The 115,343-nt window shown below is 42.5% G+C and carries 94 protein-coding genes, 1 tRNA gene, 1 other RNA gene and 1 pseudogene (1 of these 97 running past the window's edge); 23 read left to right on the forward strand and 74 right to left on the reverse strand.

What is annotated here, in order from left to right; genetic code table 11:
• Position 1: 1 nt before the first annotated feature.
• The 11 genes from HUZ36_RS09345 to aspS form a co-directional block, all read right to left on the reverse strand.
• Positions 2–77: transfer RNA gene (locus tag HUZ36_RS09345), tRNA-Lys, on the reverse strand.
• A 149-nt stretch (positions 78–226) separates the two neighbouring features.
• Entirely contained in the window at positions 227–976 is a 750-nt protein-coding gene (ybgF, locus tag HUZ36_RS09350; RefSeq protein ID WP_125254368.1) for a tol-pal system protein YbgF, read from the reverse strand.
• A 12-nt stretch (positions 977–988) separates the two neighbouring features.
• Entirely contained in the window at positions 989–1,522 is a 534-nt protein-coding gene (pal, locus tag HUZ36_RS09355) for a peptidoglycan-associated lipoprotein Pal (protein ID WP_125254369.1), read from the reverse strand.
• 40 nt (positions 1,523–1,562) lie between these two features.
• Entirely contained in the window at positions 1,563–2,921 is a 1,359-nt protein-coding gene (tolB, locus tag HUZ36_RS09360) for a Tol-Pal system beta propeller repeat protein TolB (protein WP_176032679.1), read from the reverse strand.
• A gap of 9 nt (positions 2,922–2,930) precedes the next feature.
• Complete coding sequence (gene tolA / locus HUZ36_RS09365) at positions 2,931–3,872, reverse strand: cell envelope integrity protein TolA (RefSeq protein ID WP_125254371.1); 942 nt, start codon at positions 3,870–3,872, stop codon at positions 2,931–2,933.
• Positions 3,872–4,300 carry a protein TolR gene (gene tolR, locus HUZ36_RS09370; RefSeq protein WP_099643373.1) on the reverse strand — a complete coding sequence of 143 codons (429 nt, stop codon included), beginning with the start codon at positions 4,298–4,300 and terminating at the stop codon, positions 3,872–3,874. The genes tolA and tolR overlap by 1 nt, the downstream gene beginning before the upstream one ends.
• Positions 4,287–4,991 carry a protein TolQ gene (gene tolQ / locus HUZ36_RS09375; RefSeq protein WP_125254384.1) on the reverse strand — a complete coding sequence of 235 codons (705 nt, stop codon included), beginning with the start codon at positions 4,989–4,991 and terminating at the stop codon, positions 4,287–4,289. Before tolQ ends, tolR begins: the two co-directional genes overlap by 14 nt.
• 1,435 nt (positions 4,992–6,426) lie before the next feature.
• Entirely contained in the window at positions 6,427–7,431 is a 1,005-nt protein-coding gene (ruvB, locus tag HUZ36_RS09380; RefSeq protein WP_125254372.1) for a Holliday junction branch migration DNA helicase RuvB, read from the reverse strand.
• Between the two features lie 2 nt (positions 7,432–7,433).
• Positions 7,434–8,051, reverse strand: a complete 618-nt coding sequence (gene ruvA / locus HUZ36_RS09385) for a Holliday junction branch migration protein RuvA (RefSeq protein ID WP_125254373.1) — start codon at positions 8,049–8,051, stop codon at positions 7,434–7,436.
• A 2-nt stretch (positions 8,052–8,053) separates the two neighbouring features.
• Positions 8,054–8,575 (reverse strand): crossover junction endodeoxyribonuclease RuvC, encoded by a 522-nt coding sequence (gene ruvC, locus HUZ36_RS09390; protein WP_125254374.1) that lies wholly within the window; start codon positions 8,573–8,575, stop codon positions 8,054–8,056.
• 122 nt (positions 8,576–8,697) lie between these two features.
• A complete protein-coding gene (gene aspS, locus HUZ36_RS09395; protein ID WP_128731819.1) occupies positions 8,698–10,482 on the reverse strand; it encodes an aspartate--tRNA ligase in 1,785 nt (594 codons plus the stop codon).
• 193 nt (positions 10,483–10,675) lie between these two features.
• Here aspS and HUZ36_RS09400 point away from each other — a divergent pair, with 193 nt between their 5' ends.
• Both HUZ36_RS09400 and HUZ36_RS09405 read left to right on the forward strand, forming a co-directional pair.
• A complete protein-coding gene (locus tag HUZ36_RS09400) occupies positions 10,676–11,524 on the forward strand; it encodes a DUF72 domain-containing protein (RefSeq protein WP_176032737.1) in 849 nt (282 codons plus the stop codon).
• On the forward strand, positions 11,524–12,030 hold the full coding sequence (locus tag HUZ36_RS09405) for a M48 metallopeptidase family protein (RefSeq protein WP_176032680.1): 507 nt from the start codon (positions 11,524–11,526) through the stop codon (positions 12,028–12,030). The genes HUZ36_RS09400 and HUZ36_RS09405 overlap by 1 nt, the downstream gene beginning before the upstream one ends.
• 48 nt (positions 12,031–12,078) lie before the next feature.
• On the opposite strand, the gene HUZ36_RS09410 is transcribed toward HUZ36_RS09405, so the two are convergent.
• The gene (locus HUZ36_RS09410) at positions 12,079–12,876 is read right to left on the reverse strand and encodes a M48 family metallopeptidase (protein WP_176032681.1); all 798 of its coding nucleotides are present in this window, start codon (positions 12,874–12,876) and stop codon (positions 12,079–12,081) included.
• 225 nt (positions 12,877–13,101) lie between these two features.
• On the opposite strand from HUZ36_RS09410, the gene HUZ36_RS09415 reads away from it, so the two are divergent.
• On the forward strand, positions 13,102–14,307 hold the full coding sequence (locus HUZ36_RS09415) for a Bcr/CflA family multidrug efflux MFS transporter (protein WP_176032682.1): 1,206 nt from the start codon (positions 13,102–13,104) through the stop codon (positions 14,305–14,307).
• Between the two features lie 167 nt (positions 14,308–14,474).
• On the opposite strand, the gene HUZ36_RS09420 is transcribed toward HUZ36_RS09415, so the two are convergent.
• From HUZ36_RS09420 to HUZ36_RS09435, 4 genes are all read right to left on the reverse strand, one after another.
• Positions 14,475–15,038, reverse strand: a complete 564-nt coding sequence (locus tag HUZ36_RS09420; protein ID WP_176032738.1) for a lipid-binding SYLF domain-containing protein — start codon at positions 15,036–15,038, stop codon at positions 14,475–14,477.
• A 110-nt stretch (positions 15,039–15,148) separates the two neighbouring features.
• Positions 15,149–16,258: an aminotransferase class I/II-fold pyridoxal phosphate-dependent enzyme gene (locus HUZ36_RS09425; RefSeq protein WP_176032683.1), complete on the reverse strand. Its 1,110-nt coding sequence runs from the start codon at positions 16,256–16,258 to the stop codon at positions 15,149–15,151.
• Positions 16,259–16,376: 118 nt separating this feature from the next.
• Positions 16,377–18,482: a 5-histidylcysteine sulfoxide synthase gene (gene ovoA / locus HUZ36_RS09430; protein ID WP_147390549.1), complete on the reverse strand. Its 2,106-nt coding sequence runs from the start codon at positions 18,480–18,482 to the stop codon at positions 16,377–16,379.
• Between the two features lie 397 nt (positions 18,483–18,879).
• Positions 18,880–19,725 carry a DUF417 family protein gene (locus HUZ36_RS09435; RefSeq protein WP_128732004.1) on the reverse strand — a complete coding sequence of 282 codons (846 nt, stop codon included), beginning with the start codon at positions 19,723–19,725 and terminating at the stop codon, positions 18,880–18,882.
• Between the two features lie 206 nt (positions 19,726–19,931).
• Here HUZ36_RS09435 and HUZ36_RS09440 point away from each other — a divergent pair, with 206 nt between their 5' ends.
• Positions 19,932–20,579 (forward strand): tRNA (adenine(22)-N(1))-methyltransferase TrmK, encoded by a 648-nt coding sequence (locus tag HUZ36_RS09440; protein WP_147390550.1) that lies wholly within the window; start codon positions 19,932–19,934, stop codon positions 20,577–20,579.
• Here the strand turns inward: HUZ36_RS09440 and HUZ36_RS09445 are convergent.
• The 4 genes from HUZ36_RS09445 to HUZ36_RS09460 form a co-directional block, all read right to left on the reverse strand.
• Positions 20,569–21,162, reverse strand: coding sequence for a DUF998 domain-containing protein (locus HUZ36_RS09445; protein ID WP_176032739.1), 594 nt, complete (start codon positions 21,160–21,162; stop codon positions 20,569–20,571). The two genes, HUZ36_RS09440 and HUZ36_RS09445, sit on opposite strands and share 11 nt — an antisense overlap.
• Positions 21,163–21,244: 82 nt before the next feature.
• Positions 21,245–22,009 carry a substrate-binding periplasmic protein gene (locus HUZ36_RS09450; protein ID WP_217704645.1) on the reverse strand — a complete coding sequence of 255 codons (765 nt, stop codon included), beginning with the start codon at positions 22,007–22,009 and terminating at the stop codon, positions 21,245–21,247.
• Positions 22,010–22,150: 141 nt separating this feature from the next.
• Complete coding sequence (locus tag HUZ36_RS09455; protein WP_176032684.1) at positions 22,151–22,735, reverse strand: nucleoside deaminase; 585 nt, start codon at positions 22,733–22,735, stop codon at positions 22,151–22,153.
• Between the two features lie 50 nt (positions 22,736–22,785).
• The gene (locus tag HUZ36_RS09460; RefSeq protein WP_125253070.1) at positions 22,786–24,168 is read right to left on the reverse strand and encodes an aminotransferase-like domain-containing protein; all 1,383 of its coding nucleotides are present in this window, start codon (positions 24,166–24,168) and stop codon (positions 22,786–22,788) included.
• 94 nt (positions 24,169–24,262) lie between these two features.
• On the opposite strand from HUZ36_RS09460, the gene HUZ36_RS09465 reads away from it, so the two are divergent.
• On the forward strand, positions 24,263–25,645 hold the full coding sequence (locus HUZ36_RS09465; RefSeq protein ID WP_176032685.1) for a pyridoxal phosphate-dependent decarboxylase family protein: 1,383 nt from the start codon (positions 24,263–24,265) through the stop codon (positions 25,643–25,645).
• 72 nt (positions 25,646–25,717) lie between these two features.
• Here the strand turns inward: HUZ36_RS09465 and HUZ36_RS09470 are convergent, their stop codons facing one another.
• Both HUZ36_RS09470 and HUZ36_RS09475 read right to left on the reverse strand, forming a co-directional pair.
• Positions 25,718–26,545 (reverse strand): hypothetical protein, encoded by an 828-nt coding sequence (locus tag HUZ36_RS09470; RefSeq protein ID WP_176032686.1) that lies wholly within the window; start codon positions 26,543–26,545, stop codon positions 25,718–25,720.
• Between the two features lie 15 nt (positions 26,546–26,560).
• Positions 26,561–27,382 (reverse strand): hypothetical protein, encoded by an 822-nt coding sequence (locus tag HUZ36_RS09475; RefSeq protein ID WP_176032687.1) that lies wholly within the window; start codon positions 27,380–27,382, stop codon positions 26,561–26,563.
• A 639-nt stretch (positions 27,383–28,021) separates the two neighbouring features.
• Between HUZ36_RS09475 and HUZ36_RS09480 the strand changes: the two genes are divergently transcribed.
• On the forward strand, positions 28,022–29,095 hold the full coding sequence (locus tag HUZ36_RS09480; protein ID WP_176032688.1) for an SGNH/GDSL hydrolase family protein: 1,074 nt from the start codon (positions 28,022–28,024) through the stop codon (positions 29,093–29,095).
• A gap of 634 nt (positions 29,096–29,729) precedes the next feature.
• Positions 29,730–30,512 carry a hypothetical protein gene (locus HUZ36_RS09485; RefSeq protein ID WP_254879529.1) on the forward strand — a complete coding sequence of 261 codons (783 nt, stop codon included), beginning with the start codon at positions 29,730–29,732 and terminating at the stop codon, positions 30,510–30,512.
• A gap of 255 nt (positions 30,513–30,767) precedes the next feature.
• Here HUZ36_RS09485 and HUZ36_RS09490 read toward each other — a convergent pair whose 3' ends face one another.
• The 3 genes from HUZ36_RS09490 to HUZ36_RS09500 form a co-directional block, all read right to left on the reverse strand.
• Positions 30,768–32,111, reverse strand: a complete 1,344-nt coding sequence (locus HUZ36_RS09490; protein ID WP_176032689.1) for a DUF2254 domain-containing protein — start codon at positions 32,109–32,111, stop codon at positions 30,768–30,770.
• A gap of 492 nt (positions 32,112–32,603) precedes the next feature.
• Entirely contained in the window at positions 32,604–32,966 is a 363-nt protein-coding gene (locus tag HUZ36_RS09495) for a GFA family protein (RefSeq protein ID WP_176032690.1), read from the reverse strand.
• 284 nt (positions 32,967–33,250) lie between these two features.
• Positions 33,251–39,715 (reverse strand): Ig-like domain-containing protein, encoded by a 6,465-nt coding sequence (locus HUZ36_RS09500; protein ID WP_176032691.1) that lies wholly within the window; start codon positions 39,713–39,715, stop codon positions 33,251–33,253.
• A gap of 1,184 nt (positions 39,716–40,899) precedes the next feature.
• On the opposite strand from HUZ36_RS09500, the gene HUZ36_RS09505 reads away from it, so the two are divergent.
• Positions 40,900–41,283, forward strand: coding sequence for a hypothetical protein (locus HUZ36_RS09505; RefSeq protein ID WP_128731254.1), 384 nt, complete (start codon positions 40,900–40,902; stop codon positions 41,281–41,283).
• A 299-nt stretch (positions 41,284–41,582) separates the two neighbouring features.
• Here the strand turns inward: HUZ36_RS09505 and HUZ36_RS09510 are convergent, their stop codons facing one another.
• A complete protein-coding gene (locus tag HUZ36_RS09510) occupies positions 41,583–42,563 on the reverse strand; it encodes a hypothetical protein (RefSeq protein WP_176032692.1) in 981 nt (326 codons plus the stop codon).
• Between the two features lie 348 nt (positions 42,564–42,911).
• Entirely contained in the window at positions 42,912–43,922 is a 1,011-nt protein-coding gene (locus tag HUZ36_RS09515; RefSeq protein WP_176032693.1) for a ribonuclease T2 family protein, read from the reverse strand.
• A gap of 488 nt (positions 43,923–44,410) precedes the next feature.
• On the opposite strand from HUZ36_RS09515, the gene HUZ36_RS09520 reads away from it, so the two are divergent.
• The gene (locus tag HUZ36_RS09520) at positions 44,411–44,872 is read left to right on the forward strand and encodes a GNAT family N-acetyltransferase (protein ID WP_176032694.1); all 462 of its coding nucleotides are present in this window, start codon (positions 44,411–44,413) and stop codon (positions 44,870–44,872) included.
• A gap of 222 nt (positions 44,873–45,094) precedes the next feature.
• On the opposite strand, the gene HUZ36_RS09525 is transcribed toward HUZ36_RS09520, so the two are convergent.
• Both HUZ36_RS09525 and HUZ36_RS09530 read right to left on the reverse strand, forming a co-directional pair.
• Entirely contained in the window at positions 45,095–45,607 is a 513-nt protein-coding gene (locus tag HUZ36_RS09525; protein ID WP_176032695.1) for a GNAT family N-acetyltransferase, read from the reverse strand.
• 84 nt (positions 45,608–45,691) lie between these two features.
• Positions 45,692–45,940, reverse strand: a complete 249-nt coding sequence (locus HUZ36_RS09530; protein WP_125253083.1) for a Rho-binding antiterminator — start codon at positions 45,938–45,940, stop codon at positions 45,692–45,694.
• A gap of 296 nt (positions 45,941–46,236) precedes the next feature.
• Between HUZ36_RS09530 and HUZ36_RS09535 the strand changes: the two genes are divergently transcribed.
• On the forward strand, positions 46,237–48,411 hold the full coding sequence (locus HUZ36_RS09535) for a fasciclin domain-containing protein (protein ID WP_444428308.1): 2,175 nt from the start codon (positions 46,237–46,239) through the stop codon (positions 48,409–48,411).
• A 500-nt stretch (positions 48,412–48,911) separates the two neighbouring features.
• Here HUZ36_RS09535 and HUZ36_RS09540 read toward each other — a convergent pair whose 3' ends face one another.
• A complete protein-coding gene (locus HUZ36_RS09540; RefSeq protein ID WP_176032697.1) occupies positions 48,912–49,388 on the reverse strand; it encodes a DUF1203 domain-containing protein in 477 nt (158 codons plus the stop codon).
• Positions 49,389–49,834: 446 nt separating this feature from the next.
• Between HUZ36_RS09540 and HUZ36_RS21960 the strand changes: the two are divergent.
• Positions 49,835–50,095 (forward strand): annotated as a pseudogene (locus HUZ36_RS21960) (transposase); the annotation flags it as partial.
• Between the two features lie 266 nt (positions 50,096–50,361).
• Here HUZ36_RS21960 and ffs read toward each other — a convergent pair.
• An RNA gene (gene ffs, locus HUZ36_RS09545) (signal recognition particle sRNA small type) lies at positions 50,362–50,458 on the reverse strand.
• Between the two features lie 146 nt (positions 50,459–50,604).
• Positions 50,605–51,492 (reverse strand): DUF3014 domain-containing protein, encoded by an 888-nt coding sequence (locus HUZ36_RS09550; protein WP_176032698.1) that lies wholly within the window; start codon positions 51,490–51,492, stop codon positions 50,605–50,607.
• Positions 51,493–52,020: 528 nt separating this feature from the next.
• Between HUZ36_RS09550 and HUZ36_RS09555 the strand changes: the two genes are divergently transcribed.
• Genes HUZ36_RS09555 through HUZ36_RS09565 form a run of 3 tightly spaced genes read left to right on the forward strand, consistent with a single transcriptional unit; the run spans position 52,021 to position 54,956 of the window.
• Positions 52,021–53,160 (forward strand): patatin-like phospholipase family protein, encoded by a 1,140-nt coding sequence (locus HUZ36_RS09555; RefSeq protein ID WP_128732249.1) that lies wholly within the window; start codon positions 52,021–52,023, stop codon positions 53,158–53,160.
• A gap of 29 nt (positions 53,161–53,189) precedes the next feature.
• A complete protein-coding gene (locus HUZ36_RS09560) occupies positions 53,190–54,368 on the forward strand; it encodes a beta-propeller fold lactonase family protein (protein ID WP_176032699.1) in 1,179 nt (392 codons plus the stop codon).
• A 6-nt stretch (positions 54,369–54,374) separates the two neighbouring features.
• Complete coding sequence (locus HUZ36_RS09565; RefSeq protein WP_128732251.1) at positions 54,375–54,956, forward strand: GNAT family N-acetyltransferase; 582 nt, start codon at positions 54,375–54,377, stop codon at positions 54,954–54,956.
• A 242-nt stretch (positions 54,957–55,198) separates the two neighbouring features.
• Here HUZ36_RS09565 and HUZ36_RS09570 read toward each other — a convergent pair whose 3' ends face one another.
• On the reverse strand, positions 55,199–56,410 hold the full coding sequence (locus HUZ36_RS09570; RefSeq protein ID WP_176032700.1) for an alpha/beta hydrolase-fold protein: 1,212 nt from the start codon (positions 56,408–56,410) through the stop codon (positions 55,199–55,201).
• Between the two features lie 115 nt (positions 56,411–56,525).
• On the opposite strand from HUZ36_RS09570, the gene HUZ36_RS09575 reads away from it, so the two are divergent.
• Positions 56,526–58,613: a winged helix-turn-helix domain-containing protein gene (locus tag HUZ36_RS09575; protein ID WP_176032701.1), complete on the forward strand. Its 2,088-nt coding sequence runs from the start codon at positions 56,526–56,528 to the stop codon at positions 58,611–58,613.
• A gap of 525 nt (positions 58,614–59,138) precedes the next feature.
• Here HUZ36_RS09575 and HUZ36_RS09580 read toward each other — a convergent pair.
• A complete protein-coding gene (locus HUZ36_RS09580; protein WP_176032702.1) occupies positions 59,139–61,109 on the reverse strand; it encodes a monovalent cation:proton antiporter-2 (CPA2) family protein in 1,971 nt (656 codons plus the stop codon).
• A 152-nt stretch (positions 61,110–61,261) separates the two neighbouring features.
• Between HUZ36_RS09580 and HUZ36_RS09585 the strand changes: the two genes are divergently transcribed.
• On the forward strand, positions 61,262–62,158 hold the full coding sequence (locus tag HUZ36_RS09585) for a GGDEF domain-containing protein (RefSeq protein WP_128731468.1): 897 nt from the start codon (positions 61,262–61,264) through the stop codon (positions 62,156–62,158).
• A gap of 31 nt (positions 62,159–62,189) precedes the next feature.
• Here HUZ36_RS09585 and HUZ36_RS09590 read toward each other — a convergent pair whose 3' ends face one another.
• The 19 genes from HUZ36_RS09590 to rpsB form a co-directional block, all read right to left on the reverse strand.
• Positions 62,190–62,543, reverse strand: coding sequence for a hypothetical protein (locus tag HUZ36_RS09590; RefSeq protein WP_254879530.1), 354 nt, complete (start codon positions 62,541–62,543; stop codon positions 62,190–62,192).
• Positions 62,515–63,834 carry a tRNA lysidine(34) synthetase TilS gene (gene tilS, locus HUZ36_RS09595; RefSeq protein ID WP_176032703.1) on the reverse strand — a complete coding sequence of 440 codons (1,320 nt, stop codon included), beginning with the start codon at positions 63,832–63,834 and terminating at the stop codon, positions 62,515–62,517. Before tilS ends, HUZ36_RS09590 begins: the two co-directional genes overlap by 29 nt.
• A gap of 90 nt (positions 63,835–63,924) precedes the next feature.
• Positions 63,925–64,881: an acetyl-CoA carboxylase carboxyl transferase subunit alpha gene (accA, locus tag HUZ36_RS09600; RefSeq protein ID WP_125253095.1), complete on the reverse strand. Its 957-nt coding sequence runs from the start codon at positions 64,879–64,881 to the stop codon at positions 63,925–63,927.
• Positions 64,882–64,897: 16 nt separating this feature from the next.
• Positions 64,898–68,389, reverse strand: a complete 3,492-nt coding sequence (gene dnaE / locus HUZ36_RS09605; protein ID WP_176032704.1) for a DNA polymerase III subunit alpha — start codon at positions 68,387–68,389, stop codon at positions 64,898–64,900.
• Positions 68,390–68,391: 2 nt separating this feature from the next.
• A complete protein-coding gene (gene rnhB, locus HUZ36_RS09610; protein WP_125253097.1) occupies positions 68,392–68,985 on the reverse strand; it encodes a ribonuclease HII in 594 nt (197 codons plus the stop codon).
• Positions 68,975–70,129: a lipid-A-disaccharide synthase gene (gene lpxB, locus HUZ36_RS09615; RefSeq protein WP_176032705.1), complete on the reverse strand. Its 1,155-nt coding sequence runs from the start codon at positions 70,127–70,129 to the stop codon at positions 68,975–68,977. Before lpxB ends, rnhB begins: the two co-directional genes overlap by 11 nt.
• Before the next feature lie 72 nt (positions 70,130–70,201).
• Entirely contained in the window at positions 70,202–70,975 is a 774-nt protein-coding gene (gene lpxA, locus HUZ36_RS09620; RefSeq protein WP_176032706.1) for an acyl-ACP--UDP-N-acetylglucosamine O-acyltransferase, read from the reverse strand.
• Positions 70,975–71,427 (reverse strand): 3-hydroxyacyl-ACP dehydratase FabZ, encoded by a 453-nt coding sequence (gene fabZ / locus HUZ36_RS09625; RefSeq protein ID WP_125253100.1) that lies wholly within the window; start codon positions 71,425–71,427, stop codon positions 70,975–70,977. Before fabZ ends, lpxA begins: the two co-directional genes overlap by 1 nt.
• A gap of 10 nt (positions 71,428–71,437) precedes the next feature.
• Positions 71,438–72,481 carry a UDP-3-O-(3-hydroxymyristoyl)glucosamine N-acyltransferase gene (gene lpxD / locus HUZ36_RS09630; protein ID WP_128731463.1) on the reverse strand — a complete coding sequence of 348 codons (1,044 nt, stop codon included), beginning with the start codon at positions 72,479–72,481 and terminating at the stop codon, positions 71,438–71,440.
• Positions 72,481–72,999 (reverse strand): OmpH family outer membrane protein, encoded by a 519-nt coding sequence (locus HUZ36_RS09635; protein ID WP_125253102.1) that lies wholly within the window; start codon positions 72,997–72,999, stop codon positions 72,481–72,483. The genes lpxD and HUZ36_RS09635 overlap by 1 nt, the downstream gene beginning before the upstream one ends.
• 11 nt (positions 73,000–73,010) lie before the next feature.
• Complete coding sequence (bamA, locus tag HUZ36_RS09640; protein ID WP_125253103.1) at positions 73,011–75,482, reverse strand: outer membrane protein assembly factor BamA; 2,472 nt, start codon at positions 75,480–75,482, stop codon at positions 73,011–73,013.
• A gap of 166 nt (positions 75,483–75,648) precedes the next feature.
• Complete coding sequence (gene rseP, locus HUZ36_RS09645) at positions 75,649–77,001, reverse strand: sigma E protease regulator RseP (RefSeq protein WP_176032707.1); 1,353 nt, start codon at positions 76,999–77,001, stop codon at positions 75,649–75,651.
• A 2-nt stretch (positions 77,002–77,003) separates the two neighbouring features.
• A complete protein-coding gene (gene ispC, locus HUZ36_RS09650; RefSeq protein WP_176032708.1) occupies positions 77,004–78,194 on the reverse strand; it encodes a 1-deoxy-D-xylulose-5-phosphate reductoisomerase in 1,191 nt (396 codons plus the stop codon).
• Positions 78,191–79,057 carry a phosphatidate cytidylyltransferase gene (locus HUZ36_RS09655; RefSeq protein WP_125253106.1) on the reverse strand — a complete coding sequence of 289 codons (867 nt, stop codon included), beginning with the start codon at positions 79,055–79,057 and terminating at the stop codon, positions 78,191–78,193. Before HUZ36_RS09655 ends, ispC begins: the two co-directional genes overlap by 4 nt.
• 10 nt (positions 79,058–79,067) lie before the next feature.
• Entirely contained in the window at positions 79,068–79,841 is a 774-nt protein-coding gene (locus HUZ36_RS09660) for an isoprenyl transferase (RefSeq protein WP_176032709.1), read from the reverse strand.
• A gap of 170 nt (positions 79,842–80,011) precedes the next feature.
• The gene (frr, locus tag HUZ36_RS09665) at positions 80,012–80,569 is read right to left on the reverse strand and encodes a ribosome recycling factor (protein WP_125253108.1); all 558 of its coding nucleotides are present in this window, start codon (positions 80,567–80,569) and stop codon (positions 80,012–80,014) included.
• A gap of 127 nt (positions 80,570–80,696) precedes the next feature.
• Positions 80,697–81,434 (reverse strand): UMP kinase, encoded by a 738-nt coding sequence (gene pyrH / locus HUZ36_RS09670; protein ID WP_125253109.1) that lies wholly within the window; start codon positions 81,432–81,434, stop codon positions 80,697–80,699.
• A 139-nt stretch (positions 81,435–81,573) separates the two neighbouring features.
• Entirely contained in the window at positions 81,574–82,425 is an 852-nt protein-coding gene (tsf, locus tag HUZ36_RS09675; RefSeq protein ID WP_125253110.1) for a translation elongation factor Ts, read from the reverse strand.
• A 221-nt stretch (positions 82,426–82,646) separates the two neighbouring features.
• A complete protein-coding gene (gene rpsB / locus HUZ36_RS09680; protein ID WP_128731458.1) occupies positions 82,647–83,375 on the reverse strand; it encodes a 30S ribosomal protein S2 in 729 nt (242 codons plus the stop codon).
• A gap of 280 nt (positions 83,376–83,655) precedes the next feature.
• On the opposite strand from rpsB, the gene map reads away from it, so the two are divergent.
• Entirely contained in the window at positions 83,656–84,447 is a 792-nt protein-coding gene (gene map, locus HUZ36_RS09685; protein ID WP_125253112.1) for a type I methionyl aminopeptidase, read from the forward strand.
• 204 nt (positions 84,448–84,651) lie between these two features.
• Here map and HUZ36_RS09690 read toward each other — a convergent pair whose 3' ends face one another.
• On the reverse strand, positions 84,652–85,329 hold the full coding sequence (locus HUZ36_RS09690; RefSeq protein WP_176032710.1) for a hypothetical protein: 678 nt from the start codon (positions 85,327–85,329) through the stop codon (positions 84,652–84,654).
• Positions 85,330–86,040: 711 nt separating this feature from the next.
• Between HUZ36_RS09690 and HUZ36_RS09695 the strand changes: the two genes are divergently transcribed.
• The gene (locus HUZ36_RS09695) at positions 86,041–86,688 is read left to right on the forward strand and encodes a helix-turn-helix domain-containing protein (RefSeq protein WP_125253114.1); all 648 of its coding nucleotides are present in this window, start codon (positions 86,041–86,043) and stop codon (positions 86,686–86,688) included.
• A gap of 140 nt (positions 86,689–86,828) precedes the next feature.
• Here HUZ36_RS09695 and HUZ36_RS09700 read toward each other — a convergent pair whose 3' ends face one another.
• The 4 genes from HUZ36_RS09700 to HUZ36_RS09715 are packed head-to-tail and all read right to left on the reverse strand — an operon-like array spanning position 86,829 to position 91,797.
• The gene (locus HUZ36_RS09700) at positions 86,829–88,325 is read right to left on the reverse strand and encodes an amino acid adenylation domain-containing protein (protein WP_176032711.1); all 1,497 of its coding nucleotides are present in this window, start codon (positions 88,323–88,325) and stop codon (positions 86,829–86,831) included.
• Positions 88,322–89,464, reverse strand: a complete 1,143-nt coding sequence (locus HUZ36_RS09705) for an acyl-CoA dehydrogenase family protein (protein ID WP_176032712.1) — start codon at positions 89,462–89,464, stop codon at positions 88,322–88,324. Before HUZ36_RS09705 ends, HUZ36_RS09700 begins: the two co-directional genes overlap by 4 nt.
• 39 nt (positions 89,465–89,503) lie before the next feature.
• A complete protein-coding gene (locus tag HUZ36_RS09710) occupies positions 89,504–90,724 on the reverse strand; it encodes an NAD(P)/FAD-dependent oxidoreductase (protein WP_176032713.1) in 1,221 nt (406 codons plus the stop codon).
• Positions 90,724–91,797 carry an alpha/beta fold hydrolase gene (locus HUZ36_RS09715; RefSeq protein ID WP_176032714.1) on the reverse strand — a complete coding sequence of 358 codons (1,074 nt, stop codon included), beginning with the start codon at positions 91,795–91,797 and terminating at the stop codon, positions 90,724–90,726. The genes HUZ36_RS09710 and HUZ36_RS09715 overlap by 1 nt, the downstream gene beginning before the upstream one ends.
• A gap of 165 nt (positions 91,798–91,962) precedes the next feature.
• Here HUZ36_RS09715 and HUZ36_RS09720 point away from each other — a divergent pair, with 165 nt between their 5' ends.
• On the forward strand, positions 91,963–92,283 hold the full coding sequence (locus tag HUZ36_RS09720; protein ID WP_125253119.1) for a 2Fe-2S iron-sulfur cluster-binding protein: 321 nt from the start codon (positions 91,963–91,965) through the stop codon (positions 92,281–92,283).
• A 13-nt stretch (positions 92,284–92,296) separates the two neighbouring features.
• Positions 92,297–93,532, forward strand: a complete 1,236-nt coding sequence (locus tag HUZ36_RS09725; RefSeq protein WP_176032715.1) for an NAD(P)/FAD-dependent oxidoreductase — start codon at positions 92,297–92,299, stop codon at positions 93,530–93,532.
• A gap of 52 nt (positions 93,533–93,584) precedes the next feature.
• Here HUZ36_RS09725 and HUZ36_RS09730 read toward each other — a convergent pair whose 3' ends face one another.
• From HUZ36_RS09730 to HUZ36_RS09750, 5 genes are all read right to left on the reverse strand, one after another.
• Positions 93,585–94,199: a TetR/AcrR family transcriptional regulator gene (locus HUZ36_RS09730; RefSeq protein WP_176032716.1), complete on the reverse strand. Its 615-nt coding sequence runs from the start codon at positions 94,197–94,199 to the stop codon at positions 93,585–93,587.
• A 27-nt stretch (positions 94,200–94,226) separates the two neighbouring features.
• Positions 94,227–95,060, reverse strand: a complete 834-nt coding sequence (locus tag HUZ36_RS09735) for a sulfite exporter TauE/SafE family protein (RefSeq protein WP_241651647.1) — start codon at positions 95,058–95,060, stop codon at positions 94,227–94,229.
• Positions 95,061–95,231: 171 nt separating this feature from the next.
• Positions 95,232–95,834 carry a TetR/AcrR family transcriptional regulator gene (locus HUZ36_RS09740; protein WP_161972738.1) on the reverse strand — a complete coding sequence of 201 codons (603 nt, stop codon included), beginning with the start codon at positions 95,832–95,834 and terminating at the stop codon, positions 95,232–95,234.
• The gene (locus tag HUZ36_RS09745; protein WP_176032717.1) at positions 95,831–98,965 is read right to left on the reverse strand and encodes an efflux RND transporter permease subunit; all 3,135 of its coding nucleotides are present in this window, start codon (positions 98,963–98,965) and stop codon (positions 95,831–95,833) included. Before HUZ36_RS09745 ends, HUZ36_RS09740 begins: the two co-directional genes overlap by 4 nt.
• A gap of 10 nt (positions 98,966–98,975) precedes the next feature.
• Complete coding sequence (locus tag HUZ36_RS09750) at positions 98,976–100,064, reverse strand: efflux RND transporter periplasmic adaptor subunit (protein ID WP_176032718.1); 1,089 nt, start codon at positions 100,062–100,064, stop codon at positions 98,976–98,978.
• Between the two features lie 297 nt (positions 100,065–100,361).
• On the opposite strand from HUZ36_RS09750, the gene glnD reads away from it, so the two are divergent.
• A complete protein-coding gene (glnD, locus tag HUZ36_RS09755; RefSeq protein WP_176032719.1) occupies positions 100,362–102,980 on the forward strand; it encodes a [protein-PII] uridylyltransferase in 2,619 nt (872 codons plus the stop codon).
• A gap of 10 nt (positions 102,981–102,990) precedes the next feature.
• The gene (dapD, locus tag HUZ36_RS09760) at positions 102,991–103,818 is read left to right on the forward strand and encodes a 2,3,4,5-tetrahydropyridine-2,6-dicarboxylate N-succinyltransferase (RefSeq protein ID WP_125254434.1); all 828 of its coding nucleotides are present in this window, start codon (positions 102,991–102,993) and stop codon (positions 103,816–103,818) included.
• 179 nt (positions 103,819–103,997) lie between these two features.
• Here dapD and HUZ36_RS09765 read toward each other — a convergent pair whose 3' ends face one another.
• From HUZ36_RS09765 to rpoE, 11 genes are all read right to left on the reverse strand, one after another.
• Positions 103,998–106,052, reverse strand: a complete 2,055-nt coding sequence (locus HUZ36_RS09765; RefSeq protein WP_176032720.1) for a TonB-dependent receptor — start codon at positions 106,050–106,052, stop codon at positions 103,998–104,000.
• A gap of 152 nt (positions 106,053–106,204) precedes the next feature.
• On the reverse strand, positions 106,205–106,939 hold the full coding sequence (gene pdxJ, locus HUZ36_RS09770) for a pyridoxine 5'-phosphate synthase (RefSeq protein WP_176032721.1): 735 nt from the start codon (positions 106,937–106,939) through the stop codon (positions 106,205–106,207).
• 301 nt (positions 106,940–107,240) lie between these two features.
• The gene (gene recO / locus HUZ36_RS09775) at positions 107,241–107,933 is read right to left on the reverse strand and encodes a DNA repair protein RecO (RefSeq protein ID WP_176032722.1); all 693 of its coding nucleotides are present in this window, start codon (positions 107,931–107,933) and stop codon (positions 107,241–107,243) included.
• Positions 107,934–108,833, reverse strand: coding sequence for a GTPase Era (gene era / locus HUZ36_RS09780; protein ID WP_176032723.1), 900 nt, complete (start codon positions 108,831–108,833; stop codon positions 107,934–107,936).
• Entirely contained in the window at positions 108,823–109,500 is a 678-nt protein-coding gene (gene rnc, locus HUZ36_RS09785) for a ribonuclease III (RefSeq protein ID WP_125254429.1), read from the reverse strand. The genes era and rnc overlap by 11 nt, the downstream gene beginning before the upstream one ends.
• A gap of 2 nt (positions 109,501–109,502) precedes the next feature.
• Complete coding sequence (gene lepB / locus HUZ36_RS09790) at positions 109,503–110,438, reverse strand: signal peptidase I (protein ID WP_125254428.1); 936 nt, start codon at positions 110,436–110,438, stop codon at positions 109,503–109,505.
• Between the two features lie 12 nt (positions 110,439–110,450).
• Complete coding sequence (gene lepA, locus HUZ36_RS09795; RefSeq protein ID WP_147390821.1) at positions 110,451–112,238, reverse strand: translation elongation factor 4; 1,788 nt, start codon at positions 112,236–112,238, stop codon at positions 110,451–110,453.
• Between the two features lie 59 nt (positions 112,239–112,297).
• Complete coding sequence (locus tag HUZ36_RS09800) at positions 112,298–112,759, reverse strand: SoxR reducing system RseC family protein (RefSeq protein ID WP_125254426.1); 462 nt, start codon at positions 112,757–112,759, stop codon at positions 112,298–112,300.
• Complete coding sequence (locus HUZ36_RS09805; protein ID WP_147390822.1) at positions 112,756–113,706, reverse strand: MucB/RseB C-terminal domain-containing protein; 951 nt, start codon at positions 113,704–113,706, stop codon at positions 112,756–112,758. Before HUZ36_RS09805 ends, HUZ36_RS09800 begins: the two co-directional genes overlap by 4 nt.
• Positions 113,707–114,312, reverse strand: coding sequence for a sigma-E factor negative regulatory protein (locus tag HUZ36_RS09810; protein WP_128730996.1), 606 nt, complete (start codon positions 114,310–114,312; stop codon positions 113,707–113,709). It abuts the gene before it with no gap.
• 2 nt (positions 114,313–114,314) lie between these two features.
• Complete coding sequence (gene rpoE, locus HUZ36_RS09815) at positions 114,315–114,896, reverse strand: RNA polymerase sigma factor RpoE (RefSeq protein WP_128730995.1); 582 nt, start codon at positions 114,894–114,896, stop codon at positions 114,315–114,317.
• Between the two features lie 296 nt (positions 114,897–115,192).
• On the opposite strand from rpoE, the gene nadB reads away from it, so the two are divergent.
• Positions 115,193–115,343: the start of an L-aspartate oxidase gene (nadB, locus tag HUZ36_RS09820; RefSeq protein ID WP_147390823.1), read on the forward strand. 1,451 nt of this gene lie beyond the right edge of the window; only the first 151 of its 1,602 coding nucleotides appear in the window; its start codon is at positions 115,193–115,195; its stop codon lies off the right edge, out of view.

The following is a 115,343-nucleotide window of genomic DNA, read 5'->3' on the forward strand; positions in this document are numbered from 1 at the left end:
GTGGTGGGTCATGATGGACTCGAACCATCGACCAATGGATTAAAAGTCCACTGCTCTACCAACTGAGCTAATGACCCACTTTACACAGCAGTTTTTTGTTACCAATCGCCTGCTGCGGGCGCTTATAATACTTATTTAAATTTTGAGTGCAACTGAAATAGCTAGTTTTTTTCACTTTTTATGACTAAGCGCCTAATTTTAAGGCACTCAGCTCAAAAAGTGATAATTACATCTTAGCTAAACGCTCTGTTGCCAATTTTGCAGGAGTCGTACTTGGATACTCTTTAATCAATTTATTTAAGAGCGTTTTGGCTTCAGTTGTTTTACCTTGCTCATTAAGTATCGTTCCTAGCTTTAACATAGCCTCTGGGCGCTTGTTTGACTCAGGAAAGTTCGTTACAACTGTCTCAAAGTGAGATTTTGCATCGCTACTTTTCGTTTTAATTAAGAATAGCTGCCCTAGCCAATAATGCGCATTAGGAACATAAACTGAATTTGGGTATGTCTGTAAAAAACGTTGGAACTCTGGTATCGCGGCATCATAGCGCTTATCCTTCATGATCATGTTTACTGCACGATCATAAGCTTCATTTTCAGACAAATTACTACTAAACGCTTGTTCAGGGGTAATATCTGTTGTCACGGTGCTTGTCTGAGACTGATCATAGGCCTGACTAACCCGGTTTTCAATTTCCTGATAGAGCTCACGTTGACGTTGCAAGACTTTTTCCAGTTTATAGCTTTGTTCTTCAGTTACACCACGAACTTGACTTACTTCCTCTTGCAACAGGTTGAGTTGCTGCTGGAGCTCTGCTTGTAGCAGGTTTCGGGTTCTCATCATACTTTCTAATTGAGAGATCCGTTCTTCAATTGTTTGATCTGAATTTGCAGCTTCTGAAACAGGAGCGGGAGCAGCCCAAACTTGGGCGCTCCCGCTCATGAGAAAGAATGCTGCCAAAATAGTATTCGGCTTCATAATAACTCTTTCTTAGTACACTAATACCGCACGACGGTTTTTAGCAAATGCTTCTTCTGTACGAGACTTAACCATAGGCTTTTCTTCACCGTAGCTCACGACTGAAATCTGGCTATCTGAAACACCTAAGCTTTGCAGGTACTTAGCAACTGACTTACCGCGGCTTTCACCAAGAGCAATATTGTACTCAGGTGTACCACGCTCATCCGCATGACCTTCTACAAGAACTTTTACACTTGGGTTTTTAACCAAGAAGTCAGCATGTGCTTGAAGTAGCTCTGCATATTTGCTTTGAATTGTAGATTTATCAAAATCAAAGTAAACAATTTGCTCTTGGCGTAACGCTTCATATTTTTCGCGTAGCTTCTCTTCAGCCGACTTTTCGCGAGACATTGTGTTTACGTCTACAGTGTTGCTCTCTGTGGTTGCCGCTCTGTTACTCTCATTAGCCGCACCTTCGTCAACACTTGAAGAAGAGCTACATGCTGCAAGTGTCATCACAGGCAACGCGACCATTAAAGCTTTTAAAGTTTTGTTAAGTTGCATCGAGTATGTTCCTATATCTTTATAAATCTAACCAGCAAAATTACTGTAAAAACGGCGACCAGGCTGGTGCCTTAACCTGACCGTCCAAGACCGGTAGTCTTGCCTTGAAACGGCCATCCATAGACACCAATGCCAATACCTGCTTATTATTGTGCAAGGTGCTGTATATTATCATTGAACCATTTGGCGCGATACTCGGAGATTCATCTAACCTCGTACGAGTCAACACTTGAAACAGCCCGGAATCTAATTCTTTTTTAGCAATATGGTAACGGCCAAGTGTACGGTTTACCATTATCAAACGCTTTCCGTCTGGAGTAATGGAGCCCGCTAAGTTCATATCACCGTCGAATGTAACTCGCTTAGACCGACCAGATTTTAAATTTAACTTATAAATCTGAGCATTACCACCCCTTTCAGATGTATACACAATTTCTTGTCCATTTGGATGCCAAGACGGTTCAGTATCTATACTACGGTGGCGTGTTAAGCGCGTTTCTTGCTTGGTTTTTAAGTCTATCAAGTAAACTTCTGTTGCACCGCCTGCATCTTTAGAAAACACAGCTAGCAGTTTGGTGCCATCAGGCGAAAATTGTGGAGCACCATTAATGCCAGGATAGCTTGTAATAAGTTCACGCTTTCCGGTATAGATGTCCTGAATATAAATTTGTGACTGACGGTTTTCAAAAGTGACATAAGCAAGTTTATTCGCATCTGGTGACCAAGCTGGTGACATCAGTGGCTCTTTTGAGCGTAGTAATACTTGCTCATTGTAACCATCATAATCGGCAACAACTAACTGATAAGGTTTGTCTTGCTCATCTCGAACAATGATATAAGCAATCTTGGTTCTAAACGCACCTTTTTCGCCGGTCAGTGCTTCATAAACAACATCGCTTATCTGATGAGCATAGTTTCTAAACCCACTCGCGTTAATAATGCTTTGACGTCCTTCAAGTACATGATCGTCGCTCTGCATCAAGCGGCCATTTGACATGATACGCGTTTCACCACCTGTCAACTGTGCTCTTATCACATCAATAAGCTCATATTTTACCAAATAACGCCCGGAAGATTGTTGCGTCACTGTACCAACAACCACAGCTTCAACACCAGCATCAACCCAAGCTGCATAATCCACTTCAGTATCTGTCGTTGGTAATTGTGGCATGTTGCTTTCCGCAATCGGTTTAAACTTACCGCTGCGCATAAGATCTGCTGAAATTACCTCAGTTAAACTTGAGGGCATTTCCCCTGTACCATTATATTTAAACGGCACAACTGCGATAGGTCTAGCACTGTCCACCCCTTCGGTAATCACTATCTCCAACGCGGCCTGCACGTAGTGTGAAATACCAAGGGTTAAAACCAGTAATAAGGTTGAGAACTTTTTTAACATGTTCGTCCTTTATAAATTAGGTTTGATTGTTAAATTGATATTTTTAAGCTGTTCAAATACGTCTTTTTCTTTTGAAACAGGTAAAGTGTCAGCCATTTTCACCGCTCGTATTGCGGCTTCACAAACCAGTCTGTCTCCGCCGAGTGATTCAACATGGGTCACCAAGCCATTGAAAGCTAGTCGAATGTTAACACGACATTGCTTACCCTTCATTGTCTCATCAATCAGAAGATTAGCTTGGATACGCTGCATAATAAGGGCTTTATACTTATCTACTTCGCTCAACACTTGCTGCTGACGAATTTTAGCTCTTGCTGCTTGCTCTTTTGCTAGTTGCTCTCGTAGCATTTGCTCTTCGAGTGCTTTTTGACGCTTGCGCTCTGCTTCTTCAGCTTTTCGCTTCTCTTCAGCTTCACGACGTTTGCGTGCTTCCTCTGCCTTTTTCAGCCTATCTTCTTCTGCTTTACGTTGCGCGGCAGCTTTTTTGGCTGCTTCCTCTGCGGCAGCTTTTTCTGCTCTGGCTTTATCGGCTTGTTCACGTTGCTTTTTCTCTATCTCTCTTGCACGCTTGGCCTGAGCTTCTGCACGACGCTTTTCTTCAAGCTTTGCTTGACGCTCTTGCTCTAGCTTTTTAATACGGCGAGCTTCTGCTTCTCTGTCTTTTCTAGCTTGCTGTGCACGCTGCTCTAAATCACGAATACGCCGTTCCTCTGCGGCCTTTTTATCTGCCTCACGCTTTTTTAGATCCGCAATTTTCTTTTCGACAGCTTGCTGATCGACAGAAACAGCAGACACTACTCGCTCAGGTTGTTTGTCTTCCTGTTGCGGGTTTAGCGTCACTTCCATCACTGTCGGCGTATCCATATGAAAATTTGCAGTAGCAAGAAGCAACCCACCAATTGCACCATGAAGCAAGACTGACTTAACTACGCTGCTAGATAATGAACTCATTACTCATCCTCAAACGATTTCGTCATTAACCCAACAGAAGGCACTCCCGCCTTTTTCAAAAAGTCCATCAGATAAAGTACTTCTTGATAAGACACTTTTCCTGAGCCTTTTATCATTACTGGAGTATCGGGGTTTTGTTCGAGCTTAAGCTTAATAACTGCAGCAACTTCTACAGCATCCATTGGTGCTTCAGGATCAGTACCCACTGTAACAAAGTAGCGGCCTTCGGCATCAATCGTCGCAATAATAGGAGGCGAGTCCTTAGTTTCAACTAATTCAGATTCCTCCATTTGAGGAAGATCTACTTTTACGCCGTGCTGGATCAGCGGCGCTGTAGCCATAAAAATGATCAACAACACCAACATGACATCTATATAAGGAACGACGTTAATTTCCGCTACGGGACGGCGCTTCTTACGCTGATACATTTTGCTTAGCCTCTACTTGTGTTGCTGCTTGACGATAAAGAATATTGGCAAACTCTTCCATAAAGTTGATGTATTGGTTTTCTAACTTTTCAACATTTTTCGCAAAGCGGTTATAAGCCATCACAGCCGGAATTGCGGCAAATAAGCCCATTGCCGTTGCAATCAGCGCCTCAGCGATACCTGGAGCAACCATTTGCAGCGTGGCTTGTTTGACTTCGCCCAAGGCAATAAAAGCGTTCATAATTCCCCACACAGTACCAAACAAGCCAATATACGGGCTTATTGAACCGACTGTTGCAAGAAAAGAAAGGCTGGACTCTAACTTTTCAACCTCTCGGGAAAGCGCAACTCGCATTGACCTGTGGGTGCCCTCCAGCACAATTGAAGGCGATTGAATATTGCCTTTTTTATGCTTTGCAAATTCTTTGAAGCCCGACACAAATAGCGCCTCTAACCCAGAAGCTGTTCCAGCTCTTGCGGTGATTTCATTATAGAGCTTACTTAGATCCATACCTGACCAAAACTTTTGCTCGAAATTCTTTGACTGGCTTTGGGCTTGCGAAATAATGGTTTTGCGCTGAAAGATAATTGCCCAAGAAGCAATTGATAGACCAACCAGAGTCAACATCACAAGTTGTACTAAAAAACTGGCTTTTAAAATTAAATCGACAAAATTTAGTCCCGATTCCACGTTATTATACTCCCAAAAGTGTTTCGGCGATGGTAGCCATTTATATTATTGAGCGCTTAGAGGCTGCATCTAGTGATAGACTAGAACTACTACCAAAAGGTTCAGCTAGTTTAACCACACTGTAAATACCTTACAATCTCAATACTGCGAATTCATTGTATTTGACGATAAATAACTCAAATCCTTACTGTCCTTCTATTTCATACTTTTTCTATGGTTTTAGCTCCCTGACCTACTGGTTGTAAATATGATTAAAAACTGCATAAAACACTGCTTTTATGCACAAATATAGAATAAAACCTCAAAAAACAGATTGGTCTTACCAATTAACAACAAATTATCTAATATTCACACTTTGTATGAATATAGAACAAACCTATATATTACAAACACTTAAAAAAATCAAACTCTGATCATACGGTTGAATTTCGAACTAATGAAAAACAGCAGGATTAGTTTTTTTAATCCGAAAAAAGAATTTTTCTAGTTTGATGAAAAGTCAAAACCTCTTTAATATACACCCTGTACTGAGCGAGCAGCTGAAGTTTCAGCAAGCACAGTTACTTGCAATAGGATTCTGATTTTTCGTATTGCTTAGATGGAACACTTTGCGGATAAAACCCAAAGTTGATCATCTGTTCCCTGGATTACTTCCTTCAACTTGTTGTTTTGCCCGCATTTATGTGCGGGCTTTTTTTTGCCAAAAATTCAGAGCTCAATTCTAATACCAATTATCTTAATTAAGTGATCTATTTTGAGGCGAGAAAACCTTGTTGATAACCCACTCATATGCCCTGCTATCATCAACGTACCAGCCAATCAAGGTAAGATAAAAGGTTTACGATTTAACCTGAGGTCTGGATAAGGAATGCTCCAACTCATTGTTGCTAAATCACAACTTAGTTTTTTCCTTATCTAGCCAGAGAGTTTTAGGGAAAACACCACTCCCGCGTCCTGCTCTCGCTAAAGTACCTACATCCTGTAGGCAAGGCGAATTTACGCACCAATAGCTAGCAGTTAGCGCTAAAACTGGATGCTAGAAAGGCATTAATTATCCGCAGCTCAGGTTATTTAGTTGTTTCACATAGCAAATTTTAATGTCGGTGGTATTAATCTTTCTCCGTCATATCGAGCTAGCATTAAAACAAATTTGGGTTAATCTACATTGCTGAATTAGATTAACCATGTCGTCATGAACCTTGCTTGAATTGTCAGGAAATGAATAGCCTGAGCTTACGCTTTGAAATGATAGGGGATTTGCGCGGCTATTCATGTTAGAGAGAAAACGGCCACGTAAAGTAATGCATAAATAACTTAGGGCTTGAATAAAGAATTACTGAGTGCAGGTTCGCTATTTGCTAGGGAATAACAGGTGAGAAACATCGCCGTTCCTTCACCTCATTATGTCAAGATATCTGCTTAGCCCAAAGCTAAATTACTCAGGCTTAGACAAATCAAAATGCAAATACGCTTTATCTGAAACAATACGCCCTCTTGGCGTACGTTGAATAAAACCTTGTTGGATCAAAAATGGTTCAATGACATCTTCGATGGTCTCTTTTTCTTCTCCGATTGCCGCCGCGAGGTTATCGAGCCCCACCGGGCCACCGGTAAACTTTTCAATGATTGCCAGCAGATATTTGCGATCCATATAATCAAATCCGCATTTATCAACATCAACCATATCCAGTGCTAAGTGGGCAATCTCTTCAGTGATAGAGCCATCCCCTTTTACTTCAGCAAAGTCTCTGACTCGACGCAATAAACGATTTGCGATCCGTGGTGTACCTCGCGCACGACGAGCAACTTCTGTCGCACCAGATTCGGTGATCTCTAGATTTAAGTGATACGCTGAGCGAGTAACAATCGAAGATAAGTCTGCAACCGAGTAAAACTCTAAACGCTGTACAATGCCAAAACGGTCTCTCAATGGTGAGGTCAAAGAACCAGCGCGTGTCGTAGCCCCTACTAGAGTAAAAGGCGGTAAATCCAGTTTAATTGAACGTGCAGCTGGACCTTCTCCTATCATGATGTCCAATTGGTAATCTTCCATCGCAGGATAAAGAATTTCTTCCACCTGAGGGCTTAAACGATGGATCTCATCAATAAATAACACATCACCTTCTTCAAGGTTAGTCAGTAACGCAGCAAGATCACCTGCCTTTTCAAGCACCGGCCCAGAGGTAGTTTTAATATTGACCTCAAGCTCGTTTGCAACAATGTTCGCAAGCGTCGTTTTCCCTAAACCTGGCGGGCCAAAAATCAGTAAGTGGTCTAACGCTTCTTGCCTTGAGCGCGCTGCTGCAATAAAGATTTCCATTTGCTTTTTAACATGCGGCTGACCGGTATAATCGTTTAGTAATTTAGGCCTAATCGCCCTATCTACTACGTCTTCATTACCTTGGATCTCAGGCTCAATTAATCTATCTGCTTCAATCATAGTTACATCATCGATTTAAGAGCATCTTTGATGATACTCTCTGTCGTCATGCCTTCTTTGTTCACGGCTTTTACCGCTTTTTGTGCTTGAACTTGTTTATACCCTAATGCCATTAATGCCGCAATCGCTTCATCTGACGGGGTGTCGCTTACCGTTGGGTTTTCTTGCGGAGCAAGTACAGCAGCATCACTAAATGGTGTGAGCAAGTCATTGCCAAAGTCTTTTAACTTGTCTTTCATCTCAAGTACTAAACGCTCAGCGGTCTTCTTACCAACACCTGGAATTTTAACCAAAGTTGTCGCATCACCTTGATTAACACAACTAACGAATTGCTCTGCCGACATGCCCGATAAAATCGCAAGCCCAAGTTTGGGTCCTACGCCATTTGCTTTAATTAAGGTTCTAAACAGCGCTCGTGCTATCTTACTATTAAAACCAAATAACAATTGTGCGTCTTCACGAACGACAAAATGGGTAAACACCGAGACTGCTTCTCCCACATTTGGTAGCTCGTAAAAGCAGGTCATTGGCATTTGCACTTCGTACCCAACACCTGCAACGTCGATTAGTATTTCTGGAGGCTGTTTTTCTAACAGTGTACCGCTTAACTTTCCAATCATAGTTATCTTAACCTTCCTCTTACTGTTTTACGTGCGGCTCCGGCCATCTTTATTAAATTTTGCCTTGAGTGGGCATGACAAATTGCTACAGCTAAGGCATCAGCGGCGTCAGCTTGAGGCGTGCCTGGCAGCTTTAGAATGCGCTTAACCATCTCTTGTACTTGGTTTTTATCTGCGCCACCTGTCCCTGCAACCGCTTGTTTAATTTGCCTTGCAGAATACTCGCTGACATTAACCGACTGCATTGTCGCTGCCACGATGGCCGCTCCTCGGGCTTGACCAAGCTTTAGCGCAGAGCTTGGGTTGTGTGCAACAAACACTTGTTCAATTGCAAAATCACTAGGCGAAAACTGCTCTATCAGTTGGGTGATCCCTTGATAGATCATTTTTAAGCGGATGGGAAATTCATGTTCACCCACTTTAATGCAGCCGCTTCCCAAATATTGGAACTTTGCGCCCTGGTGAGCAATCACGCCATATCCAGTAAATCGTGAACCCGGATCAATTCCTAAAATGACAGCCAAAAGCATTGTCTCTTTGTTTTTTGGTTATAATGCCAAAATACTGTATAGATTACCAGTTATAAGCTAGTACATAAGATCAAAAAAGGCGACCTTAGTCGCCTGTTTATATTTGTGCTGAAATGTTATTCGTCTGCATTTTGCTCGGCAAGCTGCTTTTCAACTGAAATAGCAAGCTCTTTAAGTGCATCTGGGTTTGCAGGGCTTGGCGCATCAGTCATCAAACATGATGCCTGAGTTGTTTTCGGGAATGCAATCACATCACGAATATTATCTGTGCCACACAGTAACATCACCAAACGATCAAGACCAAACGCAAGGCCGGCATGTGGTGGAGTGCCATATTTTAGTGCATCCAATAAGAAGCCAAACTTCTCTTGCTGCTCAGCTTCTTCAATACCTAAAATTCTAAAGGCAGCCTGCTGCATTTCATTGTTGTGGATACGAACCGAACCGCCACCAACTTCATAGCCATTAAGTACCATATCATAAGCATCAGAAAGCGTACCTGCTGGGTTTGCTTCAAGCTCTGCCGCACTGACGCCTTTCGGTGCTGTAAATGGATGGTGCACAGCGTGTAAGTTACCTTCGTCGTCTTCTTCAAACATAGGGAAGTCAACAACCCAAAGTGGTGCCCACTTTGATAAGTCTGTAATTTCTAAATCAAGACCAATCTTAAGGCGTAGCGCGCCCATGGCTTCGTTTACAGTATTACGCTTGTCTGCGCCAAATAGAATAATGTCACCTGTGTTTGCGCCTGTGCGCTCAAGCAGTGCATTGATCACTTCTTCGTTCAAGAACTTAGCAATTGGCGACTGTACGCCTTCGATACCAGCATCACGGTCGTTCACTTTCATCCATGCTAAGCCTTTAGCGCCATAGATGCCTACAAATTTAGTGTACTCATCAATTTGCTTACGAGAAAGTTGTGCCCCACCAGGTACGGATAGCACAGCTACACGACCTTTTTCGTCATTTGCAGGGCCACTTAGTACTTTAAACTCAACATCTTTTACAATGTCAGCGACATCGATCAGTTCAAGTGGATTACGTAAATCTGGTTTATCTGAACCATATTTACTCATCGCTTCGCTGTAAGGCATCACTGGAAACTCGCCTAAGTCAACGTCTAAGAAAGATTGCCACATTTCGCGAACCATCTTCTCTGTAACGCCACGTACTTGGTCTGAACTCATAAATGACGTTTCGATATCGATCTGAGTGAATTCTGGCTGGCGGTCTGCACGCAAATCTTCGTCACGGAAACACTTAACGATTTGGTAGTAACGATCAAAACCAGACATCATCAACAACTGTTTAAATAGCTGCGGTGACTGAGGCAACGCGTAAAAGCTGCCTTTATGCACACGGCTAGGCACTAAGTAATCACGTGCGCCTTCAGGTGTTGCTTTTGTCAGTACTGGTGTTTCGATATCTAAAAATTCGTTTTCATCTAAGAAGCGACGAACGAAACTACTAGCTTTTGCACGCATTTTGATGCGGTCGCTCATTTCAAGACGACGTAGGTCTAAGTAGCGATATTTAAGACGACGCTCTTCCGAGTTTTGTTGGTTAAAATCAAGCGGTAAAGGCTCTGAACGATTGATGATCGTCAGACCCGTACCGAGTATTTCAACTTCACCTGTCGCCATGTCTTTATTCACTTGGCTTTCAGGACGCGCACGGACAACCCCTTTGATCTGAACACAGAACTCTTGGCGCAACGTATTCGCTTTATCCATTAAGCCTTCCACTTCTGGATCGAATACCACTTGCACAAGTCCTTCTCTGTCTCTTAAGTCAACAAAGATTAGGCCGCCAAGGTCACGACGTTTATTGATCCAACCACATAGTTCAACTTCCTGATCTACATGGCTCTTATTTAGTTTTCCGCAGTATATAGAGCGCATAAAATTCCTGTCAGTCCAGTTTGCTCTTACGACTAATCATTTCTCACCACACAATATGAATTCACACTATTGGTAAGGCAGTCGCTAAGACTCGTTTTCAATAACCGACAATTATATAAAAATACGCTGCATTGTCATCCTCAATCTAAGATCTGATACACTATTGGCACATTTAATTGGTATTTTATTTGATATGTTGTATCTGGGTTGTCCACAATGGAGCAGCACACATTGGAAGGGTCGCGTTTTTAGCACGCACTGCAATGCCACAAATATGCTCAAAGAGTATGGTCAAGTGTTTAATAGTGTTGAAGGGAATACTACTTTTTATGCCGATCCTAACCCACAAACAGTACTAAAATGGCTTGAGCAAGTACCTGATGATTTTCGTTTTACGTTTAAGATCCCAAAGCGATTTAGTCACGAAATGGCACTTAGCCACTGCCAAGATGAATTACTTGCTTGGTGTAATACAATGGCACCACTATTTCCTAAAATCGGTATGTTAATGCTGCAATTACCCGCGCAGTTTTCGCCAGAGCAGATAAATAAAATACGACAATTTTTGTCTTGGCTACCCAAATCGCTAACTGTTGGTGTTGAAGTACGGCATTGGGATTTTTATCGCAAGGGCGATGCTGAGCGCAGATACAACCAATATTTAATTGAAAATAATTACAACCGAATCGTAATGGATACTCGCGCACTCTTTAGCGAGCCTGCCAGTACCCCTGCGATTATAGATGCACAGCAAAAAAAGCCACGATTACCTGTGCACGCAATTGCCACAGGGAACAACCCTGTCCTACGCTTTGTTGGCTGCTCCAAACTTGAGTCAAATCGAGAGTTTTACCAACCTTGGTTAGTAAAGCTTACTCAGTGGCTCAACGAAGGTAAATCACCTTATGTATTTTTTCATACCGCTGATAATTTTGATGCACCATTTTTAGCAAGACAATTTATCGCTGACTTGAATATGCAGCACCAAGTAAGCAATCCATTCCCCGCTGAAAAAGAAGCAAAGCAAGAGGCGCTGTTTTAATGCCCCATCCCTATTTTTTACACTACTCTGAAGAAGTTCAAGCTCAAGTAACTCAACTAATTGAGCACAAGAAATTAGGTACTTTTTTCAAAAGCCGTTACCCAGAACCACATCAAATAAAAAACGATAAGTTGCTTTACGAATATGTCGAAGGGTTAAGACAACAGTACTTAAAAAATACTCCAAGGGTTTCGCAAGCTAAATTTGAGAAACGCCACAACATGGTAGTTAATGCCTTAGGAACACATACTTTTAAAACCACACGACACGGTCACAAACACAAAACTTCACACCAAATACACATAGCGGCTCAGCTAAAGTACGCACCTGAAGCGATATTGCGGGCGCTAGTTGTTCACGAGCTAGCACACTTTAAAGAGAAGGATCACAACAAAGCATTTTATAAGCTTTGCCAGCACATGGAACCAAGCTACCATCAGCTCGAGCTAGAATTACGGCTGTTTATATTAATGTGTGAAACTGAAGGTAACACCAATTACATTTAACTAAACTGCAATTGGTGCATTTATAAGCTCGATAAGTGCTGAGGATAGCTAGCGTTTACAGCTTGGAGTAAAGCCACTAGCTCTGGCCTTATTCGCGGTTGCCTTAGCAGTGACCATATTCGCCTCAAGCTGCTTTATGCGGTTTTCTGGCGCGGGGTGTGTAGACATAAACTCTGGTGGGCGCTGCTCACTCATTTTGGCCATATTTTGCCAAAGCGCAACAGAACCTTCTGGGTTAAAACCGGCCTTAGCCATCAAGTCCAGACCTATAACATCTGCCTCACTCTCATGTGAGCGACTAAACGGTAACGCAACACCATATTGCGCCCCCAAGCCCAACCCCTGTAAAATCGCATTTCGGTATTCGACGTTATTCATTTCAAGCACAGCGGCACCTGCTTGAAGCCCTAATTGCAAAATACTGCTTTGAGACACTCGCTCATTTGCGTGTTCTGCAATAACGTGACCGACCTCGTGACCCATCACCGCCGCCAATTGATCTTGGTTTTCAGCTACATTTAGAATGCCAGTATGTACGCCAATTTTGCCCCCAGGCAGCGCAAATGCGTTCGCAGAGTCATCCTCAAATACCACCACTTCCCATTGCTGATTTGCATAGTGCGTTGGCAGTTGCGCTATTAAAGCATTTGCAATACACTTGACGTAGCGATTAGTATTTGCGCTTAGGTAAACCTTTTGCTCCTGTTTCATCTGCTCAAAGCTTGCAACACCCATTTGGTCCATTTGTTGTTCTGAGTATAGTGCTAACTGAGTACGTCCAGTAGGCGATGTTTTACAGCCAACCAGCGTTGCTGCAACCGCGATCGCGAGAACCAGTTTTTTCATAACTTGTTCCTTTTCTTATTTTACAACCAAAGTGTTCTAAGTTTACCGCAATTTCGTCACTTAACGAGACTAACTTAGTACAATATAAAAAATTTTTCATGAACCACGGCTTATCAGAACAGCATTTTTAATCGTACTGCTTTAGCGCGTACGGCTTCTTCATCATTTTAAGTTCATCTGATGAGTATATTTTTTGTTAGAGCAATAAGGTAACAATACCAACATATGAAGTCATCAACACTCCCTGCAATTCTATTACCGTTATTGGCTAGTATTGTTGCAATTACGCCCTTGGCTATCGACCTTTATCTCCCTGCGATGCTTGCGATTGCTGATAGCTTGAATAGCCCACTTGAGCAAGTACAAGTCTCTCTCAGTAGCTACTTGGCAGGCTATGCAGTCGGCATGATGGTATTTGGTCCACTTGCTGACAAGTTTTCTAGGCACACCTTGGCAATATTCGGATTGGCTGGATTTACCGCAGCGTCTGTCGGGCTCGCATTAACCAATGACATCGATATGTTTTGCCTCTTACGTGTCGTTCAAGCATTTTGTGGTGCTGCTGCAACGGTGGTTGTGCCGGGTGTAATACGATACTACTACAAAGAGCACACCGCCAAGGGAATGTCCTATGTCTCGATGATTATGATGATCGCACCACTTGTTGCTCCGTCTTTGGGTGCTGTGATTTTGCTGTACTTTGATTGGCATGCTATTTTTTGGTTTTTAGCACTATATGCAGTTTTGGTAGTTGTTGCCTTACAGTTTTTTTGTATTGCAATTCCAACCAAAGCTGACGTACCGCTTAGCTTGTCATTTTTCCTGAAAAACTATCGTATAGTTCTGACAGAAAAAAAGGCACGCTACGACATTCTGTCTTCGATGTTGGCCTCATTCGCATTCTTTTGTTTTTTAACTTCAGTTTCATTTATTTACCTTGAATACTACGGTATCACAGAGCAATTGTTCGGTGTGCTATTTGCTATGAATGTAATCGCCCTTATGTTGGGTAACTTCGCGAATACGCGCTTAGTTCCAAGATTAGGCTCAAGAAAAATGCTCAATATTGGCCTGACAATTGGCGTTATCTTTTCCACACTTTTGGTCATATTGAGTAGTCAGTCAGTGTCAGTATGGGTGCTAGCCTCTGCAATAGCACCATTGATGATGAGTCTTGGCATTATTGCCAGTAATGCTGATGCGTTAATACTATTGCAATTTGAACATCAAACAGGCACGGCAACGGCTGTAATTGGAACGCTGAGGTTTGGTAGCGGCGCGTTGGTCGGCCCGCTCCTTGCACTAGCGACTCCTGAGTCACCTTTACCGTTTTCTAGCTTTATGTTTGCAGCTATTGTATTGATCATCGTCTGCCAATTGCTCACTCGACGTTTTGAAAAACGGCTCAAGCGTGAAAACGTCGCCGAATAAAAAGAAAAGCCCCGTCACTATTCGGGGCTTCTTTTAAAGTTATACCAATTTTCTTAATTAATTGGTCGATTTTGAGGCGAGAAAACCTTGTCGATAACACCGCTTCCGCGTCCTGTTAGCGTCAGATTTACTCCTTCAAAGCGAGCAAGTATTAAGTCTAATTGGTATTAGTTCAGTTCCTTATCTTTCCAGAACTTGGTACCTTTTACTGTTGCTTGTAAGGCCAAGCCGCTTTGTGTAAAGGTATACACAGTGACATCGCCATAATACGCCTCGCCTTCTACCGAACGCCCCTTGTTAGCAGCTTTTGCCGCAGCATCTGCGTTGCCACCAAAGGTCCACCCAGAAGTCACAAACTTATCCATTGCCGCTTTGCTATGAAAAACCATGACTATACGATAGTCCTTAACGCCCACTCCGAGACCTACGCCCCCTTCGGCCATGTTCATATAAGTATTTTGTCCAGCAGTGTTATCATGTACAACACCATAACCCGTTCCAGCTGATACAAATAACAAATTGACATTGGCATTGGAAAAAACCGCGTATCCCGGTGCTGCAGCTATCTGGGCGCGTGTATCTGGCTTTTTACTGTAGAGTTGAGTCAGTACTTCATTTTTCATATCCAAGATTGCGCGTTGCTTTTGTGCTGTGTCACCATCTCCCATAGACGCACAGGCACTGAGCATCATAGCAAAGCAGCCCATCATCACAGATTTAACGTTGATCATCATTTTTTCCTTCCAGTAGTATTTTTCGTTCTACCTTCTATCATAGTCAATCAGTTTGAATGCGGGATTAATACTATATTGTCTGGATAGCTTGTGATGATGAGCAAGTATTATTGTAGGTATGACTCGAGGCGAGTTAATCCCTCAATAAAGCTTTGCTTGCCGGTGCCTAAACGAAAATGACATTCACAGTTCATCACAAATAAGTTTGCAGGCAGCAGTAGCGTGCTTGTCGCTTCTGCAAATTGCCGAGACCAGCTCTTAGCATCTTTAACTGAGTGAATTTGTAGTAACGAGAGCACACCACCTTGGGGAGCTACCCAGCTCACTTTGTGCGAATGTTGACGAACAAATTCACACATTGCCGCTTCGTTGCGAGCCATTATTTTGGCATTTTCTTTTAAGATAATGTCGCTATGATTTAATGCGGTTGAAGCCAGCATATCGTCTACTTGACTGCCACAAATGCTCAAGTAGCTTTTACCTGCCAACAGGAGATCGGCAAGCGCTTTGTTACCACATATTGCCCAACCAACCCGAACTCCTGGTAACCCTAAGCTTTTAGATAACACACCCAAAGTAATTGACTTTGCGTAATCAGCGAAGCGACCGCTTGCAATACGTGCATCATCTGCACGTTGTGCTGATACCTCATCACTTAAGATATAAGCATCAAAGTGCTGTGCAAGCCTTTTAATTTCCTCCACATCCTTATCAGACAAGGTAGCGCCAGTGGGGTTATGGGGCGCATTGATGATAATCAATTTGGTTTTAGCGTTTGCCTCACGCTTAAGTCGCTCGATATCAAATTGCCACTGGTTATTAGCTTGTAAAGGGATGGATTTAACTACGGCGTCAAATTGAGTGGGTAATTTTGCCAGTGATGGATAACTTGGCGTAAAGACCAATACTTCATCTTGCGGACTTAGCAGTTGCGCCATCACCGTAAAGATAGCCTCCTGCGCGCCACTAAATGTGACTATCTGCTCTTGGCTTAACACTACCTGTGGTTGCAAATGATAGGCTTTAATCGCAGCCCGCAGCATGTCGCTGCCCGCCATTGGGCTATAACTAAGCTCACGCTCAAACCAAGCTTCACCTGCCAATTCAACAAGCGTGTTAAGTGCCACGCCTTGGGCACAAGAATCGCTTAAATTAATATCAACAGGCGCTGTAAGACTTTGACCAAACTTGATGTGATCGGGTAATACTAGTTCCATTATTCAACCTAATAAGTAACATACCAGCACAGCGGCTGGTATGTTTTATTGACGTACTTTGCCATTTAAGCTCGGCACTAGACAGCGAATGGCAGACTCAAAGCCAGCCTAGCGCTAATTATTTCAGTCGCCATAACGTCAGCTGGCAACGCTCTAGCTCCACTTTGCGAGCATTTTTAGCAAAGGCAGACATGACTTCATCTTGCGCAACTAACTCAAAATCTCGGCCTAGCAAAATCTCTAAGCCATCACGCCCTGTGACATTTTCGCCACTCACCTTATAACCGCCAAGCCAATTTTCTGATTCAGTCAACGATTTGTCCCACTGATAGGCTGAGCTGATAGCCAAAATACCACCTGAATTTAAACGCGATTTAATTTGATTTAAAAAGGTTTTAGGTGAGTATAAGTATTCCACTAAGCGATGACACAAAATCAAATCATAATCTGCAAATTGTGGCTTAAGGTTGTGGCCATCTCCCTGACAAAAATGAATACGCTCGCTCAGTTCGTTAAAGCCTAGCTGCTTTGTAGACACCTCATGAAAGTCAACTATTTCACCCTCAATTTCTGTGGCAAAGCGCACTGGCGTCCCGTCTTTTAATGCTAACGCATGCTGGATATTACGAGCTGTGAAATCAATACCATCTACTTGACTAAAATATTGAGCAAGCTCAAAACTCGCACGACCAACAGAACACCCAAGATCAAGTGCTTTATTTGTTTGACCTTGATAGTGTTTCATTAAGTGCGACACAACGCTTTGCAACGGGTTGTCAAAATTCATAACCGGTTTACCGTAGTGGCTTAGTAAGTCATTGGCTACATCCACGTCCATTTCGCATAAGTTCACTTTTTGCACCGGTACGTCTGGACTGTCACTTTCAATGTATCTAAATCCTGCATGCTGGAAGAAGTGCCGTCTAAACGCATAGCGAGAATCACGAACCGCTTCGTTACCCGTTGAGATCCACGAACCACCTTTGATCAAATTGTGTTTACCGTCAAAAGTGGGAGTCGAAAAGTCATCATACAAAGGGTGCACTTTGAAACCGGTAAACGCATCAATCGGACTTTCAGTCCATTGCCAGACATTACCAATAATGTCGAATAAACCTGCCGTTTCAAAACGGTTAACTGGGCAACTTGAAGCACTCACTTCAAGGTTGATATTGCCAGGCGCTTCGCTCCATGTAGGCAGATCGGTATCTAACTTGTCACGAAGTACCTGCCACTCAGCTTCTGTTGGCAAACGTATATGAGCTTCGTTTTGAGCTGACTTCCAATTACAAAATGCTTTGGCTTCAAGATAATTTACCTCTACCGGCCAATTGAGCGGAAGCGGGATCTCTTGTGCCAAGTTACGCTGCCAATAGCTCCCTTCTTTTGAAAGCCAAAAACGTGGCATTGTTGATTTTGTTGACGCCAACCACTTTTTGCCCTCGTCAGTCCAAAACTCTGGGCTTTTGTAACCACCGGCTTCAACAAATGCTAAAAACTCTTGATTCGAAACCAAGTATTTACTGGCTTTGAAAGGCGCGACGTTAACGTCTTGTACGCCATATTCGTTGTCCCACCCGTACGTTTGGTTTGACTCAGGCTTGCCTAGGCGAATATCGGTTCCCGCCACAGGAACCAAAGCATTTTCCGGCGCATCGCCATGCTCGTCACACGCACTCCAACCGGGCTGGAGTGTTAAATCAGCTAGCGGTAACATGCGGATTATTACAGAAGAAGTTTCAAGGTGAATACGCTCATGTTCAATTCCCATTAAAATCACCCAAGCAAGGCTGTCTTGTGTGATAGGTAAACTGATATCCATTGAATCGATAAGTGTATTAATCAACGTATTAACCTGCTGCCGATAAGCTCTCACTTCATCAACACTTGGCCAATCATAGTTATTACTATCAAGGTCGTCCCAAGACATTTCATCTACACCAACAGCACAAGTAGACTCAATATGCGGATTAAGGCGCTGATTTATGTATTTTCCTAACATCAATTTATTGATGTAAAAACAAGCTGTGTGACCAAAATAAAAAATTAGTGGGTGCCTTAACCTTTCCGCTTTTACAAAGTACGCGTCGTCATTGTTGATATTGCTAAATAAGGATTCGTATTGTTGCCAGCTATTGTTGAAGTACGCCTTAATTTGTGCGCGCTTCTTCGCCACATCATCACCCGAAAGCCAGATCGGCTTTAATGTATTTGGTCTTTCCATAAAATAATCTTCTTTAAACTTGCTAACCAGGTACACACAATGTCGCTGCATGCAGCTCTTAATCTTTTACCGATAACCTCTCACCGCACAGTGTCGCTAATACATAGCACACCCATATAGTTTGGATTTTCGCTATGTTGTACGCCAGCTACACAGCACTCAGCGATGGTTAAGCTCGATGAATGAGGTCTATACGTACGTCCATGAAGCTTAGACCACACAAATAAACTTTTTATGACCTTAACTTATTCACATTTAATTTTCACTGCCGACGGGCTTATTTTTATAAAAAAATTAACACAACCGCACTTGTGCCCAACAGCTCCCCTAGAAAGTAAAAAAGTGGCCGTCTAAACCACTTCTTTACAACATCCAAACGATGAATCGCTGTCACACCTTACTGTTCATTTTGACGGTGATCGAAGGTGAGATAAGCAATAATGAGCATATTTGCAATAAACCACAGATCTTTGATCACAAACTGCCCAAGTCCCGTCAGTAAGCTCGTGTCACTCAATGCCCCCATCGCTGTAAATAGAAAGGTCTGTGTCATCACAAACACCGCGATACAACCAAGCCAAGCGACGATAAGCAGTGGCCGATAATTAAACCAAATACCAATTCCCAACAGTATCGCCATCAAGAGGTCGTATATACCGATTACATTTGAAGCTTCTTGAACGGTAAATAACTCATACATCCAAGACATAAAAGGTGAAGTTTCAACTAAGGGAACAATGGCTTTGGCTTCAAGCTCAAGGAACTTCATTCCACCAATCCAAAATAATACCAAAGCGACTGGGAAATAGTTCCACCAAATTAACGTCTTTTTACTCAGCTGATGGCGACAATAAAGAAAAAGAGCAATAGGTAAGAGAGCAAAATATTTTATGACTCCCTGCCCTGAGCCAATAACTGGGAACCCACCATGTGCAGCTATCCAACGATTATCAGCAAACAAAGTGACTAAAGTGAACAAGCACACAACTGCTATCGCGGCCAGTGGCAGAGGCGCTGCGATGCTCTTGCTTTGGTGCAACACCACAAAACCACTAGTTACCATTAATACAACGCCAGATAACATCCCTAGGTTAGATATAGGCATGACATCGGTGAGACCATAAAAATCAAATGCACTCGATACCGAATTGGCACCAGCACCAAATAAAAATGAAATACCAAGCAACACTAAGCTCACCACCAATAAGCTTGCAACGGAATAATCAACTGTTTTGGAATACATATCCAACCTCTTCATCTGCTATTGCATACTAGACCTTAGATATGAAAAAGTTCATTCACTTTTTTATATAGATGATGGCTATACCGCGCTTGAATTGAGCTGTGCACCGATATAAATCAAAAGGTTCTTACTCAAAGTCGAACACTTTATTAAGCAAGTCGGTATAATACTGAACATCATTATTCTCGCAATGAATAGGTACGCATTTGAAGTTAGGAAAACGTTTACAAGCTCTGCACGATATTGTCGATAAAGACTATCAACATATTTGGGATTGCTGCTGCGACCATGGTCAATTAGGTGCACAGTTTTTGCTCTCGAGTGAAGCACATATCCACTTCGTAGATGTAGTGCCTGAACTCATTGACAAAGTAAAAAGCAACTTACAGCGTTTTTTTGACACTCAAGTCTCACGCTATAGCCTATACGCTCTCGATGTTGCCAAGCTACCACTCGCCCAACATCACGGTAGGCAATTGGTTATTATCGCAGGCGTTGGTGGCGATTTAACGGCTAACTTGATGCGGGATATTTGTGCCAATTACGATAATCATGTTGATTTTTTACTCTGTCCAGTGCACCACCAATATACACTGAGAAACACGCTACAAACCCTAAACTTAAATGTGGTAGAAGAGCGCCTTGTGGAAGAGAATAACCGGATCTACGAAGTGCTTTACCTGAGCACGTATAAAACGGGCAGCATGATTACTACTCTAGGTGATGCAATTTGGCAGCAAGGGGAACTATCAGCACGCTATTTAGCAAAAGTCCAAACTCACTATACCCGCGTCGCAAAAGGTAAACCTGAAGCGCAGGCTGTTTTAGCGGCGTACCAGAAAGTTAAAATATAACGGCTAACGCACTTAACCACACTAATTGAGCACCGTAACTGAGGCGCTGATACAAGCCTACGCCGCGCTTTAGCTTGTAGGCCTTTGCCAACTTGAAGCTAAAACCAATGCACATCAGTACACACGCCGTAGAAAACCACGCAAAGCCTTTTTCAAGCGGGGTTACAAACCACACCAACAATGGTGCAATAAGTAAACTTAGCAACATGACAACCCCAGCCCATGAATGAATATTACATGCCTGACTTGGAGTTGTTGTATATGGATCAGCGTCCATCGGAACCCCCCCCGCTACCGCTGTTGCTATACCGTGGCACATAATTAATACGCCGATGCTGTCAAGTGCCCAATTGCCCTGTGGATGTGAGATCACATAAAAACCAAAACCGCAAAATATCAAAGCTAGTGGATAATTATTAACTCTTGGTGATAAGTCCTGTGTTGGACTACCACAGGCCCCTAGTTCACTACAAAATTGATTAACATGACTATAATCAGGGTAACGCTTGGCAGCTAGGTATACACCAGCAAAAAACCATACGCTTGCTACCACACCTAAGTAGCTCATCCATTCTTGATACACTTTATCTATCCCTGCAACATAACATCTCGCGTCATCCATTCTATACTAAGTGTAAGAACAAACAATCTTCTTATATTTAAGATTAATGCGAATTTACTGAACGTATTTTCCACTTTTCAAGGATAGCCTGCTGTTGGCCATTTTGACGAAGCTCTGCCAACGAGTCTTGCAAACGTTTTGCTAAGTCATCTGGAAACTTTGCATTTACAGCAAGCGCCAGCTCACTTGGAAACTGCGCTAAGATAAGCTTATGCTCAATCGCTGAAGGATCCAACTCTAAGGCGCTCAGCTCTTTTTCTAACGTTAGGGTATTCGTTAAGACAAAATCAATTCGCCCTTTAAACAAAAGGTTCCACAGGCTTTCATAATTCGATACTAGTACTAATTCATACCCTTCAGTAAAACCATGTTGTTTAAGAAATGTCTCGCTATAATAGCCCCGAATTGTGCCAGTTCGGTAGCGTTTCGCGGCATTCAGGTTTTGGATAAGTGTTGGTGACTTTTTTAGTCCTATGAGCGAGGCAGACGCATGGCACATAGTCCCCAAAAATCTAAAGTGCATCTCACGAGTGGGGGTTTTTAACCAAGATAGCAGCGCTACATTTGACTGACTTTCAAATTGATGACGCACTCTAGCCATCGGCATTATTTCTATTTCAGCAACTAAATTCGCCTGTGCTGCAAGTGCTTGAGCAAGGACAACTAAACCACCATCCGCTTTACCTTCAGCGTTAATAAAATGATAAGGAGGCAAATCTTCCGCCACAAAACGAACCACAGCGCGATTCTGTGCTATACATTGAGCCGAAACAAACAGCGCGATAAGCAATAATGCGACCCGAGTCATTTTATCTCTATAAGCTGAATAATCATATCATCAGTGTGCCTGTATTCACCTTATAATTCAATTTAGAGTGAACCCTAACATTGCTCATCCAACCAGCATAAAGCATAACCCCCTCACACTGCCGCTTTTTAACATCAGCGACTACTCACAACTTGCGCTTTTTACTGCGGCCACTCCTTGCCAATCTTCTAGATCTTGATTTGGCTTTTCGGCACGAAACCGCCCATACAGTTCAATCCCCTGCTGATCTTCGAGAATATCCACCTGCACGCCTTTACTTTCTAATAATGGCTCATTGCCTGATGCGTTGGTAATATCTCCAACTACTACACGTTGGAAGCCACGCATATAGAGTAAAGTAGCACACACATCACAAGGACTGAGGCTGGTAAACAAGGTTGTTTTGCTAAAGTCCATACGGCCTGCATCTCTAATCGCTGAGGTTTCACCATGATTGTAGGGGTGGCTCTCTTGCACCAAGGTGTTGTGTCCTTTACCAACAATTTGATTCGTATTATTGTCAACAATCACAGCGCCAATTGGACATCCCCCCTCATCATAGCTTTTTTGTGCGAGTAACACGGCTATACGCATAAAATCACTATCTTCAAACTTACGAGCCAACTCATCATTGATTAATACCCCAAGACTTTGAGTTGGCATATGTGCAATTGCGTTAAGTACTGCTTGCGTGATAGTTGAGTTCGCATTAAGTAATGATGTCACCTGTATTTTTTCCTTGTAATTTTAGCCATATCCTAACGCGGTAATTTGGCTCAATTATGGAGGACATAGTCACATAACTTATCTAACCAGGGTCTTACCTGCGCCAGTGGCCAACCACAATTTATACGAAGATGATCTTGGTATAAATCTCGACTAGTAAAAGCGCTACCAGGGCGTATTTCCACACCGAGTGTTGCCATATATACGACCAGTTGCTCACAATCAATATTAGGCAATTTTAACCAAAGCGCCATTCCGCCTCGTGGCGATGAAATTTTGCACGTACTCGGTAAATGTAACTTCAGATAGTCTCGATACGCGTGGCATTGTGATGCAAGCACTCGATTTAGCTCTCGCAGGTGACGCTGATAATGTCCGGTTTCAATAAAACGTGACACCGCTAATTGTAAGCAAGGATTCGGGATCCCATGGAATGCTTGTAACACTCTACTTACTTGATTTTTGTAACGCCCAGCTTCACACCACCCTACCTGCAAACCCGGTGCTAAAGTTTTCGATACCGAGCTGCACCAGATCACATAGCCGTCTTTGTCCCACGCTTTGATGGGCAATGGCATTGTATGGTTGTGACTAAGCTCACCAAACACGTCATCTTCTATAATGACAAGCTGATTGTCACTGGCAAACTGTGCCAACCATTTCTTCTGTGTAATAGATAGATTATGCCCAGTTGGGTTTTGATGATTTGCAGTGATCAAGCACGCAGAGACAGGCAGCTCCTTCACCACACGCTCAAGCTCTGCTAGATCTAGTCCCTCAGGGGTCGACGGAATTTCAATCACGTTGAGTCCCAACGCACCGAGTAATTGCAACAAACCTTGATAGCAAGGAGATGATACCACCACACAATCCCCCGCCACCGTTACCGCTTTGAGCGCAGCCATGACAGCTTGAATACAACCACTGGTCACGACAAGTTGTTCTGATTTTATTGCCAGGCCTTTTTGCTTAAAGTGGTTTTCTATACTGTCTTTTAATGCCGTAAGCCCTTTTGCATTTGGGTAATGAAAGTGGTGAAGTTGCGGTGAGTCAAAAGCCTGTTTCACGAATTTGGTGAGCCGCTGAGTTGGCATAAATTCCGGAGTTACCTGTGCGGTAGACAGCATCGTATTTAGGGTGAGAGAAGCACTGTCATCTATACGTTTGGGCGGCTTGATTTCACTATTAAATTGAGCAAAATCAATATGATTATTTGTGTAACTCGGTTTGCATATATAGAACCCAGACTTGGCCTGCGCGACCAAAAAACCTTTATCCTGTAACTCTTCATACGTTCGTATGGCGGTACTCATACTCACCTTATGTTGACTTGCAAACGTGCGAAGTGACGTCATTTTTTCTCCCTGCTGACGCACACCATTGTTGATGTCAGTAATCACCTGCTCACTCAAAGCGATAAACTTTCTCGCCATCTGTACCCCTTAGCTTTCACCTTTTTGTATCTGTACCTTATTTTTGCGTAAGTTACACTGAAATTCCAGTAACCGTTTCACACAAGGAACACACATGAAAGCAGCACCAAACGCATGGCATGAATTGCCGCAGTTACTCTCTGCATTTTCTGAACTCGCCACTGCATTTATTGAATCAAGTAAAAATCGCCCCGTCGTAGGACAAAATATTGCGCCGCCTGAGCTCTGCCTGAGTGACTCCGGCATGACAATTGAACAACTTGTTAAACAATTTAGTGAGCACATAGTCCCGAACCTAAGTGTCAGTACAGGACCGCGATATTGGGGATTTGTTACAGGTGGAGCAACCCCAATTGCCACTTTTGCCGATTGGTTGGTCTCGACCTATGACCAAAATGTGTCTAAAGGTGATGGCTCAATTGCAACGAATATTGAAAGGCAAACCATTCGCTGGTTAACCGAGTTATTTGAGCTACCCTCAAGTTTTGATGGCCTTTTTACCACAGGAGCAACTGCTGCCAATTATTTAGGGGCGGTTGTCGCTAGGCAATTTGCAGGCCACCAGCAAGGTATTAATGTCGCAGAAGATGGTGTGTTTGGTTTAGATGTTGCCGTCTTTTGCGCAACTCCACATGCCAGCATGTTGAAAGCGTTAGGCCTTGCAGGACTAGGGCGCAATCAACTTATTCGTATAAAAACCCAGCCAAATAATGAAGCCACCGACATCCGCGCACTAGAATTAGCATTAGACAACAGTCAAGCTAAAAGCAAGATTGTGATCGCCAGTGCCGCTACCGTGACAGGTACGGATTTTGATGACTTAATACAAATCCGCGCCTTATGCGACAAACATCAAGCTTGGCTACACGTCGATGCCGCCTTTGGTATTTTTGAGCGAATTATCAATGGCGCAAATGGACGCACTAAAGGGATTGAGCTGGCAGACAGCATTACCCTTGATGCCCATAAGTGGCTCAATGTCCCATACGACTGCGGTGTGTTTTTAACTCGCCATCTTGACTATTTAGTTGCCAGCTGTGACGTGCCAGCACCTTATTTAATCACCTCAAAGTGTGAGCCTGATTTCTTTTCAATGGGAGTCGAGAACTCGCGTCGCTTTAGAGCGCTGCCGGTGTGGATGTCGTTGCTTGCTTACGGTAAACAGGGCATTCGCCAATGGGTGGGTAAGAATATCGACCAAGCCCAGCAACTTGCTGACTGGTTTGTACGCTCACCTGACTATGAATTGGTGTACTACGGCAAGCTCAACGTGGTGTTATTCAAACCTAAAGGTCAAGACGATAGCGCCACCAAACGATTACTCCAAGCAATTAACGCAGATGGCCGCATTTTTGTCAGCCCGGGTAGCTGGCAAGGGCAAAAGGTGATCCGCGCAGCCTTGAGCAATTGGCAAACTGAGCAAGTTGATTTAGATATAGCAAAAAGCGCCTTAACTGAGATAATCAAAGCACTTTAATACCTATTTGCTCGGGTTATTTAACCTGAAGCTTGGATAAGGAATGGGCTAACTCTCGTTTTTTTGCTCAGATTATTTAGAGATGCTCTTTGCTAATGTGCGGCTATACTCTTCAAAATCAGCGTTGGCTAGATCTCCAAGCCCTGCCACACCGTGAGCAATAAACTGAGGTGGGACAAACAAGTAAGTACGTTTTTTAAATTTCCAGTGGCGTACAATGTGCTTTGCTTGATGCCTTGTTTCATCTAGCCCAACCAATGAAAACAAATCCTGCCAGTCACTTTGCGTGTCAGAGGGTGTGTCTGCAACACTTTGTGGCTCAATGCTCAACAAAATAGCCGACGTTTGCGGCACCCCCATTAATAATTCACCGATAAAAAAAATGCTGCCGCTGCGGCATAATTTTTTCTGCTCTTCAGACATGGAAGATTGCTCTGCCGCCCTTGCGCTTTGGTACTGCATGCCATTAAACATCGACTTCGCAAAGGGTAATTGTTTTTCAGAAAACTCTCGATTCAAAATATGCTGGAACAAAGCTTTACCAAGAGAGTTTCCCACACCATCATGGCTGAAGGTTCCTTCTTCCACGTTTGTCTCTATAAATAAACCGGATCCGGCCAAGATATTTTTTACCGCTTGATAGTTAAATATCGAAAATGGTTTCCCAGTCACTGGATTTATAGTTGATGTGACCGCCTTTGTCATGGCTGCAAAAAACACACTAATATCAACAAACGCACTCTTTAAGTCGACGTCAAAGCTTTGAATGCTATCTGCCGTTGCGCACAACATAATGTTACCCGTTTCATTAAACACATAATGTTTAGTGATTGGCGTGTAAATTGGTTGCTGTGTTACCTGTTTCGGCGGCGCTGTTTTACTAAACCATTTTGAGAACATTGCTTTCTCCCAAAATTAGTTGTCCTTTTTAGCCGCGTTGTCCACAGGAGTGCTTTTTGAAGGCGGCGCAATCACGCTACGCATAGACTCAATCAGATTATTAAATTCAGGATCTGACATTGCCTCATTCAACGACGCCGCCTGTTTCACAAAAGCGGGGGGCACAAATAAATAGACTGACTTGCAGAGCGTCAATCGTATTTCTGTATGACCGCCTTTTAAACAGGGACCCGCTTGCCAAATAGATTTAACATCACTTGCATCCGCAGAGATAATAATTGGTGAGATAGAAATAGCGCCAAGCAAATATTCACACACAAAAATAATGGTGCCGACCTTTTTGTCCTGACTATCTGAGTTTGCACTAATACTGACCGAGGCCTGCCCCATACCCGCTATCATATCCATCAACGACTTACCGATAGAGGCAAGGTTACCACTGAGCCCCAATAAGGTTTGGATAAGTTGACCCGATAAAGTTACACCGCTTTGCTTGCTTTCAAACTCGATATTGCTCTCTGTCACTTTGACAAACAGCCCCGAGCTTGACACCAATTTATTCAGCGCATCATAGTCATATAAGCTAGTTCCTGCCTGCGCCATGGCTTTAGTGAGCGCGGCAAAAAACACACTCACCTCGCCAAAGGCACTTTCAGCCTCTTGTGGCAACACACTGCCACCTGCTGTGCTATTGAGCGTGCTTGCGATAAATAAATTACCGGTAGCATTGACGGCAAACTGCTTGGTAGCAGGTACTTCATTGGTATTTGTTGTGGTTAAGGCTGCCGCTCTTATTTGTGCATTACTTAGTACAGTACCGGGTTGCGAATTTGGCATAATCGTTCCTTAGAGCATGATTTGGCTGATGTTATTTTTATATTGTGTTTGAGAGCAGTCAGCTTTGTCAAAAAGCTGACAACATCAATAGGTCTTAGTGTAGCTGTATTTGAAGCGCTATGATATTTTTAATATTACTTATCACTCGTGCAATTTTGTAGCGTTACATGACCGTTAACGCGCGTCAATATTGGTAGCAAAAATACGTCCAAACGCGCCATGCACCACTATCAGGCAAAAGATCAACATACTTAAGTTGAGCGCCAAAAACCAAATGCCAACTAATAATACAGGGTGGATAAAATGATAAACCACCACGCTGCTCGACCCAGCTGATAAAAGCTATTACTGCTATTTTTTGTACACCCAGTAAAACGACTTTCCAATGGAAAAGTGTCCAAGCCAATGATGTGACAATCAACAGTGTCACTAATACATTGAGTAATATTCCCCCTAACGTCCTAAACTCCTTATCGGATCTGCGTCAATACAAGCTAACCTGCAACAACAGATGGATTTATACCATATTTCAGGTACAAAAAAGCAAGCTCAGTTGAATAAAATTCAACCTCTTCACCACTCAAAAATAAACACAAAGCAGTTACAGTAATAGGCGAATAATTTCACAAGGAATACAACATGTTTAAAACCTTAATGACTGTCGCTGCGATTGCATCCCTAAATCTCGCAGTTGCCTCATCGCTCAGCGCAACACACCACGCTATTCACTATGAAGGGCGTGTTAATAAAAACTATGAAAATGGGCATGTCAGTTTTAACTGGCCAGGCACACAGCTTCACACAAAGTTGACCGGCCGGGCTTTTCATATTGCACTAAAGGGTTTCGGCGACCAATTTGACGTATTGATCAATGGAGAGTTCTCGAAAAAATTACTGACGGATCCCAGTGGCGCTACTCAAACTTTTACGCTTTTTGAAAGTACTACAGAAGAAACCGTTATCATTAAGTTGGTCAAACGCTGGGAAAACTATTCAAATAATGCACAAATCGTGAGTGTCGACGTAGAAGGAAGATTAACACCAATACAAACGGCTAAGCCTCACATTTTGTTTATTGGCGATTCAATTAGCGCTGGATTTGGTAGTGAATCTACCCAAAGGCAATGTGAATGGAGTGAAATTGTCGACTTAAGTAATGCGCGCCACGCATTTCCCTATATAAGTGCTCAGCAGTTGAATGCAAGTTTCACCCAAGTTTCATATTCTGGCCTAGGTTTGATCCGAAATTGGGGAGGCAACCAGCCTCATCATACGCTGACACACTACTATGATAAAATGTCTGCTGTATTTACTGACAACAGCAGCTTTGAAGATAAATTTCCTCAACTCATTGTAATTGAAGTGGGTACTAATGACTTTAGTACCGATCCAACCCCTAACGAGCCATGGGAGAATATCTCAGAGGTTAAAACACAATGGGTCGACACTATGGTTGCATTTACTAAACAGTTACGAGCCCGCTACCCTGCTGTGCCCATTATTTATATGCCACGCCCTGCCTACCCGTATAACTTTATTATTCCCGCAACGAATGAGGCAATAGCAAGACTCAAGCAGCAAAATATGTCTATGTTGTTTAGTCACGTCTTTGATACCCCTTTAGAGGGTTGTATTTGGCATCCAACCGCCACAGAGCATCAAAACATAGCTGATGACCTTACCACCTTTATTAAACAAATGCGGTTAATGTAGTTAAAAAGGTACTGTTCATTTGGTTAATACTGAATGTTTAGCGACAAAATCAGGGGATACTAATCAAGGTGTATTTCAACTGATTGTTGACGTTGCACCGAAACACTAGGGGCAGTGACGTGTACTTGCCCCTTTGCACAACCGCAGTATATTTTATAGATTTGTTTGTACTCGACAAAGTCATGTTGGTGGTGCAGCTTTATGGTATGTACGTTTGTCGTTGTTGTCTCAACAATAACTTTTCGGTATCAAACGTTGCTATACAAAGTACAGCAATTTACCAGCGACTCCTATACGAAAATAATGGGGGTCAACGGTCAGACTATCTACTTCTAGTATTATTTAAAAATAGTAACTTCAATGACAGCGGCAAGGCTTTGATTTTCAAGATATCCATAAAAATGACTTATCGCACCACTTATATCTTTTATGGTTCGAGATAAAGGCAGGAAAGTTGCAAGCCTCTACTAACTCTGCTTCAATTTTTTCTGCAATTGGAACATATTAAAAATTCGCCCGCCATCACAGAAGCGTGATTCTTTAGCTTTTGGACTATACCTATCGCTTTCCTACACATGTACCAGTTGATGGTCTAGAAACTGTCAATTTATTGTCCTCAACACAACGCGATAATATGAAAAGTTTCCAAGTTTCATGGAAATACGATATAAATGGCGTAAAAGTATTGCTTTTATTAACATCAAGGAGGTGCCAAATGTCATTAGCCAAGCACACACTAGACTTATCACTGACGGATAAAGTGTGGTTCAAATACGTTTCATTAAAAAACAAAAACGAATTGACTGATAAGTCTGAAGTGTCGCTCAATTCTATAGCTGCTCTGGGTATGCTAAGTGGTCGCGCTGAGTTTTTATTTGCCTTACTAGTCTTTGCCTTAGCTATCACAGCGTCGGTTGTTGATGGAGCATACCCACGCTATATTGCTTTTCCAGCATGTTTATTCACATTTTTAATTATCTTCTTTACCAAAAGAGTCATGCTGTATAAAAAGTTCGGGTTTGGCTCTCAATGGGTTATGGATGTATCAAAAGAACAGTTAACTATCTCATCTCAAGCAATTAAAGGAAGGGTAAGTGGCACGCAAAAAATTGCCAAAGAAAACATTAGCGAGGTTGTTTTTCACTATTTATTGTTAAAGGACAAAAAAAGCGGGAAACTTAAAACTACTGCCAATTTATGCTTTGCTGAAATCTTATTAAAAGATGGAACAAAAGTGGAGCTCAATGGCACCAGAATCGGCTTTTTCGACTTACTCTACTTAATGGTATTTTTCGACTATCCCTTAGTTTATCGCAATACATCTGCAGGTGGCAGTTCAGATATCGCTATCATTTTATTACGATTACTCTCCCTTTCTGCTATCGCCGCAAGTCTTGCTAAGCTTGCGCTTAACTAACCTGATGTTTGGATCAAAGAATGTTCCAACTTATTGTTGCTAAAGCACAGCTTACCTTTTCCTTGTTTAGCCAGAGAATTTTAGGGAAAACACCGCATTCTGCTCTCGCTAAGATACTGACACCTTTTCGGCAAGGAGAGTTTATACACCAATAGCCCGCTATTGGAAGTGAATTAACGCAGTTAGCGCTAAAGCAGGCTGCTAGAAAGGCATTCATTATCTGCAGCTAAAGTTAACGAAACTGATTTGCGCTTGTTATTGTTTAAACTGGATAATAAGCGCTTCTCCCCTTGCGCCATCGATTTTCTTAATGGCTTCGAGCATTTCAACGATTCGTTGTCGATCAAATGGATTGGTAATAGTACCTCGGACATCATCGACGATGGCCTCTAAGTACTTGAATAAACTTTCAGTTGCTTGTCGATTGCCGCTAGAACGAAAAAGGATATTTTTAAATGCTTCCAATACATTGACCATAACGTAGCCGTCTGACTTCGCATAGTTTCTAATTGGAGTAAAGTTGTCATGCAGTAGCTCATCAAAAGACGCTTCATGAATATATAAAAGTGGTTCATGTTTAGCGTGTTTCAAGGAGTAATTAACATCATAAATATCTAAACGTTGGATAAGTAAAATACTCAGCATATCAATCGCCTTTACCGCCGTGCCAGGATCATTAATCCCAGGGCTCATAGCCTTCACTGCAATCTCTGAGATTTGTGTTAAACCATAGCGATAGTGGTCACTGATATATTCTTCAACATAAAAAATAAAGCAGCTAAGTAACGCATTACGTAATGCTTCCTGTGCACTGAGATCTTTATCGCACTTGAGAAATGGGTAACCTTTAACGGTAAAAAAACCCTGTTTCACTGCAATATATATTTTTAGCTCATGCTGCTCGCATAATTGACACAGTTTATCGCTGTGCACCCCCTTAAAGTATCCTTCCTCTGTACTAGGTAAATGATACCAGCCAGAAAAATCAGGAAATTGCTCAATAGGTTGCTCTTGCTGTTTGGTAACAATATGCCGCATTTCATTTTTGGTATTCTTAAATAAGTCATTGAGTACATTATCAACCTGAATAGCTCGGGATATTGAATGGATAAAAAACACAAAAAAGCCTAAAGAGAGCAGACCAAAAAGCAGTGAAAAGAGGACACCCAACGCGGGGATCCCGGTTTCACCATTGCCCATACCACGAATATTTATCAGCATGATAATGGCATAAATAATACTTCCGAGATAAAACCCCAGTACCAACTGATGAGACTTTCTGGTGATCAGACCGGGTAAAACTCTAGGTGACAACCCTGCGCTAGCATTGTTAAGCACAATCATCACCATAGAAAAGCTAAATACCGTCAACGAAATCATACTACCAACGAGTGTACTTAAAATTGTACGAGCATTTTCTTCACTGTCGACCAGTACAATTCCGATAAACGCCTTGAAGTCACGAATAGGAGCTGCATACTCGATAGCTGTAGTAATTAACGCAAAAATAAAGAAAGTAATAGCTAGTAAAGAGGGGTAAAAACCGATACTACTTACCAGTTCTCGATAATTTTCTGCCAACTTGCGAGGTGTGAACATGGCTATCCTTTACACTTTAAGGTTCCAATTAGCTTAACCCTGCCATCTATTTTGAGGCAAGAGAAGCTTATTTAGTGAACGGCCCTAAATGAAAAGTGCTTAACGTGATTAACGTCAAACCTATTCCCTCAATTTACATATCTATTAAGGACACTGGTATTACCTAGCCTAGCAAGGCTGATACAATAGGTTAAGTAAAATACCCTGAGCTGCGGATAATTAATGCCTTTCTAGCAGCCAGATTTAGGCCTGTGAACGCCAAAGAAAATCTGCCTAATCTTGGATTGACGAGCTGTCTGTATGACCCTCATAGAAACATCGCGAAAAAATCAGCTTGTCTTCCGATGAAGTTTGAGTTTAACTCAGGCTGCAAAGTTAGTTAACTAAAGTATCCATGTTCAACAGCGTAGCATCGGTAATATCGCACTCTGTTGTACCATTAGTTGAAGGTACGATGAGTACCTTCTTCGCTACCTTAACAGAGCACACCACTCAGTTATGCCAGGTATTGACACTGTAGGAATGGGATATAGGCTGAAGTGATTGACGACTGTTAGTATCAAATACACCTAATGCTAAAGCAATTACTGGCGCATCATCAATCGCACCTAATGTACTGCCACAGTTGGGGCAAAAAGCACGTGATGAGTATTGTGACGAACGCCAGATTTTTGGCATTCCACCTTCCCCATCCCAACTTACTTCATCGCGCGCGAATTCCACCCATGCAAGCGTTAACGCACCGCTATGCCGCTGGCACATTTTACAAGAACATGTATGAGGGTTATGTGGTACTCCTATTGCAATAAAGCGGATCTGCCCACATAAACATCCACCAACAAAACGTTCCGCCATCCTTTTATTACCTCCTTTTATAATTAGCGTAGCTTCTAATTTATGTTACACAATAAGTTAGCCTATCCATTATTGATCCTAAAAAAGGGTCAAGCAAAGCATAGATTTGCACACCTAACCAAACTTTTGTGCATATGAGCAAAGGATGACAAAAACTCTATAAATCTTTCGTTCGATCTTGAAAACATATTAGTTTTGTTAAAAGCCTCAAAACAAAGGCATAGAGCTGCCTTGTAATAAAAAAGCCCAACCAAATGGCTGGGCTATTACTTATTACTGCACTATTAGTTTAGCGCCACCCTACCTTCACCTAAATCTAGGTAGCGTAGGGTCGCAAAAGATGAATGCTCTCCAGTCTGTTGCACCGCACTTACCGTATAACTGGCGTAATGTGCTTCGTTTTGAGCGTGAGGTAACTGTGCCACTGCTGTTGCACTCGCGAGACAACCGGCAGTCGCAATTGCATAGTTTGGCAGTGTTTTTTTGCGACGACGTAATAATAGCACCGACACCATCACCACCAGTATGCCACCTACACTGCCAGATGACCGCGTTTCAGGCTTAGTGTCTGGCGTGCCGGGCTTTTCTGGCTCAACCACGGTCGCAAGACTAACGGTAACTTTAACCACTCCCTCACTCACCGCTCCTTTTGCATCTTTAACCTGATACACTACGCTGTCCTCACCACTAAACCCAGGTTTAGGTTCATAATGTAGCGTGCCCTCTGTAGTAATACTCACCTGACCATGCTCTGCTGCTGCGCTTACTAAACTCAACGTATCGCCATCTGGGTCACTGTCATTGACAAGTACATCTATCACAACACTGGTTTTGTCGTTGGTATTTGCGGTATCTGCTTGAGTTACTGGAGCACCATTTACAACCAACTCAACCGTCACCTCAGCACTTGACGTCCCACCTTGACCATCTGCTATACCATACGTGATTTGGGCTGTACCAATGTAATCAAGCGGTGGTGTATAACGTAATTGGTTATCAACTACCTCTACCACACCAAAGTCTGCACTTGCTCCAGTGATGGTTAATGTATCACCATCAACATCCGTATCATTACTCAGCACATCAATGAACACTGGCTGCGCAACAGCACTGGTTATTGCATCGGCTTGAGCTTGTGGTTGGGTGTTAGTGGTTTTCATTACTGCAATCCCGCCGGGGTCGATAACGCTACGGTTGGCAATCCCGTCATCATCATTTACACCACCATCTACAATTTGCAGTTGCACACACCAATCACCCGCATTCAGGCCATCACGCCACTGCGTACTGCCCGGCGGTGGACAGTAACCCGGCTCACCCACTGCCGACAATATCTTGTTACCGTCTGTCGTCACAAAGTTTGTCCACTCTCCATCTCTGAACTTACGATAAATCGCATTGACAGGGATAGGCTTTCGCTGCGGAATCACAATACCGTAAACATCGCCAGCTTTCGGTAAACCTGTGGCAATAAAGTCAAACACGCCACCTATGTTGGTCGCTTCACTATCCGTTGGCAGTTCACTTTCTAATAGCTGCGCACCGCCTGTGCTATTTTGTGAAACCGTAGCGCCTTTACGTAAGCACACGCCCGGCTCACCCTCAACCAAATATTGACTGACATCCTTAACTTGGCCTGGGATCACGTTACACTCGTTGTTGGCATCTAAATAATCTGGAATACCATCATTGTCTGCATCGGTATAACCTTCTTGGTTATCAGGGATAAGGTCGCCATCGCTGTCTTGATTACTGAGCGCTGGCAAACTTACCACCACTTCAAGGTACATATCTTGCATTGACGATAAGCTTGGCGTGCCGTTGTCACTGGCGGTAACGCTCAGTTTATAAGTGCCCACCTCTAACCCTGCTGGGTCAAACTCAAAGCGACTGGACTCTGTACTGGTATTTTCTACCCCCTCAGCTCTCCAACTTAACGTCACGCTATCTTGTGGGTTAGCATCGGTTGCTTCTGCCACCACCGAAACCACACCACCATCTTGGCCAATCAATGTGCGTACTTGGCCGCTTTGTATTGCTTTTACTGCTAATGCTGGTGCTACGTTATCTTCCACTATGGTAACGGTTGAAGTTTGTTTTGCACCACGGTTGAGCGTATCGTCAAGCGTGATGACAATGCTCTCAGAGCCTTCCACTTCGCCATCACCAAACACATTAAAGGTAATACTACCTTCAACCCCTGATTCAATTACCACTTCACCTGCAACTAAATCATGGTCATTACCATCAGCTGTACCGCTCACTGAATAAGGCACCGTCACAGGATAAGTTGGCGCGGTGCCATTTAAGAAGACTTTTACCGTATGGCGCTGCTCTTCTGCTATCTGGCTGTCTTTGCTTAGTGAAATTAACGGATGCACAGTCACCGTTTGTTGTTTCACCGCAGACTCACCATCACTATCTGTAGCTGTCCAAAATACTTGATGAATACCCGGTGCAAATACTGTGGTTCCATCTACCAAAGATACTGCCAGTGGATGACCACTGGCATCTGTTGCCGTTGCATTACCCAAGTCCACTTTAGTGAACAGTCCTGTTGCATTGACTGTTTTATCTTCTGGTACGCTTATCTCCGGTGCGCCACTTTGTGCAGCACTCATGGTTACTTTTGCTGTCGCTTGCGCACGCATACCTTGGCTATCTGTTAGCATATAACTGATAACCGCAGCGTCTTGTACATTTGCTTGAGGCTGGTATATCAACTGGTTGTTCTCGATACTTACACTACCGAGCGTGGTATTCGCTGCCACAAGTGTGAGCGTATCATTTGTATCAACATCGCTGTCGTTCGCTAGTACATCTAACACATAGCGACCAGCTGCATCTGTAAAGGTATACTCGTCATTTTGTGCCACTGGTGCATCGTTCACTGGCTTCACAGTGATGCTCACTTGCGCCTCAGCCGAGTTCAGCTCACCATCATTCACCACATAGCTAAAACTATCGGCACCAAAAAAGTCTGCATTTGGCGTGTAACTAAATACATTACCTTGCAAGTTTAGCGTGCCATTTGTAGGTTGCTGAGTAACGGAGAAGCTCAGCTTATCACCGTCTAGGTCTGATCCAACCCCAGTAATACTGACTGATGCGTCTTCCTCTACTAAAGTACTTATCGCCTTAGCAACAGGCGCATCATTCACCGCATTGACTGTAATATTTACTCTGGCTTCTGCGGAGCTAAGCTCACCATCACTCACTCGGTAACCGAAGCTATCGACACCATTAAAATCTTTATTTGGTGTGTAACGGAATAAATCACCTTGAACACTGACTGTACCATTGGCAGGCTGTGTGGTCACAGATAAGCTGAGGCTGTCACCCTCAGGGTCTGAGGCCGATGCGCCAAAGCTTACTGTCGCATCTTCATCGACGGAAGTACTGACTGTGCTGGCAGTAGGGGCTGTATTCACAGGAGTCACTGGAGCCACAGCATTCACTGCAATTGAGAACGCAGATAAAGCGCTAACGCTATTACCGTCAGAGACACTGATCACAATGTTCTCGTAACGACCCACATCGCTCCCACGAGGCGTACCTGATAACATTCCGGTTGTCTTATCAAATTTAGCCCACTTTGGTGCGTTAAGTATGCTAAAGGTCAGAGTATCGCCGTCTACATCTGTTCCCGCTGGTGTGAATTGATATGCGCTATCTTGATCAATTTGCGTTACTGGTGTACCGCTGATCTCTGGTGCATCATCCACTGCGCGCACTGTAACCTTAACTTCAGCAGGCTCCGAAGGTAACTGACCGTCAGATGCCACAAACAAGAAGCTATCTTCACCGTTAAAGTTAGCGTTTGGTGTATACAACCAAGTATCACCGCTTTGTGCTTCCAATGACCCCGAACTCGCGTCTTGTGAAATTTGGTATGTTAACCCGTCGCCGTTAATGTCGATCGCAGTAAGCGTGACCAGCACAGAACTATCTTCATTAGCAAAGACCGTTTGTGCCGTAGCAAGTGGCGCTTCATTAGCAAGGGTTATGCTAATTGGAAGCATAATTTCTTTTGCCAACTGCATGTTACTTTGAGTATTTTGCAAGCTTAGATTGATAGCATCAGAGGCGTTTTTGCTAGCATCATGTTGATATACTAGCTGTCCACTATTAACCGCAGCCTGTGAGAATGGGCTACCAGCTGTAAGTTTTTCGCTATCTTCTAGGGTGCCATCAAGGTTTAGATCTAAAAATAATGTACCAAACTGTGGTGCTGCATTGATTGTATAGATGAGTTGCTCAGCATTTGTGCTGGCTTCAACTGCATTTAAGTTAGTGGTTAAAATCGTACTGCTGTTACCTTGCTCTACTAGCAATGAACTAGTTAGGCAGATCTGTGATGCGTTTTGTGCGTCGGTATAATCAAGCTCAGCTGTCGCAAGTTCAGTAAAATCACCTAAATGTTTGACACTTAATGTCACCGAAGCCTTACTGGAGAAGTCACAGGTCGATTGTAGTCGCAGATTTTCTATCAAGCGGTTAATATTTGCTAAGTTACCTGTTGCTGTCCAATTCGCAGTATCGCTTTGAGTAATATGTAGCCCTGAACTATCAAAGCCACCTGCAACACTTAGTACACCCGCGTTTGGAGTATTGTTGCGAATTGTTATCGTCACTTGCTCAGAGTCCACGTCTTCAACACGCAACGCCCTAAATAGCTGTTGCGCATTCCAAGGCTCAGTGACCACGCGGGACATACTGTCTTTATTCAGCTTACTAATTTTTCTAAAATCATGCGCATCCGTACCACTTAGATAGACTTGCAAATGACCTTGCTCATCAACCGATAACACAGGATCGACTTTAACTTCAAACGGCACCTGATAACTCGCCGCTTCTTGCCACTGCCCTTCAACAATGCTCTTGACCAGAATTGTACTTGACCCTGCGCTAATATCGGTAACTTCAACGGTGTAGGGTAATGTGCTGCCGACTTCAACTGAGCTTAATGTTTCTGCTAACCGAACATTACTTGACGTACCGCCATCAAGATATGACCCTGATTTATTTGCATAGAAATAAAACCCATTACCGTTATGTTCCAGATTACTAGACTTGGAGGTAATGAACAGATTATAGTTCTCAGGTTCACTTGCGCCTGAGAGTGCAAATTCATAGTAGTCCACAGCGGTACCGCTGCTGAAGAAGCCTCCATATTGATAACTTGGCTCTTCTCCATCTGCCAGAATACCATACGAGTAACCCCCTGTTAGCAAACCAGAATTAACATCTGCCTCCCCTAAATGAGATGATACAAAGTGAAGTTTGTCACCATTTCTGATCATCTCAACTGATTTTGCAAAGTGCACCGCTTTAGCAAAATTGCCATCATATACCAATCGCTGCGACCAGCCACTGGCAATACTGTATTTTACTAGCTGCATCAGGCCGTTTTGCTTGGATTGATAAAACAGATAAGGAACACCGTTAATATCTAATGCAAACCCAAAATCGCGACTAAGAGATGCCATAATCTGAAACCCTATCCCCTGATCAGCAAGGGCTGGCAATGGCTCAACTTGTTGTGTACTTGAGTTATACTTTAACACCTCAATTGAGGTAGTATCTTGAACGTTGTCTTCAACCAAATAGGCAAAATATGGCGTGTTATCTGGGGCAAATGCGATTTTTATTTTACCCTCAGTCGTATCTTTTGCCGTAACCGTACCTATTGCATTCCATACATCGTTCACTAACGCATACTGATGCACTGCACCTGCTTTATAAAAAGCTGCGTACATCTTACCGTTTGCATCTGAGTTATAAACAATATCCGTGCTACCAATTGCATCAGCCAAAACAGGTAAGGTTGCTTGTATAAAACCCACTTTCGCTTCAGAAGCATCATCGGTAGGATTAATTAACATTTTGCCAGTTTTAGTTTCTTGACGAGAGTAATAGTCTCTAAATTCGCTGTCAGCTTTAACGCTGGTCGTGATAGTGAAGTTTGCTTCCGTTGCAGTTTCATCGCCATTGTGTAAAAAGTAATAATTTCCCGCTGTCAGTTGTTGATAAGACAGATTGGTAACTTGGGTTATTTTTTCATCTTCAGTTAGCTGCCCATCTGTATTAGCATCGTGATACGCTTGGAATAAAGGTGTGTTCACTTTAACGTTAAATTGTATTGCGTTGAGTAAATCGGTCGTACCACTAAATTGAATATGCTCTGGCTTAAATTGAAACGCCTTACCTTCATCCGCAAATATTGACCCAAAGGAAAGTAAAGGTGCCAACTCACCAACATCTTTCACTGTAAACGTTATATTGTGTGAACTAGACTCATTGGTACTTCTATTCGTTACCGTGAGGGTAAACTCGTAAACATTATCTTTGTTATTATCAATAGGATTTTCAAAGTCAAGCTGTTTATCTACATATATGTAAAATTGAGTGCCATTAGGTATAAAATTAAAAAGTCCTTTATCTGCTCCCCCGCTGAACACATAGTCAAAGCGCTCGTTATCATTTGGACTTGCCGTTGCAAACTCGTAAGGTCCAATATAAGGACTCCAGTGACCTTCTTCTACCGTAATATTATTAGATGATGTTAATACTGGCATCGTATCTGACATACTGCGCACTGTGACAGCATCAGCATTTGCGGATGCAAGAACCTCGTTGCTGGCATTGGCCTGAAAACCAGCTTGTAGTGCCACACCACCTAGCAATATCGCTTGGATATGCTGAGTTAGCTTAGTTTTTTTCTTGATACTTTCACTTTTCAGAGACATCAAATTACCTATTGACAATAATAAAATAAATATAAGGCCGATAACACTGACCATATCAGCCTGAAAATGTAGAAGTGTTGTAAACATGAGATAAAATAAGTTGATGAGTTTTAGCTATCTAAACAATCTAATTACCTACTAGCGCTGTAACAAAACCAAGCTTTTTTGGTATTGCCCATCAAGTTCGCCCCACTATCTCAGTGCGCGGACGGCAAGCAGCCTGGCTAATAGCTGTAGAAAGCTAAACCTAACGTAAGATTGGTACTTATCTCAGTGTGAGTACTGTTTATGCAACAAGCGTGGACAAACCTTGAAGTCTTTGAAAAGGAAACACACTAAATTACCCTCTACTGGGGCCCTCCTCTGTCATTCTCGATATTTGCAAATTCTTTATCTGTCTATACACCACTCAGACGTTTAAAAAAACAACACAATTTTCGCTGATTATATACAAAAACGCAGTGAAAAAAAGAAATTTATATCAAAAAACAAGAGCGTTGTAGCTTTTCAGTACCAAAAATAACAACAGTGAAATCAACACCTTTCGGCTCAATATGCTACATCTAAACTTGAATTTATACACATCAAGCGCTTTGTGTTGGCTGGGCTTCATCAAAAAGCCCGACTAAATGAGACTGAACGTTTAATAACTTAGCTTCGGTACGTGTATTATCATCTAATTTACTCATATCTGCTCAGAGCAATCTTCAGCACAATGCAGAGCAAAGCTCCAAATATATTATTTCAGAGTACTTCAGGCGCAAATGCTACATTACCCACTTCTTGTTACTGTTCTTTTCCTTACACACCTTGCTAGTAAATGAAATTATTAAAAAACATATTAGAGTAAATTTTAAACAGAAAATTTTTATATCCAAAACAACACAACCATAATTAAAAATAAAACTTTAATATTTTTGACCTAAATCATAAATTTTCCTTTAATAAAGTCGTTAAATAATAGTCAAGCAGAGAGTAGATAGATTATCGCTCTCAGCGCTGTGAAGGAACCATATCAACAGCATCAATTATAAAACCAAATTAACTAGGTAAAACTGGTAGAAAAGTAAAAGCAATCTGTTAATTAGTTAAATGATTGGTAAAGTTGGTATTTGCACGGTAAAAGATAAATATTTCATCAACAGCCTAAAGGGCTATTTATTCTATAGAAAAGGAAAATAATCATGAAAATTGGCGTATTATTCACACTTATTGCTACTGCTACAATTGCAAATGTCTCAGCTGAACCACTCCCTTCAGAGCCGGGCTATGCAAGTGTACAAGAAGTGTTGGAATATGGTCGAAAGTATCAAGCAGTCGATACCCAGCTGTTAGATGCTGGTTATCGCTTCCACGAGTGCCATACACAAGTTATTAACTATTTTGCACCGCCAACACAAGCAGAATATAGATATGCGCAAGCTGAGTGCTTGTATTCAATGCGCTCAGGTGGTGACTTTTCACTTCAGACTGATTATGCGACAGTTAAAATAGATATAAACTACAATCAAGAGATCATTGTGTATAAAGAAGCAGATGTATTGGTAAGCTACACAACGGTGTACTAACGAACGATTAGTGTATTTCTATTAAAAGCAGGGCTAACGGTATAACACCCCTGCTTTTAAAATCACCTTATTCAACCAAGTTAAAATAGATTAAAACTCAACACTACGCCAACACCCCACATTAAAAACAGAAAATAAAACCAGCGCAAGTCACAGCTTTTTATTGCAACACTTTTCATACTATCTTAATAACTGGTTTAAATTTAAATTCGATCACAGGATAGTTTTCTCAAATTATTTCAATCTACACTGTGTGGCTGAAAGCGTAAGAAAGCTTGGCTACTCGACCTATTATAATTCTATTTCATTAACTTCTTCATCTTTTTCCTCATAAATCTGGCATCAAATAGAGCGCAGAAAATGATAAATATAGATAACAAATAAGCAGTAGAGTTTAATATATTGTCTTTGTTAAAAGCACTCTTCAGCAAGCCTACATCCCATGGCTTACCTACTATATTATCGCTCCACCACTGAAAACCGACGAGCCCCAATACTAAACAAAGTGTGATCGCCTGAACGCAAGAAATTAGGATTGTGCGATTTATACAAGAAAAAATAGGGGCTAGTTTTTTATCACGGACGACGCCTGTCATAATTGCCGTATGTATGGAGTCAAACTCTGCATTTTTATCAGCATCTGACAATACATCGTCTGCATAATCACCTTCCTCTTGTAACAACACTTCCTTAGATTTCCATATCCATAACACTCCTTTTGATTGTAAACGTGACGCATCTTTCGAGGAGATCAAGCGTCGCCCAAGCATACTATATATACCCACTTGAATATCCGACACCTCATAAAAGTCAAGATAGTCTAAAAGCGTGTAGACTGCATTTAATCCTTCGGAAGTATATCGCTTTGATAACTCAAGGTTGATGTGATCTTTATGGGATAAAAAGTCAGCGATTAGCTGGCTATACTCAACTTTATCTCCATCACCTGGCGCTTTAAATCTCTGATATTCTCTAATATGTTCGTTGAGGACTCGTTTCTCTCCATAAAAATCGTTGTTAATCAGATCAATTTTTATTTTTCCTAAAATATGAAGATCAATATAGCTTAATGTCTCAGAGATACTTTTAGCGCCAATAACTCTAATTCTCGGGTTGTTTCTATGCCGTTTCAAAAACGCACGCCGAGCTACCGGATCTTGATCGTAATAAAGTACTGTTTTACATACTTCTCTTTTCTTCTTTATTACTGCTTTATTGCTGAGTTTACTTTTATATAGGCGAAACCTTGTATGTATATAGCGTTTAAATTTTACTGTCATTGTGTGACCTACGATAAGCTGAAATTTACGTATTTATCTAAATTTTAATAGAGGAAATAGGACTGTAAGGGTCATGCCTCATGCCAAACTCCGCTCTTGCGGCTCGTTGCTAATTAGCCTGAATTAACAGTGTTTAGACCTAGAAAGCTGAAGAAATTGTCATAATCCGAAACACACGAGTGCTAAAAGTAAAAACCAAGGGAAGATTATAAGATCTTGAAATATAAATTTTTATAAGAAAACGTGTGTCTACTCGATTTAGCAACTTGCCAAAATAGCTCGCTTGCTCAGTTAAGAAAGGAGCAAACATGTAACCTTGTTGTGCAAGGTTACACGTGAAATGGCCACTTAGTTTACAGCGTCAATACCAAAAGTATCAGGACAATTCCCTTGACCGTTACCAACTACGCCTGGCGCAGACAGTAGATCTTTCATTTTATCTGTGTCAGTAACGTCTTTGGGTAATGCAATTTGTAGTTCAGTTAAAATACCTTGTTTACATTGTAGTGCTACGCGGTGATAACTACCTTCACCAAATTCTTTATCGAACGCGGCTTGAAAGGCACTACGGTCAGTTTGCTTGCCAATGTTTTGATCAATATAGTCACTCACAAAGCCCGACTCATTCACCTGCTGCAATAAATTCATCGCCAACGTAAAGTAATTATCCTCACTTAATCCAGAGCAAGTACCATGTTTCCACCACTCGTGTCGTTGCAAACAAGTACCGCTGGCTTCACTGGGCATCACCTTGCCTAATCTCGCTCTAACATCGGCTGCCAAATCCAGCGCTGGATAATCACAGAATGTAGCGGGCTTGGTTTTCACTCGGCCACAGCTACCGTAGTTTCTGCCACATGACTTTTTGTTAGGCCAATAACCGTGCAAAGTAAAATGAGACGCATCCCATCGATTTGGTGTCAATGACTTACACTCAGGTTTATTACGACCGGTAAACTCACAAAATGCTGGTTGCCAACTAATGGCCAATACATGGGAGTCAAAAATACCCGGGTAATGACACTGTGGATCGCCACCTTGACGCCCCCCTCCTCGGCTATCTACAACTAAATTACTTAAATCTCCACAACTGGCCGACACCCAGCGATCAGGTGAAGGGTTATATGTTGTCTTCACTCTTACCCAATTTACTTGATGCGCCTCTTGGGCATCGACTTCAATAATAGGGTACGTTTCTCCTGGACTTGATTCCAGTGAACCGGGGTTGGTTCCTTTACGCTTAGACTGGTACATATCACATGACTGGCTTGCGATAAAACTCCCTTTGGCAGGAGTAGCAGCGGCATAATGTGAGGTTAGCCCTAAGGCCAATGCGGTGGATATAATCATCACTTTCATTTAAGTAGCTCTCATTTAGATTCAGTTTACGGCTTTGGGTTGATCGCCTAGCGCCCTAATTTAGGATTGTATTGCGCTCTATTCACCATTTAAGATGGTTATAAAGTCGTGAAAATATTTGTCATTTCCCTAGCTATAAGCGAGTTCTAGATTTATTTAGTGGCAAGGGTTCAAAATTGCTTACAGCCTCCATAATGTAATTAATGCAAGCTAGCGCTGAAATTAGGAGCAGTCTCAAAACCAATAAATTCACATTAAACAAACCTTTAGTTACAAAAGATAGCAAAGCAACCTAGATAAAAGAATTACAACTCATTACAGTTATTCAGTTGCATCGTGACCCTTTATTAAACTCAGCTTTCGGTAGCATATAGCGCCGTGCACCCTGACCATTTGTAGCCGTATGTGGTAAACTCAAGCTGTTAAATTTTTTAGCTGTAATCGAGCGACGGACTCCAAGTCGCGACTCATAAATATAAGGAAATAAAATGAATGTTGAACATGTAATTCCAGAGGAGCACCAAGCACTATTGGAGGTTTGGGAAAACTCAGTTCGCGCGACACATGACTTCATCACAGAAGACGACATCGCATTTTTTAAGCCCATCATACTAGTGCAAGCTTTTCCAAACGTGACATTACACTGTGTGAAAGACAGACGTGGTGCTATTCAGGGGTTTATTGGTGTCCATGAAGGTAAAGTTGAAATGCTATTTGTTTTGGACAAAGCGAGAGGGCAAGGTATCGGCACAGCTTTGCTCATGTATGCCATTGAACAGCTGGGGGCGACTCAAGTGGATGTTAATGAACAAAACCCGTTGGCTGTTGGCTTTTATCAGCATTTAGGTTTTAACATTATATCGCGCTCACCAACCGATGATATGGGCAAACCATTCCCAATTTTACATATGAAAAGAGAACCCGCAGCCAAGCTCCCCCCTATTTGCTAAGAACAGTGTTTGGAGTCATACGCTTTGAGCACTTCCCTACACCTACTGCTATAAAGCTTCCAGTAAGACTATTTGTGATAATACCTTGTCGTCACGCTTGTGATTTTGAGTCGACATGTAGGCAAGGCAAAAATTTTGCTATTTAGTTGAGTTGCTCTAAATAAGAAACTTTTAACGCAGTTAGCGTCAGATTTGCTCCTTCAAATTGAGCAAGTATTAAGGCTAATCGGCTTTGGACAGTGCATATTCAAAAAAGTACATATTGCCGTTTGCACAGCCTTGCTCTGAAAACCCTTGCTTTTTTAATAAATGAACAGAAACAAAGTTTGATTTGTCTACACCCGCAATGAGCTTGTGCCAAGAGCCTATTGTATTTGCGGTATGAATAAAGCCTTGAAGTAATTCACTGGCATAACCTTTACCCCAATGCTGCTGTGCTATCACATAACCAATATGCGTGTTAATTTCATTTTCAGTATTAGCGAACAAAAATCCAATGGTTTCTTTATCTTTTAACGTAATTTGCAACAAACGACTTTCAGAACACATCCTAGTTAACCATTGTTCAGCCTTACTTGCCGAGTCAATATGATGAAAATAAGCAGGCAGGTGTGTTACTACATCAGCGGTCAAAATATAGGGTATCTTTGCTATCAGCTGTTGTATTTGCGCTGTTGAAGCCGAATTGTCAATCTCATTAACTTCTAGCCGCATAGTTTGAAATGATAGTGTCATCACATCCTCGTTTTTTTGCTTGTTCGCTCGATTGTTGAAAAAGTACTATTGCGGTTGAGTGATTACTGAATCAAAATTGCAGGGTCATTCGCTTAAATACACTTCATTAAAATGAGGGTTTTTAGTTATAGCCTCTAATCTGTTTACTAGCTCTAAACATACCAATAGCGGCTCATTTCCTACATGTAGTTTTATACACTCTTCACCAGCTGTGTTTCTCGCAGTATCAATGGCTTGACCTTCTATCACTTCTCCCGTCTTCAACGTCAGTTTTACCATGTAATTAAATACACAAACCATTTCTATATAATCATGTTTGTCGCAGCTGATCATCTCTTTTACTCACCCCATTAGCCGACCAAAGTATATATTAATCAATGATAATATACCGTCCTATTGGCGACTTTATTGCAATAACTTTTAGCGTTTTATTGCATGATTTTCAGACACACAAAAAGCGACTATCGCAGTTAGTACCAAGCTTACTCAGACAACCTTAGCATGAACAAGTTGAGGTTGCTTCAGCGTTATTACCGTAACAGTTCATAAACGTGCTATTAAAAAATCTTTGATCTTAACTTTCCCCCTCAGCGTATTGCCGAAAAACTAACCACCCAACGGAGATGACCGTGAATATCATTGTAAAGCTCGCTCTTGTGGCTTCGTTTAGCACACTCGTGGCATGTTCTAGTGACGATGACCCTGTTATAACCCCCGCACCAGAACCTACCGAAACTTCAATCTATGACGCTGCAAAAGCAGCAGGCTCATTTACTACATTAGTAGCAGCATTAGAAGCAACAGGCCTTGATGCGACACTAGACAATACTGATAATAAATACACGGTGTTTGCACCAACCGACGCCGCTTTTGACGTGCTCGGAGCGGAAACCATCAACGGTTTACTGGCAGATACTGACACGCTAAGCGGCATTTTGACGTATCATGTGATAGGCGCAGAGGTGAATGCTGAAGCTGCACTGTCGCTGGCCGGCCAAACAGCTGAAACTGTAAATGGTGCCAAAATAGCGCTCTCGCTCAGCGGGGATACTTTATTAGTGAATACAGCTACGGTTACGCAAACAGACATAATAACCGATAACGGGATTATTCACGTGATTGATGCCGTACTAATGCCACCAGCTGACATGGCATCAACTCAAAATATTGCTGAGATTGCTACCAATGCGGGAACTTTCACAACGTTACTCAAAGCAGTTGAAACCGCAGGGCTGACCAGTGCACTCACCGGCTCTGACCCGCTTACTGTTTTTGCACCAACAGACGCAGCATTTGCAGCCCTTGGCACAGATACGATAAACACGCTGTTGGCAAATCCAGAGGTGCTTGGTGACATTTTAAAGCAGCATATCCTCCCTGGCAGTGTTGATTCAGTCACGGCAATGTCACTTAACGGCGAGCGTGCAACAACACTGTTAAACAACCAGCTACTTGTAACCATAGACGCTGCGAGTGATACGCTCAAATATGCAGGTGTAACCGTTACGCAAACAGACATCAATGCGTCAAACGGTGTGATCCATGTATTGGACGCCGTTGTGGTCGCAGATATTGCGGTTCCAGAGTCTCTTGGATTGATCCCCGCAGTTGCACAAAACGCAGGGTCGTTCAACACACTTGTAAGCTTACTTGGCACTACAGGACTGGATCAGACGCTTGCGGATCCCACCACTAAGTTTACTGTATTCGCACCAACAGACGCAGCGTTTGCGGCACTTGGGCAGGAAACTCTGGATGCGCTCGCCGCAGATCCACAAAAGCTTTCTGATATCTTGTTATATCACGTCGTAACTGGACAAAGTATTATGTCTGATGCAGCGGCTGCCGTAGCCTCCTCGGACACTAATATGGTAACCATGGCTAATTCAGATAACGCGGCGTTGAGCACCGTAAACAGCAAGCTATTCATTGATGACGCTGTTATAAGAACGGCCAATGTCAGTGCTGATAATGGTGTTATACACGTATTAGATAAAGTCATCATGCCACCTGCTGATAAAACACAAACCACCAAAACGATAGTAGATGTTGCAGTGGAAACTGACACTTTATCTACGCTTGTGACTGCGCTAACGGCTGCCGATCTCGTCGATACGCTATCTGACACCAGCAAAACATTCACGGTATTTGCACCAACCAACCGTGCCTTTGAGAAGATCCCAGCAACCACTTTAAACGCACTGCTTGCAGATGTGCCAGCACTTACGAACGTACTTACACAGCACGTTCTAGGGATTGAAGCGTCGGCAACCACGGCGTTAAAACTAAATGGTAAACAAGTGGAAACGCTAGCAGGTAACATGCTCGATATTAATGTGGTCGACTTTGCAGGTTCAGCAAACACAGCATCAGATGCAGTTGCCTACGACATCAGCGGGCAAAGACTAGTTGCGGGTAAAGCACTAAACAAAGCAGGCTTCACTTTGTATGTTTTCGACAATGACCTAACCGCAGATCAAAGTCAGTGTAACGACAGCTGTGCCACGTCTTGGCCACCGGTCATCGCCAACGAGGCACAAATAAGCAACATCCCAGGGTTATCTTTGATACCTAGGCAAGACGGCACTATGCAAGCAGCGTATTTAGGCCGTCCGCTTTACTTTTTTAGTGGTGACACCGAGCAAGGCCAAAACAATGGTAATGGAGTGAACAATATTTGGTGGCAAGTCACACTTCCTACGTCTGGTTTGCAGATAGAAGGTAGCAACGTTATCCAAAAAGACATTTACACCGCCAATGGCGTGGTGCATTTAATCGATACGGTTATAACCACCGTAGATTAAGCAAGTTAAGTATTATTTCCTGACGACCTTAGGTACGGCATCAGCCGTACCTTTTTTGTGAGGCAGCCTTCACTGTCCTCGACGCGCGTGTCATATCATATACCTTAATAAAGTGGTCAATTTTGAGGCGAGAAAATCTTACCTATAACACAGGGAACAACGATGACACCCACTGTTACCTACTCACCAAGTTATGGTAGTTTCTCGTTAGAATTACAAAGAATTATTCATTACTCGTATCAAAAGTGCTTAAGAAAATAAGGTTCTTGCTGGCATTTAAGTACCTCCTGACACTAAAGCCAGTGTGTCGCACACCATAAAGGTACTGTGGTTAACGCAGCTTGAGGGTTATCGCTAAAGAATCTATTTGGTTAAGCCAGCAAATGTTCACAATTTGCTAGATTTGTGCGCCTTCGTCTTTTAAGGGTTTCACAATAAGCGGTGAGTACTCGCTCTCGACCAACAGCATCATGGAAAGGCAGCTAACACTTTAATATCTATTAAACACGTTCAACTCTAAAACTGTAACAACCATAGGCTGCATATCTTGCAATTACAAAGCTGACCTTTTTATTGGTTAAAAATCCCTCAAGATCTGTTTCTGCATGTTCTGGTGATGTCAATTTTGCGTCTAATATACGCTCGTTTTCACAGTATGCTTTTAATACAAATGTGTGACCTAAATAATCGGTTGCTGACCCATTTGGCAATGGCAGTTTATTAACATCAAATTCCTGACTATTTGAGTTAGCCAACACAAAAATGGGCCCATACTCTTTATACGGGCCTGTTTTAGTGAAAGGACAATAACTGGCCAATATTAGTTTCTCACCAGCCTTTGCACCACGAAGCACATCTCGACATGGTTCACCACCTTTAGCTTCCAATACTTCTACAGGCTGGTTTTGATCGTCTATACCTACATTTCTAACTTTATCTAAGAAATCCGATCTTACAGGTACTATTTTATACTTCATTTGACTCCCTCAATGGCTGACATTTTTATCGACGAAAAATGTCGCATAACAATAGCGTATTCCCCGCCGCATAACAACGGCTACTCATACACCCTCTCTATTACTGTCAACCATAACAATAACTTAATCAGGTGTTACCAAATCAGAAATAGTAAAAGTGTGTCGACTATCGCACAACCATGATACATGAAAAACACCCAGAAATATAAATATGCACAAGCAAATTGATCAAAGTGGGACTTATTATGGGCGCTCTTCTTTAGCCATGTTCCAAGCCCCCATGACTAGACAAAAATATGCTAAATGTACTACTCATATTACCTAAGCTGAATAACTGAAATCATTGGGGAGCAGTTAATGAATTGATCCAAGTCTGCACATCATAAAACTTGAGTATATCTCTTTAAAGGTTTCTAAGATAACCTAGTTCGTCATGCCTTTTGCATAAGGGTCTGCTATTTGAGCTCAAATCCTATATTGAATTGGTTGGACTCACAGGCCAATGTATTCGGGCCGATAAATATGGCTATATCAACGAAGCACAACCCATACACTCTCGATTAAATATAGAGCCAGAAACTGGATAAAACTTACTACGCAATTTTCACGGTGCAGTTGGCCGATAGCGAACAACAACCGCTTACTGCGAAACACTTCAAAAGCGGCGGCGGACGAATCTAACAAACTGCGAGCGCCTGCTGGCTTAGCAAAACTCACATCCTCCATTCTAGAAATTTCTTACTGTTGCATTCGCAGCGCGTTTTCGTAACTCTGTTGGAAAGCGCCCACGACTTTTCCAATCTACGGGAACACGCTAATAAAGTGTTATTGATCTAACGAGCACAGAATGAGTGTTTTATTTGATTTAGTTTTTAAATTTAAAAAGATAGGAATTAGTATGTTTTAGTATAGTTTTGAATACTATTAATAAGACTTACACTTCAAACAACAAATGAGGAAATTTGGGTGGCAGTCTTACCAGCCACATCCCGGCACACAAGTCATCCGCTGTGGCTGCTTCCTTCCGGACCTGACCAGGTTCACGAACTATTGTTGCGAGAGGACCAATAAGACTACCATTGAGGGCCTTGTTTGGCGCGGTTTGAATTATCTCGAAGATTACAAAAGGATGCAAGGGAAAAGTCAAAAAGCGTGGTTAACTGAGTAATGTTTAAACAGTTAGCCACGCTTTTATGTCTGTTAAGAGGATATTTGATTATTTGTTCAACGCGCTTTTGATTTCTTTCAAGCGCTTTTTCACTTTTTTCATATTTTCTGGACCCATTCGTAAAAACTGCTTTTGCGCAGCCGACAGCTGCTCCCATTCTGCGTAGGCATATTTATAGGTCACCGACTCTTTAATGAGCGGTAAGGCAGTATCCGGAATAGGTGTTGCAAGTAGCTCGTCGATGGCATCCGCTAAGGTGCCATTAAACTCATTCCCTTCATAGCCAATTTCTTCGTATGCTTCTTCAAACAATGGTTTGTATTGGTCATATAATCTTACAACCTGTGCTGTGCTCATCGTGTCAAACATTGCAACGTAAGGGGTGTAACGCTCATAACTATTTGGATCTGTGATAATTATATCGTCATCTATCACACTAAAGTTATCTTGTGGTTTTACTACTGGTGAGTGTTTTTCTGCAATTTTTCCGTTAGCTAAATTATCCACATACACCACAGTGCGACGAATTACATCATCATCAGCTAATAACTTGACCGCTTGATTTGACATAAAATTAGCAACGGCTGCTTTTATTTCTGTATCGCTTTGTGATAACGGCGGTAAAACTAGTGCTTCAGGCTCTGCGATTGCGGTGGGTGCAGGTGTTTCTGGCTCACGAGTGTCTGGTATTTCGCGCTCAGCCTCGGGCTCTACCAGCACTTCTGGTTCGACTTCTGTTGCAGTATTCACAACTGACGTTTGTGCTGGTTCTGGTACCACAATATCCTGTTTAACCTTTTGATTTTCCGATGGCGGAGTATCTTTTTGTGCGAGCACAAAAACAGCCACAATAATTAATGCTAGTACAACTACTGCGGCAAACAGTAATTGGCTGTTAGAAGGTTTTTTGTTGCCTTCTCGATGATTCTCTGACATGGGGACTCCCTCTTCGTCATTGTTGATACGCGTTAATGTAAAACTATCACCAAATACTTGACTAATAACTTAATGCGCGCTGAAACCCTAAAAAAATGCGTTGTGGTGCAAACTCTGACTACACCTTGTTCAAACATTTGATCTTAATAAAAATACTTGAGCACCGAACTTAAGTTCAGTACATTGAAGTTAAACTAAATCGCCACTTCATTAAATACAAAATCGCGCCAATTAGCGACCAAATTAACGCGCTAGTTTGTTAAAATTTGTTTGTGCCACCTTAGCGTTTTAGTGCTTTACCTTCAAAATAATAATCTAGGAGCGAGTGTTTCAGACAACTTGGGTTTTAGCTTGGTTCAACTAGAATAAATAATACAATCTACAGGCGACTTAAGGACACAGTGGCAGTTTACTACTAAAAATAACGTATTTACTGGAGTTATCAACTCTTTGTATCTATCGCATTACAACATCAACAAAGATAAATAACGCATAAAAAGACCAATTTGAACAGCAGGATAGCCTCTTTTGAGAAAGCACAGAACGAGTGATAAAAAAATTGCATTACTTCTGACCGGAGGTGGTGCAAGAGCCGCGTATCAAGTGGGCGTACTCAAAGCATTAGCACAAAGTATGCCTCGCACCTCCCCTTTGCCATTTGACATCATTACGGGCACCTCAGCAGGTGCGATAAACTCGGCAGGTATTGCATGCTATGCCTCTTGCTTTCATTTAGCCGTAAAGAAAGTAGAATATATCTGGAAAAACTTCAGCACAGATATGGTCTATAAAAGTTCATTTTCAGGTGCGTATGGTCACTTATTAGTAAACATGTTGCGAAGCTTTCAAGCGCAATATCTTAATCAGCCACCAGCAAGCTTACTAAACAATTCACCGCTTCGAAAACTGCTGGCTAATGTACTTGATTTAAATCGCATTGACCATAATTTACATCGCCGTTTTCTTGACGCCGTCGCAATTACAGTTTCAAGCTATTCAACTGGTAAGTCCGTAGCGTTTTATCAGGCAAACAATGCCACTCCTTGGCAACGCTCAAAACGAGTTGGTGTGCCTGGCAATATATCTCTAGATCTGCTCATGGCAAGCTCAGCCATACCTATGGTATTCCCAAGTGTTAGGGTTAAACACCATTATTATGGCGATGGTTCTATTCACCAACTTTCTCCATTAAGTCCCGCAATTCACTTGGGGGCAGATAAAATCTTTGTGATTGGCGTAGAACAGCCTAAACTGCCTCAGCCGCTTGGGTACGAGCCGCATTTCCCTGGAATGTCTGTGGTTGCGGGTCATCTCCTCGATAGCGTATTTAGCGATACCTTAAACTCAGATATTGAGCGGCTAGAACGAGTCAACCGAACTGTGAGCCTGTTACCAGCCCGAGAAAAGCATAAAGAGCTCAAACGGATCGATCACATGATAATCAACCCTAAGCTCAACTTTAGCGAAGTCGCTGATCATTATTATGATGATATGCCATTGGCCATAAAGCTATTGCTCAGGACTATGGGGGTTAAAAAACACTCACCGTCGAGTTTAACCAGTTACTTGCTTTTTGAGAGAACATACACCCAAAAACTTATTGAGCTTGGGTTTGAAGACGGCATGAATCGTTTGGATGAAATCAGAACATTTTTGGAACTCCAGTAAGATTTAAAATAATAAAAACAGGTAGTAAAATGTATAAATTTGCAATAAGCGCATTTGCATTTATCGCACTCGGAGCCATGCCATTTAGCGCGATTAGCAATACATTCGATGTTGTTCAGACCATCCAAAATAACACGGCAGGGTTTAGTGGCTTAGATAACCCTAGAACGCTGCGTTTTAACCTTCAAGGTACGCAGGCTGTTGCAGTCAGTGGCGATGACAACGCATTGGTTACATTTGCACTCAACGAAAATGGGCTCTTGTTCCAAGATCAACACTTTCAATCGAGCGATACTCAGCCACTATTACTTACTGGCGCATCTGATGCGGTATTTGTAAATAGCAATCTCATTCTTAACACTAGCTTTTACGATGGCGCATTGAATGTGTTTGCAAAAGATAACGCGGGTAAGTTTAACCTTGTGCAAAGCTTTTCTGATGAAGTGCCTTACAAAGTGGTGTTTGATCCGACAAAGAACACCTCTGTCCAAGACACCCTGGGCTTATTTGCACCTTGGAAAATTAGCTTAAGTGATGACAAAAACGACGCCTTTATCCCAAGTTATAAAAGTAATACAGTCACTGCTTTTAAGATAACCTCAGCAAACAGAGTGACGTGGCTCGGCCCTATCGATGGCATTGAGCAGACTGATATGGGTGGGCCTGTAGATGTGTTAGTAAATAAAAAGGTTGATGAGCTTATCGTTGCAGGGTACGAAGGTGATGTCATTACGCTGTGGCATCAAACCAACGGCACTTATGCGATGAAACAGCGCATCGTTAAAAACGACAGTAACCTGCGCGCCCTCAGTAAACCACAAGCCTTGGCATCAAGCCCAAACTTTACTATTTTTTATGTTGCAGCAGCAGGCAGTAGCAGCATTTTAGTGTTTGAGCGTCAACAAAACGGTCAATACCATTTGCTCCAAACCATTGATGCAAGCCAAGTAGGCAAGCCTCTAAATGGCGTATCTAGCATGTTACTTGATGCTGATGGCAAAAGATTGTACGCAGCCTCTGAAAGTAGCTCTGGTATTGCTGTGTTTAGCGTTAGCGCGACGGGCAAGCTCACACATATCGAAAATTTTGATGATTTGACCAATCCCTTAGCCAATATATCAGCCTTGGCTTTTATGGCTAAAACAAATCTCTTAGCTGTACCTCTTGCAAAACAAGATACCATCAAAATACTCAAAATAAGGAAGTAGTAACGCATGTGGCCAACTAATAAACCCCTGATAGGACACCATGTCACCCTTGAACCATTATCAACAACACATATTGATGCGCTGGAACGAGCTGTACAAGACGGTGAAGCGTGGAAGCTTTGGTATGCTAATGTCCCCACGCCACAAGATATGGAACGCTATGTTAATACAGCAATAAGTCAAGCACCTGAAGGCAATCTTGCCTACGCGGTGAAGCTAAATAGCAGCAACGAAATCGTAGGAACCACCCGCTATTACAATGCAGATATCGCTAATCGCCGCGCCATGCTGGGCTATACTTGGTACAGCGATAAAGTGCGTCGAACGGCGGTAAATACGGAGTGTAAACTTTTGCTGTTACAGCAGCTTTTTGAAGATTTTGATGCCATTGCAGTCGAGTTTAGAACCCACTTTTTTAATCACGCTTCTCGAAGTGCTATTGAGCGCCTTGGTGCTAAGCTAGATGGTATCTTACGCAGCCACCAAATTGGTAGAAATGGTGAGTTAAGAGACACCGTAGTGTATTCGATTATCGCCTCAGAATGGCCCACCGTTAAGCAGCATTTATTGAGTAAACTCGACAAGTAACTCGAAAAAGCATAAAGATCGCGGCGAAAAACTGCTCCCACTTCGTGCTGTCGGGGGTGCTTTATGTGGCGAGCTATGAAAACAGAAGAACACACAAGATCGCAGGGTGAAGCTGTTCCTACTTCGTGTTGTAGGAGGCGCTTTATGCGCCGAGCTGTGAAAACAGAAGAGCACACAAGATCGCAGGGTAAAGCTGTTCCTACTGCGTTTAGTAGAAACAGCTTTACAAGGTGAGGTGTAGCTTACTGTACGATTTTACTTTTCGCTTGGGCTATCATACTTTCAAAGTAATCATATACTGTTGGGTCATCGACTTGCTGTGTTTTAGCAAGCTGCAAGGCGTGACTAAAACTCTCCAAAGCCTTATTATAAGATTTACTCTCTAAATACCCATGGCCAAGGCTTGCATGGGCATAAGATGAGTCAGGATAACGCGTGACAAATGCCGTTAAAGTCACAAGTGCAGCGTCTAGACGCTTATGACTGGTTTGTGCGTCAGCAAGTGCTTTATATATAGACTCTGGCGCTAACACCGCAAACTCATAGCGCTTGGAAAGTTTTAGGTAGTAATCTTCAATATCAGAAATATGTGCATATTTTCCAGATTCTTCATTCAGCTCAAAATAGAAGTCATCAAAAAGCTTCGTTAGCCCTTCATATAGGCTCGGATAAAATGTAGTTTGATGCGTTTCCGATTCTTTGAGGCTAAATTGCCATTTTATATCTGTTGAGCGAAGTGCTTTAAGGTTAGACGCAACTCGCATACCGTTAGTGTAAAAGTCACCACCCTCCCCTGCAATGCTGAGGTACAAGTTGCGGCTAAGATCATGACCTGAGTTGCTCAGAGCTTGAAACTGCTGGTCAAGCTCTTCCTCTCCCCACCAACCTGGCGGACTGATAAGCAGATAATTGGTAAAGACATCTGGCTTGCTTAAAAAGGTGTGTAATCCGTAAATCCCGCCATTGGAATACCCCACTAAAGTACGATTAGGCTTGAGTGAATATCGCGATTCAATGAAAGGAAACAGCTCTTGAGTTAAGAAGTTTGTAAATTCGGTCGTTTTACCAAATTGAGGAAACTTTTCCTTAATCCAACGCTGTCTGCTACTTTTCGGTTCACCGTTAATTGATGGTAAGTAGTCTCTTGTTCTTACCGTTGTTTTTAGTCCAACAATTATGGTAGCTGGTATTTTACCAGTGCTAACTAAAGATTCCACAGTACCTACGGTTTGGATAAAAAAGAATTCCGCATCGAGTAAGTACAACACTTGATATTGCTTCTTTGGGTCGTAGTCATTTGGTGTGTAAATCATGACCTCTCGATTTTCTTTTAATATCTCAGATGCAAAAGAGACTTCCAACCCTATCGTGATAGGTTGTTGTTTTAACGTTTGTCCATACACCTTACTTGATGTCGCAACTAGCATTATTACTAGAAAAATAATAAAACGCATGACTTTCCTTTTTAGTTTATTTTTATCAGTGTGTTACATTAGGAAAAAACAGTGCGGGAAAACAACAAAGTTTGCTGATTTTTCGCTGATAATTTGCTGAAAAAAGAATTTTGAAATGGAATTAAAGCAGTTTTTGATTGCAGATCACCTTGTGGATGTATCTCGCAATCATATTGTTATTGACCAACAGGCATATACCCTCCCCCCAAAAGCAATAGCAGTACTCTGTGAGTTAGCAAAGCAACCAGGAGAAGTGGTGAGCTTTGAGCAACTGCTTAACACCGTTTGGCACAACAGAGTTGTTTCTCTAAATACATTACAGCGCTGCATTTTCCAAGTTCGCCAAGTATTCAAATATGCTGATCGTGACTTAGAGTTTATAAAAACGCACAGCAAAAAAGGCTATAGTTTAGAGGTACCCGTTACGTCGATAGCTAACAAACCTGTCGCCCGTAAAGTGGTTCGAAAAAATCGTCCGCGCGCTGCAAAATTTGCTGTAGCGGCGCTCATGGTATTGATTGTGGCTTTTACCTCTACCTTTATAGCTAAACTCAAACTCAGCCCACAAATACCTAGTCAACCTCACTTTACCCCGATAACCACAAGTGACGCATGGGATGCTAATGCCAGCTATTCACCAGATGGTAAATGGATTGCTTTTCAGCGCTTTAGCGATAATTGTCACAGTCAACTTTGGGTAAAAAATTTAACCTCGCACAAAGAATTTCGTTTAACCGCTATCCAAGGCGTGTACGGTAAACCAAGTTGGTCACCTGACACAAAGCGACTGACTTTTACCGAGCGCAGTCATTGCAAGGCTCAACAATCCTCCCCCTTTTGCTGGTCCCTAAATACACTGGAATTTGAGACTGCACTCAACACACCACAAACACCACGTACCGTTATCGCTTGTAAAGAAAAACCTATGTGGCGTGCAAATTGGATGAAAAATGGGGAAATCAGCTACTTATCGCATTTGCGCCCTCAACAAACGGTGCTTTCCCTTTTTAACCCAAAAGAAAATATAAACAATACAATCAACCATATACAGAAAGGAAAAAGCTACACTCTTGACTACCTTGCAAGTAAAAATATTTTTGCACTTGTAAGTATTGACGAACACAACTCGCATCATCTGACTATATACAGTCCAGATAAAGCAACAACGAGCACTGCAAAAATTGCTCTCCCGTACGAGCTGTCGCCATTGCAACCGATTGACATCAGTTTTCATCCAAGCGGCGAGTACTTGCTGGCTTCGACGACCAACGGACTTTATAGACTAGAAACCAGCGGGAAAATGGTTACGCTTGATACTGGAGGTAGAAAAAATCTAAGAGGAGCTGCCTTTTCAGCTGACGGAAGACATATTTTAGCAACGCAGATACACGCTGATACTGATATTTTTACCTTAAGTCTTGCCCAAATACGAAATCACCAAACCGCTATAACAAAAAAGGTTGCTAGGACAATAATGGGAGAAGACAACCCGCAGTTTCAGCCTCATGGTGATCATATTGCCTTTACATCTACACGCACGGGTTCAAGACAAATATGGCTTTACAATAGTCAAAGTGTTTCGCAACTGACCAACTCACAGCATGACAACATTAGCAAGCGAATTGCTTGGTCTCCTACGGGGAATGAGATAGCAGGCACAACGCAAAAAGGACTTACACTGTGGTCTTTAGAAGGAGAAAAAACTTTTATCTCTAATTCTCTTGCTATTGATTCCGTTATGCAATGGTTGACGCCAACAACGTTATTAGTCACAGCAAGAGAAAATGGGCAAGCTGGACTTTACATTATTAACAAAGATACCAAAGAAGCCTCGCTCGTGGTTTCTGAAAATGTAGTTTGGGCTGCACAAGTAGATGATGGACATTTTATTTATCAAGATATGAGTAAGCGTTTTTGGTTTATTAACCTAAACATATCGCCTTTCCCGACTGAGCTACGTGAGCTTCGCGATCAGTTAGCTCAACCATTTGCCGTTTATAATGACGGTATATTGTACGGTGTAAATAACCATAACCAGCTCTGGTCTTATCATCTTAATAAAAAGATATATCAACGTCTTACAACAATACCCAGTAATAGCCGATATTTGGCGGACTTTAATGGTGAAACCTTTTTATTCACCCAAATGCATTTATTGCAAAAAAATATCGTATCTTTGAATATGCCAGATGCTCAAAATTAAGTCAGTGCATCCTGCACCTACCCGTGTAGTAAGAGACGCTTTATGCGGCGAGCTGTGAAAATAGAAAAACACAAGATCGCAGAGTAAACTTGTTCCTACTCCGTTTAGTGGCAGGCGCTTTATGTGGCAAGCTGTGAAAACAGAAAAACACGAGATCGCAGGGTAAACCTGCTCCTACTTCGTGTTGTCAGAGGCGCTTTATGAAGCGAACTGTGAAAACAGAAAAACACGAGATCGCAGGGTAAACCTGCTCATACTCCATGTTGTCGGAGACGTTTTATGCAGCGAACTGTGAAAACAGAAAAACCCGCAAAATCACAGGGTAAACCTGCTCCTACTCCATGTGGTAGGAGACGCTTTATGCAGCGAACTGTGAAAACAGAAAAACACAAGATCGCAAGGTAAACTTGCTCCTACTTCGTGTTGTCAGAGGCGCTTTATGAAGCGAACTGTGAAAACAGAAAAACCCGCAAGATCGAAGGGTAAACTTGCTCCTACTCCATGTATTACGCTGATGCAACATCATTACGGAAGGCCGTCGAGCAAGAATTGCTCTGCCCTTTCAACGCGCCGGGGTTTCCCGCGCAGCAGTAAAACGTCGTTCACTCGCAGTACAGTATGCTCATCAGGCTGTTCAATTTCCTCGCCGTCTCGCCTGAGCGCGGTGATATCAACACGTTTACCACTAAGTCCAAGCTCAGCTATCGACTTATCTACGGCATAAGCATTGTCTGGTAGTGCTAGCGCATGCAGGTACTCTAACCGCTCTCCTTTCATTTCATGTAAGTCACTACTTTCACCTGCAAAAAATCCATGTAAATAAGGATAACGGTTTTCTCGTTCTTGACTGACTCGACGAAAGATCCTGCGCATGGGCACGCCCGACATATAAAGAACGTGGGAAACCAACATCAAACTAGCCTCTAAGCTTTCAGGTACAACCTCCGCTACTCCCATACTTTTTAACTGTTCCATATGATTATCATCTTTCATTCGTACTAAAATTTTGACCTCTTCTGTACGGCGACGAATCGCATCCACGATAACTTGTGTCTGCTCAAAATCGTCAAATGTGATGATCACCAAACGCGCTTTGTCTATATGGGCTGATTTTAGTAACGTTTTTTGCGCCGCATGACCAAATAAAACAGGCTCTCCGGCAAGCTGTGCATCCTGAACTATTTGTGGATTACGCTCAATTGCTACATATGGGATGGCCTCTGGTCGTAAGAAGCGGGCAATGGTCTGGCCAACTCTAGCATAGCCAAATATCACCACATGGTTTTTTAAATCTGAAGTTTTATAACCACTGGGCACTTCTGGTTGCCAGTCTTTTTCTATACGCAAGATATTAAGTATTTGTGCCGTTTTACCGATAAGATAAGGAGTGAGAGCCATAGATAAAACACCTACCGCAATCAAAAATGACACAACGTGTTGCGCCAATAGTTGGTGCTTGCTTGCCAAAGCAAGTAAAACAAATCCAAACTCACCCATTTGCCAAATCAAAATACCAGCTCCCCACGCGTCTTTTTTACGCTCACCCATGAGCTGCGCAATAGCAGCAATAACCAATACTTTAATTACCAGCACAGCAGCAAGTGCGGCGACAATGTAGATGAATTGGTCAAGCACATAGGGAATGTTTAATTGCATCCCAACAGTGACAAAGAACAACCCCATTAGAATGTCCCTAAAGGGTCGTATCTCCGCTTCGAGTTGATGACGGTATTGGCTTTCTCCAAGCATCATACCGGCCAAAAATGCCCCAAGAGCCATAGATAACCCAAATGAGTAGGTCAATGCGCCGGCACACAAGGCCACCACCAAAGTTGACAATACGAATAACTCATCCGTTCTAACAAGCGCAATTTCGTTGAATATTTTAGGTAGCAACCACTTACCAACAGCCCATAGAACAAAGCAAACAATCGCGCCTTTTGCAAAAGCAAAAACTAATGCTGACGCCAGTTGTGAATTACTTGCTGAAGAAATGAGTGGAAAGGCAATCAATAACGGCACGACGGCAATGTCTTGAAACAGTAACATGCCTATCCCCAATTGGCCGTGCCGAGCATTGAGCATCCCCAACTCTTTCAATAGTTTAACCACTACGGCTGTTGAGGAAAGTGCGATTAAGCTTGCGATAACAAACGCGGCAACCCAACCATGTTGCATAAAACGCAACACTAACATACCAATTACCGTTGTGAGAATGACTTGTAAACTACCCAAACCAAAAACCACGTTACGCATTGCCATTAATTTTGGAACCGAAAATTCAAGACCTAAACTAAACAGCAAAAATACGATCCCAAGCTCAGCCATAAAGTGAATTTCATGGCTATCACTCATCCAACCGATACCATGACTACCCGCTATTACGCCCGTTAGTAAGTATGCCAAAATAGGCGGCAATCCAATCCTTTTAAAGCACCAGACTAAAATAACAGCACATAACAACAAGGCAAAAACTTGCGCGAAGATACTTTGCAATCGACCTCCTGAGCAAAAAAATGACGGGAAATTTAAGTGGATTTATTTTTCTCCCTATTAAATATAGCAAGCGTTTGTTTTTAAGCCAGTTTAGATTTTTGGCATAAAGTTCGCATAGTCTATGCGTATTGTTGTATTTAGGGGGAAGAAATATGGAAAACGTCCATATTTTGACACAAAGACTGCCGATCAGAGGCGATTATTTGCCGTTCAATTCTGAGCAGTATAATAAGCAAAACGGTGAGCAATATGCTCGCTTAGTAGATAAACTACAAACAACGTTGGACATAGAAGAGTTGCTTACAATCTATGCAGAACACGTTGCTAAAATATCGAAAATTGCTGGTATTCAGTTTCACTGTAATCTCGGTGTTTTTCAGATGAAAAATAGCGATAGCCACTACCCTGCAAATAGCTTTGATTTGGAGCTAGGAAAAGAGCACTTGGGGCAATTGGTATATTTTAGTGAGTTTCCTTTTAGTGAGGCGATTAAAGCCAAACTTGTCAAGTTACATGCTTGCCTAATCTACCCAATGCGTAACGCCTTGATGTATAACAGGGTATTACAATTAGCAACCAAGGATTCACTAACGGGCTTGTATAATCGTAGTCAATTTACAGACAACCTTGAAGAAAAGCTTGAGCGTTGTCGTCGTCAGCACAGAAACTTTAGTTTGATGCTTTTGGACTTAGACAATTTTAAGCAGGTCAACGACGTTTATGGGCACAAAGCTGGTGATGAGGTGTTGATCGAATTTTCACGTATTTTACAAACTTCAACGCGAGCGACAGATGCTGTGTTTAGGTTTGGTGGTGATGAGTTTGCCATCTTAATCGACGATCCTGCGTTTACCACTAATAAAGTGATCGCAGAAAGAATTATGGATGCCGTCAGAAAGTCGACGATGTTGGCTAAATACACTGTAACGACAAGTATTGGCTTTACCTTAGCATCAAGCCATGACAATGCCGACAATATATTTGCGCGTTCCGATAGCGGGCTTTACCGCGCTAAAGCCGCCGGACGAAACTGCGCACGTGCAGTATAAACAACACGCTTTCCCCTTTTGCTCAGCGTTATCACGAGCGCTGAGCGTCTTTATCTACATACAGATAAACGATTAAAGTGAAAGCAGCTCCATTAAAAAACCCATTCACAACCCACGCCAATGCAAGGAAGTCGGGTAGTGTCGAAAATACGACTGCAAATAAAGGCGACAGTAAGCCGAGAATAAAGTAAAGACCACCTTTCTCATGCCAGTAAAGCAATAAAAAAACTACGCTCATCACCCCTGAAGCTGATGCAAACACTTGATTCACCCACACTACTTCACCAAATACAAACAGTAAGGCAAAAATAATGAATGTGATTGCCAAAGCGTAAGGCGCTTTTCTTGCAAGCTGTCTACCTATTTTCAGATTTTCTGTCATCATTTATTATCCAATTAATTCCATCGTTGTCAGCGTATTCAGCATTAACAAACAAATCGACTACTGCAACCGGTGTGTCATTGTAATAAATTACCGCGATAGATTCACGCGCCCAGCTTGGGATACGTAAGTCTTTTAGCCAATGCTTTAATGTGTTTGAGCCAGGCTTGCCCTTTGGCCTAATTTTATCTTTTAACCTACCATAACGAACGCTGACTACCTCATCTGACAATGGTAACCGACAGCCATTACCTGACATCATCGCTAGAGGGTGACTATGCTCGTTGAGTACACTGTGGTCTGCAATAACGATATCTTGCTTCTTTTTAACCGGTGTAACCCAATGCAGAGCGCCTCGATAGCTACGCACAGCACCTTGTGAAAGCGCGATTTTTAGTTGGTTATCTTGCTTTGCTGAAAACGCCTGCTGCACTATTTGATCTAGTTGCTTTTGACTAGGCATATCAACATTCTGATGTGCCAGCCACCGGCGTATGACGTTATCTCGCCGCGCCGGCGATAATTGAGACAAAGAAGTAATGTCTAATGTGTTTTGGTACTGACATTTTTTTAAATCTTCTGCGCTTATTTCATCTATGATAGCTTGCTGGCTTTGTAAAATCTCAACAGTTCGCAGCACACTAGCAACAAAACCATTAAATCTCGACTTCAACAACGGAATAACTTGATTACGTAGAAAGTTACGATCAAATACATCATCTTTGTTAGACTCATCATCAATGTGGCTAAGGCCAAACTGCTGGGCGAATGCCTCGATTTCATCCCGTGTCGTATTGAGTAAAGGCCGCATACACGCTCGTCCACTTTTAAGCTGAGTGTATGGCTTCATTGCACCTAAACCCAATAAACCTGAGCCGCGTTTTAATCGCAGCAAAAACGTCTCAACCTGATCATCAGCATGTTGGCCTAACACGAGAATATATTCCGGCTGCGCGGCTTCATCTAATGCTTGGTAGCGAGCATCGCGGGCCTGAGCTTCCAAACTAGTGCGGCTTTTTTGGGTAATAAAGACAGATTTAGCAGTAAACGGCACAGCCAACGAATGGCATAATGATTGACAAAAGTGCTGCCACTTTTGAGCATGTTCAGATAACCCATGATTAACATACACAGCTTGTAGAGCAAGACCATGCTTATCTGCATAAAGCTTACAAAGGTGCAGCAACACCACGGAGTCTACGCCACCAGATAAAGCTACACAAAGCCCAGGCGAAGTAGCAATAAATTGCTCCAGATTTCGCTGCACCTGATGGTACACGTGGCTATTTCTCATATCCTCAGCCATAACCCCAATAAAAAAACCGCTTAATAGCGGCTTTTTATCTTAAATCCAGTTGCTTATCAATACACAACTCAATTTGTATTAACAATATCCGAACGACATCAAACGCTTGTATCGCTGATCGAGCATCTCTTCTGAGCTTAACGCTTCAAGATCCGCAAGGTCACGCTTTAGCTGTGCCTTAAGGTTTTTCGCCATCGCATCATAATTGCGATGTGCGCCACCTAGTGGCTCCTCGATGATGTTATTAATCAAGTCTAATTCTTTAACGCGAGATGCAGATACACCCATAGCCTCTGCTGCCAACGATGCTTTTTCTGCGCTCTTCCATAGTATAGAAGCACACCCTTCTGGTGATATAACTGAGTATGTGCTGTACTGCAACATGTTTACTCTGTCACCGACACCGATAGCCAATGCACCACCCGAGCCGCCTTCACCAATTACCGTACAAATAGTCGGTACTTTTAGTGCAGCCATTACTTTAAGATTGCGTGCGATAGCTTCGCTTTGACCACGCTCTTCAGCACCAACACCTGGGTATGCTCCCGGAGTATCAATAAAAGTAATGATTGGCATTTTAAAGCGCTCAGCCATTTCCATAAGGCGCAGTGCTTTACGGTAACCTTCTGGCTTTGGCATGCCAAAGTTACGCTTAATTTTCTCAGCGGTATCACGGCCTTTTTGCTGGCCAATGATCATCACGGGTTTACCGTCTAACCGTGCCACACCACCTAAAATAGCTGGATCATTGGCAAATGTGCGGTCACCTGCAAATTCGTCAAACTCGGTAAAAATGCGTTCAATATAATCGCGAGTATATGGACGAAGCGGATGGCGTGCTAACTGCGACACCTGCCATGCACCCAAGTCATCAAAAATTTTCTTGGTCAACTCGACATTCTTGTCTTTTAGGCGGCTGATCTCTTCTTCAAGGCTAAGATCTAAGTCACCCGAACGGCTAACGTTTTGTAATTCTTTGATCTTTGCTTCCAATTCTGCAATTGGAAGTTCAAATTCAAGATAATTGAGGCTCATGCTCTAAACTACCTGTTTAGTTAAATTCTAATTCTAATTCTTGCGCCGCCAACAGTGACAAACGAGTTAAAAGTTCATCACTGGGCGTCACACACCATTGTGTTCCTAATGTTAACTCTGCTAATGCATCAGGACGCTGATATTTTATGATTACTGGACATGTTCCAAATTTATATGGTTCTAATACTTTTTTGAAATTATCAAAGAAGTTCGCGTCAATTTGAGCCATATTTAGCGTCATTTTTATTGCACTAATGCGTTTTTCTCGCGCTTGAGCAATGGTAGAGACTTCTCTTGCGGTCATTGTAATGCCACCAGAGAAGTTATCAAAGCTGACCTGTCCAGATATTACCAAGATTTGGTTAATTTGCAGCAATTCTTGGTACATTTCAAACTGTTCAGGAAATAAGCGTACATCAATGCGGGCACTTTTGTCATCTAAAGTGATAAGTCCCCAGCGCGCACCTTTTTTATTTATTAGCGTACGTGCATTAATAACTAATCCTGCTGCGGTAGCTACCGTATCACGATTACCCGGTTGCAAGTCAACCAACTTACCAGAGGTATAGTATTTTAATTCTTTACGATATTGGTTAATGGGGTGACCAGTAAGGTAAAGGCCCAGCGTTTCTTTTTCGCCATGCAGCCACTCTTTATCACTCAGTGGCGTCGCTTTAATAAAGGCCAGCTCTACTTCATCGGGTTCGACAGCCAATAACCCGAACAAGTCACTTTGTCCTAGCGATTCAGCTTTGTGATGCTGCTCAGCAGACTTCATTGCATCTTGTAGGCTTGCCAGTAAAGTCGCACGTCCGGGTTGATCTCCATCTGGGCCCAGCTTATCGAGCGCACCTGCATAAATGAGTTTTTCAATTACACGTTTATTAAGACGTTTTAAATCCACGCGAGCACAGAAATCAAATAAATCTTTAAATTCACCACCTGCTTCACGCGCTTCAAGAATTGCCTCTACCGGTCCCTCACCGACACCTTTTATGGCACCAATTCCATAAACTATCTCACCTTTAAGATTGACCGTAAACTTGTAAACTCCGGCATTGACATCTGGTGGTAGTAGCGTCAACTTCATGTTTTCGCATTCATCCACCAAGGTAACAATTTTGTCAGTATTATCCATATCGGCGGACATTACTGCGGCCATAAATTCTGCAGGAAAGTGGGTCTTCATCCACAGCGTTTGATACGACACTAAGGCATAAGCAGCAGAGTGTGATTTGTTAAAACCATAACCTGCAAACTTCTCTACCAAATCGAAGATCTTCATGGCCAGTTCGCCATCAACACCATTATTTTTGGCACCATCTTCGAACGTTGCACGCTGTTTTGCCATTTCTTCGGGTTTTTTCTTACCCATTGCGCGACGTAGTAAGTCAGCGCCACCCAAACTATAACCTGCAAGTACCTGTGCAATCTGCATAACCTGCTCTTGGTACAGGATGATCCCGTAAGTCGGCTCTAGAATAGGTTGTAAACTATCATGTTGATATTGTGCGTCAGGATAAGAGACTTCCTCTCGACCATGCTTACGGTCGATAAAGTTATCTACCATTCCCGATTGCAGTGGACCTGGGCGGAATAACGCAACCAATGCGATCATGTCTTCAAAACAGTCAGGTTTTAAGCGGCGAATGAGGTCTTTCATTCCGCGAGATTCTAGCTGGAAGACCGCCGTAGTTTGGGCATCGAGTAGTACATTAAAGCTTGCCGGATCGTCTAAAGGGATTGCTGCAATGTCAACGGGTTCGCGGTTCTCTCTGGCTAAACGTTCATTTGCCATATCGAGCGCCCACTGCAAAATAGTCAGCGTTCTCAATCCTAAGAAGTCGAACTTAACAAGGCCTGCGGTCTCTACATCGTTCTTGTCAAACTGAGTAACCGGAAACTTACCCTCTTCGTCACAATACAGTGCCGCAAAATCGGTGATCGTCGTAGGCGAGATAACAACACCACCGGCATGTTTACCGGCATTACGCGTACAACCTTCAAGAATACGACATTTATCAATTAGCTCTTTAACTTCCTCATCACTGTCATACGCTTCAGGTAAACGTGGCTCAACATCAAACGCTTTTGCCAAGGTCATACCAGGGTCACCCGGTACCAGCTTAGAAATCCTATCTACAAAGCCATAGGGATGCCCGAGTACACGGCCAACATCACGGATCACGGCTTTTGCCGCCATAGTACCAAAGGTAATGATCTGAGATACTGCGTCACGGCCATAGAGTTTTGCAACGTGATCGATTACCTCATCGCGCCTATCCATACAAAAGTCGACGTCGAAGTCAGGCATAGATACCCGTTCTGGGTTGAGGAATCGTTCGAATAGCAGATCAAACTCAAGCGGATCAAGGTCAGTGATCTTCAGCGCATAAGCGACCAAAGAGCCCGCACCAGAACCACGACCCGGGCCTACAGGTATACCGTTATCTTTACTCCACTGAATGAACTCCATTACGATTAAGAAATAACCAGGAAATCCCATTTGGTTGATAACGTCTAGCTCAATTTGCAAACGCTCATCGTACTCACCGCGTTTTTCTTTACGTTCGTCTTCTTCAGGAAATAAGAACTGTAATCGCTCTTCTAGACCATCGCGCGACACTTTTACCAAGAAGTCTTCAATGGCTAGATCGCCGGTTGGATAGTCAGGTAAGAAATACGTACCAAGTTGTACGGTAACGTTACATCGCTTGGCGATCTCAACCGTATTTTCGAGCGCTTCGGGTATATCGCTAAAAAGCGCCTGCATTTGTTCAGACGTTTTTAGATACTGCTCTTTGGAAAAGCGCTTAGGTCTATTTTTATCCTCTAATGTGTAGCCATCATGAATAGCCACTCGGATTTCATGGGCATCAAAATCTTTTTCGTGGAGAAATACCACTTCATTAGTCGCTACAACCGGTAAGTTTCTTGCCGCTGCAAGCTCTACAGCGCTATGGAGATATTCTTCTTCTTGTGCTCTGGATGTACGTTGTAACTCGATATAAAAATGATCGGGAAAGTGTGTTTCGTAAAATTCGAGTGTTTCTTCAATAAGTTTCGGATTGCCTTTTAAGATGGCTTTTCCCAAGTCACCGTCTTTGGCACCTGAGATCAAGATCAAGCCTTCTTTATATTTTGCTAACCACGCTTTATCAATAACCGGACGGTGAAATACGTGACCACGAAGATAGGCGTCCGAAATGAGTAAGGTAAGGTTTTTATATCCTTGGTTGTTTTTAGCTAGCACTAAGATCCTGCTAGGCTCATCAGGAAACTGATCTGACTTCAACCAAAAATCCGCTCCGATGATTGGTTTGATCCCAGCCCCATGTGCGCCACCATAAAAGCGTACCAAACCACATAAATTCATTTGATCGGTAATGGCCAGGGCTGGCATTTCAAGCTCTTCAGCTCTTGCAACAATCGGCTTAGTCTTGGCTAGGCCATCCACCATTGAAAAATCACTGTGTACACGTAAATGGACAAACTGCGGGGCTGGCATACTTACTCCTTCCCAGCTATGATGCGCTGCACAGGCTTAAAGCTTGTGCGATGATGGGGTGTTACCCCATGTGCTTCAAGCGCAGCAAAGTGGGCTTTCGTCGGATAGCCTTTATGGCCTGCAAAACCAAACTCAGGATATTCAGCATCCAGTGCTAACATCTCGTTGTCTCGAGTCACTTTCGCCAAGATAGAAGCTGCACTAATTTCCGCCACAAGGCTATCACCTTTGACCACTGCGGTCGCTGCAACATTCAATTTGGGCAATCGATTACCATCTACAAATACATGCTGAGGCTGAACTTCCAAGCCTTCCACCGCTCGAGTCATCGCCAACATGGTTGCATGGAGAATATTTAGCTCATCGATTTCGGCAACCGTTGCTCTGGCAATATGGTAGCACAGCGCTTTTTCTTTTATTTCTTGTGCCAATGCGATGCGTTTTTTTTCTGACAATTTCTTAGAGTCAGTCAAACCCGCAATCGGCTTATTTGGATCTAAAATAACGGCTGCTGTCACAACGTCGCCCACTAATGGGCCGCGCCCGACTTCGTCAACGCCTGCAATATACTGCACATCAGGACGTTCAATTTGCATCTATTAACTCCATCACTGCTTGAGCCGCTTGCTTGCTGGCATCTAAGCGTATGTTTTCGTGTATTTCGTAAAATTTTCTAATAAGTTTGCTGTTATCACCTTTTAACATCGGAAACAGTGCATCAGCAAGCGCATCAGGGTTACATTCTGCCTGCAAAAACTCCGGCACGAGCGGCGCATCGGCTAGTAGATTTGGCAAAGCAAAGTATTTGATATTAAAGGTAAAAAAGGTATTAAATATCCAGTAGCTCTTCGGATTTAGTTTATAGCCTACAACCATAGGTTTTTTATAGAGCATCGCTTCTAGTGTCGCTGTGCCTGACGCCAATAAAACGGTATCAGCCGCTTGCATCGCCAATGCAGACTGACCATCTAGCATAATTGGATTAAGCTCTGGTGCGACTTCTTGCAGCGCATCTAAGAACTGCGCTTTGCGCTTTTCATTTACCAGTGGCACAACTATTTTTAAATTGGGAATTTTATCAACTAATTTTTTTGCCGTTGCAAGATAAGTACGACTTAATAATCCCACTTCCGAGCCACGACTTCCAGGCAGTAAAGCCAATACTGTATCGTCAGGGCTGATATGTAGCTGCGCCCTTGCACCTTCGGTATCCGGTTCAAGAGGGATCTCATCCGCCAGCGTATGGCCTACGAATGTACAAGGTACTTCATGTTTGTCGTAAAAGGCTTTTTCAAAAGGCAACAGGGAGAGCACTAGGTTAGTCGCTTCAGCGATCTTGTGAATACGCTTTTGACGCCACGCCCAAACACTAGGGCTTACATATTGAATGGTTTTTATCCCAGCGGCTTTTAATGGCTTTTCAACTCTAAGGTTAAAGTCTGGAGCATCAATACCTATAAATACATCAGGTGGATTATCGATGAAATAATTCACCAATTGCTTTTTGATTTTTAGCAGACGAGGTAAGCGACCAAGTACCTCGACTAGCCCCATGACCGCTAATTCATCCATATCGAATAGACTGTTGCATCCTGCTTGTTGCATCTTAGGTCCGCCAATGCCCACAAATCGAGCGTTGGGGTAATGAACTTTTAGAGCATTAATAAGGCCTGCGCCGAGTATATCGCCTGATAATTCCCCTGCAACCACGCCAATGGTAATGTTTTTTTCGTTAGCCATTATTGTCTTTCAGTATAAAAAAACGCCATACAATTTGTATGGCGTAAGTATAACTCTTATTGCGGTTCAAGTTTAGCGGATCAAGCCACGGTTAGAGGTCGCAATAAAGTCAATCATTTGCTGTACGGCTGAGAACTGTGAAGCTTCTTCTTTTAAAGCTTCTAGCGCATCTTCTAGGCGCAAACCTTTACGGAATAACGTTTTATAAGCGCGTCGAGTAGCCATTATTTCATCTGACTCAAAACCACGACGTTTTAAACCTTCAGTATTAATCGCAACAGGTCTCGCTGGCGTGCCTGTGGTTGTGACAAAAGGCGGGACATCTTGATTAACGCCAGAGTACATACCAACAAAAGCATGTGATCCTACTTTACAAAATTGATGCACCCCTGAATTACCAGCTAAGATAACCCAGTCACCAATATGTACATGCCCTGCCACACTGGCATTATTGGCAAAAATAACATTACTGCCAATTACAGCATCATGAGCTACGTGAGTGTAGGCCATGAATAAGTTGTTACTGCCGATTTTGGTGATCCCTTCATCTTGGATTGTGCCACGGTGAATCGTGGCGCACTCGCGAATAACGTTATTATCACCAATGATCAGCTTGGTTGGTTCATCCTTGTACTTTTTATCTTGGCAGGCTTCCCCTACTGACGCGAATTGGAAAATGTGGTTACCTGAACCAATCTCAGATGGCCCTTTAATCACAACATGTGATTCAATTTTACAGTTATCACCGATGGCAACATCGTTGCCAATGTAACTATAAGGACCTACGGATACATTTTCGCCTAAACGCGCGCCTGACTCGATAATTGCGGTAGGATGAATAGACATTAAAACTCTCTTCTAGCACACATGATTTCAGCTGAGCACACGATGTTACCTTCAACTCTAGCCTCAGCACTAAACTTCCAGATATTACGGCGTTCTTTTACAAAATTAACGTGCAAATGCATTGTATCGCCAGGAAGTACTGGCTGTTTAAAACGTGCATTGTCGATCGCTGCAAATAAGTATAGTTCATTTTCACTGCGATTCTCGACAGTTTTAAAACCAAGTAAGCCCGTCGCTTGTGCCATTGCTTCTAGGATCAGTACTCCAGGAAAAATAGGCTGCTCTGGGAAGTGACCGGTGAAAATAGGTTCATTGATGGTCACATTTTTAATCGCATGAAGATGCTCACCCGGTTTATAGTCCACCACCTTATCAACCAATAACATGGGATAACGGTGTGGAAGAAGTTTTAAAATCTCTTGGATATCAAAGCTGTTTAATTCGTTAGCCAAAATAGCTTCCTTATTCTACATCAGTATCTTTAAGCTGTGCTGTTAGCAACTCAAGTGCCTTCAGACGCGACTTAAAGTCAGATAAATTGCGTAAGTGTGCAATCGACTTACGCCACTCTTTATTCGTTTGGTGAGGCAAACCAGAAGAGTAGATCCCAGGCTGCGTAATGCTTTTGGTCACCATACTCATACCGGTAATAACAACACCATCACAGACCTCATTGTGGCCGTTTATCGCTGACATACCACCTATCTGACAGTATTTGCCGATTTTTACACTACCCGCAAGTACCGTGCAGCCAGCTATTGCCGTGCCATAACCGACCTCAACATTGTGAGCAATCTGAATTTGGTTATCTAAAATAACATTGCTGTGGATGATGGTATCTTCAAGTGCCCCTCTATCTATAGAGGTGCTTGCACCAACTTCAACGCGGTCACCTATAATTACTGTGCCAACTTGTGGAATTTTAACCCACTCGCCTTTTTCGTTTGCGTAGCCGAAGCCATCACTTCCGATAACAGAACCAGATTGGAATAAGCAATCTTCACCAATCTGAACCTCATGATAGACGGTTACGTTCGCCCAGAGTTTAGTCCTTGTGCCTATTTTGGTATATTTACCAATAAAACAACCAGGCCCTATCTCAACACCATCACCAATCACTGCACCATCTTCAATAACAGCATTTGCACCCACACTGACATCTTTGCCTAGGGTTGCTGTAGCTGAAATAATGGCTGAATCATGAATACCATCTGCCGAGCGTGGCGTAGAATCTAACTTTTGCGCCAGCTTTGCATATGCAACATAGGGATCCGCAATAATAAGTTTGTTACCGGAGAAATATTCCGCATCCTTTTCGCTCAGGATCACGGCACCAGCAGCTGTACTATCGAGCTGACTACGGTACTTACTATTGGCTAAGAATGCGATTTGGTCTTCTTGCGCCATCGCCAAGGTGGCAATATTCCTAATTGGTTTATCGCCATCACCCTGTAGCTGAGCACCTAAGGACTCAGCTAGTTGAGATAAGGTGTAAAGTTTTGTCATTACTTGCTGCTAACCGCTTTTACCACTTCATCAGAAAGGTCGGCTACTTTATCAGGATTAAAGTAAATTGTCGTATCTTTTACTTTAACTTCGTCAAACTTACCTTTTTTAGCAACAGACTCAATTGCATCTACAATTAGCTTCTGTACTTTTGCAAGCTCTTGGTTCTGACGAACTTTAATTTCTTGCTCTAACGGACGACCTTTTTCAGCCAGTGTTTTCTGCATCCCTTGAATTTTTTCGCGTAGCGCTTCTTTTTGCTCTTCGCTCATCGTTGTTGACTCACGCTTGAACTTTTCTGCTTCAAAACGAATGTCACCTTGAATTTTTTCAAGCTCTTGACGACGCTCAGCAAATTCAGCTTGAAGTGTTTGCTCAATTTTCGCCATCTGTGGAATTTGTTTATACACTTCTTGCATATCTACAACTCCAACTTTATGTGCAAACGCACTACCTGATGCACCCATCATAAGTGCTGCTGTCATCGCTAGTGTTGATGATTTGATAAATTTTTTCACAATAAAACTCCTTAGAATGTATTACTGATGTTGAAGCTGATCGTCTTCGTATCGTCTTCTTCTTCTTTTTTAAGCGGGTAGGCGAAACTGATCAGCATAGGTCCCATTGGTGAGATCCACTGAATCGATAGACCCGTTGACACTCTGAACCTCGTTGGATCAGAGAAATCAGAAAGTAATTTGTATTGATCTTCCGTCAAGTTGTTGTAGCGGTCTACATCAAATTCGGTATCCCAAACGTTGGCCGCATCAACAAAGAAGCTGGTTCTTACTGAACTGGTGTTTTCTTCATCTAAGAATGGCGTTGGCACAATTAGCTCAAGCCCTGCAAGCGCTTTGGCATTACCACCAATACGGCCACCTAAAGATAACGTGTCGAACTCAGGATCAGCACCGATACAGCTACCAGCACTACCGTCTGGTTTAGCTGTACCTGGTAGACATTTAGGCGCACGCTGAACCGCTCTAGGTAAAATAGTATTACGATCAAAACCGCGTAATTCTTGTTCAGAAATACGGAAGAATTCCTGGAATGGTAATACTTGTTCAAAACCATTGGTTTCGCCATAACCATTACCATAGCCTAAGCCTGCTCTTGCTGAGAATACCCAGCGGTGGTCGTTACTAATTGGCCAGTAAAAGCGAGAATCATAGTTGATCTTAAAGAAGTTAAGATCCGAATTTGGTGTAGTCACACTTAGATTCACACTTTGGCGAGAACCGGCGGTTGGGAACATACCACGGTTAACCGTAACTCGTGACCAACCGGCACTTAGCTCATATTTCGTAAAGTCATAATCAGCATCTGGGTCACTTTCGTTTAAGAAGCTTTCACGTAGTACTCGAGTTTGCTCAAAGTCTGAAATTTGCGATAGGCTTTCTTCTATCCAACGAATACCAAAATTAACACGGTTTATGGCATTGATAGGGAAACCAAAATTAGTACCTAAACCATAGCTCGTTGATTTATAGTCGACGATACCAAACTCACTGGCGTCAAACTTACTGTAGAAAATACTACTACCTTGTGACACACCATCTGGCGTAAAGTATGGATCTGTGTAGGAAACGCTATAACGCTCAGAGCCACGTGACGTGTTGATATTGAACGCCACTTGATTACCAGAGCCAAGGAAGTTTGATTCACTAACACCAATGTTAAATTGCAGACCCGCATAGGAGCCATACGCAACACCGGCTTGGAAGCTACCCGCAGGCTGCTCTTTTACGGTAAAGTCAACATCGACTTGGTCTTCTACACCCGGAATTGGCTTAACTTCAAACTCAACCGTTTCCATATATGGCAAGCGTTGTATTTGTAATTTAGAGCGTTCAAGGTTTTGATTAGAAAGCCAAGCACCTTCTAGCTGAGTCATTTCACGACGAAGTACTTCATCCGCAGTATTTTGGTTACCGTTTACTACAATGCGACGTACATATACTCGCTTGCCAGGGTCGACAGACAACGTTAATTGTACTTCTTTATCTTCATCGTTAATTTCTGGCACGGTGCGAACTTCCGCATTGGCATAACCGAAGCGCGCAAGATAGCTCTTAATAAAATCTTCCGTTGCGGTCACTACCGAGCCATTGTAAAGCTCACCGGCACGCAGTGGCACGATTTCTTTAATCAGATCTTCACGCCCTAGTAAGTCACCAATAAAGTCAAACCCTTTGACAGTATATTTTTCACCTTCAGTGATATTCGCGGTAACGTATACCGACTCACGCTCTGGACTTACTGAAACTTGTGTCGAGTCAATATTAAAGCGCAAATAACCACGGTCTAGGTAGTAGCTGCGGATTTTTTCTAAGTCACCTTCAATGGTTTGCTTCTGATAACGGTCATTAGATAAAAAGCGCCACCAAGGTAAGTCTTGTTGTGACTCAATGAGATTAAGTAACTCTTCATCTGAAAACAGCTCATTACCAACAAGGTTGATTTGACGTACAGACGCGGCATCACCTTCTTCGAATTTAAGCTTCAACTTTACACGGTTGCGAGGTAACTCAACAATACTGACTTCCACTTTCGCATTGTACTTACCAATACTGTGGAAAAACTCTGTGAGACCTTTTTCGATGCTATCAAGCACTGTCTTGTCTAACGGCTCACCTTGGCGAATGTTTTGCTGTTCTAAGCTTTCGTTGAGCTGTTCATCTTTAATGTCTTTGTTACCATCAAACTCAATAGAGCTGATTGTAGGACGCTCTTTGACTTTAAAGATAATTTGGTTGCCATCACGAAATACCGCGATGTTGTCAAAATGCCCTGATTTGTACAGCGCCTTGATTGTGCGTGAAATCGTAAACTGATCAATATTGTCACCAACGTTGATCGGAATGTGTGTTAATGCAGCACCTAATGCTACACGCTGCAACCCTTCTACTTTTAAATCTTCTACGATAAAGGAGTTTTGCCCTAAGGCAGCAAAACTAGCGCCCAGTAAACTGGTTACTGCAATGTGTTTTTTTATAGGCATTTTATTATCTTTATCCTTTACAACAATTTTGGCGCGATACGCTAAGGCCCATTACATCACAACATTCAAACGTTACAGCTTGTGTATTGTGTTTTCCGTTGTATGTTTAACCAAACCTGCAAACATTTAAACTGTATGTTATGTGCGCTTTTTAGCACCGCACGGCTTAAAGCCGGGAAACGTCATTAAATAGTGCAAAAAACGTTAAGGCAAGCAGAAGCGCAGCTCCTATCTTAAACCCAAACTCTTGTGTCTTTTCAGAGACTGGTTTTCTACGAATTAGTTCAATTAAGTAATACATTAAATGCCCACCATCTAAGACAGGGAGCGGTAATAAGTTAAAAACCCCTAAGTTAACGCTAATAAGCGCCAAGAAGCCTAAAAATGCTACTAATCCGTAACTAACGCTATTTCCAGCGCTTACCGCGATCCCCACCGGCCCACTTAAGTTTTTAACTGAGACTTGACCGGTTAGTAAGTTACCAATCATATCAAAACTAAGGGCAATGAGATCGTAAGTTTTACGAATGCCAAGCACCATACTATCTAGAATGCCGTATTGTCTAGTTTCAATATACCCATCCGGCCATTTTTCCATCACGGGCACTACACCAAGATAACCTTGGACAATACCATCGGGAGATGTTTTTGCTTGTGGAATAACAGTTAAGGTTTGAGTCTGACCATCTCTTAGAATATCGACAACCAATGACTGATTGGCAGATTTTTGCACCCGACTCACCAGCTGCTGCCAGGTCTCTAACTGTTCACCGTTAATTGCAACGACGGTGTCTTGTACCTTAAAACCGGCTTTATCTGCAGCGGCACCCTGTTCGATGTAACCCAACTGCAATGTTAGTGGTGGCCGATATGGCGATATACCAACTGACGTTAACGGCGCTTCATCTTGTTTATCTAGCTTCCAGTTGGACAAGGCTAATGTGCGTATTGCCAAGCTACCTTTTTCATCTTGTACTTTTGCAACTAAGCTAGGTTCACCGAGATGTGCCATCAGTTCAAAGGTGACATCTTGCCATGAATGTACTAACTCGTCGTTAAGTGCAATGATTTGGTCGCCAGATCTAAACCCCGCTTTTGCGGCGATACTTGCTGGTGTGATGGCACCTACGACGGGTTTAGCTGACTGCACTCCAATCATGTACATGGCTGCCAATGCGATGATGGCAAATAAAAAGTTAGCGATTGGACCTGCTGCTACCACAGCAATACGTGACAAGACCGGCTTATTGTTGAAAGCTAAGTGCTTTTCCTGCTCTGCGACATCATCAACACGCTCATCGAGCATTTTGACATAGCCGCCCAGTGGAATTACTGCGATGACATATTCAGTTTGGTGTTTGTCATACCACTTAAGCAAAGGCTTTCCAAAACCAATAGAAAATCGTAGAACTTTAACACCGGCTTTTCTGGCAACCCAAAAATGGCCATATTCATGCACCGTAACTAAAATCCCTAGAGCAAGAATAAATGAACCTAAGTGCCAGAAAAATTCAAACATAGTTACCTCAATGTTGTAATGATTTGCTTAGCTCGATAACGTGCAGCTTGGTCTGCTTCCATAATAGACTCAACGGATTCTAATACGCCAAGCGTGGTTTGCTCAAGTGTTAAGGCGTTCACTCGGTAGATGTCACAAAAGCCTATTTGTTTATCTAAAAAGGCTGCGACCGCTACTTCATTAGCAGCGTTAATCGTCGTTGTCGCAGCTTGACCACTACGACAAGCATCAATTGCTAATCGCAAATTTGGATAACGTTCAAAGTCTGGTTTTGTGAAAGTGAAATCAACTATTTGTGAAAAATCCAAAGGCTCAACGCCCGCATCAATTCGCTCTGGGTATGCCAACCCGTAGGCAATGGGTGTACGCATGTCAGGTTGCCCCATCTGTGCAATAACAGAACCATCACGATATTGCACCATAGAGTGGATCATACTCTGAGGATGGATCACCACGTCAATATCATCCGCAGAACAATTAAAGAGCCATTTAGCTTCAATAAACTCAAGCCCTTTGTTCATCATAGTTGCTGAATCAACAGAGATTTTTCGACCCATAGACCAGTTTGGATGGGCTACAGCTTCTTCAACAGTAACATTCGGTAGCGTCTCTAATGGCCGCTGCAAGAATGGTCCACCAGACCCGGTTAATAAGATTTTACTCACACCACTTTCGCACAGGGTGTTGCTTTGCCCAGTTTGTATTGAGTTTGGTAAACATTGGTAGATGGCATTATGTTCGCTGTCTATAGGGAGCAAAGTCGCGCCATGCGCTTTTACTTTATCCATAAATAGCTGACCACTCATAACCAAAGATTCTTTGTTTGCAAGCAGGACCTTTTTACCTGCTTCAACCGCCGCTAGGGTAGGTAGTAAACCCGCTGCACCGACGATAGCGGACATCACAATATCAACATCATCATGGCGCGCCATATCTGCCATCGCGCTAACACCACTGAGCACCTTGGTAGAAGTATGAGCTAAGTGTTGAGCAAGCTGTTGAGCGGCCAGCTCAGAATTCATTACTGCATAGCGTGGTTGATATGCTAAACAAAGCTCTACCATTTTCTCAACATTTTGACCAGCAACTAAGGCAAAAACGCGATACTGATGTGCATTTCTACTCACAACATCAAGTGTTGATAGTCCAATGGAGCCTGTTGCACCAAGTACGACCAAGCTTTGTTGATTCATAGTACAACCGTCCACGCGTAGCAAAATGCAAAAATCGGCGCTGCGGCAGTAAGACTGTCTATGCGATCTAAAATGCCACCATGGCCTGGCAAGCAACGACCAGAGTCTTTAAGGCCAACTTCACGTTTGAACATGCTTTCTAGTAAATCACCTACCGCGGAAAAAAGTGCAATAACCACTGTCATGACCGCATATATCGGCCACATATTCATATCAATCGCTGCAAAATGGCAGAAAATCAATACAAATACCACAGCGGTCACCAAGCCGCCAACTAAGCCTTCAATGGTTTTGTTTGGGCTGACTTTGGGCATAAGCTTATGCTTGCCCAAGTTTTTGCCAGCAAAGTAAGCACCAATATCGGCACTCCAAACAATCCCTAATACGACCATAATGAGCACCGAGCCAATATGCTCGCCTTCTTGGTATCCCGCACTTCGCATCACATTCAGCGCCAGCCAAAGCGGGATCAATGTTAATACTCCCGCGATTGAACGCATCATAATACCTTCGTTCCAAGCTCTCGCAGCACGAGGGTACTTTACCACCAAGAAAGTTGCGACTAGCCACCATGCAAACGCTAACGTAAAAACGTAATTTGCATCTGCAACTAAGCGCCCTTGTTGCCATAACTCTTGTATCGGCCAATGGCTATTAAGCACTAGTATCAATACAGCCATGACGCCTACAAAAGCAATTCGCTGACGCTTTTGACACAGACCAGCAAGCGCTGACCACTCCCATGCACCCAGTAAAACGATAAGTGCGGCAATGGTACTAAACATTGCCAACGGCGTATAAAACACCAAAAGTAGTGCCAGAGGTGCAAGCACAGCTGACGTTAAAATGCGTTGTTTTAACAAATTTGAACCCTTAACTTGTTGCGTCTTTCTCTGCAAGGAGTTGCTTAATTTGCTCTCCCGTACATCCGAAGCGTCGCTCTCTAGACACGTAACAAGCAATGGCTTCAGAGAATGCTTGCTCGTCAAAATCAGGCCATAGCGTGTCGGTAAAATAGAGTTCAGCATACGCTGCTTGCCAAAGCAAAAAGTTACTAATGCGGAAGTCACCTCCCGTTCTGATCAACAAATCAAGACTTGCTTGCTCAGACATAGTCATTTGCTTGGTGAGTGCATCTTCGGTTATATCGCTGGCTTGCAATTCACCCGAGGCGACTTGCTGAGCGAGTTGTTGTGCAGCTTGTGTGATATCCCAACGCCCACCGTAATTTGCAGCAATGTTTAAGTTAAGCCCAGTATTGTTTTGGGTCAATGTTTGAGCTTCATGAACTCGCTGCTGTAGCGCGTCTGGAAAACGAGAAAGATCGCCAATAATGGTTAGCTTTACGTTGTTCTTATGTAATTTTTTAACTTCTTTAGACAGCACATAAATGAATAGCTCCATCAATATGCTTACTTCGTCTTCTGGCCTACGCCAGTTCTCACTACTGAATGCAAATAGTGTCAAAGACTCTATACCCAGTTTGGAACAGAATTGCACAGCACTTCGGACAGAGTCCACACCCTTTTTATGCCCAAAGGCACGAGGGCGCCTACGAGCTTGAGCCCAACGACCGTTGCCATCCATTATTATCGCAACATGTTTTGGCAGTGACTGCTGAGAAATAACCTCTGCTTTTAAAACCATAATTCCAATTTTAGTGAAAAAAACGCCGCCTAGTATACCCTAGGCGGCGCTTCAAACCTAATAAATTTGTCCTTGTACCTAGGCAAAAATGCGCTAACTGCTCAGAAACAAAACAGATTTTTCTACTTTGTTTTAATGAACTCTGTACACACCTGCTAGGTAAAAGACGCTTAGATTTCCATTAGCTCAGCTTCTTTAGCACTTAGCTGTGTATCCATTTCTTTGATGAACTTATCTGTTAACTTTTGAATTTCATCTTCAGCTTGGCGTGCTTCATCTTCCGAGATTTCTTTGTCTTTTAGTAAAGACTTTACATCACCGTTAGCATCGCGACGGATATTACGAACAGCAACACGACCACCTTCTACTTCACCACGTACGATCTTGATCAGATCTTTACGACGTTCTTCAGTAAGTGGAGGAAGCGGAACACGAATAACAGTACCAGCAGACATTGGGTTCAAACCTAAATCAGACGATAAAATTGCCTTTTCTACAGCTTGAGCTAGAGACTTGTCAAACACACTGATAGCCAGTGTACGAGAGTCCTCTGTGGTTACATTTGCTACTTGGTTTAATGGTGTATCCGCACCGTAGTAAGAAACAGAAATACCATCTAATAGCGCAGGGTGTGCACGACCCGTACGAATTTTAGAAAGCTGGCTTGCAAGGGCTGCCACACTTTTTTTCATGCGCTCTTGAGCGTCTTTTTTAATATCTTCGATCACAATACTTTCCTAGTCTGTTCTTGTTATGCCAGATTATACTCGCAATTTAGAGATTCGCTACTTCACCTTCACGTCGGTTAATTAGACTCCGTCATCTAAACTATGCGTTGCCAAAATCGACGTTAGATTATTCTGCAGCCTGAGAAGAGATCAGCGTCCCCTCTTCTTCACCCATGATGACATTTTTCAATGCACCTGGTTTGTTCATGTTGAATACGCTAATTGGCATATTGTGGTCACGTGCCAATGTAAAAGCGGCTAAATCCATCACTTTCAATTCTTTGTCGATAACTTCGTTATACGTCAACGTGCGGTATAACGTTGCCTCTGGATTTTTCACCGGATCGTCGCTAAATACACCTTCAACTTTGGTAGCCTTAATTACCGTATCAGCTTCAATTTCGATACCACGCAAACATGCAGCCGAGTCGGTTGTAAAGAATGGGTTGCCCGTACCTGCAGAGAAAATAACCACACGGCCAGACTTTAACAAGCTGATTGCTTCAGCCCAGTTGTAAGCATCACACACGCCATTTAATGGAATAGCAGACATCAGGCGTGCATTTACAAAAGCACGATGTAGCGCATCACGCATCGCAAGCCCATTCATAACCGTTGCTAGCATTCCCATGTGATCGCCAACAACACGGTTCATGCCCGCTTCAGCAAGTGAACCACCACGTAAGAAGTTACCGCCACCGATAACCAAACCCACTTCTACGTCGAGCTCTACTAACTCTTTGATTTCTTGTGCCATACGATCCAAAACTTTTGGATCAATACCAAAGCCTTCATCTCCCATTAAAGCTTCACCACTAAGCTTTAAAAGAACGCGTCTAAAAACAGGTTTTTTATTGATAGTCATAATATCCGGGCCAATTAAAAGTGAGGTAAAAAATAACCGCGCTTATGCTAGACATAAATGCGCGGTTATTTTAGAGAATTTTCAGCAATGACGCAAAGCTAATGTCAGCTTTTACGTCATTAGGCATCACCGTTGGTGATTACTCGCCTTTCGCCGCAGCGATTTGTGCTGCAACTTCAGCTGCGAAGTCTTCTTCTTTCTTCTCGATACCTTCACCTACTTCTAGGCGAATGAATGAAGAAACAGATGCACTCTTCTCTTTAAGGTAGTCACCTACTGATTTCTTAGGTTCCATGATGAAAGCTTGACCAGTAAGAGAGATCTCACCAGTGAACTTCTTCATACGACCAACAACCATTTTTTCAGCGATTTCAGCTGGCTTGCCTTCGTTCATTGCGATTTCAACTTGAACCGCTTTTTCTTTTTCAACTACTTCAGCCGGTACATCTTCTGGGTTTAGGTAGTCAGGCTTAGACGCAGCTACGTGCATAGCAACGTGCTTAAGTGTTTCTTCGTCAGCTTCACCTGCAACAACAACACCGATGCGCTCACCGTGACGGTAAGCAACTAACTTTGCACCTTCGATGAATTCAACACGGCGGATGTTCATGTTCTCACCAATTTTAGCAACTAGTGCAACACGCGTTTCTTCGAACTTAGCTTTAAGCGCTTCGATGTCTAGCTTTTCAGCTAGTGCAGCGTCAGCAACTTCATTAGCAAAACCTAGGAAGCTTGCATCTTTTGCTACGAAGTCAGTTTGACAGTTAACTTCAACTAGTGCAGCAACGCCTTCGCTTTGCTTGATGATGATAGTACCTTCAGCAGCGATGTTACCTGCTTTTTTAGCAGCTTTTGCAGCACCACTTTTACGCATGTTTTCGATAGCTAGATCGATATCACCGTTAGTTTCAGTTAGTGCTTTTTTACAATCCATCATACCAGCGCCAGTGCGCTCACGAAGTTCTTTTACTAGGGCAGCAGTTACAGCCATTAGAATATCCTCAAATCTGAATTCAGTTCTTGATAAAACCAACCTTTAAGTTGGCTGAATATCAAATCAAGTACAGCACGCCTCAATTTGATAAAAATCCGTTATCTTTCAAGGTCTGCTTGGCAAACAACGGGGTAAGCAGTCAATCGCTTATAAAGAATATCAAGTCTTCACCAAAAATTTGATGAAGACTTGATGACAGCTAATACCTAATCAGGTAATTACTCAGCTTCAACGAAGTCGTCGTTTTCTGCTTGAGCAACGATGTTGCTTTCACGGCCTTCAGTGATAGCCGTTGCTACTGCACCAGTGTATAGCTGGATTGCACGGATAGCATCGTCGTTACCTGGAATGATGAAATCAACACCATCTGGGTTAGAGTTAGTATCAACAACAGATACTACTGGAATACCTAGGTTGTTAGCTTCACGGATAGCGATGTGCTCGTGGTCAGCGTCGATAACGAAGATAGCGTCAGGAAGACCGCCCATATCTTTGATACCGCCAAGGCCTTTTTCAAGCTTTTGCATTTCACGAGTAAGCATTAGCGCTTCTTTCTTAGTAAGCTTCTCAAAAGTACCGTCTTGGCTTTGAGTCTCAAGCTCTTTAAGACGCTTGATTGATTGACGAACTGTTTTCCAGTTAGTCAACATACCACCTAACCAACGGTGATTTACATAGAACTGCTCACTTTGGATAGCCGCTTCTTTAACTGCTTCGCTTGCAGCGCGCTTAGTACCTACGAAAAGGATTTTACCTTTGTTTGAAGCAACGTTCGAAAGAAACTTAAGAGCGTCGTTGAATAAAGGTACTGTTTTTTCTAGGTTGATGATATGAACGCGGTTACGTGCACCGAAGATGAACGGCTTCATCTTAGGGTTCCAGTAACGTGCCTGGTGACCAAAGTGAACACCAGCTTGAAGCATATCGCGCATTGAAACGTTTGCCATTGTATATTTCCTCTAATAGTTTAGGGTTAGGCCTCCACATATCCCATAGCACCAACACGAAGTTTTTAAGCTACATGCACCCAAGTGTATGTGTCGATATGTGTGTGTGTTAATATTAATTAAGTGTGTTGTCTTAACTACAAACATTCATATTCACCAAGTGATGAAGAATTATTTGTAAAAAGACGGCGCGCTTTATACCATATATAAAGAATTAACTCAATCTTATGCGTAAAATTTGTGCATAATGAATGTTCATCTAAATTGACTTGGAGTCTAAATGAGTGCAGTGATCAAAACCCCTGAAGAAATCGAAAAAATGCGTGTTGCCGGGCGCTTAGCCGCGGAAGTATTGGAAATGATCGAGCCGTATGTTAAGCCAGGGGTGACCACAGACGAATTAAACACCATTTGTCACAATTACATTGTTGATGAGCAAGGTGCTATTCCTGCGCCACTAAATTACCACGGCTTTCCAAAGTCAATTTGTACCTCAGTTAACCACGTTATCTGTCATGGTATTCCAAATGACAAGCCGCTCAAAGAAGGTGATATCATCAATATAGACATTACCGTTATCAAAGATGGTTATCATGGTGACACTTCAAAAATGTTTTATGTAGGCACACCGACTATCCAAGGTAAACGCCTAAGCGAAATTACACAAGAGAGCCTATATCTTGCAATAAAAATGGTAAAACCAGGCGCTCGTTTGGGTGATATTGGTGCTGCAATTCAAAAGTACGCAGAAGGCTTTAATTATTCTATCGTTCGCGAATACTGCGGGCATGGCATTGGTAAAGAGTTCCACGAAGAGCCACAGGTAATGCACTATGGTAAGCCAGGTACTGGTGAAGTGCTTAAAGCGGGCATGTGTTTGACTATTGAGCCTATGGTCAATGCAGGTAAGCGACAATGCAAACTACTTAAAGATGAATGGACAGTTGTAACTAAAGACCGTAGCCTTTCAGCTCAATGGGAACATACTCTGCTAGTGACTGACAATGGCGTTGAAATATTAACGCTGCGTAGTGACGAAACGATTGATAGAGTGATCGAACATACAGCGTAAATTACTAATAACAATAGTAATAAACCTGAAGCCAACGCCATGTCGTTGGCTTTTTAATTTCTCTCACTGGCGATGATTTTCTGTTGCTACAAATTTGCATTCTACCAGTTTGTTAATTCAAAATGAAAAGTAGCGTTATCATCACCATTCTCTGAGCACTTTCAGCTTAGGATACAACCTAGCCTAACATCTCTCCCCTGAACTCTATCCCGATACCACCGACATACGACCGTCTTCCAAAAATGATAATATTGTTTGAGGGTGTGGGCGATTTTCATCAAATAGGTAACTGTACTTTTTTAGTATGGCTTTTCTGGCTTGCTCATCCTTAGCCATTGCCATTTCATCTCTGAATGGTTGCGACTCCATAAGGCCCTGATATTGGCTGGCAATACCAATGGTTGCTCGCACAGCATTGAGTACTTCAGGCTTTGCTTCAAACGCAGCGATTAGTTCATCTTTGTATTTGTAGTCCTTCGGCAAAACCAGCTTTCCCTCATCATCAAAGGTGATGCTTTTTGGCGGAAATGGGATGTCGTGTTCAGCGAGTAAAGCTTTTACTTTCATCTCAGAATAGGCTGATAAATTATCAACATTTTGTTTAGTCGGTAAAATAAGTACAGCTTTGGTTAACGCTGTACTGCCTGGCACATTGGCCGCTGCTTTAAAATGATTATCTAAGTTCAGGGCTGTCTTGCCCTCATTTGTCATCATAGTGTAATAGCTATTGCTACTCGTTGCTGCCTTGCCCTCATTACTCTCACTGTCAGCGCGAGCCACTGACAATGCCGTGGCAAAATCACTCTGAGCAGAATGTTGCTTACGGTGAGCAGATTGATTTAGTGTGGCAGCTTGTGTTTGCATGGTTTGCGTAATATTCATACTAATCCTTTTGTGTTGAATGTATTCATCTTAAAAAACAAGCAACCTTCAAGCCAGAAATAACACTTCAACAAAATCCTATTAAAACCTTTAATTACAAAGGCTTAAACTTCATAAGCTCCACGCGGTACAATATCAATGGTAACATTAAGCGGCAAACATTCTCCTCATCAACGCAAACATGGTAATACTCATGATCAACTTTCTTATCAACCGCCTTTTGCTGCAATCCGAGGTACTCTCAAACAATCAAAACCGTCTCCAACTCCTTTTCGCGCTCTTTGGTCTAACATCATTGTGCAATCTTAATTATTAGCAAGCGAGCTATATAGTAAATTAGTATTAACCTCAATATCGAGATAAACGTTTCTATCTCTGAAACTAAATTTAACAAATACAACACCCTACAGCATCACAACTAACAATCACTTCGATATAAAAACTGCCTCCTTGTACCCCACCAGCAAAATAACTTAATAAAAATTTAATGCTTAAAAATTAGAACCTTAATCTTTAAGATTTAGATAGTACTGGTCAAACCAGCCTGCGCAGTCAAGCGCAAAAAAAACACCATCAAGACATCTAGACACAATATGTAATCAATTGATTAAATAATTTGACCATTGTGAAAAAAAAGACCATTATCTGCATAAGTAAACAAAAAAAACACATTGAATACAAAATGAAACAAAATTGTTAAGGAAAGCAGCCATGTCAAACACAAATAACGAGCTGATTGTAGTAACGTCCGCGATAATGCAACTAAAAGCAGCCGCAAAATACAAGAATTTTAATCATGATACGTTTCAGAGCGTCATGTCTTTTGCCAACAATTCCGGCCTGTATATCGCGTTAGTAAAGAAAAAAGAAAGAAAAGTAGTCTCAGACATCAATATATCAGCTTGCAGCCAATTAGTGAAAAAATTACAAGAAATGATTTACAACGATGAGTTCCCGCTGGAAGAGTTACGCGATGTCTGTAAAACCAGCAGTATTTTGTCCGATGTAGCACTTTATGGTCAGGACGATCCCAGTGCTGCATTTATGTTGCTGGTCATTTTCCAAAATAGCCTTTCTAGCACTTTGACACCCGCATCATACCTTATTGATTTGATCACTCCTTATTTACACAAAGCATATACCACAAGCCTAGAACCTAAATGGGCGGAGCAACACCCGCTAGATGCTTTGACAGCAAGAGAGAAAGAAGTATATGACTGGCTTTCGGCAGGAAAAACGAATAGAGAAATAGGCCTTATTCTTGGGATCAGCCCTTTCACAGTGAAAAATCATGTGGCGAGTATTTTAGATAAGCTCAATGCTCCAAACCGCTCTGCGGCCTTAGCACTGTGCAACTAGCGCATAAAGAAGCCCCTATATGCTGGATATGGGGCTTCAGAGGGGTAATTATTATTCAGAGGCTTTTTTATTCACATTGCAACCCATCTCTGAGCCACCTTTACATAATTAAAGAAATACAGACTTTTCGACATAAGATTTTAAGTCGCCATTAGTGCTTTACGGGCATATTTGCCGTTACGTGTTAATGGCAATTGCGACCAGATCTGTAGCCTGTCAATCAACATGTACTTTGGTAACAACTTTGCACAATACATTTTCAATTCAAGCAAGGTCGGTGCTTTTTCCTTGATTGTAATGTGGGCATGTAATTGTTTATCTTCATTTAGTACTACAACACATTCTGCTACGTGCTTGTGTTGATTCAAAGCATGCTCTACTTCACCTAAATGAATGCGATAGCCCTTTACTTTAACCATATGATCTTCTCGACCGTTGTACATAAGTTCACCGAACTCGTTAAAGTAGCCTAGATCCCCTGTATTATAGTATTCACTATTCTGAGCAGTCTTTCCCCAGTATCCGGCAAATACGGTAGGCCCTGAAACACAAATAAAGCCCCGTAAACCTTGTGAAAGTTTGTCTCCTTGCTGGCTTCTAATGGTGATAACGCTGTTACTGGCGGGATAGCCAATAGGAAGAAGATCAGGAACATGCTTACCCACTTCATAGTAGGTGCACACATTAGTCTCTGTTGGGCCATAAAAGTTGTACAGTCGCGTATCCGGTAATTGTGCTCGTAATACTTTTAATGCTTTTATCTCGAACGCCTCTCCAGCAAAAATAACGTGTGTTAAGCGTTCACAGCGCTCGCCAAATAGTGGTTCTGCTTCTAACATAAGCTTAAGTGCAGTAGGCACTGAGTACCACACTGTTATCTTTTGCTGCTCAATGAAGTCGATTAACTGCTTTGGCACATAACTTAATAACTCAGACACCAAATGTACGCTTGCACCAGACAGTAAAGACACATAAATATCGAATACTGAAAGGTCAAAATGCCATGGAGCATGGTTTGCAAACCTATCTTGCTCACTCAAGGTGAGCTTTTCTTTCGCCCAACCAATAAATGCTAGCGCATTTTCATGGGTTATCTGGACACCTTTTGGTGTACCTGTAGAACCTGATGTATACAACATATAGGCTACGGCCTGCGGATTGACCTTTACAGGGGATGAAAGCCTCGTCGCTTGCATCGCATCATTCCAGCAAGTCAATGACGAGATAAGTTCAGCTTTGCCATAGTACTCTTCATTCAGCACAATAACCTGACACTGAATCGAAAAGTCGCGAGTGCACTGATCTAACTGCTCAGCTGAAGTAACTAATACACTAAGCTGGCAATCCTTTCTTATTTCCTCAACACGCCGAATTGGGTTTGCAGGGTCTATTGGCACGTAAATCGCGCCAATATGAGTAACAGCAAGCATAGCAGCGAGGGCACGGCATGACTTGTCTACCCATAAGCCAACACGGTCACCAGAGCGGACTCCCAAACGCTCTAAATGTCCTGCAAAATGGAAAACCGCCTCGCACAGTTCATCATAATCCATGCTTAACAAACCATCATGAACAGCCAACTTGTGTTCACCAGCAATAGCCTTACCTTGGAGTAAAACCTCATTTAGATTTTTCATAGTAAGCCCAGCCTGTTACATATTAATTCTCTTTGAATATCAGACGTGCCAGAAAAAAGTACTGACCCTAACGCATCCTTAATGCTTCCATTTACGCCGCCTTCATCAAGATAACCCAGTGCTCCATGTATTCTAATCACATCTAGTCCTGATTGGACGAAAGCTTCACTGATGGCGAGTTTACTCATGGCCACTGCTTTGGTGTTGTCTACATCTTGCGACTTCTGCCAAGCGGCAAAATAAAGTAATAATCTTGCGCTTTGAAGTCTCACTTCCATATCGGCGATACGGTGTGATACCGCCTGAAATTTACTTATCGTCTTATCGCCCTGCTTTCGCAAGTTTGCATACTCAATACAGCAGTCTATATCGCGTTGCATCACACCAATAAATAATGCAAATAAGCAACAGCGTTCCCAATCCATTGATGCCGCAAATATCCTCGCACCTTGGCCTTCGTCACCTAATACGTACTTTTTGTGGACTTTCACATCATCAAAAAACACCTGATTTAGCTGAGCCGAGTGCAAACCCAGCTTTTTATAACTATTACCTACCTCTATTCCTGGTAAGTTAGCGGGGATAACAAATGCTGTCTGACCGAGGTACCCATACTTAGCATTGGTCGTTGCATAGGCAATAAAGTAGTCAGCAACACTGCCATTGGTCACATAGGACTTTGCTCCTTTGATGATATAATAATCACCTTCAAGACGTGCCGTTGTCGCTAACTTCGCGATATCAGAACCTGCTTCTGCTTCTGATATCGCATTTGCTGCAATTTTTTCTCCTGTGGTGAGCGAAGGTAATAGCTCTTGCTTTATCTCCTCACTACCATGTTCGTAAATTGGCATGACACAAGCAAAAGTATGTGCGGCTCCTGCAAACAATAACCCTGTGTCTGCACCGCCTTGCCCTAACCCTTCTAATACTTTTACTGTCGTTAAAATATCTAGGCCAGAACCACAAGGTGAGTATTTACTACCGACAGGTAATCCAAAGTAACCGAAATCACCTAAAGATTTCCATAAATCAAACGGAAATTCCCCTGCTTTTTGGGTGGTCGACCTTAAGTCAGACGAATAACTTAAAGCATGCTCAAATAATGACAGCTGTGCCTCATTCCATTCAAAATTCATTTGTATCCCCTACTTGTTATACGTTATTGGGTAATTCCCTTAACTTGCCATTTGTTTACGGTCGTATTCTTCAATCGCATTTCTAAAGATGGCAGGCGCTTTCCACCCTTCACAATCAAAACAACAGCCACCGAGCAGACGGATAACTTCATCTCTGAGGTCTGGGTTTTGCATTTGATAGCCAAAGAAAATAGGGTAAATCCAAAAATAGCGGATCAGATCAGCTGCAATCTGCTGACCGCCATTACTCCAATCACGATAAGCATAGAAAGGCGCTTTCCAATCCTGCCCAGCAACAACCTGTGCAATTGCTTCTGCAGCTCGGATCCCTTCTTTCATCGCGAATGACACACCGTAAGAGAAAATGGGATCTAAGAACCTATGTGCATCGCCGATACACATCCAACCGTCACCTACAAATGGCTCAATTCGGTATGAGAAATCAGCCATTGACTGAGAGTCACCTTGACGTTCAGCATTTTTAAAGCGTCGCTTAAGTTCAGGACTAATATGCTCCATTCCCCATGCGATCGCATCATCTGGGTTTTTACACTCTTTGTAATAAAGATCTTTTGGAATAACCACACCCAAGCTGTCAGTATCTGGTGAAATTGGGATGATCCAAGACCAGTGATACTGCTTTGAATACAGTATGGTGGTATTGGTCGAAAATGGTGGCAAGTCTCGCTCCACACCTTTGTAGTGAGCAAATGATGCAATTTGTTGTGAGAAAAACTCGATTTGTCGTTTTCCAGCCACGCCTTTTCTCGATAAGAAAGTATTCTGACCGCTGGCATCAACCAATACCTTTGACCTAACTTGGTGTTCGACGCCATCGGCTTTGTAAAGCGCACCGACCACTTTTTCTCCATCTTTAATCACATCAGTGACCATACCAAGCTTATACTCCACTCCATGCTCAAAGGCTTTGCGCTTGATCATATCGTCAAAGTCACTTCGACGTACTTGCCACGTGGGTGCAAGAATAGGGATGAAGAATTCATTTTTTGACAGTGAGCCAATTACGTTTACGCCCGGTTTGTCAGGAAAGCCCGCAGCATCCATATCCTCCGCTAAACCTAAGTCACGGATAATTTGTCCTGCATTTCCTGTTAACGACTCACCGATATGGAACCTTGGAAATTGCTCTTTCTCAATACACAAAACAGATAGGCCTTTCTTACGGCATTCTATTCCACACAAGCTACCAGCAGGTCCACTACCGATAATTACCACGTCATAATGTGTAAATCCGTTCATTACATTGCCACCTTATTTAAAAAATCTTCAACTACCCATACAAACTCTTCTGGTCGCTCTGAGGCAGAAAAGTGTCCACAACGTGATAAACGCGTAACCGTCGCATTTTCAAGGCGCTCGGCTGCTTTTTCACTCCACTCAGGAGGAATAATTTGATCATGGTTACCGGCAATAAATAAAGTAGGTACCTTCACGTCATCAAACGTAGTTGCCATTGATTTACGTGCATATTCATCGAGGAAAGAATGATATGCAGGGCGAGAAAGTACATCATTAAGTAAGTCTTCCAGAGCCGGTGTCATTTTTGGAGGATGGTAGTACGCAGCAGCTAAAAATTGTTCTGGGTTTGAGGACATTTTCTTCAGATCACCCCACCAGCTCTCGACATCATCAACCAAACCAAAGCCTGTACAAACTAGTGCTTTGACTTTATCAGGATAACGACGTGCTACTTCTGTTGCGATCATGCTACCAGCTGAGTTGGCCACTAATACCCACTCCTGCTCTTCCAACGTTTCTAGATACTGTAAGGTAAACTCTACATGGTCTACGTATGATGGTGCTTCGTTTTGACTCTGACTCAAGCCAAATCCTGCTAAGTCTAATGCCACTGCATTATGACGACCTTGCAAAGAGCGCAATGTTGAAGACCATGAGGTTGAAGGGTTACCAAGTGCCGGAAGCATGATCCACAAAGGGCCTTTGCCTTTGACTCGTAGCGTATGCTGTTTAAATCCATTGCCTGCATCCACAAGCTCTCTTTGGATCCCGTAGCTCTCTTGTAGACAGACTAGACGCTCCAACTCTGATACATCATCATTGCGCTCAGTGTCATCAACTCCAGATAACGATTTAATTAACAGTGAAAGTGTTTTTATATTTTCAAAATGCACTGGTGTAATATTATTCTCAGGGATTTTTGCACCGTAACGTTGATCGACATGTGCAAGTAACCGAACCATAGATAGAGAATTTAATATACCAAGTTCAAGTAATGGTGTATTTTCATCCAAATCTGGCGCTGCACCTTCGAGTAGATCGTTATTTATAAAGTCTATTAATTCTTTTTCCACCTTTAAAACTCCATTAGATTAAAATTCAAATAAAACAATATAGAAATATTAAAACAATAAAATAGCCAAGTGGGACTATAAAATTAGTTACATCGGACTATATGAAAAAACAAACTAACAGGTAATTTATTAGTTCTTATTTTAAAAATTAATAATGGAGTTACTATGCTAAAAATCACATTTATTCAGCATGACGGTGAAACCATCGAGACCGAAGTGGAGCCAGGTATGTCTATTATGCAGGCTGCAATAGAAAACCTAGTGGAAGGTATTGAAGGAGAATGTGGTGGTTCGGGAAGCTGTGCAACCTGTCATTGTTATTTGTCAGAACAATGGTCAGATAAAGTGACGCAACCTGACAATAATGAAAGCCAAATGCTGGAAATGGTTAACGATACAACAGCTTTTAGCCGTCTAAGTTGCCAAGTAAAAATTACCAAAGAGCATAATGGATTAAGCGTTACGCTGCCCGAGTCTCAATATTAAAAAAGGAAGCACAATGAAAAGGTGTATTATCGTTGGTGGTGGCCATGCTGGAGCAGAAGCCGCTTTTGAGCTGCGCAAAAAAGGCTGGCAAGGAGAAATCATCATAGTCAGTGCAGAGAGTTATTTACCCTATCATCGTCCTCCTATTTCAAAAACTTATTTAACGGGAGAGACACCTCTCAAGCGGCTGTACATTAAACCAGCGGCGGCCTACGAAAAAGCACATATCAGTATCAAGTTGACAGCACAAGTAGTTGATATTAATGCACTAAAACATACTATCACTTTAGATTCAGGTGAGTTACTTAATTACGATAAGCTGATCCTATGCACAGGTTGTAGTTCAAGAAAACTGACTGTGCCAGGCGCTGAACTTGGCAATGTATTCTCAATTAGAACATTAGACGACATCGAACATATTGCACGCGCACTTGGGAGTAACCAGCCCCCTAAACATATCGTCATGATTGGTGGTGGGTATATAGGCTTGGAAACTGCTGCATCTTTTAAAAAGCTAGGCCATCACGTCACTATTTTGGAGAGAGGCAACCGCATTTTAAATCGTATTGCAGCCGAACCCATTGCCGCCCATATCACAAAACTACATCAGTCTCAGGGCGTCAGTATTTTCACCGACAAAAGCGTCATCGCATTGACTGGAGAGCAAACTGTGCAATCAGTTCATTGTAGTGAAGGAGAATCTTTTAAAGCAGATATCGTTGTGATCGGCATAGGTGCAGAGCCAAACACTCGCCTAGCAAACCATGCTGGCGTCATGACAAAGCAAGGTAGAATAGAAGTCGATCAGCAAGGAAAAACCTCTGTGCCTGATATTTATGCGGCTGGTGATTGCACTGTTGGTATTGAGCCCTTTAGTGGCCAAAATACCACTTTAGAGTCTGTACCTAGTGCTGTGCAACAGGCCAAAATGGTAGCAGCAGCGATATGTGAAGTCCCCCAACCACAAATACAAGTGCCGTGGTTTTGGTCTGATATCTTTGATTGTAAATTACAAATAGCTGGTTTGTATCAAGGTTACGACACGGTAATTGAGAGAATATATAACAGCGATAGTAAGAGCTACTGGTACGTAAAATCTCACAAAATAATTGCAGTTACGTGTATTAACTGTCCTGCTGATTTTCAGGCTGGTAAGAAGGTTTTAAAAGAAAATATTACGCTCTGCTTATCAGAACTAAAAAACATAGATAATCCCATTATCCCCAAAGCCAATACTATACCAGCTTAATCGCATGCTGGGAGTATAATAATTATATCTTCCAGCACTACTGAATTAATTCTTAACCTATGCCATTTATAAATAGGTTGTAGACGTAGTCAGCCCATTCTTTACCAGAGATTTGATCATCATTAATATCCCAAACCCCCTCCCTAATATCATCAAGCAAAAAAGGCGATATAATTAAAGAAACCAGATTAAATGCTGCAAGATTTGCCTTCACCTCATCTTTAATAGAGGTTTCTTTCATGATCAGTTTGGGGAGTAATTCAGAAACTTTTCCAGGAAAAGCATTGATAAAAGCGTCACTCAACGGTGTTAATTTAAACATAACTTCTTCTTTTAAGATCGACACCACTGCTGGATTAAAACTTATAATATCACTTAATGTTATTATAAATTCGTATAGTGGCCTATTTTCACTCTCTATTTTTTCAAGCTTATCCAGTAAGGGGGCTGACAAGCTCTCTACAACTGCAATAAAAAGATTTTCTTTGCTGCCAAAATAATATTTTATCATTGCTGAGTTTAGCTGTGCCTCATTTGCAATGTCTCTGATTGTAATTTTACTGTATGGCTTATTGTCTAGTAATGACTTTCCTGCTTCTATTAATTTGTTTTTTTGCTTGGCTTGTCTTTCACCGTCAACCGGACGACCTTTCTTTGTATTCTTCATAGATAGATTCTTGTTATTATTATAGAACTAGTGATAGTGTAGATAAATATGATAGCTTGTTGATCCAACCTCAGCCGCGATTAATAGCAATAAAAAGCTAACGAGTTGGCCTACGCTCACTTTTGAGCAAACGTATGCACCGAGCGGCGCACCAATAACCACAATGGGAATGGCAGCCAACAGGTAGCCCTGTATTTGATGGTCAATTACATTTAAATGCCATGCGTTAATAACACTCCCCAGTACAGATACAAACGCCATAACAATAACAGAGGTTGCTGTCGCTTTTTTCATATCCGCATGACAAAAAATAACTAAAAACGCGAATAGTATGATGTCCGAGCCAGACCCCACGAGTCCGCTTGCAATGCCGCCAATCAAGGCAACCATCATAATCTGACGTTTTTTAGGTTGTATTGAGAAACATGTCACTTGATGGTGTAACTTTCCTCGGATCCTGTAGATCATTGTGATAGCAAAACAAAGCAATAAAAAGCTAAAAATAGCTTTGACAATAGTGCTTTCAACTATCGGAGCCAAAATGATTAAACTCAGTGCAATACCTACTGCCGACATCGGCAAAGCGACTAAGACTTCACGTCGGTAGTAAGGTATACCACGAGAAATAATGGTTAATGCCGCCGCAGTCATACCAAAACTCTGTATCGCTAGAGAAAATACTTTCGCTGTGTACGGTTCAATATTCAGTACTTTAGTCATAATTGGAAACGCGACGGCACCACCGCCTAGCGCCGTACCACCAGCCACGAATGAGCCAAATACCATAGTCAAGGCAATTTGAAACTCACTCACGATTTGATATAGCGCAGAGCTAAATCCTTGCAGCCATATTAGTGACAAATAAACCAATAGGGTGAAATATAAAGGGAAATAGCTTGTTCGGTATAATTTATTTAAATAGACCATTTTTATTTATAAAATTTCAAAAATATAAATAAATACTACACAACAAATATAAATAAAAAATAGTCAATATGGACCATGTTGACTAACGCCACATTCAACTTATTTTTAAGCTTTGAATAATAGTAAGAACTCTTTTTTTATTTTCATCGCTTCAACCTTTATATCTTCATCAGCATTTTCCAAGGTGCGAGCAAGGATTGCATTAAAAAAACAGTTACTTTTAGAACGAGAAATAATAAATTCTGCAGCATCACTAGGGTCTACTGCCTTCAATTCCCCTTTGTCAATCTCAACGGCAAGTGAATTAGCAAGCTTTGAGACTCCTTTTCTAGGCCCAAACCGTAAAAATGCTTCTCCTATCTCATCAAAGTGTCCAGAATAGTAAATAGCATTTCTTAGCAAGTTTACATACCATGGATCGGTGATAAAACTGATGTACTCAAAAGCCTTTTTGTAAATAAAGTCCTCTAATGTTTGCTTGTCACCACGCGGTTCAAACATCTTTTCTATCTGCTTTTCACACTCACCAATTAAGATAGCGACAAACAACTTTTCCTTCGTTTTATATCTAGAATAGATAGTCGGCTTACTCACTTTAGCTGCTTTGGCGATGTCATCGACTGATACACCATCCAAACCATTTTTGATAAAAAGTTTGGTTGCCGCATCTTTGATAGCCTTGTCTTTTTGTTCTGCTCTGGTACTCAAATATTTTCTTCTCCCGATGATGTGAGTGGCTGCTCATTAATCTCAATGCTATTGCTGGCATCACGATGAAAGACTTTTTCTTTACTGGTTAGAATTTCATATAATACTGGGATCACAAACAAGGTTAATGGCGTCCCGATCCCTAACCCAAACGCAATAGCGACAGCCATGGAAAAAAACAATACATCATTGCCCATAATGAGTGGCAATAACCCCACTATTGTTGTAATTGATGTGATCAATATTGGTCTCATCCTTACACTGGCCGCCTCAACAAGTGCTTCTCTAAACGACACACCGGTGTTTTTACGTTCAATGTCGGCACGGTCAATCAACACAATTGCATTATTGATAATGATACCCGCAAGCGCGAGTAAACCAAGGATCACAATAAAGCCAAACTCTCCTCCCATCAGCTGTAGTCCACTGCCTGCACCAAATACCACCAAAGGTATGGTCAACAATATGACTATTGGTCGCCTAAATCCACCAAACTGTGAAATCAATATCAAGACGATGATACAAAATGCCAATGGAAAATTAGCCGCCAACGCCGCTTTTCCTTTTTTAGAATCTGCAATGATACCATCAAATTCAATGGAGTAACCCTCCGGTAGATGCGCATTTAGCTCTGTGATTTGCTTCTGTACCATCGGTGCAAGATCTTCTGGTGAATATTTCAAATTACGCCCTTCGATTGTCACCGTAGGTATACCATCTTCTTTTTCTATTACTGGAAACCCTGTTTCATAACTCACGGTAATGAGTTGTTCCAATGGAATTGGTTCACCTGAAAGAGGTGAAATAATTGTCTCCGCTTTTAATGCAACCACATCTAGATGTTCAGCTCCTCTTAATACCACCGGCACGTTGTCATCGTCCTGCCTAGATACAGACACAACCGTGCCATTCAAAAACTGAGAAATAGTAGTAAGGACTTGAACCTCTGAAATGCCAGCTTGCTCTGCCAATATCTTGTTAACACTAATATTGGCTCTTGTCGATAAATTGAACCAATTTGACCAAATGTGGATCATATCAGGGTACGATGCAAACATTTTGATCACTTGCTGTGATCCGTTAAAGACTTGGGCGTAATCAGGGCCTTTATACTGGACTTGTAACACTGTCGGATCAGAGGGACCTGTAAACATCCCGGATACCCTAAATTGCACATCAGGTATCACAAGCTTGGCAACCTTTCTAAGCTGCACTAATGTTTCCTCTACCGCTTCACGGGATGTTAAATCGATAAGCAAAAAGCCAACGTTATTTGCAGGATCTAATGGCGCAAGGGAAAAAATAAACCTTGGTCCGCCAAATCCAACATATCCCATTACATGATTCACATAAGGAAAAGTGCCGTCATCATTAAGTGCTTCTGTCAGTTCTGTCATGGCCGCCTCTGTGACTAAGGTAGAGCTTCCCGCTGACGTATTGATATAAGCTAAGAGTTGATGCCGCTCGCTGGATGGAAAAAATTGCTTTGGCGTTGATGAAATTAGCTTTACACCGACAAAAAATAGCGCCAGCGCACCCAATATCACCCATTTTTTATGGTTAAGTGCAAGCGTTAGTAGCGTTCGGTATTGTGTTTCCAGCTTTTTAAATACTCGCGTGACCGATGTTGTTTGTACCGGCTTTTTAGAGACAAAGAAGTAGCACATAGTAGGGGTAACTGTCATAGCAAATAACCATGAAATTGCCAATGATATCAATACTACCAGTGAGATATTCCGAGTGAACTCACCAGCCCCATGTTCAGCCATCATCAACGGAATGAATACAATCACTGTCGTTGCTGTTGAAGAAAGTAGCGGTAATGCTAGTTCTTTGCCGACTTCAGCTAACGCGTGATATTTATCTTGGTGTTCTTCGTACCGTCGTTTAAATTGCTCTGCCACGACAATTCCATTATCCACAAGCAAACCTAGCGCAATGACTAAAGTGGCAAGACTCATTCGTTCTAGCTGCATTTCAAACAGTCCCATTACCGCAAGTGTGGCTAGCATCACACACGGTACTATGGCACCAACGATTAGCCCCATCCGAAGACCCAAAAAGACCATCACTACTGCCAGTACAATAAACAGCGTTTGCAACACGTTTAGAGACACACCGTAAACCGCTTTTTCCACTTCAATACTCTGTTTTGAAACAATATTCAGTTCTATTTCTTGGGATAAGTTTTTCTGGATATCGGATAATGCTTGGTCGAGGCGTTTAGTGTAATTGATCACACTTTGCTCTGGTTGCATCACCACAGATAACACAACGGCTCGCGATCCGTTAAAGAATGCCGCTTGTTGATAGGGACTTTTCGTTGTTTTAGTGACAGTCGCGACATCGCCTAGCGTGATGATCCCATGCGGAGCAGTATTGCTTTTATCGCGAATTAAAATGGGTAAGTTCAGTAACTTGTCTTCTCTATCCAATCCGATATTGGCGCTCACAAGAATAGAATACGCATTGGTATTTACAGCTCCAATCGCTTCATAGTTATTGTTCTTTTTTATCACTTGTGAAATTTCATTTTTGGTCAGCCCAAAGGCCTCTAGTGCAGCATCATTAAAATCAATATAAAACACTTCTTCAGGGCTACCATGAATGCCTACTCGACGCGTCCCCTCGATAAAAACTAGCTGATCTCTGATACCTTGTGCAACATCGTATATGTCGTCCAATGCTATTGACTTTGATGTCAATGCAAAGGTCATAACAGCCACATCGCCAAAGTCGTCATTAACTACCGGTTTACTCGCACCTTGAGGCAAGCTGAGGCTAGCAAACTCCACGGCTTCGGCTAGTTCATCCCATATCTGGTCAAGTTCACTATACTTGTCCTCAACCTTCGCATGGATAATAGAGCGTCCATCCATAGAGGAAGACCTGACTTCATCCAGTTCAGGCAAGGTAACGATGGCAGCCTCTAATGGCCTTGTAACCAACCTCTCTACATCTTCGGCCTTCATATTTGGAAAATTAGTTGAAATCACAGCCTCTCGGATGATCACCTCGGGGTCTTCCCTTGCTGGTAAAGTGAAAAAGCTCACTATTCCAAAACACATGGCTAGTAATACTGAGGTCAAGATTAACGCTCGTTGTTTATACGCGATTACCGAAATAGACATAACAGGCTCCTTACAAGTTAACTAGCTCAACAGCTTGTCCACTTGCAAGCCCCTGACCACCATGTAAAATAATTTTGCTATCTACTTCTAATTCACCATGTATAAATACTCGGCCGCTGCGGATCCGCGCGATTTTCACGACTTTTTTGGATACCGTTTGGGTATCAGGCTCTAAAACCCAAACAAAGTGACTATTATTGGTATCACGACGTAATGCTGTGACTGGGATAGAATAATTGTGCTGTGTGCTTTTAATATTCAATGAAACATTAACTGGAGCGCCCGGTACCACAAACTCTGAATACTTACTCTTTAATACGATTAACGCTTCAATAAGGCCATTGGCACTTGCCTGGCGATTAATGCTCTTGATCATCCCGTAAAGTTGATGCTGCTCTAAGGTATACATGGATACCTGCTGACCTACAGTAAGCTGATTAACATGTTGATACGGGATCCGCGTCAATACTTCTAGCGTGGTATTGTCTGATTTTACTGATAATATGGCTTGATTGGCTGATACATGCTGATTTTTTTGCGCGAACTTTCCAGTTACACTACCATCAAAAGGCGCGATGATTTTAGTATCCAATACCCCTTTTTTTGCTATATCTCGTTTAGCCTCAAGCAGGTTCACTTGCGCCAATGCACTGTCTACTTTTAATTTCCATAAATCGACTTCAGTATCGGGAACTAATGAGCGTTTGCTCAGTGCTTTTCTTCGCTCCAATTCAATGACTGCGTTTTCTAAATCATATTTAGCTTGATTTACACTCGCTTCTGCTTCTTTCAAAGCAAGCTCAGAGGTAATTGGGTCTAATCTTGATAGTATCTGACCTTTGCTAAAACTATCACCGATGTCCAAATCCAATGAAATAATTTTACCTCTAACCTCAAAACTTAACTCACCGCGGTCATGCGCTCGTACATAGCCCAAATAAGATTGCTCAATATAGTCATTACCAGGCTCTACCCGCGTAATGCTCACTTGAGGTCTTTGTTCAACCTCGTCTTTATTTGGTGCAGCACTGCCACAGCCTAATAAATGTAACGCCAAAAAACCAACCAAATAAAGGCTATTAACTCTCGATACCAACATAATTTATCCCTTATGCCTGTGAGTAAGTTTCTTATCGTGAACAGTAAATGGCGCCACTGATCCGACGTGAGAAATGTATATGACGGCAAAACTATACTACACGGTTTAGTTTATTTGCAAGTTAAACTAAAACGAACAAAATAACTGCAACTTAGTAGCAGTTAATTTATTACTTCGCGCCAGTTAGCCGCTTACTGATCAAACCTTGCCCCATCGTGCGCTCATCACTCGCAATTGTTATCTAATTAGTGTAAAACAGGTTTCTATTGATGTTGCGTGCACGATACAGGATCCTAAGTGGCATTACCGAACAAAGTAAAAACGCTCCTTGATGAAGCACAAGCGTTGTCAGATTATCGAGACTGCCTGGCTTATTTTTATAAATGGTTAAGTAACCAGTTTTCCAAACAGCCCGTTCGAAACCTAATTAACTCGCGCGCTGAGTTTATCGACCGACTACTTATCAAATTATTTAATGATACCGGTCTTGCACAGCACCCTGACCTTGCGCTTATCGCAATCGGCGGCTACGGGCGAGGAGAATTACACCCGTTTTCTGACATCGACTTCCTGGTACTAACCAAAGATACTCCTTGCGAGCAAGTGACCACTGGACTTGAGCAATTTGTCACATATCTTTGGGATCTCGGTCTTGATATTGGTCATAGTGTGAGAACACACGAACAGGTACTTGATCAAAAACAGAATGATGTGCACTTCACTACTAGTCTATTAGAGAGCCGTTTGATCTGCGGTAATCACATTGAATATGAGCGCCTTAAGCGACACATCATAGAAACTCCTATTTGGCAATCGAGTGACTTTTTCATAGCTAAGGTCAACGAACAAAAAATTCGCCACAAAAAATGTCATGGTACCGCGTATAACTTAGAGCCAAATATCAAAGAAAACCCCGGTGGTCTGAGAGACTTACAGACTATATTCTGGGTAGCCAAAAAGCACTTTCATGCTGAAACCCTCGAAGAGCTAATTAACCATGGTTACCTCACTCATGAGGAGTACCAAGAGTTACTGGAATGTATCGAAAACCTCTGGAATATCCGCTTTGCACTGCATTTAGCAGCTGGGCGCAGCGAAAATAGATTATTGTTTGATCACCAGCCTCACGCAGCAGAACTACTTGGGTTTGGCTCTGAAGGTAAGGCATCCGTTGAACGAATGATGAAGCGTTTATTTAGGATCATGAGCCGAGTACGCGAAATGAACCAAATGCTGCTGTCGTATTTTGAGCAAAGTATTTTACCAGAGCAGGTTGAACTTGAAGCCATTCCTCTTGATAGAAATTTTGAGCGGCTCGGTAATAAGATCCGAGTGAAAAACCCCTCAGTATTCTTTCGTCGTGAAAACCTCTTTGTTCTTTTTGAGCATATTGCGGATAACCCAAGGATCACCCAAATTGACCCAAGTACCATCCGTACGATGCGTCAGGTAAGACGTCGTTTATTGGGCGACTTGCAAGATTATGCAGGGTGTCGAGATGCCTTTTTACGCTTGCTCAAACATCCAAATGGCATGGGTAGAGCCTTTACATTAATGCACAAGCACGGTCTTATTGCCGCTTACTTACCGCAATGGCGCAATATTTTCGGCCAAATGCAGTTTGACCTATTCCATGCCTATACCGTTGATGAGCATACGCACAAACTTATCAACAATATTTATCGCTACTTTGACAAAGAACACATCAGTGAATTTCCCATTTGCTCTGAGATAGTTGCCCGCATGGACAAACCAGAGCTGCTGTACTTAGCCGGTATTTTTCATGATATTGCCAAAGGCCGGGGCGGCGATCACTCCGAACTTGGGGCAGTAGATGCCATGGCCTTTACTAAGATGCACGGATTTACACAGTCAGATGCGAAGCTTGTGGCGTGGTTGGTGCAGCACCATTTATTGATGTCAGTGACGGCTCAGCGCAAGGATATTAACGATCCTGATGTTATCGCGGAATTTGCACAAAAAATAAAAAACGAACGTCAACTAGATTATCTTTATTGCTTAACAGTTGCCGACATTAGAGCCACCAATGACAATCTTTGGAATGACTGGAAAAACACGTTATTACGAGAGCTATACCTACATACTCAACGCGCGCTCAGATTGGGTCTTGAAAACCCTATGGATATGCGCGATCAAATCCGGGATAAAAAGCGCCAAGCAAAACAGCGGTTGATTAATTTAGGCTATTTTGAGGAATATATTGATTTAATTTGGTCACGCTTTAAAGCAAATTACTTTACTGCCTTTAGCGAGCAACAAATTTCGTGGCACTCAGAGCACTTACTGCAATCAAACGACCTTAGCCAGCCAAGTGTTATTGTTTCAAATAAACCCATGCACGGTGGCACGCAAGTATTTGTGTATAGTCCCTATGAGTCGGCACTGTTTGCCAAGCTAGTCAGTGTCATTGGCTCTAAAAAAGCACAGATCCAACACGCACAGGTAATGACAACCAAAGACAGCTACGTCGTCTTTAGTTTTGTCATTTTAGAAGTGAACGGCGATCCGCTCAGTACCAGCCGTGCAGCTGGCATCAGAAAAGGTCTGGAAACGCTACTTAAAGATCCGAAGAAAAAAATCCGAATTAAAAAGAACCGCTCGCAAAAGTTTAAAGACTTTAACATCAGACCAAAAATTATTTTGCGCCCACATGCACGCGAAAATCGTAGCCTAATTGAAATTCAGGCTATTGATATTCCTGGACTGCTGACTAAAATTGCTGAGGTGTTCCAAGCCTATTCACTTCATATTCATGCCGCACGCATTACAACCGTCGGCGAACGTGCAGAAGACTTTTTCGTGGTCTCGAACAAAGACTATGAGGCGCTCGACGAAGTACAAAAAGCCGAGCTTCACCGAGCGCTACTTAAAAAATTAAATGCTGAAACAGAGTAAAGAGGAATTTATGTCTGATTTAAAAACGACGATTGAAACCGCGTGGGAAAACCGCGATACCATTACCCCAACGGCAGTATCAGACGAAGTAAAGCAAGCGATTGTTCAAGCGCTTGAGCTTTTGGACTCTGGTGCTGCGCGCGTTGCTGAGAAGATTAGTGGTGAGTGGGTTGTGCACCAATGGCTAAAAAAAGCGGTGTTACTGTCTTTTAGAATTCGTGATAACCAACCGATGAGCGATGGTGTAAATCAGTTTTACGATAAAGTGCCACTGAAGTTTTCTGATTACACACCTGAGCAGTTCCAACAAGGCGGCATGCGCGTGGTACCAAATGCGGTGGCTCGTCAAGGTAGCTTTGTGGGTAAAAACGTTGTGCTGATGCCATCTTACGTAAATATTGGTGCTTATGTTGATGAAGGCACGATGGTAGATACTTGGGCTACGGTAGGATCGTGTGCACAAATTGGTAAAAACGTTCATCTATCTGGCGGTGTCGGTATCGGCGGTGTGTTAGAGCCGTTACAAGCTAATCCAACCATTATTGAAGATAATTGCTTTATCGGTGCTCGCTCTGAGATTGTCGAAGGGGTTATTGTTGAAGAAGGCGCCGTTATTTCGATGGGGGTATATATTTCACAAAGTACACGTATTTATGACCGTGAGACTGGTGAAATCCATTATGGTCGAGTACCAGCTGGCGCAGTTGTAGTGCCAGGTTCACTTCCAAGCAAAGATGGCTCTCACAGCCTATACGCGGCTATTATTGTGAAAAAAGTGGATCAACAAACGCGTGAAAAGGTCGGCATTAATGCACTACTTCGCTCAATAGACGATTAATACCCATTACTTTAATTATGTGGTCTATTTTGGGGCAAAGAACTCTTGTCGATAACAACGCTTTCTTGCCCTGCTCACAGCGAGGTACCTACGCCCTACTGTAAGCAAGTATTAAGACTAATTGGTATAACAATCACACTTTTAGTATGAGGGAGCTTGAGGCTCCCTTTTTTCAGATATTACCAACGATAATCTAGTGAAACGAGGACATTTCTCGGCCTACCAGGAAAATACCTTTCACCGCTGAACGACGTATAGTCAGCTCGCTCTGCGTAACGCGTATTCGTGAGGTTTTTCACTCTCATAGTCAGTGCAAGTTGAGGGCTGATCTGCCACCTTCCTCTTAGTGTAAGCAGATCGTGACCTGCGTAACGATGTTGGTTTTCAGGATCAGTAAAATAGTCTCCAACATGATGCCAAGCTAACGACCAGCGTAAATTTTCTAATGCCTGCCAATGTAGTTGCACATTCGCTAAATGCCTTGGTGCTGAGTCTAAATCATTCCCGTTGATATTAATGCCATTGAGGATGCTGTTTTGCTCAAAGGTGTGTTTGGCATGAGTCGCTGCCAGGTCAATCTTCCAATTTGATGATAGCTGATAGCGTAATTCTAATTCCATCCCTGCATGTTTCGAACGTCCATTATTAATATAGAAAAAATCACTATCACGGAAAATCAGGTTTTCTTTTTCCATGACATAAACGGCTGCCTGATATGTCAGTTTTTCTGTGCTACCCTTTACGCCAAACTCAATGTTGTTAGCGTTCTCCTCTTTGAGCGATGCTTTGCGCTGTGCTCGTTGCAACTGATATAACTCAGCGGCTTGTGGGGCACGATAACCACTAGATATATTCGCGTAGGCTATATGAGACTGCGCAAACGCATAACGTATCGCAAACTTTGGGGAAAAATAATCAAAGCGGTCTATGTCACTGGCTGGGCGACTATAACGACACCCCCCTTTGCTACATTCTGAACCATCTTCTTTGGTTCGTCCTACCGGTAAGAAGTTATGATAGTCATAACGCATTGATTCATAACGCCCGCCTAATTCAAGCAACCAGTTATCTTGCTGCCAGATGAATTTTGCAAAAGGTGCGATTTGGCGAGCATCTACTTCATAGTCGTAGTGTCTTCCCGTTGGGATCGTAGCTTGTAAAAAAGGAGAACCTTGCGTTGGGGTTGGTTGATATTGCAACATCTCACCTTGGGTATACTCGGCATCTAACCCCCAGTCTAATTGAATATTTGTGCTTAGTTCACTTTGCACTAGAGTCTGCAACCCGACACCCGTTTGACCATTTTCTTCAAAGGGCTTACCTGGTAAAAAATGTTTAACAAACTCCATCTCCTGCCAACGTAAGTAAGGTTTTAGTAATACTGTATCGGTATTATTCCAAAGCCAAGAAACTTCACTCCATGCCCGAAATGATGAAGCTTTTCTAAATGCCTCAGGGTTTTCATTTTGCTTTGCTAGTGTCTCATCTTTATAACTATCAGCACCTGTTATATAGCCTGCAGTTTGCTGGTCTAAATGAGTATACGTCATACCTGAAACAACACTAGCAAACTGACCTTGGTGTTTGTGCTTGAGGCTTAACTTCTGCTGTTCTACGCCTTCACCATCGCGATAACCAGTATCTTTTGTGATCGTCAGCGCTGAGCCGAGCCCTAATGACTCACTGCCCGCTTGCATACGTGCTCGACTATAGCCATACGAACCAATATCCAAGCCAATACGTGCTTCATCCGAGGTAGTGTCAGAAGTGATCACGTTTACCACCCCATGAATGGCATTAGAGCCATAAAGTACGCTGTTTGGCCCTTTCAGCACTTCTATACGTTTTGCTGCTTCAAAATGAGATTCAAATAGTTCATTGATATTGCAAAATCCAGCGGCTCTAAGCGCAATGCCATCCTCCGCCGTTAAGAGTCCTCCACAGGCTCCGGCACCGGATAGTACTTGTGATCTTAGCGCTGGCAGATATTCTTGCCCATTTCCATGCTGCATATTGGCACCCGCTACTAGTCTAAGCGCCCTTTCAATATGAGTAACACCGATATCCTCTAACTGCACCTCGGACAATACTGACAGACTAACGGGGTTCTCTGTGCTAGTAACCGCCAGCCGTGATGCGGTTGTGGTTATAGTTTCCAATTCATTACTTGATGCAGCGATACTTAACTGTGGCGCAAAACCAAGCACTGCTAGAGCAGACACTAATTTTTTCATTCTATTACCAATTCAATTAACTTAATTAAGTGCTCTATTTGAAGCGAGAAAGCTTTATTGACAGCACCCCTAGCGCATTTTGCAATCTCCAAGGTACTATCAGACAAAAAGAAAGGGCTACTCAGCCCCTTATCATAATGCTTTACTTGGTGTTATGCTTGCCTTGCCTCTAGCATCAATCGCTTCATGTCGCGGACTGCCTTTTCTAAGCCATCAATCGCCGCCCTTGCGATAATCGCATGACCAATATTTAGTTCATAAATTTCTGGCATTTCTGCGATCGCTTTCACGTTGTGATAATGAAGACCATGTCCTGCGTTCACGATCAGCCCTAAACCGTGTGCATATTGCACACCTTCACGGATCCGTTCTAGCTCAGCCTTCATTTCAGTGTCATTTTCAGCATCAGCATAAGCACCGGTGTGGATCTCAATATAAGGTGCACCTGTTTCCTTTGCAGCGTCTAGCTGCTTTTTATCAGCATCAATAAATAAACTTACTTTAATACCAGCGTCAGCTAAACGCTCGGTTGCTGCTGTGATCTTTGCTAAATTTCCAGCCACGTCTAGACCACCTTCAGTGGTAAGTTCTTCACGTTTTTCTGGCACGAGGCAAACGTATTCTGGCTTTACTTCACAAGCAATGTCGAGCATTTCGTCAGTCACTGCAATCTCAAGATTCATACGTGTTTGGATGGTTTTAGCCATCACATAAACATCGCGGTCTTGAATATGACGGCGGTCTTCACGTAAGTGAATGGTAATACCATCTGCGCCCGCGTGTTCAGCAACAGCTGCCGCATGTGCAGGATCTGGGTAACTTGTACCGCGAGCCTGACGGAGCGTCGCAATATGATCTACGTTTACCCCAAGTAAAATATCTCTCATTGTTTATCCCTTGATAATAATATCAATTTTCTTAATTAAGTGGTCTATTTTGAAGCGAGAAAATTTTGTCGATAACCCCGCTACCGCATCCTGCTATCGCCAAGGTACCTACATCCTTGTAGGCAAGGCAAAAATTTTGCTATTTAGTTGTTCTAAATAAGAAATTTTTAACGCGGTTACCGTCAGATTTACTCCTTCAAATTGAGCAAGTATTAAGTCAAATTGGTATAAGACATTGTGTGCGATTCATCGCCCACCACTGCAATACTGGTATTATTGTACTGCGCTTTGTTAAGTGATTTTATTTCTTTGAAATAAATAGTTCTCTGCTTTTAAGGCCCTGCTTACCAACCAAAGGCGCCATTAGCTTGCGAGTTAGCCACTTTGCCGCCCTGCGTACCGCAAGGTCTTCATAATCATGAGCAGCAATTGCCAATAGCATACTACCTGGTATCGTATCAGGTTCCCGACCAACTGCAATAAAACCATATTCAGCAATATACTTATACGCTGCTTTTGGCTTGATTGGATTACCATCTGCATCAAATTCTAATTCGACTGCAAACCCGAGTTCTGCAAGCAGTTGTAGTTCAAAACTGCGCAATATTGGTTCAACATCGTCATCTTCGGCCAGACGAGTAAGATGAAGCTGATACAGCTCAAAAATTTGCTCTAAAGGTTCGTTTGTTGGCACAACTCGTTGTGTCAATTCGTTAAGGTACAAACCACAATAAAGCTGACGGCCAAGTAACTGTATTTGATTATCAGTAGGTTCAAATCGATTTACGTACTTGAAGTCATATTTACCGGCATATTGCAGCAATAGTAGGGAAAAAGGTCGCAGTTGAGCGTTATGTTTGAGGGCTTGCTTGCCCTTGACGCGGGCAAGCATTTTGAGTTGTCCAACACCTTCGACAAGCACATCAAGCAGCACCTGAGAATCGCTATAAGGTCTGCGATGCAACAGGTAAGCCTGCCGAAAGTCGCTGTCCAATCAGTCTTCTCCGTATCCTAAGCTACGAAGAGCACGTTCGTCATCTGCCCAGCCAGATTTTACTTTAACCCAGCATTCTAGATAAACTTTATTATCAAGCATGTTTTCAAGATCTTTACGCGCTTCGCGACCAATGACTTTTAGCTTCTCGCCTTTATTTCCTATGACCATTCGTTTTTGCGACTCTCGCTCAACTAAGATCAAAGCATTGATCTGCCAAACTCCGTTGTCCTGCCACTTAAACTGTTCGATTTCTACGGTAACTGAGTACGGTAGCTCATCGCCCATAAAGCGCATTAACTTCTCACGCACAATTTCCGCCGCTAAGAAACGCATAGAGCGGTCTGTCACATAATCTTCTGGGAAATAAAACTCACACGCAGGTAGGCGTTTGTGTACTTCCTCTTTGATCATATCAACGTTCTTACCTTGCTTAGCCGAAATTGGAACTATGCCGATAAAATCGCCCTGCTCACTCAGCCATTGAATATGTGGCATCAACAAGCCTTTATCTTTGACTTGGTCGGTTTTGTTCATGATAACCAAAATTGGACGACCACTGTCTTTTATCTTAGTTAGCACCATTTCATCATCAGCTGTCCAGTGCGTCCCCTCAACAACAAACAATACCAGCTCTACGTCACCGATAGAGCTTGAAGCGGCTCGGTTCATCAAACGGTTAATGGCGCGTTTCTCTTCAATATGAAGTCCAGGAGTGTCAACATACACCGCTTGATAGTTACCCTCAGTGTGGATCCCCATAATGCGGTGGCGTGTCGTTTGTGGTTTGCGTGAGGTAATACTTACCTTTTGCTCGACCAACTTATTTAATAGTGTCGATTTACCTACGTTAGGTCTACCGACTATGGCAATCATGCCGCAATGCGTATCAAGCGTCATTCTTTAAAATCTTTAGCGCTTTTTCGGCAGCTTTTTGCTCAGCTTTGCGTCGCGAGCTGCCTACTGAAATTATACTTTCCATCCCTTCCACTATACATTCAACCGTGAATGTTTGGTTATGAGCTTGCCCTTTTGTATCAATGACAGTGTAACCTGGCAGTGGCAATTTGCGTGCCTGAAGATACTCTTGAAGCAATGTCTTTGGATCTTTTTGATTGTGGCCTGGCGAAATAGCAGTCAGTCTTGACTCATACCAATTTAACACCAAGTTTTGGCATACCTCGATATCTGAATCAAGAAATACCGCGCCGATGATTGCTTCTACTGCATCTGCAAGTGTCGATTCTCGACGGAAGCCACCACTTTTCAGCTCGCCTGGACCTAAACGTAAGTAGTCTCCAAGCGCAAACTCCACTCCGAATTCAGCTAAGGTTTGGCCACGAACAAGTGTTGAGCGCATGCGGCTTAAATCACCTTCACGCGCTTTAGGAAATTTGTGATACAACGCATTGGCGATCACAAAGCTTAAAATAGAGTCACCCAAAAATTCTAGACGCTCGTTGTGCTGGCCTTTGTGACTGCGATGCGTCAAAGCCTGCTCAAGCAGCGCCTTATCAGAGAAGTTGTACCCTATTTTATTATAAAGTTCTTCTACATTTCTTTTCATTGTTACTGAATACTACCTAGGCGTTCAAAACGAACACCAGTTGGAACCCACCCTGGCAAAATACTGTCTGGGCCATTATCAAAGTCAAAGCTTAGCCAAATAAATACCGCTCGGCCAACCAGATTTTCGTCTGGTACAAAGCCCCACATACGACTATCTTGGCTATTATTACGGTTATCTCCCATCGCAAAATAACTGCCCTCAGGCACTACCCACTCATCGCGGCGAGTACCAGGTTGCTGATAGTAGCGATCTGTTAGCTCTAATACTTCAGGGTTAATTAAAATATCATGCTCTACATTAGGCAAATGCTCAGTTAAACGCACTAACTGCATTGGCCCTTGTTTAAATTCGTCGCGGTTAACAATATCGACATCAATCTTATTGTACTCACCACACGTTAGGCCATTGACTTCACTTTGTCCTTCATCACACTTTGGCTTTATGTAAAGCTGGCGATTGCGATAAACTATATGATCGCCGGGTAAACCAACGATACGTTTAATAAAATCAATACGTTCGTCTAGCGGAAACTTAAACACAGCAATATCACCACGCTCAGGTGTACCTGTTTCGATGAGTTTGCTACGCCATACCGGATCTTTTATTCCGTATGCGTACTTTTCCACCAAAATAAAATCACCATCCAACAAAGTTGGCATCATCGAACCTGACGGGATTTGAAACGGCTCAAATATAAACGAACGAAAAATTGTGATCGCTGCAATCATCGGGAAGATTGATTTTGCATTTTCAACAATGGCAGGTTCAGGTGCAATCTCTGCAATGACGTCGTCATCTAACTGTGTGTCAGACGCACCTTGCGCGATAGCAAGCCTAGCTTGTCTTTTTGGCGCGTACACCAAATGATCGATCAACCAAATAAGGCCTGAACCGACCGTGAGTAGCACCAATAAAATTGAAAAATAACCTGCCATTTGTATTTCCTGTTACTTGCCTACTTTCAATATTGCTAAGAATGCGTCTTGTGGCACTTCAACGTTACCAAGTTGCTTCATACGCTTCTTACCTTCTTTTTGCTTTTGCAGAAGTTTTTTCTTACGACTGACGTCACCACCATAACATTTAGCGATTACGTTTTTACGTAGCTGTTTAACGGTACTACGAGCAATGACGTGGTTACCAATTGCAGCTTGAATTGCAATATCAAACATCTGGCGAGGGATTAATTCTCTTAGCGCTTCAGCAAGCTGACGACCTCGGCTTTGCGAGCCATCACGGTGTACAATGATTGCAAGCGCATCAACGCGGTCGCCGTTAATAAGAATATCTACACGTACCATGTCTGATGCTTCAAAGCGCTTGAAGTTGTAATCCAACGATGCAAAACCACGGCTGGTAGATTTTAGCTTATCGAAGAAATCCATCACGACTTCTGACATTGGCAATTCGTAGGTTACCGCTACTTGCTTACCATGGTAACTCATCTTGGTTTGCACGCCACGCTTCTCAACACATAACGTAATTACATTACCCAAGTACTCTTGAGGAACTAAGATATTCGCTTCAACGATAGGCTCACGGATCTCAATAATATCATTAACTGGAGGCAAATCTGATGGGTTATCAATTTTTACCACACCGTGCTTAGTTTCTACTTCATAGATTACCGTCGGCGCTGTGGTGATAAGATCCATGTCATATTCACGCTCTAGACGCTCTTGGATGATTTCCATATGAAGCATACCAAGGAATCCACAACGGAAACCAAAACCTAGCGCCGTCGAGTTTTCAGGTTCGAAGAATAGCGACGCATCGTTTAGGCTTAGTTTGTTCAGTGCATCACGGAAGTTTTCGTAATCATCTGAAGAGATAGGGAACATACCTGCATAAACTTGCGGTTTTACCTTTTGGAAACCTGGCAAACGCTCTGTCGCTGAATCCCGAGCCATGGTAATAGTATCACCAACTGGTGCACCATGAATGTCTTTGATACCTGCGATAACAAAACCAACCTCACCCGTTCTTAATACTCCGGTATTGGTCTGCTTTGGTGTAAAGATACCGACCTTGTCTACTTGGTGAGCTTGCTCAGTAGACATAATCTTGATCTTTTCACCCGCTCTTAACTCACCATTTTTTATACGTACTAATGATACAACACCTTGGTATGGGTCAAACCATGAATCAATAATCAGGGCTTGTAAAGGCGCGTCAATATCCCCCTCTGGCGGCGGAATATCGCGCACAATGACTTCAAGCACTTCATCGATACCGATACCGGTTTTAGCACTACAACGAACGGCTTCTAATGCTTCAATACCAACAATATCTTCAATTTCTTCGGCTACGCGAAGTGGATCAGCTTGTGGTAAGTCAATTTTGTTCAAGACCGGGATCACTTCCAAGTCCATTTCAATCGCTGTATAACAGTTAGCGAGTGTTTGTGCTTCTACACCCTGACCAGCATCAACTACAAGTAGAGCACCTTCACACGCTGCTAAAGAACGTGACACTTCATAGGTAAAGTCAACGTGTCCAGGTGTGTCGATAAAGTTAAGCTGGTAAGTTTCACCATCTTTGGCTTTATAATTAAGCGTCACACTTTGCGCTTTAATGGTAATGCCGCGCTCACGTTCGATGTCCATCGAATCCAGTACCTGCTGCTGCATTTCGCGGTCTGTTAAACCTCCACAAACTTGGATTAAGCGGTCTGATAACGTCGATTTTCCATGGTCAATGTGGGCAATAATAGAAAAGTTACGGATATGCTTCATATACTGGATTCAATACTTCTGTTAGTCACAAATAGAGATTAAGGTCTCGATTTTACATTTTATTTAGTACAATCACCATCTATTTGCGTTATTGCTAGACTAATTGGGTAAATTTTTATCACTTTTACCTGATGTTTCAATGAGTCCCCCTTCATTTTGGCTAAAAAGAAACCAACCGAGGCACTTAAAAATGCACTTACAATTTGTAAGGGTTCACTGAGGTTAAGGACAAGCGCAGTAAAAAACATCGCAATGAAGGCAAAAAATAGCGGCAACATGTAAACGTAAAAGGCGTGCCTAACCACATTAGAGTCGTCAAGTGCCAGTTTAATTTTTTGTCCGACAGCAACAGAAGACTCTGGTAGTTCAATAGGAAATTGCTTCTTATGCGTGCCGAAAAGCTTAGCAAATACTTGTGACCCACACTTACCATTACAGCCTTCGCAAGCGGGCTTTGGTTCAGCCTCGAGGTATACAGTTGCCCCCTTAATGGCTGCAACTGTCAATGTTTGTTCAATCATAAAGGTCTTTTTACAGACTCAGCTATTGCCTTCGCGGTCATTGCAGGAATATTTCCCACTACAGATACATCAAACGCACCAGTATTGTGAACGTATACTGTAGTTGCCCCTGATGACAGTGCACCGCTTGGGCGCTGGCCTGGTAATGGGCGCTGCACGAACACCGATATATCTACTAAACCATCTGAAAACAAATAGTAGTCTGCTAACTCATTATTCAAATCTAATTTATGTCTATCAGATTTTAACAGCTCAAAGCCTTGAGGCAACCATCCAATTTGCCAGTTACTTTTGGCACCACTATCAATTGTTTGTAACAGTCCAGAGATCGGCGCTGGAAATTGCTTTTTTGATAGCTCAAGTAATTGTTCTGTAGGGTTCTCAGTGACACTTATGTGGGTAAGCTGGAGTTGCTCTAGCAATTCCCCTTGTTGATTAACATAGGCAGACTTAAGTAGCAAAGAAGACTCTGTATCAATCCAAAGCCAATAGTTGTATTTTGAATCATCTTTTGCTTCGAGCCTAACCAATTGCGCTGGTCTATCAACGATACGCCCTTTTCCGCCTAAAACAAAATCATAGCTGTCTTTCAAACTATCGATATTCTTGAATAGCACTTCAGGTATGGGGCCTGCTATAGAATCTGTTTGAATAGTATAGGGGTCAGATTTAGGCTCAAAGTAAGTTACTTTGTCGCCAATGCGAACCATTTCAAGCCCTGCGCCATTGAGCAAACTCAATAATTCAAGCTCGGTTCCACCTAAATTGCCATGCAGCCAGCGATATGGCTCCATTGACTTACCTTTGACCACAACAAATGAGGCATCAAAGTTGCGATGATGCACAGCATTTGCCATATCCTTTAACAGCTGTTTGGCTGAGATATTCTCATTTGCCCACAGCCAACTAGAGAAAAATACACTTAATACAACTACCAGTGCTCTCATTTATTGCTCTTTTTCCTCTTGTTTGATCTGCGTCTCTTCACCCGTCTGTTGCAGTGCATAAGCCATCCGAGACTGCCTTTGATGTTCAAGCACCAACGCGCCAATTCTTTGTTGCTGCAGCTCTCGGATCCCTTTCGCTGCTGACTCAAGGGCAGGCTCAGTAGATAAACTTACTGGTGATACACCACCAGCAAAGGGGGTTGATTGTAATTGCAAAGTATCATTAACCGGCTGCGCTGGATCACTACTCATGGTGTTAACGCCTAATATGGCGAATAACGAAACGCTCGCAGCGATGGCAACTTGGGCAAAAGGCTTACGCCACGCGCTTAATTCAACTACATTACTTTTTGTCGCAGGCGTTTCCTGCTGTGGTACTGAAACACTGTGTACTGCTTCATTCTCCAGCGCGATTGCAAAGCTTTTTGTTATATCAATACAAGGTGCTTCTTGTTTGTCGCTGCGCATTACATCGCCAATTAGCGCGTACCGCGCAAATTTTTGCTCATCTAGGCGAGCTTCCGATCCCGCATTGAGTGGCAGCTCACCGTCAAAAATTTCCGATGTTGTTAGCTCTTCAGCCACTTTATTTTCAGCTTGTGCCATATTTAAGACTCACCTATTAATGGGTTCAAATTGTTATCTATCGCTTCCCTTGCGCGAAAAATTCTAGAACGGACAGTCCCAACTGGGCAGTCCATAACAACAGCGATTTCTTCATAGCTCATTCCCTCGATCTCACGCAACGTAATTGCGGTTTTCAAATCATCGGGTAAACGGTCTATCGTTTTAAATATCACTGCTTTTACTTCATCACTTAGTAGCAAGTTTTCAGGTGATGCGTTTGACCTTAGCTGATCAGCACCATCATAAAACTCTGCTTCTTCTGCATCTACGTCATTGGCAGGTGGTTTTCTGCCTTGCGCTACTAAATAATTTTTTGAACAGTTAACCGCGATTCTATACAGCCAAGTATAAAATGCGCTTTCTCCCCTAAAGTTAGGTAACGCTCGATAAGCTTTAATGAACGTTTCCTGTGCTACATCAGCCACATCGCCTTGATTTGCTACATAACGAGAAATCAGCGCTGCAACTTTATTTTGATATTTAGCAACTAACAGGTTGAATGCGTTTTTATCTCCCTGTTGAACGCGTTTAACTATATTTAGATCTAAATCCTGCTCGCTCATTCGAGCCGGTACTCCTCTTTGTATTTTTCTAAATCGTAACTAGTTGCCATCATTTACAGCTACTCTGACTTAGTACCGAATAAAAAGTTCTGTTTTTTTGTATTTTTTTTTAAAATAAACGAATTCATCCATCTTTGCGTACTAATTCACGGCAGCTTTTTAGCGCTAACGCGTAAGCTATCTCACAAAAAGTTCTAAATGATTCTCATTAAACGGAACAAACTCTCTGCCTTCTATGATAGCAGATGTGATATAAATAACAGAATTAAACGTAAAAACAGTTAAGATCTTCGAATATGAAAAATACGACTCACCATAGTACCGATGTTGTTATTATCGGTAGCGGCGCAGCTGGCCTCTCGCTCGCTTTATCCCTAGCGAATCACTGTCAAGTCACAGTGATTAGCAAAGGTGCTTTAAAAGAAGGTTCTACGCTATATGCTCAAG

The organism is Pseudoalteromonas sp. McH1-7, from assembly GCF_013366255.1.
Lineage (GTDB): Bacteria > Pseudomonadota > Gammaproteobacteria > Enterobacterales > Alteromonadaceae > Pseudoalteromonas > Pseudoalteromonas peptidolytica.

Coding starts and splice junctions, on each gene's coding strand:
- ybgF (WP_125254368.1), bottom strand. CDS start 976: ATGAAGCCGAATACTATTTTGGCAGCATTCTTTCTCATGAGCGGGAGC.
- pal (WP_125254369.1), bottom strand. CDS start 1,522: ATGCAACTTAACAAAACTTTAAAAGCTTTAATGGTCGCGTTGCCTGTG.
- tolB (WP_176032679.1), bottom strand. CDS start 2,921: ATGTTAAAAAAGTTCTCAACCTTATTACTGGTTTTAACCCTTGGTATT.
- tolA (WP_125254371.1), bottom strand. CDS start 3,872: ATGAGTTCATTATCTAGCAGCGTAGTTAAGTCAGTCTTGCTTCATGGT.
- tolR (WP_099643373.1), bottom strand. CDS start 4,300: ATGTATCAGCGTAAGAAGCGCCGTCCCGTAGCGGAAATTAACGTCGTT.
- ruvB (WP_125254372.1), bottom strand. CDS start 7,431: ATGATTGAAGCAGATAGATTAATTGAGCCTGAGATCCAAGGTAATGAA.
- ruvA (WP_125254373.1), bottom strand. CDS start 8,051: ATGATTGGAAAGTTAAGCGGTACACTGTTAGAAAAACAGCCTCCAGAA.
- aspS (WP_128731819.1), bottom strand. CDS start 10,482: ATGCGCTCTATATACTGCGGAAAACTAAATAAGAGCCATGTAGATCAG.
- HUZ36_RS09400 (WP_176032737.1), top strand. CDS start 10,676: ATGTTGTATCTGGGTTGTCCACAATGGAGCAGCACACATTGGAAGGGT.
- HUZ36_RS09405 (WP_176032680.1), top strand. CDS start 11,524: ATGCCCCATCCCTATTTTTTACACTACTCTGAAGAAGTTCAAGCTCAA.
- HUZ36_RS09410 (WP_176032681.1), bottom strand. CDS start 12,876: ATGAAAAAACTGGTTCTCGCGATCGCGGTTGCAGCAACGCTGGTTGGC.
- HUZ36_RS09415 (WP_176032682.1), top strand. CDS start 13,102: ATGAAGTCATCAACACTCCCTGCAATTCTATTACCGTTATTGGCTAGT.
- HUZ36_RS09420 (WP_176032738.1), bottom strand. CDS start 15,038: ATGATCAACGTTAAATCTGTGATGATGGGCTGCTTTGCTATGATGCTC.
- HUZ36_RS09425 (WP_176032683.1), bottom strand. CDS start 16,258: ATGGAACTAGTATTACCCGATCACATCAAGTTTGGTCAAAGTCTTACA.
- ovoA (WP_147390549.1), bottom strand. CDS start 18,482: ATGGAAAGACCAAATACATTAAAGCCGATCTGGCTTTCGGGTGATGAT.
- HUZ36_RS09435 (WP_128732004.1), bottom strand. CDS start 19,725: ATGTATTCCAAAACAGTTGATTATTCCGTTGCAAGCTTATTGGTGGTG.
- HUZ36_RS09450 (WP_217704645.1), bottom strand. CDS start 22,009: ATGACTCGGGTCGCATTATTGCTTATCGCGCTGTTTGTTTCGGCTCAA.
- HUZ36_RS09460 (WP_125253070.1), bottom strand. CDS start 24,168: ATGGCGAGAAAGTTTATCGCTTTGAGTGAGCAGGTGATTACTGACATC.
- HUZ36_RS09465 (WP_176032685.1), top strand. CDS start 24,263: ATGAAAGCAGCACCAAACGCATGGCATGAATTGCCGCAGTTACTCTCT.
- HUZ36_RS09470 (WP_176032686.1), bottom strand. CDS start 26,545: ATGTTCTCAAAATGGTTTAGTAAAACAGCGCCGCCGAAACAGGTAACA.
- HUZ36_RS09475 (WP_176032687.1), bottom strand. CDS start 27,382: ATGCCAAATTCGCAACCCGGTACTGTACTAAGTAATGCACAAATAAGA.
- HUZ36_RS09480 (WP_176032688.1), top strand. CDS start 28,022: ATGTTTAAAACCTTAATGACTGTCGCTGCGATTGCATCCCTAAATCTC.
- HUZ36_RS09485 (WP_254879529.1), top strand. CDS start 29,730: ATGAAAAGTTTCCAAGTTTCATGGAAATACGATATAAATGGCGTAAAA.
- HUZ36_RS09490 (WP_176032689.1), bottom strand. CDS start 32,111: ATGTTCACACCTCGCAAGTTGGCAGAAAATTATCGAGAACTGGTAAGT.
- HUZ36_RS09495 (WP_176032690.1), bottom strand. CDS start 32,966: ATGGCGGAACGTTTTGTTGGTGGATGTTTATGTGGGCAGATCCGCTTT.
- HUZ36_RS09500 (WP_176032691.1), bottom strand. CDS start 39,715: ATGTCTCTGAAAAGTGAAAGTATCAAGAAAAAAACTAAGCTAACTCAG.
- HUZ36_RS09505 (WP_128731254.1), top strand. CDS start 40,900: ATGAAAATTGGCGTATTATTCACACTTATTGCTACTGCTACAATTGCA.
- HUZ36_RS09510 (WP_176032692.1), bottom strand. CDS start 42,563: ATGACAGTAAAATTTAAACGCTATATACATACAAGGTTTCGCCTATAT.
- HUZ36_RS09515 (WP_176032693.1), bottom strand. CDS start 43,922: ATGAAAGTGATGATTATATCCACCGCATTGGCCTTAGGGCTAACCTCA.
- HUZ36_RS09520 (WP_176032694.1), top strand. CDS start 44,411: ATGAATGTTGAACATGTAATTCCAGAGGAGCACCAAGCACTATTGGAG.
- HUZ36_RS09525 (WP_176032695.1), bottom strand. CDS start 45,607: ATGACACTATCATTTCAAACTATGCGGCTAGAAGTTAATGAGATTGAC.
- HUZ36_RS09530 (WP_125253083.1), bottom strand. CDS start 45,940: ATGATCAGCTGCGACAAACATGATTATATAGAAATGGTTTGTGTATTT.
- HUZ36_RS09540 (WP_176032697.1), bottom strand. CDS start 49,388: ATGAAGTATAAAATAGTACCTGTAAGATCGGATTTCTTAGATAAAGTT.
- HUZ36_RS09550 (WP_176032698.1), bottom strand. CDS start 51,492: ATGTCAGAGAATCATCGAGAAGGCAACAAAAAACCTTCTAACAGCCAA.
- HUZ36_RS09560 (WP_176032699.1), top strand. CDS start 53,190: ATGTATAAATTTGCAATAAGCGCATTTGCATTTATCGCACTCGGAGCC.
- HUZ36_RS09565 (WP_128732251.1), top strand. CDS start 54,375: ATGTGGCCAACTAATAAACCCCTGATAGGACACCATGTCACCCTTGAA.
- HUZ36_RS09570 (WP_176032700.1), bottom strand. CDS start 56,410: ATGCGTTTTATTATTTTTCTAGTAATAATGCTAGTTGCGACATCAAGT.
- HUZ36_RS09575 (WP_176032701.1), top strand. CDS start 56,526: ATGGAATTAAAGCAGTTTTTGATTGCAGATCACCTTGTGGATGTATCT.
- HUZ36_RS09585 (WP_128731468.1), top strand. CDS start 61,262: ATGGAAAACGTCCATATTTTGACACAAAGACTGCCGATCAGAGGCGAT.
- HUZ36_RS09590 (WP_254879530.1), bottom strand. CDS start 62,543: ATGATGACAGAAAATCTGAAAATAGGTAGACAGCTTGCAAGAAAAGCG.
- tilS (WP_176032703.1), bottom strand. CDS start 63,834: ATGAGAAATAGCCACGTGTACCATCAGGTGCAGCGAAATCTGGAGCAA.
- accA (WP_125253095.1), bottom strand. CDS start 64,881: ATGAGCCTCAATTATCTTGAATTTGAACTTCCAATTGCAGAATTGGAA.
- dnaE (WP_176032704.1), bottom strand. CDS start 68,389: ATGCCAGCCCCGCAGTTTGTCCATTTACGTGTACACAGTGATTTTTCA.
- rnhB (WP_125253097.1), bottom strand. CDS start 68,985: ATGCAAATTGAACGTCCTGATGTGCAGTATATTGCAGGCGTTGACGAA.
- lpxB (WP_176032705.1), bottom strand. CDS start 70,129: ATGGCTAACGAAAAAAACATTACCATTGGCGTGGTTGCAGGGGAATTA.
- lpxA (WP_176032706.1), bottom strand. CDS start 70,975: ATGTCTATTCATCCTACCGCAATTATCGAGTCAGGCGCGCGTTTAGGC.
- lpxD (WP_128731463.1), bottom strand. CDS start 72,481: ATGACAAAACTTTACACCTTATCTCAACTAGCTGAGTCCTTAGGTGCT.
- bamA (WP_125253103.1), bottom strand. CDS start 75,482: ATGCCTATAAAAAAACACATTGCAGTAACCAGTTTACTGGGCGCTAGT.
- rseP (WP_176032707.1), bottom strand. CDS start 77,001: ATGTTTGAATTTTTCTGGCACTTAGGTTCATTTATTCTTGCTCTAGGG.
- ispC (WP_176032708.1), bottom strand. CDS start 78,194: ATGAATCAACAAAGCTTGGTCGTACTTGGTGCAACAGGCTCCATTGGA.
- HUZ36_RS09660 (WP_176032709.1), bottom strand. CDS start 79,841: ATGGTTTTAAAAGCAGAGGTTATTTCTCAGCAGTCACTGCCAAAACAT.
- pyrH (WP_125253109.1), bottom strand. CDS start 81,434: ATGACTATCAATAAAAAACCTGTTTTTAGACGCGTTCTTTTAAAGCTT.
- tsf (WP_125253110.1), bottom strand. CDS start 82,425: ATGGCTGTAACTGCTGCCCTAGTAAAAGAACTTCGTGAGCGCACTGGC.
- rpsB (WP_128731458.1), bottom strand. CDS start 83,375: ATGGCAAACGTTTCAATGCGCGATATGCTTCAAGCTGGTGTTCACTTT.
- map (WP_125253112.1), top strand. CDS start 83,656: ATGAGTGCAGTGATCAAAACCCCTGAAGAAATCGAAAAAATGCGTGTT.
- HUZ36_RS09690 (WP_176032710.1), bottom strand. CDS start 85,329: ATGAATATTACGCAAACCATGCAAACACAAGCTGCCACACTAAATCAA.
- HUZ36_RS09695 (WP_125253114.1), top strand. CDS start 86,041: ATGTCAAACACAAATAACGAGCTGATTGTAGTAACGTCCGCGATAATG.
- HUZ36_RS09700 (WP_176032711.1), bottom strand. CDS start 88,325: ATGAAAAATCTAAATGAGGTTTTACTCCAAGGTAAGGCTATTGCTGGT.
- HUZ36_RS09705 (WP_176032712.1), bottom strand. CDS start 89,464: ATGAATTTTGAATGGAATGAGGCACAGCTGTCATTATTTGAGCATGCT.
- HUZ36_RS09710 (WP_176032713.1), bottom strand. CDS start 90,724: ATGAACGGATTTACACATTATGACGTGGTAATTATCGGTAGTGGACCT.
- HUZ36_RS09720 (WP_125253119.1), top strand. CDS start 91,963: ATGCTAAAAATCACATTTATTCAGCATGACGGTGAAACCATCGAGACC.
- HUZ36_RS09725 (WP_176032715.1), top strand. CDS start 92,297: ATGAAAAGGTGTATTATCGTTGGTGGTGGCCATGCTGGAGCAGAAGCC.
- HUZ36_RS09730 (WP_176032716.1), bottom strand. CDS start 94,199: ATGAAGAATACAAAGAAAGGTCGTCCGGTTGACGGTGAAAGACAAGCC.
- HUZ36_RS09745 (WP_176032717.1), bottom strand. CDS start 98,965: ATGTCTATTTCGGTAATCGCGTATAAACAACGAGCGTTAATCTTGACC.
- HUZ36_RS09750 (WP_176032718.1), bottom strand. CDS start 100,064: ATGTTGGTATCGAGAGTTAATAGCCTTTATTTGGTTGGTTTTTTGGCG.
- dapD (WP_125254434.1), top strand. CDS start 102,991: ATGTCTGATTTAAAAACGACGATTGAAACCGCGTGGGAAAACCGCGAT.
- HUZ36_RS09765 (WP_176032720.1), bottom strand. CDS start 106,052: ATGAAAAAATTAGTGTCTGCTCTAGCAGTGCTTGGTTTTGCGCCACAG.
- pdxJ (WP_176032721.1), bottom strand. CDS start 106,939: ATGAGAGATATTTTACTTGGGGTAAACGTAGATCATATTGCGACGCTC.
- era (WP_176032723.1), bottom strand. CDS start 108,833: ATGACGCTTGATACGCATTGCGGCATGATTGCCATAGTCGGTAGACCT.
- rnc (WP_125254429.1), bottom strand. CDS start 109,500: ATGAAAAGAAATGTAGAAGAACTTTATAATAAAATAGGGTACAACTTC.
- lepB (WP_125254428.1), bottom strand. CDS start 110,438: ATGGCAGGTTATTTTTCAATTTTATTGGTGCTACTCACGGTCGGTTCA.
- lepA (WP_147390821.1), bottom strand. CDS start 112,238: ATGAAGCATATCCGTAACTTTTCTATTATTGCCCACATTGACCATGGA.
- HUZ36_RS09800 (WP_125254426.1), bottom strand. CDS start 112,759: ATGATTGAACAAACATTGACAGTTGCAGCCATTAAGGGGGCAACTGTA.
- HUZ36_RS09805 (WP_147390822.1), bottom strand. CDS start 113,706: ATGAGAGCACTGGTAGTTGTATTAAGTGTATTTTTCTCTAGTTGGCTG.
- HUZ36_RS09810 (WP_128730996.1), bottom strand. CDS start 114,312: ATGGCACAAGCTGAAAATAAAGTGGCTGAAGAGCTAACAACATCGGAA.
- rpoE (WP_128730995.1), bottom strand. CDS start 114,896: ATGAGCGAGCAGGATTTAGATCTAAATATAGTTAAACGCGTTCAACAG.